Origin of the sequence: Kitasatospora sp. MAP5-34 (genome assembly GCF_029894335.1) — a bacterium.
Classification (GTDB): domain Bacteria; phylum Actinomycetota; class Actinomycetes; order Streptomycetales; family Streptomycetaceae; genus Kitasatospora.
Window position 1 is genome coordinate 115,344 of the sequence record NZ_JARXZC010000004.1, and the last position, 113,344, is coordinate 228,687.

A 113,344-nucleotide genomic window follows, 5' to 3' on the forward strand; every position below is an offset into this window, starting at 1 on the left:
ACTTCCCGCTGACCAGCGGTCCCGCCGACATCACCGACCTCAACCCCTCGGCAGCGGGGGCGGCCGGCGAGCTCATCTCCACCACCGACGACCTGACCCGATTCAACGCCGCGCTGATGGGCGGGCGCCTGCTCGCTCCGGCCCAGCTCGCCGAGATGACCAGCACCATCCCGGCCATCGCCGATCCGCCCTCCGCGTACGGTCTGGGCCTGATGGCCACCTCGCTGTCCTGCGGCGCCGTCTGGGGCCACCCGGGCGGGATCGCCGGCTACAGCACTTTCATGTTCAGCGATCGCGCCGGCACCCGCCAGATCGCGATCTCGCTCACCCAGTACGACCCGGTCAAGTCCGCTGCGCTCAACCAGACCGTCATCGGCTTGATGAACCAGACCTTCTGCGCCGGCACCCCCGGTGCGGCGGCGCCTTCTGGAGACCGACCTCTGGGGACCGACCTCTAGAGACCGACCTCGACGACCAGCGGGCGGTGGTCGGAGACGGCCGCGCGTGGGGCCTCGGCCGGGCCGACCGCCGTCCGGGGGACGCCCATGGCGAGCACGTGGTCGAACTGCACGGTGGGGCGGTGCGACGGGTAGGTCGGCGTCTTGGCCAGGTCGTACCAGCCGTGCAGGCGCGGGCGTGGCTCGCGGACCCGGCGTCGGCGCGGTCCCGGCAGGGCGGCCCGGGCGCGGCGGGCCGCCCGGGCGTCCCGGACCCGTTCGCGGGTGGATTCGCGGTCCAGCGCGGTCGCGCTGCCGAGCACCGTACGCGGCACCGCGCCGATCAGGTTGAAGTCGCCGAGCACCAGGTACGGCTTGGGCAGGTCGGCGATCCAACGGCGGACGGCCGCCAGCTGCGCCATGTTCCAACCGGGCACGAAGGACAGGTGGGTGGCGACCACGGTGAACTGTCCGAGCCGGCCCTCCAGGACGGCGGCCACCGCGACCCGGGGCTCGTCCGGTACGGGAGTCAGTCCGCGCCGCCCGGCCACCCGCAGCGGCAGCCCGAACGGTGCCGGGGCGAACCGGCGGGCCCGCCAGTGGTGCACCGGCAGCCTGGTCAGCAACGCGGTGCCGTACGAGGGCAGTTCGGTGCCGAGCCCGACCTCGCCGGGGCCGTACACCTGCAGGCCGGTGACGGACGGGTCGGGCACCCAGCCCGCCGAAGGGGCCGGCCGGCCGTGCAGTGCGGCGGCGAAGCGCCAGTCGGCGGCACCCATCGCCTTCGCGGCCACGGCGGTCTGGTCGACCAGACCGGAGCGCTCCTGGTAGCGGTCCACCTCCTGGAGCGCGAGCACGTCCGCGTCCAGCGCGGCGATCGCCTCGCCCAGCGGCTCGCCCGGTTCCGGTGGGTAGGGCAGTGGACCACCGTCCTGGGCCAGGGGTTGACCGTGCAGCAGATTGAAGGTGGCGATGCGCAGCTGGCTCACCGTACGACCGTACCGGTTCACCCGGCCGCTCGGTTCGGCCCGGTGCTGAGCCCACTGCCCTGAGCCCGCTGCCTGAGCCCGGTGTCGAGCCCGTTACCTGAGCCCGGTGCTTGAGCCTGGCGCCCATACCGGGTATACATACTCCGTATGTCCATCCGCCATGGCCTGCTCGCCCTGCTCGACCAGGGTCCGCGATACGGCTACCAGCTGCGTACCGAATTCGAGGCCCGTACGGGCGCCACCTGGCCGCTCAACGTCGGCCAGGTCTACACCACGTTGGGGCGACTGGAACGGGACGGCCTGGTCGCACCGCACGGCGAGGACGAGGACGGGCACCTGTTCTACGCCGTCACCGAGGCAGGACGCGCGGAACTGCGTAGTTGGTTCGAGACCCCGGTGCCCCGGACCAATCCGCCGCGCGACGAGCTGGCGATCAAGCTGGCGATGGCCGTGACCGTGCCAGGGGTGGATGTCGCCGCAGTCGTCCAGGGGCAGCGCAAGCACAGCATGAAGGCGCTGCAGGACTACACCCGGCTCAAGGGGCAGGCGCTGCTGGCCGACTCCGGGCAGCGCACGGACCTCGCCTGGCTCCTGGTGCTGGAGCAGCTGATCTTCCAGACCGAAGCCGAGATCCGCTGGCTGGACCACTGCGAGAGCCGTCTGACCCAGCGCGCCGCCGAGCCGCCCGTGCCGCAGGGCGCGACCGAGGCCCCGGCCAAGCCGAAGCGGCGCTCCCGCCTCTGAACGTCGAACATCACGTAATAACAGCAGGGGGAAAGTTGACCACCTCTCAAGCCGCCTTCAACGCATCGGCCGGCACCTCGCCGGTGCTGCACCTGGAGGGTGTGACCCGGGTGCACGGGCGGGGCGCCGCCGAGGTGCACGCGCTGCGCGACGTCGATCTCAAGGTGTACCCGGGCGAGTTCGTCGCGGTGATGGGACCTTCCGGCGCCGGCAAGTCCACCCTGCTCACGCTGGCCGGGGGCCTGGACAGCCCGACGGCCGGCCGGGTGCTGGTCGAGGGGACCGCGTTGGGCGGGCTCGGCAGGAAGAAGCTGGCCGAGGTCCGCCGTCGGTCGATCGGGTACGTGTTCCAGGACTACAACCTGATCCCCGCGCTGACCGCCGCCGAGAACATCACGCTGCCCCGCGAGCTGGACGGCGTGTCCACCCGCGCCGCGCGCCGCGAGGCCCTCGCGGCGCTGGAGGAGCTGGGTATCGCCCAGCTGGCAGACCGCTTCCCAGAGGAGATGTCCGGCGGTCAGCAGCAGCGGGTCGCCATCGCCCGGGCCCTGATCGGCGAGCGTCGGCTGGTGCTCGCCGACGAACCGACCGGCGCCCTCGACTCCGCCACCGGCGAGTCGGTGCTCGCCCTGCTGCGGGCCCGCTGCGACGCCGGGGCCGCCGCCATGATGGTCACCCATGAGGCCCGGCACGCCGCCTGGGCGGACCGGGTGGTCTTCCTCCGGGACGGCCGGCTGGTCGACGAGAGCGTCAGCCAGGACGCCGGCAGCCTGCTGGTCTAGCAGCACCACCGACAGCCCGGACCAGGACCTCGTGCCTCCCGAGGGTGTCCCGCAGTGCCCCGGAGGTGACAGAGCTAACCGATCACATCCCGGAGCGCGCGGGCACGCACCCGCATGGGCGAACTAAAGTCGTCCACATGACGAAAACCCCGGACAGCGCCGTCCGTTCCTTCATCGACCAGCACCAGCCAGGATTCCTCCAGGACCTCGCCGACTGGCTGCGGATCCCGTCCGTGTCGGCCGACCCGGCTCAGGCGGGCGAGGTGCGCCGCTCCGCCGAGTGGCTGGCCGCGAAGCTGACCGAGACCGGCTTCCCGGTGGCCGAGGTCTGGGAGACGGACGGCCTGCCGGCGGTCTTCGCGGAGTGGCCGTCCGGGGACTCGTCCGCGCCGACCGTGCTGGTGTACGGGCACCACGACGTGCAGCCGGCCGCCCGGGAGGACGGCTGGGCGACCGACCCGTTCGAGCCCACCGTGATCGGCAAGCAGCTGTTCGCCCGGGGCGCGGCCGACGACAAGGGCCAGGTCTTCTTCCACACCCTGGGCCTGCGGGCCCATCTGGCCGCCACCGGCCGTACCGCGCCGGCCGTCAACCTCAAGCTGCTGGTCGAGGGCGAGGAGGAGTCCGGCTCGCCGAACTTCGCCGCCCTGGTCCGCCGGGAGGCCGAGCGGCTGGCCGCCGATGTCGTGATCATCTCCGACACCGGCATGTGGTCCGAGACCACGCCGACCGTCTGCACCGGGATGCGCGGCCTGATGGACGCCCAGATCGACTTCACCGGCCCGGACACCGACATCCACTCGGGTTCCTTCGGCGGTGCCGTCCCCAACCCCGCCGCCGTCGCGGCCGAGCTGGTCGCGGCCCTGCACGACGAGGACCGCCGGGTCGCGATCCCGGGCTTCTACGACAACATCGTCGAGCTGACCGATCGTGAGCGCGAGCTCTTCGCCGAGCTGCCCTACGACGAGGCCCAGTGGCTGCGGGTCGCCAAGTCGTACGGCACCCAGGGCGAGGCCGGCTACAGCACCCTGGAGCGCGTCTGGGCCCGCCCGACCGCCGAGGTGAACGGCATCTGGGGCGGCTACACCGGCCCCGGCGGGAAGACCATCGTCCCGGCCGAGGCACACCTCAAGCTCTCCTTCCGGCTGGTCGCCGGGCAGGAGTTCGAGCAGGTCCGGACGGCCGTCCGGGACTGGGTCGCGGCCCGGGTGCCGGAGGGCATCCGGTACGAGCTGGTCTTCCCGGGCGTCACCCGGCCCTGCCTGACGCCGCTGGACCACCCGGCGCTGCAGTCCACCGTGCGCGCCATGGGACGGGCCTTCGAACAGAAGATCCTCTTCACCCGTGAGGGTGGTTCGGGGCCTGCCGCCGACCTCCAGGACGTGCTGGGCGCGCCGGTCCTCTTCCTGGGCATCTCGGTGCCCTCGGACGGCTGGCACTCCGTCAACGAGAAGGTCGAGCTCGACCTGCTCGCCAAGGGCGTCGAGGCCGCCGCCTATCTCTGGGGCGACCTTGCCGAGAACTGGCCGCAGGCATGAGTACCGCCCGCACCACTGCTTCGCCGACGACTACCGGAACGGGGAACCGAGTTGAGCACAGTGCCTGACGTAACAGTGCCTGGCGTTACAGAGGCCGAAGCTGAGGACAGCCTGGCGGGCAAGGGCGCGAGGCACCTCGCGCTGGCCCGGGCCGGGGTGGAGCGGGCCGCGCAGCACCGGTTCGACGAACCGTGGCTGGCCGCCGCCTGGAGCCACCCGAGCACCAAGGTGCTGCCGATCTCCGGCGGCGAGGCGTTCGTGGTCGACACCGAGCGGGGCACCGAGCTGGTGCTGCTGCCCTCCTTCGAGGCGCCGGAGACGGGGGACCGCTTCTTCCTCGGCACGGACGAGGACGGCACCTCCTACTTCGCGCTGGCCGGCGACAGCCTGCCGGGCCGGCTGGACGGCGACGCCCGTCCGGCCGGGCTGCGCGAGGTGGGCGCGATGCTCTCCGACCGCGACGCCGGGCTGCTGGTGCACGCCGTGGCGCTGGAGCACTGGCACCGGCTGCACAGCTTCTGCTCCCGCTGCGGGCACCCGACCGAGAAGGCCGGGGCCGGGCACGTCCGCCGCTGCACCTCCTGCGCGGCGGAGCACTACCCGAGGACCGACCCGGCGGTGATCATGCTGATCACCGACGACCGGGACCGCTGCCTGCTGGGCCGGCAGGCGATCTGGCCGGAGGGACGCTGGTCCACCCTGGCGGGCTTCGTCGAGCCGGGCGAGTCGCTCGAGCAGGCGGTGGCCCGCGAGGTCTTCGAGGAGGCCGGGGTCCGGGTCGCCGAAGTCGGCTATGTGGCCAGCCAGCCGTGGCCCTTCCCGTCCAGCCTGATGCTGGGCTTCATGGGGACGGCCGATCCGGCGGGCACCGCGATCACGGTGGACGGCGAGGAACTGGCCGAGGCGCGCTGGTTCTCCCGCGAGGAGTTGCGGGCCGGAATGGCGGCGGGGGAGATCCTGCCGCCGTCCGGAATTTCGATCGCCCGTCATCTGGTCGAACTCTGGTACGGCGAACCGCTTCCTCCGGCGGCCCGCTGGTAGGTGTGAAAAAGGGGCGCGCGGTTATGGCCGCGCGCCCCTTTTCTGCTCTCTTTTACTGTTTACCGCGACGGATCCTGCTACTGCGGAAGATCCTCTGCCGGAGCGTGCGCGGGAGCTTGCGCCGGAGCTTCTTCGGGGTACTGCGCCAGATCGAGCCAGCAGCTGACGGTCTTCCCGGTCAGCCGGGTGGTCACCGTCCACTGCTCGCAGATGGCCGTGACGATCGCCAGACCCCGCCCGTGCGAGTCCTCCTCGGCGGCGTCGCGGGCCTGCGGCAGGCCGCGCCCGAAGTCCGCCACGGAGATCTGCAGGGCACTGTCGGTGAGCGCCAGGGTGAGCGAGATCGCCCCGTGGCCGTACCGGAGGGAGTTGGTGACCAGCTCGGACACCAGGAGTTCGGCGCTGTCGGCCAACCGGGCGGCGCCCCAGGCGGCGAGTGCCGTCCGGGTCAACCGACGGGCCCGGCCGACGTTGCACGGTTGCGGTGGGAAGGTGGCGGTCGCCGACCACGCGCCGTGGTCGGCGGCTTCGAGAGTCCGGCCGGGTCGGCGCTCGGCCCCGGCGGGGGCGGTGCGCTGCTTCTCGGTCTGCCGCGCGTTGAACTGGCGCGCCGCTCTGGTTACGGGCATGGGTCCGCCCCCGGGGAGTGCTGGATGGAATGCGCCGCCCGATTCGGCGACGGTGTCGCCGAGCGGCCGCAATCGAGCTGGAGTGCAATCGGGCTGAAGTGCATCGCTGAAGTGCGTCGGACTGAAGTGCGTCGAGCTGAAGTGAGTCAGGCTGGAGTACGTCGAGCCGCAGTGCTTCGAACTACCGTGCTTCGGACTGAACTGCCTCGAGGTTGAAGTCCGGGCGAGGGTGATCGTAGCCAGTTCGACCGAGCTGGGTGGGATCAATCCCGGAATCCCCAATCCCGGCCAATATTGGCCGGTTTAGCTGAAATCACGCAAGCCCGATCGCTACATTCACTCGGGTGACAATCCCCCGGGGCAGTGCCCAATCCCCCAAGTACCAGCGGCTGGCCGCAGACCTGCGTCGCCGCATCGCGTCCGGCGAGTGGCGCAGTGACGCCGCGCTGCCGGTCGAGACCGAACTCGAGCAGCACTACGGCGTAGCCCGGAACACCGTCCGGCTGGCGGTGGACGTGCTGGTCAACGAGGGGCGGCTGATCCGGCTCCAGGGCAAGGGCACCTACCTCAAGGACCACCCTGTGCTCGATCACCGCGCCTACGGGCCCGCCTTCGTCCCCGGCCGACCGGACTGCCTGGCCGGGCCGACCGAGGTGTACACGAAAGAGGCACGCGCGGCGGGTCGGGAGTTGACGGTCGACTTCGAGATGCTCATCGTGCGGGCCCGGGTCGACATCGCCGAACGGCTCGGGCTGCGGCCGGGCGAGGCGGTGGTGGTCCGCCGTCAGCTGCGGCTGATCGACCGCGAGCCGTACTCGATCGAGGAGAGCCACTACCGGGCCGGCCTGGCGGCGGGTACGCCGCTGATGGAGCCCGACCCGGTGCCGGGCGGGGACGAGGCGGTGCTGTCGGCCCTCGGGCGGACGGAGATCGGCGGGGTCGACCACCTGGTCTCCCGGATGCCGGGGCCGGAGGAGTCGGCGTGGTTCCAGGGCGGCCCGGGCGTGCCGCTGCTGGTGCAGACCCGCGTCACGTACGACCTGCGCGGGCCGGTGCGGGTGATCGAGACGCGCTACTCGGCGGACCGCTGCCGGCTGGTGTACGGCTTGGGCGAGCTCGGGGCGCGAAACCTCGTGGGGCCGAGCGTCCCGGCCCAGGGCGCGGCCGCGCAGGGCGTGCCGGTGGCTCCGGACCGGTGAGGTCCGGAGCCACCGGGTACCGCGAAGGCGGCTTCGGGTCAGCTCGCCAGTGCGGCCTGGACCTGGCGCAGGCTCGGGTTGGTCATCACGACCCGCTCGCCGCCGCCCGTCGGCTCGACGATCACCGTCGGCACGACCTGGTTGCCGTTGTTGACGGACTCCACGTAGGAGGCCGACGCCGGGTCCTCCTCGATGTTGATCACCGTGTAGCCGATGTTCTCGCGGTCCATCTGGCTCTTGAGTCGGTTGCAGTACCCGCACCAGGTCGTGCTGTACATCGTCACACTGCCGGACATCGCGGTGGTCTCCTTCGGGAGGGGCGTACGGTCGGAGTCGAGAACGTCCCGCGTGCGTCGGACATTCCTCGTACGCCGGGCGTGCGGGGAGTGCCACGCGCCGGTCCGCGCGAAGATTATCCGCTGATCCCGCCGGGCCTGTGGACAACTCCCGGCAGAACCGCTGCCGACCCTGTCAGGATCCCGGTACCGGGTGACCCGACCCGGCGGACTGAGAGGATGGTCCGCATGCAGGAAGAGCTTCTGGCCGGTTTCGACCGTGGCCCGTACGACACCTCCGCCGGCGGCCCGCCGATCGGCGCCGACGCAGTGCTGGCCGGCCTGGACCCCGAGCAGCGGGCCGTCGCCACCGCCCTGCACGGGCCCGTGTGCGTCCTCGCGGGCGCCGGGACGGGCAAGACCCGCGCCATCACCCACCGGATCGCCTACGGCGTGCGCAGCGGCGTCTACCAGCCGCAGCAGGTGCTCGCCGTGACCTTCACGGCCCGCGCCGCCGGTGAGATGCGCGGACGGCTGCGCGAGCTCGGCGCCGAAGGCGTCCAGGCCCGTACCTTCCACGCGGCCGCGCTGCGCCAGCTCCAGTACTTCTGGCCGCGCGCCATCGGCGGCGAGGTGCCCCGGCTGCTGGAGCGCAAGGTGCAGCTGGTCGCCGAGGCGGCGGGCCGCAGCGGGCTGCGCGTCCAGCGCACCGAGCTGCGCGACCTCACGGCCGAGATCGAGTGGGCCAAGGTCACCCAGATCGTGCCGGACGACTACCCGGCCGCCGTGGTCAAGACCGGCCGCGACGCCCCACGTGACCCGTCCGAGATCGCCCGGGTCTACGCGACCTACGAACAGACCAAGCGCGACCGGGGCGTGATCGACTTCGAGGACGTGCTGCTGCTCACCGCCGCGATCCTGGAGGACCGCCCGGAGATCGCCGATCGGGTCCGCGCCCAGTACCGCCACTTCACGGTGGACGAGTACCAGGACGTCTCCCCGCTCCAGCAGCGCCTGCTGGACCAGTGGACGGGCGGCGGCGCCAGCCTCTGCGTGGTCGGCGACGCCAGCCAGACCATCTACTCCTTCACCGGCGCCACCCCCGACTACCTGCTGAACTTCCGTACCCGCCACCCCGAGGCCACCGTGGTGAAGCTGGTCCGCGACTACCGCTCCACCCCGCAGGTGGTGCACCTCGCGAACGGCCTGCTGGCCAAGGCGCACGGCCAGGCCGCGCAGCACCGGCTGGAGCTGATCTCGCAGCGCGAGGGCGGCCCCGAGCCGGTCTACACCGAGTACGCCGACGAGCCGACCGAGGCCGAGACCACCGCGTACCGGATCAAGGACCTGCTCGCCCAGGGCGTCCGGGCCAGCGAGATCGCGGTGCTGTTCCGTACCAACGGCCAGTCCGAGGTCTACGAGCAGGCACTCGCGGACCTCGGCATCTCGTACCAGCTCAAGGGCGCCGAGCGGTTCTTCGAACGTTCCGAGGTCCGGGACGCCGTGATGCTGCTCCGGGGCGCCGCCCGGGCCGGCTCCGACCCGCTCACCGCGGACGCGCCCGACCTGGCCGGCCAGGTCCGCGCGGTGCTGGCCAGCCGGGGCTTCACCCCGAACCCGCCGGCCGGCTCCGGCACCGTCCGCGAGCGGTGGGAGTCGCTGTCGGCGCTGGTCCGGCTCTCCGAGGAGTTCGAGGCCGCCCGCGTCCTGGCGGGGGCGCCGGCGGACCTCTCGGCGTACGTGGGCGAGCTCGACGCCCGCGCGGCCGCCCAGCACGCCCCCGCCGTCGAGGGCGTCACGCTGGCCTCGCTGCACGCCGCCAAGGGCCTGGAGTGGGACGCGGTGTTCCTGGTCGGGCTCACCGAGGGCACGCTGCCGATCATCTACGCCAAGACCGACGAGCAGGTCGAGGAGGAGCGCCGGCTGCTCTACGTCGGGGTGACCAGGGCCCGGGTGCACCTCTCGCTCTCCTGGGCGCTCTCGCGCTCCCCGGGCGGTCGGGCGAGCCGAAAGCCGACGCGCTTCCTGGACGGGCTGCGGCCCGGCTCCAGCGCCTCCGGCCCGCGCTCGCGGGGCGGTCGTGGGGGCGTCGAGTTCGGTGCGGAGCGCTCGGCGCCGCGCAAGGCGCGGGGGCCGGTCAAGTGCCGGGTCTGCGACAAGACCCTCACCGAGGCGGTGGAGCGCAAACTGCGCCGCTGCGAGAGCTGCCCGTCCTCGATGGACGAGGCGCTGTTCGAGCGGCTGCGCGAGTGGCGCGCCGGGCAGGCCAGGAAGCAGGGTGCCCCGGCCTACGTGGTCTTCACCGACGCGACCCTGATGGCGATCGCCGAGGACGTGCCCGCCAACGAGCGCGAACTCGCCGTCATCTCGGGCGTCGGCGCCATGAAGCTGGACAAGTACGGTGCCGCCGTGCTGTCGTTGTGTGCTGGGGAGGAACTGCCGGACGAGTCCGCCGAGGAGTCGGTGGCGGAGCCGGTGGAGGATGTCCCGGGGGAGGTGCAGGGGGAGTCCGTAGAGCCCGCCTGAACGGTTTCTGAGGTTCTCCTTGAAACTCGCCGGAAAAATAGTTTGCGCGCCGTGCATGGAGCGCAATAGCCTGCCGGAGCGGTCAAGGAGACGAGATCGCAAGCTGCACGGGGTCACTCCTGAAGCAGCTTCCCCATGCGCACCATCAGCACGACCTGCTCGAGTACCACCCGCTTGACGTACGACCTGCTTGACCATCCAAACATCCGAACACCGGAGCCCGGGCGACTGGGCGCCGCGAGACGCCGAGAGGAGGCGAAGACAGTGGAAACCATGACGATGATCACCAAAGTGACTGGCCAGACCGTTATCGCCCTGCCCTCGTGCGCCCCCGCGCTGTTCGGCAGCACCGGCATCTCGTCCGACACGTCTTCGCTCGGCGTCGCAGTTGACACTGCGCTCCTGCGTGGCGTGGTCGTCCTTGCCGGTAATGGTCTGGGTCTCGACGCCACCGGTGTCTCCGCTGTCACCACCGTTGCCGCTCTCACGAGTGTCAGTGGTCTTGGCAACACTGATGCCGGATCCGTCGAGGCAGGTCTGTCCAACGACTGGGCAACGTTCGACGGCGGGCGCGAGCTGCGCAGCGAGCGACCGATCCAGGCATCGAAGGCAGCAGTAGCGGCCGCCAAGCATGGCGACTATGCGCGGGTCATCGGTGCCGGAGAAGCCAAGAAGCAGGACGAGCAGCAGATCAACAAGGCCGAGGCCGCCTTTATGGGAGCCATGGCCGTCCGGATTCGGGCCTACCGCGGGCCTCAACCCTGGAGAGAACGGACCTGAGTAAGCCTCAGGTCGGAGCCTCCAGGGCCGCGGAACCCGTACACCGGGATCCGCGGCCCTTCTGTTTGTCCGGTACGTCAGACCACCCTGGCCCTTCGGGGCCTCCGGTCCAGCCCAACCAGCCGGCTGGACCGGAACCACAGAGAAGAAGACGAGGAACACCCACAGTGTCAACGGTCATCACGCCGCCACTCCCGTCCGTACCGACAGACAAGCTCACCCAGGCCGACCAGGCCGACCCTCCGGAGGTATCCCTTATGCAGCTCACCGTGAACGACGCCGAGGCCCTCGGTCTCACCATCCCGTGCCGCGCCTTCGACCCGGAGGTCTTCTTCGCGGAGACGCCGGCTGACGTCGAGTACGCGAAGTCGCTCTGCGGCACCTGCCCGGTCAAGGAGACCTGCCTGGCCGGCGCGCTGGAGCGGCGCGAGCCGTGGGGCGTCTGGGGTGGCGAGCTCTTCGTCCAGGGTGTCGTCGTTGCCCGCAAGCGGCCCCGGGGCCGTCCGCGCAAGACCGAGGTCATGGCGTGAACCCCGCGATCCACGCAGCGGCGGTCCGCAGGGGACACCACCCCTCGCTGGACAGCACACTGCGCCACTCAGTCCGTATCGCCGCCGCCAAGGCGGATGCAGCACTCTCCCGTCCGTTCCCGAGCACGCACCACGAGCAGGACCACCACATGAACCCCGCCGTCATCGATCCGACCGTCCGCGCCGAGCAGACCACCGAACTTCAGATCCAGAACAGGACCCGCGAGATGCATCTCCTGCAAGAAAACCTGGCCCGTGCCCATATGCAAGAACGCCTCCAGGAGGCCGAGCACGAACGAATGGCCGTCCGGGTCGCCCGGGCCGTCAGGCTGCGGCGGCGCGCCGAGCGCGCCTCGTTGCGGGCCCGCAAGGCGCTCGTCCTCGCCATGATGTAAGCCGGGCCCGCCCGGTCGAGCATCACCCTTGAACACTGATGGCCGTTCCCCTCTCGGAGGGGAACGGCCATCAGTGTTCAAGGGCCATCAGTGTTCAGGCGTGTGGCCGGTCGTCAGCTCTCGGCGGTCTCGGGCTGCTCCGCGAAGCCCGGCAGCCACTCCAGCATCTCGGCCCGGAAGGGGGCGTTCGCGCCCAGCTGGCAGAGCACGCCGATGGTGCTGAGGGTGACCCGGTGTATCAGCAGGTACGCGGGCGGCAGGTTCAGCTGCTTGCCGAGGTTGTAGGCGGGGGAGCGCGGGTCGGCGATCCGGGTGGCCTGGGAGCGCATCCAGGACCGGGTGAAGTGGAAGGTCTCCACGGTGGCCGGCTCGATGATCGGCAGCAGGTAGTCGAGCACGGCGGCCGGGTCCAGCGCGATCGAGGGCTTGACGAAGCCCTCCTCGCGCAGCATGTCCAGGACCCCGGCGGAGTCCCCGGCCAGGGCCATCCGCAGTGCGTTGCCGATCGGGGCGGGCAGGCCGTCCGGCAGCCGGTCGACGGTGCCGAAGTCGAGCACCCCGAGCCGCCAGCCAGACGCGGGACCGTCGTCCTTGATCAACCGGAAGTTCCCGGGGTGCGGGTCGGCGTGCAGCAGCCCCGTCCGGGACGGGCCGGCGAACAGGAAGCGGGCCAGCAGCTGCCCGGCCCGGTCGCGCTCCTCGGGCGTGCCGCCCGAGATCACCTCGGCGAGCGGGGTGCCGTCCAGCCACTCGGTGACCAGCACCTGGTCGGCCTGGGCGACCACGCCGGGCACCGTGATGTCCGGATCGTCGGCGAACACCTCGGCGTGGCGGCGCTGCGCCTCGGCCTCCAGCTCGTAGTCCAGCTCCTCGGCGACCCGGTCCCGCAGTTCGTTGATGAGCGGCTTGATGTCCAGGCCGGGAATGAGCGGGCCGAGCAGCCAGGCGACCCGGCTGAGCTGGTTGAGGTCGGAGAGCAGCGCCTCACCCGCGCCCGGGTACTGCACCTTGACGGCGACCACGCGCCCGTCACGCCAGACGGCCCGGTGCACCTGTCCGATCGAGGCGGCGGCGGCCGGGCGGTCGTCGAAGCTCCTGAACTTCTTGCGCCAGTCCTTGCCCAGCCGTTCGGCCAGCGCGGCGTGCACCTTGGTGGCGGGCATCGGGGGCGCGGCGTCCTGAAGCTTCGTCAGGGCGGCCCGGTAGGGCCCGGCGACCTCCTCGGGCAGGGCGGCCTCGAAGACGGACAGCACCTGCCCGAACTTCATCGCACCGCCCTTCAACTCGCCGAGGACCTTGAAGAGCTGATCGGCGGTGGCCTGCTGGAGTTCGGCGGTGACCACCTCCGCCGAACGTCCGCCGATCCGCCGGCCGAGCCCCAGCGTGGCGCGTCCGGCTATCCCGAGCGGCAGGGCGGCGAGCCGTGCGGTACGGGTCACTGCCTTGCGCGGAAGATCGCTCACCCGGGCCTCCAGTCAGATGTCCAGACGGCCGCGGAAGGCCGGAGGACGGTGGTCACTACGCCATTGTGCCCGCATCCGGGGCCGCTTCCGTCGAATACGTCGGGTAGCCCGTCGGCGGGCGGGCGTGGGGGCTTGCGGGAGAGGCCGGGGGCGCAGGTCAGCGTGGGTGCGCCTGCTCGGGACGAGCCGTGTTTCGAGCCGAATTTCGGGCCGTGGGTTGCGCCAGGGCCTGCGTCGTGACGTGCGCCGTGGGTTGCTGCGGCACCGACTGCCAGAGGCAGCCGCAGTCGGGATGGCTGCGCAGCCGGAGCCGCCGGGCCATGCCGTCGGCTGCGGACACCTCGCACCAGCCGTCCACGCTGGGCGGGCGCCCGCCGTCCAGGTAGAGCTGGACGTGCAACGCGGCCAGGCCCGCCACGGCGGTGGCCAACGCGCCGTCGCAGGCGGGGGAGCGGGGGCGGCCCGGGCCGTCGTCGGCGAGCTGGGCCAGCAGCCTCGGCCAGGCCTCGTCCTCGTCCCGCCGGGTCAGGGTGGCGCAGCTGCCGCAGGCCGAGGCACCGGGCAGGACCAGCGGTCCGACGATCCCGAGGTGCTCCAGCACGCCGACATACAGGTGCGGCACTCCGGCCCGCATCAGCTGCTGGGATTCGGTCGCCGTGCCGGTGAAGGCTCCGCTGCCGTCCCGTGGAGCCAGCACCACCAGCGCCGGTGGCGGTTCGCCGCCCGGGGTACGGCGCTGCCGTTCGCCCGCAGGCGCGCCGCCCGCCCGGTGCACCGCCTCGCGGGCGGCGGTGGTCCTCAGGCGGCCGATATCGGTCGGCGGGTAGCCCGCCGGTGAGCAGTCCCGGGCCGAGACCCGCCCCCGGTCGACCAGGCTGACCGAGCCGACTCCGCCGGCCGAGAGCACCGCGCCGATCGCGGTGCCCACCCGCCCCGCGCCCCGGATCTCCACCCGGGCCCGCGACCTGCCCCGGAGCACCGCCGGTGCCTCGCCCGGCGCCGGATGCACGAGGGAGAGCGAGGCCACGTCGGGGGCGAGCAGCCCCTGCTGCGGCCGGGGGTACTGCGCCAGCGCCTCGGCGGCGGCTTCGGCGTCGTCCAGCAGACCACCCTCCTCCAGTGAGGCGAGCAGCTGCTCGGCCAGGCCGCCGCCGAGGCCGAGGCGTTCGCCGGCCTCCAGCAGGGCCGTCCGATCCCGGGTGCCGTCCAGCAGCTCCAGGAAGGCGGCGACGGGCTGGCCGACGTCCTCGACCACTCGGGCGTGGTGGCGGACGGTGCCGAACTGCAGGGTGTCCCGGTCCCGCCAGAGGCGGGAGAGTGCGGGTTTGAGCATCGGGCGCATGGGCGGTCCTCCGTTCGCAATCGAGGTCGCAGTCGAGGTCGCAGTCGAGGTCGCAGTCGAGGTCGGAATCGAGGCTCGCGGTGCGAGGGTCGCGGTGCGATGTGAGGGAAGGATGCCCGATCCCCGAGGACCGGTGGGCGCGGTTGTCCACAGCCCCGGGAGCATGATCGGACGATCGTCCCGCGCGGCCTGTGGACAACCCGGTGGCGGAGCTTTCGTTCACGATCGCTCCGGGAAGAATTCGGCCATGGCAGCGGACATCTGTCAGAGGTACCGGGTAACGTCCTGTGACATGGCAGCCGAACGGGACTCCCATCCGTCGGTGTCGCGTCGGCGTGCCCGTGCAGCCGCTGGGCCAGGAGTCGCGACGCCGAGTTCTCGGGCGCGTCCCGCGACCCCCGAGCCCACTCCAGCGGCCGGTGGCCTGCCCGGTCCCGAGCCGGCCGTGGACAGCTCGACGGTCGAGGTCCGGCGCAGCGCGCGCCGCAGCCGTACGGTCTCCGCGTACCGCGAGGGCGACCGCACCATCGTGCTGATCCCGGCCCGGATGTCGCACGCCGAGGAGCAGCGCTGGGTGGCGCAGATGCTCGACCGGCTGGCCGCGCAGGAGAGCCGCCGGGTGCTGGGGGACGACGCCCTCGCCGCCAGGGCCCGCGAACTGTCCGACGCCCATCTGTCCGGCCGGGCGAAGGCCGACCAGGTCCGCTGGGTGACCAACCAGAACTCCCGCTGGGGCTCCTGCACCCCGAGCGAGCGCACCATCAGGCTCTCGCACCGCCTGCAGGGGATGCCCCAGTACGTGATCGACTACGTGCTGCTGCACGAGCTGGCGCACCTGCTCGTGCCGGACCACGGCCCGCGCTTCTGGGCCCTGCTGGAGGCGTACCCGCGCACCGAGCGGGCGCGGGGTTACCTGGAGGGCGTGGCCTCCGCCGCGCGCCTCCCGCACATCCCGGGGGCCCGGGGTGGCGAGGCAGAGCCTTGCGGCTGACAGATCAGGACAACCTGAACGGGGCGCGGGGAACCGTGGCCCAACCGTGCACGTGCGTCGTGCTTGGTCGCGCGCGCAGTTGAGCAAGCAGGGCCTCGCGCCCCTGGGGGTGCAACTGACCGGGGTGCCTACCGGGTGAGCTTTCGGGCCAGGGCGACCAGGTCGCGGACGGACGTGTCCGTCAGTTCGGGCAGGTGGTCGTAGTCGAACCAGCGGAGGTCCAGGGACTCCTCGCTGATCGTCGCCTGGGCTCCGGCGGGGGCCAGGGCGACGTACTGGACGTCCAGGTGGGTGTTCTCCGGGCGGTCCTTGCCGGTGCAGCGGACCTGGTGGCGGTCGAGTTTGACCGGGGTGGGCCGGCCGTCGGTGGTCAGCAGTTCGAGGCCCGTGATGCCGGACTCCTCGGTGGCCTCGCGGAGGGCGGCCGAGGCGAGCGTCTCGTCACCGGGTTCGCAGTGGCCGCCCATCTGCAGCCAGATCCCGACCTTGGGGTGCAGGGTCAGCAGCACCCGCCCGGCGGAGGGGTCGACCACGACCGCGCTGGCGGTGATGTGGGCGGGCAGGCAGGAGCGCCAGAGTCCGTCCGGCCGGCCGTCGAGGTGGGTCAGGTAGTCGAGCCTCAGCTGTTCCTGGTCGGTGTCGGCCACGGACCAGTCACGCAGGGCCCGGACGGCGTCGGTGTGCAGCGTCGTCATTACTTGGTGTCGCCCTCGCCCTTGCCGTCAGCCTTGTCACTGTCCTGACCGCCGCCCTCGCCGGCCGCCGCCTCGCCGAGCAGCTTGTTGAGGGCGTCGAAGTCGAAGCCGCCCTCCAGGCCCTCGCCGGAGCCGCGGTGCACGAAGCCGTCCGGGTCGTCCAGGTCGGCCGCCGTCGGCAGCATGTCGGGGTGCTCCCAGAGCGCGTCCCGGCCGTCGACGCCGCGCGCGTCGGCCAGCGAGGCCCACAGCCGCGAGGCGTCCCGCAGCCTGCGCGGGCGCAGCTCCAGGCCGACCAGGGTGGCGAAGGTCTGCTCGGCGGGGCCGCCGGCGGCCCGGCGGCGGCGGACCGTCTCGCGGAGCGCGTCGGCCTGCGGCAGGTGCGGCTCGGCGGCGGCGTGTACCACCGCGTCGACCCAGCCCTCGACCAGCGCGAGGGCGGTCTCCAGGCGAGCCAGCGCGGCCTTCTGCGCGGGGGTGTCCTCGGGCTGCAGCAGGCCGCCCGCGAGCGCCTCCTGGAGCGCCTCGGGGTTGCTCGGGTCGAGCTGGCCGACCAGCTCCTCCATCCGGGTGGTGTCCACCTGGATGCCGCGCGCGTACGCCTCGACCGCGCCGAACAGGTGGGCCCGCAACCACGGCACGTGGGCGAAGAGCCGCTGGTGGGCGGCCTCGCGCAGGGCCAGGTAGAGCCGGACCTCGTCGGCGGGCACGCTCAGGCCCTCGCCGAACTCGGCGACGTTCTGCGGCAGCAGCGCGGCCTTGCCGGCCGGAGCGAGCGGCAGGCCGACGTCGGTCGAGCCGACCACCTCGGCCGCGAGCGCGCCCAGTGCCTGGCCGATCTGGGTGCCGAACATCGCGCCGCCCATCGACCGCATGACGCCCATCAGCGGGCCCGCCATGGCCTGCATCTCCTCGGGCAGCACGCCGCCCATGGCGTTGCCGACCCGCTCGGCGACCGGGTCCACCAGGTCCTTCCAGACCGGCAGGGTGGCCTCGATCCACTCGGCCCGGCTCCACGCCACGGCGGTGCCGGCGCCGGAGGGGAACTCGGTGACGGAGTCGAGCCAGAGGTCGGCCAGCCGGACGGCCTCGGCGACGGCGGAGCGCTCGGTGGCGCTCACCGACCGGTCCTTGCTCTTGCCCTCGACCGGCTCGGCGACCACGGTCTGCCGGGCGATGTCCTTGGCGAGCTCCCAGTTCACCGGGCCGCCGTCGAACGAGAGCATCTGCCCGAGCTGCTGGAACGCCGCGCCCAGGTCGTTGGGGTTCAGCCCGCCCAGCATCGCGCCGAACGGGTTGTCCGCACCGGCCGGGCCGCCGGGCGCACCGGCGCCGCCCATGCCGAACAGCGCGCCGAACGGATTGCCGCCGCCGAAGCCGAACGGCTGCTGGGGAGCGGGGGACTCGGGCTCCTTGCCCTGGTCGCCGCCCTCCTTGTCGCGCTTGGCCTTGCTGTCCTCGGGCTCCTCTGGCGGAACGCCGAATCCGAAGGGGAGGTCGTCGCTCACGGGGTCCTCGATCTGGTCGGCCGTCACGCGGCTGGGGTGGCGGGAAGTGTGCGTGCTCGGGGCGGTGGGCGGACGTTGTCCGGTGACCCGACCCGCGCCGGGTGCACCGCGGGGCCCGCGCCTCGGGCAGGATGGTGCGTACGTGACACTCGTACGTACGCACTTAAGCTAACCGTGGAGGATGGCCGGTGAGTTCCCCGCCTTCGGACGTTCGCTCTGGGCAGACCGGAGAAGAGGACGTCCCTGCTACCGCGGGTTCGCCGTCTCCAGCCTACGGCGGCAAGCCGCTGACCGTGGCCGTGACCGGCGCCGCCGGGGTGCTCGGCGAGCGCGTCGCCGCGCGCCTGGTGGCCTCCCCGTCGGTACGGAAGGTGCTGGCGCTCGACGACCGGCGTGGTGATGTGCCCGGCGCGCAGTGGCGGGTCCTGGACGTGCGCGACCCGGCCGTGGCCGAGCGCCTGGCCGGGGTCGACGTCGTGGTCCACCTCGCGATGGATCTCGGCATGGAGACCGATCCGCGCGCCCGGAGCGCGTACAACGTCAGGGGCGCGCAGACCGTGCTGACCGCCGCTGCGGCGGCCGGTGTGAGCCGGGTGGTGCTCTGCACCTCCGCGATGGTCTACGGCGCGCTGCCCGACAACGAGGTGCCGCTCGCCGAGGACGCGGAGCTGCGCGCCACGGAGGAGGCGTCGCTGGTCGGCGACCTGCTGGAGATCGAGCGGCTCGCCCGTCGGGCCCCGCGTGCCCACCCGGGGCTGCAGGTCACCGTGCTGCGCCCGGCGGTGGTCGTCGGACCAGGTGTCGACACCGTGCTGACCAGGCATTTCGAGGCGCCTCGCCTGCTGGTGGTGGCCGGCTCCCGTCCGTGCTGGCAGTTCTGCCACGTCGACGACCTGGCCGCCGCGCTCGAGTACGCGGCGCTCGGCCTGGTCGAGGGCGAGGTCACGGTCGGCTGTGACGGCTGGCTGGAGCAGGAGGACGTCGAGGCGCTGTCCGGCATCCGCCGGATGGAGCTCCCGGCCGCGCTGGCGCTCGGAACGGCGGCCCGGCTGCACCGGCTCGGTCTCACCCCGGCTCCGGCGGGCGACCTCGCGTACACGATGTACCCGTGGGTGGTCTCCGGCAGTCGGCTGCACGAGGCCGGCTGGCGGCCGGTCTTCAGCAACGAGCAGGTGCTGGGCGAGCTGCTGGAGCAGGTCGCCGGCAAGCACGCGGTGGCCGGGCGCCGGCTCGGCGGCAAGGAGGCGGCGACCAGCCTCGGCGCCGCGGGAGCGACGGTCGCGCTGGTCGGTACGGCAGCCCTGGTCCGCCGGGCCCGCAAGCGGCGGCGGATCTAGCCCTGATCCAGCCCTGATCCAGTCCTGACCCGCCGCAAATCCCGCATCGTGAAATTTCGAAATCGTGATGCGGAACCTACTTGCTGCGAACCACCGGGGATGAGGAATCATGGGGAGCATGTCCGAGAATCACGACCCCATCCGTCTGCTCGCCGTGCGCGAGACCCCGCTGTCGCTGGACGAGGTGTACGAGGCGGTCGGTGACGACGCGGCCGGCGGCACCACCGTCTTCGTCGGGACGGTGCGTGACCACGACGGCGGCAAGACGGTCGCCGCGCTGGAGTACAGCGCCCACCCGACGGTCGAGCGGGAGATGCGCCGGGTCGCCGAGAAGGTCTGTGCCGACTTCCCGGTCCGCGCGCTCGCGGCCGTCCACCGGATCGGCCGGCTGGAGATCACCGACAAGGCCGTGATAGTCGCGGTCTCCTGTGCGCACCGGGGTGAGGCGTTCGCCGCCGCCCGGCGGCTGATCGACGACCTCAAGCACGAGGTGCCGATCTGGAAGCACCAGATCTTCACCGACGGCGAGGAGGAGTGGGTCGGCGCAGGCACCTGCTGAGGCCCGGCCCGCTCGGCCTGCTGAGGCGGTTGGCCACCCGGTCTGCCCGGCGTTTCACCCGTCCAGCTGGCGCTGATCCTACGAATACTCCTATGCGGTGAGTGGAAACCTCGTGCCGTAACCCGTATGGCGCTGCCGCCGTTGTCTGCCCGGGCGGTTAATCTGCTCATAGACACGACGAGCTGGGAGTACGGATATGGCTGCGCTCGCCTGGTTGATCATTCCTGTTGCCGCCGCGCTCGTGGCCATGCTCTGGGCGGGCTGGGCGGCTCGTACGCCACGGGCCACCGGGGACCCGGCCTCGCTGGCCGAGCACCAGCGCTTCCTGGCCGCGATGGAGCGGAGCACGGCGTCGGCCGCACCGTCCGGGGCGGCCGGCGAGCGGAGCGGGCAGTAGCCCGCGCGGCACGCTGACACCGTCGTCCCGTACTGTCGAGCCATGCCACGCCGCTCTGCGACGATGCTCGCCGCCACCCTGCTGCTGATAGCACTGCTCTGCGTATCGGTGCTGATGAAGGTGCCCTATGCCGAGATGAGCCCCGGCCCGACGTACAACACGCTCGGGGCGCAGGACAGCAGCGGAAAGCCGGTGATCAGCATCACCGGCCACCAGACGTACCCCACCACCGGACACCTGAACATGACCACCGTGCAGGTGACGGGCGCGAAGTACGAACCGAGCCTGGTCTCGGAGGTGGCCGGGTACCTGCGGGACGACGTGCTGGTGATCCCGCACGACAACCTGTACCCGCAGGGCCAGACCGACCAGCAGGCCCAGCAGCAGAACGCCGAGGAGTTCGCCTCCTCCGAGGACAGCGCCAAGACCGCCGCGCTGACCGAGCTGGGCATTCCGATCGGGACCGAGGTCATCGTCGACTCGGTGCTGGCGGGCGGGCCGTCGGAGGGCAAGCTGCACGCGGGCGACCAGATCGTCGCGGTGGACGGCATCCCGATCACCACCCAGACCCAGGTCGCCGAGCAGGTGACCAAGCACAAGCCCGGTGAGACCGTCGTCTTCACGGTGGTCCCGCACGGCAAGGACAGCCCGACCCCGGCGGCGGCCGACGAGGTCAAGGTGCCGATCGCCACCGCCAAGGCGGCGGACACCACGAACCGGGCGATCGTCGGGATCAGTCCCGGGGTGACGCACACCTACCCGTTCAAGATCGACATCGGGCTGCAGGACGTCGGTGGCCCGAGCGCGGGCCTGATGTTCTCGCTCGGCATCGTCGACAAGCTGACGCCCAACGACATCACCGGCGGAAAGTTCATCGCCGGTACCGGCACGATCGACGACGACGGCAAGGTCGGCCCGATCGGCGGAATCGCGATGAAGCTGATCGCCGCCCGCGACAAGGGCGCCGAGTACTTCTTCACCCCGTCCGACAACTGCGCCGAAGCCTCCAAGAACACCCCGGGCGGCCTCCGGCTGATCAAGGTCGACACCCTGGACGGCGCGTTGAAGGCGCTCGCCGAGGTCCGTGCGGGGCAGACGGCTTCGCTGCCCTCTTGCAGCAGCAAGTAACGGGATCGGCCAGCCACAGACAGGGGCGCGAGGAACTGCGCGATGCGGAAGGGTGCGGCGCCGTCACTTCCGATTTCGCGCAGTTCCCCGCGCCCCTGAAAAGCTGGCCCGCCCCGAAGAGGGCCCCGCAGGGGTGCCTCAGGCGAACGTCGCCAGCAGTGCTTCGGTGAGGCCCGGGACCAGGTCGGGGCCGGTCAGCACCTCACGGGCGATGTCCTTGGAGCGGAGCCGCAGGGCGGTCTCCTTCTTGCCGTCGCGCAGCACGGCGGCCGTGATCCGGACCTCCTCGCGGGCCGGGTGGTTGGCCACCCAGTCGGCGAGCTGGGCCTCGGTGGCGTTCTTCGGGCGGGTCTGCTCGGCGCCCGGCGGGAGCATCAGCCGTTCGACCACCAGCGCGCAGCCCGCCACCATGTCGGGCCAGGCGATGGTGCCGAGGAACTTGTCCAGCTCCATGCCGGCGGGCAGCTCGTCCTGCTCGACCGGGGTCAGACCGGCCTCCTCCTCGGAGAGGCCGAGCTGCTTGGCGAGCTTGGGGTCGCTCCGGCGCAGCTTGGCGCTGTCGACCAGGGCGAACAGGCGGGCCGGGAGGTCCCAGCCGAGGGTGGAGGCGTACTCGTCGATCTCCAGCGCGGCCCGGGTGAGCGGGGTCGCGGCCGGCGGGAGGCCGTCGGCGGTGGCGGCGGTGTTCGGTGCATCGGACATGCCCCAATCCTCACATGCTCCAATACCTGCCCGCACTGCCGTCGCCCGGTGACTCGGACCGACCGGGGCCGGTGCGGGACAGCGCGGATGTAGCCCCAAACCGTGGGAACTCAGGTAAACACCGATTAAGTTGCACTGAGGACCGTCCCCGACAACAACAACGACACAGCAGAGGTGCCACCTTGGTATTCCAGATGCCGGACCGACCAGGACCGGGGTTCCGGGCCAGAGTCGGCCCACCCTCGCGCCGCACGCGAGCGCTCCTGCTGACGGTGGGTGTGCTCGCCGTACTGTTCCTGCTGTTCGTCATGTTCGCCGGGCTCTGGACGGACTGGCTCTGGTTCAAGTCCGTCCACTACTCCTCTGTCTTCACCTCCCAGCTGTGGACGAAGGTCGGTCTGTTCGCCGTTTTCGGTCTCCTGATGGCGGTGATCGTCGGCTTCAACGTCTGGCTGGCGCACCGGCTCCGCCCACCGCTCTCCGCGATGTCGGTCGAGCAGCAGAGCCTGGACCGCTACCGGATGGGCATCGCGCCCTACAAGCGGTGGCTGCTGATCGGCGTCTCGCTGGTGGTCGGGCTGATCGCCGGTGCGGCGGCGACCGGCCAGTGGCGGACCTGGATGCTCTGGACCAACCAGACGCCGTTCGACGTGAAGGACAGTCAGTTCCATCTGGACGTCTCCTTCTACGCCTTCTCGCTGCCCTGGTACGAGTTCCTGCTCGGCTTCGCGTTCAGCGCGGTGATCGTCTCGGTGCTGGCCTCGGCGCTGGTGCACTACCTGTACGGCGGTCTGCGCCTGCAGGGTCCGGGCCGCCGGGCGAGTGCGGGGGCGCAGGGGCACCTGGCGGTGCTGCTCGGCATCTTCGTCCTGCTGAAGGCCGTGGCGTACTGGCTGGACCGGTACGGGCTGGCGGTGAAGTCCGGCTCCTACAAGGGGGTGGACGGTTGGACGGGCCTGCGTTACGTGGACGCGAACGCGTTCCTGCCGGCCAAGACGATCCTGTTCTTCGTCGCGGTCATCTGCGCGGTGATGTTCTTCCTGACCCCCGTCCGCCGCACCTGGGCCCCGGCGCTGATCGGATTCGGGCTGATGGCGCTGTCGGCGGTGCTGATCGGCGGGGTGTACCCGGCGATCGTGCAGCAGTTCCAGGTCAAGCCGAACGAGCAGGCCAAGGAGACGCCGTACATCCAGAAGAACATCGACGCGACCAGGCAGGCGTACGGCATCGCCGACAGCCAGAGCCAGGCGTACACGCCGAAGGACTCGACCACCCAGGCCGCGCTCGGCCCGGACGCCCAGACCATCGCGGACATCCGGTTGCTGGACCCGAACGTGGTCTCACCCGCCTTCCAGCAGATCGAGCAGCAGCGCTCGTACTACGCCTTCCCGAAGACGCTGAACGTCGACCGGTACGGCACCGGCACCACCGCGCAGGACACCGTGATCGGCGTCCGTGAGCTGGACCTGAACGGTGTCCAGCAGCGGAACTGGATCAACGACCACTTCAAGTACACCCACGGTTACGGCGTCGTCGCCGCAAAGGGCAACCAGGTCAACGGCCAGGGCCAGCCGGTCTTCACCGAGTCCGGGCTGCCGGCCTCCGGTGTGCTCGGGAACTACGAGCAGCGCGTCTACTACGGCGAGCAGAGCCCGAACTACTCGATCGTCGGCGGTACCAACCAGGAGATCGACTACACCACCGACACCGGTGGCGACCAGACGTACCAGTACACCGGTGGCAGCGGCGTCTCGCTCAGCAACCCGTTCACCCGGGCCGCCTTCGCGGTGAAGTTCGCCGAGCCGCAGTTCCTGTACGCGGGGGCGATCACCAACGGCGCCAAGGTCATCTTCGACCGGACGCCCAAGGAGCGGGTCGAGAAGGTCGCGCCCTGGCTCTCCATCGACGCCGACCCGTACCCGGTGGTGCAGGGCGGCCGACTGGTCTGGGTGCTGGACGGGTACACCACCTCGGACGGCTACCCCTTCTCGTCCAAGACCACCCTGGGGGACGCCACCAAGGACTCGCTGACCGGCCAGCGCGGCCAGACGCTCACCGCCGCCAACACGGTCAACTACATCCGGAACTCGGTGAAGGCGACCGTGGACGCGTACACCGGCGAGGTGACGCTCTACCAGTGGGACGACTCCGACCCGGTCCTGAAGACCTGGATGAAGGCCTTCCCCGGCACGGTCGAGCCGAAGAGCGCCATCCCGGCCACGCTGACGCCGCACCTGCGGTACCCGCAGGACCTGTTCAAGGTGCAGCGCGACCTGCTCGGCCAGTACCACATGACGGACGCCAACTCCTTTTTCAACGGCACCGACATCTGGCAGGTCCCGAACGACCCGACCACCAACAGCGGGGACGTCCAGCCGCCGTACTACCTGACGGTCCGGATGCCCGACGCGCCCGCCGCGAGCTTCTCGCTGACCACCTCGTTCGTGCCCAGCAAGCGGGACAACCTGGCCGCCTTCATGGCGGTCAGCGCCGACCCGGGGCCGGACTACGGCAAGATCCGGATTCTCAAGGTGCCGGGTGACACGGGCACGTTGGGACCGAACCTGGCCCAGGCCAAGTTCAACTCGGACCCGGACGTCGCCCGCCAGCTCAACATCCTGAAGAACGGCGGCGACTCCGACGTCGAGTACGGCAACCTGCTGACCCTCCCGGTCGGCGGCGGTCTGCTCAACGTCGAGCCGGTGTACGTGCGCGGGCGGACCGCCAAGTACCCGGTGCTGCAGAAGGTGTTGGCGGTGTACGGCAAGGACAACGTGGCCTTCGAGAACACCCTGCAGGACGCGCTGACGAAGGTGTTCGGCGCCGCCACCGGCACTGCGCCGGCCACCACACCGACCGCGCCCACCACACCGACCACACCCACCACACCGGCCACACCCGGGACGGGGGCGGCCAACCCCACGGTGCAGAAGGCGCTGCAGGACGCGCAGAAGGCGTTCACCGACGGTCAGACCGCTCTGAAGAACGGCGACTGGACGGCGTACGGCACCGCGCAGAAGGCACTGCAGGACGCGCTGAACGCGGCGGCCGCCGCCCAGCCGTCCAGCGGTGCGAGCACTGCCCCGGCGACTCCGTCGCCCTCCGCGAGTCCCTGAGCTCGCCCCGGGCTTGTCGCTGAGCTCGCCCCTGAGCTGCAGTAACGATTCCTGTTCCACCCCGTGACCGTGCTATGGTTTGGACACAACGACGCGGGGTGGAGCAGCTCGGTAGCTCGCTGGGCTCATAACCCAGAGGTCGCAGGTTCAAATCCTGTCCCCGCTACTCTGATACCGAAGGCCCGGAGATTAATCTCCGGGCCTTCGGTGTTTGTGTCGTACGGTGGTGGCCGGACCTACCCGGGCCGGCTCCGGTACTATCGACCGTCGCCAACGATGCCGACACCATCACTCTCACCTGTCCACCGTGGTTGGGTTTGTGAGGCCCAACTGTCGGGAAATCGACAAAGCGCTGAAGCAATCTCGCCGGGCTTCGGCCCGCCCCGCCAAAATCGGTCGGGCAGGTGTACGCGGGTTGCGGGTGATGCAACGATGGACCACATGGGGGACGACGTACGGCCGTTGACGGGCCGTCCACTCCGACACGCCCCCCGGAGGATGCCGCAGCACTCTGGGGGGAGCGGGAGTCGGCATGAAGCTGATCGGTAGGAACGAACCGGGAGTCAGGCCCACGCCGGCCGAGGACGGGTCCGCGCAGCCGCAGTCCCACTCGCAGCGCCGGCCGCTGACCGAGGCTGACACCGAGACCTGGGCGCAGAGCCCGGAGGACACCCAGCGAGCCCTGCCGGCCCAGCGCACCAGCGGGTTGACCGTCCCCCGGGCCACCGTCGGCACGCCCGGCTACGGGCCGGACAGCCTGGTCCGGGTCTCCGCGCAGCAGTTCGCCGCCGCCGTCGGCCCGTACAGCCCGGCCCGCCGGCCCGCCGCCGAGCCCGAACTCACCGACGACGACGGCCTCGACAGCTTCGAGACCGCGCTCGCCGCGCGGGAGCAGGCCGCCCTGGAGTCCCGCCACCGTGACGCCGCCGACGGCGGAGACCCGAGTGCGGCAAGCCAGTTGGGCGCGCTGCTGCTGCGCCGTGGGGACCTGGAGGATGCTGAACCGTATCTGCGCCTGGCTGCTGCCGCCGGACTGCGTGCCGCCGCCAACAACCTCGGCGTCCTGCTGCACCAGCGCGGGCACCGGGCCGAGGCCGCGCAGTGGTGGCGGCAGGCGGCCGTGGCCGGCAGCGCGCCCGCCGCGCACGCCCTCGGGCTGCAACTGCGCGACCAGGGTGAGGAGGAGGCCGCCGAGTACTGGCTGCACTTCGCCGCCGACCACGGGCACCCGCTGGGGGCGTACGCGCTGGGCGATCTGATGGAGCACCGGCGTGACGTCCGCGCCGAGCGCTGGTTCAAGGTCGCCGCCGACGCCGGCCACCGCGAGGCCGCGTACCGGCTGGCCCGGATGCGCGAGGCGGCGGGGGACAAGGACACCGCCGAGACCTGGTACCGCACCGCCGCCGCGCGCAGCCACGCCCGTGCCGGGCTGCGGCTGGGCGTGCTGCTGGAGGAGCGCGCCGGCGAGGATCCCGCCTGTCTGGACGAGGCGGCCCGCTGGTACCGCCAGTCCGCCCAGAACGGCGAGGCCCGGGCGGCCTGCGCGCTGGGCTTCCTGCTCCGGGACGCGGGCGATCCGGTCGCCGCCGCCGAGTGGTGGCAGGAGGCCGCCGAGGCGGGCGACGGCAACGCCGCCAACGCGCTCGGCGCGCTGCACGCGGGCCGGGGCGAGGCCGTCGAGGCCGAGCACTGGTACCGCGCGGCGCTGGACGCGGGTGACCACAACGGCGCCTTCAACCTCGGCCTGCTCTGTGCGGGCGCGGGCCGCGAGGCCCAGGCCGAGCAGTGGTACCGCCGCGCCGCGTACGCCGGGCACCGGGAGGCCTGCAACGCGCTGGCCGTCGTGCTGCTCCAGCGCGGTGACGAGTCCGGGGCCGAGCCCTGGTTCTCCAAGGCCGCCGAGGCGGGCAGCGTGGACGGCGCCTTCAACCTGGGCGTCCTGCACGCCGGGCGCGGGGAGCAGCAGCAGGCGCACGAGTGGTACGCGCGCGCCGCCGCCGAGGGCCATGGCGAGGCTGCGCTGCAGCTCGCCGTCGCGCAGGAGCAGCGCGGTCACCTGGGCGCCGCCCTGGACCGCTACCGGCAGGCGGCGGCGGGCGGTTCGGCCGAGGGCGCCTTCCGGCTGGCCTCGCTCCTGGACCGCCGGGGCGACGCCGACGCGGAGGCCGAGCACTGGTACGCGGTCGCCGCCGACGCGGGGCACCGCCGTGCGCAGGTGCGGATGGGGGTCCGGGCGGCCGAGCGCGGCGCGCTGGAGATCGCGGAGAGCTGGTACCGCCGGGCGGCGGAGGCCGGGAGCCGCAGCGCGGCGTTCAACCTGGGGCTGCTGCTGGCCCGTCAGGACAGCGAGGCCGAGGCGATGCTCTGGTACACCCGGGCCGCCGACGCCGGGCACGGGCGGGCGGCCCTGCGGCTCGCCCTGCTGGCGCTGCGGCGCGGCGAGCCCGTCCAGGCGGAGAACTGGTGCCGCCGCGCGGCCGACTACGGCCCGGCGGAGGTCGCGGAGCGGGCCTCGCGCCTGCTCGGCGCTTTGCACGCGGAGCTCAGCGCGTAGCGGCTCCGCCGGGCGGTAGGTGCGGCGCCGTACCTACCGATTTCGCGCAGTTCCTCGCGCCCCTTGAAAAACCCCGCAGGCCCTCAGCGGCAGTTCGGGCAGAGGCCTCGGTAGGTGACCTCGGCGCCCGAGATGACGAAGCCGAAGCGTTCGTTGGCGGGGAGGGCGGCGATCGGGTCACCCTGGGGGTGGACGTCGCGGATCGCGCCGCAGCCCGAGCAGATCAGGTGCTGGTGTGCGTGGTGGGCGTTGGGGTCGTACCGCTTGGCGCGGCCGTCGGTGCTGACTTCCAGCACCTCACCGAGCGTGACCATCTCGCCGAGGGTGTTGTAGACCGTGGCGCGGCTGATCTCGGGTAGGCGGTCCACCGCGCGGGCGTGCACCTCGTCGGCTGTGAGGTGGACGTGTTCGCCGTCGAGGACCTCGGCAACGACTCGTCGCTGAGAGGTCAGCCGCCAGCCGCGTCCGCGCAGTCGTTCCAGCAGGTCACTCATAGCAACAGAGTAGCAAGTTCTTAACTTTGCACCAGTATTGACTTAGACAAAGTCCAAGATAGGATCGGTTCATCACGATCGGATATCGCGGAAGGTGCTTCCCAGATGACTGCCCAGGACGAGCTGCGGCCCACGCTCACCACGGAGGCCGGCGCCCCCGTCGCCGACAACCAGAACACCGAGACCGCCGGCATCGGCGGTCCGGCGCTGATCCAGGACCAGCTGCTGTTCGAGAAGTTGGCGCACTTCAACCGTGAGCGCGTGCCGGAGCGCGTGGTGCACGCCCGTGGCGCCGGCGCGTACGGCACCTTCACGGTGACGGCCGACGTGACCCCGTACACCCGGGCCAAGTTCCTCGGTGAGGTCGGCAAGCAGACCGAGACCTTCCTCCGCTTCTCCACCGTGGCGGGCAACCTCGGCTCGGCCGACGCCGTCCGTGACCCGCGCGGTTTCGCGCTGAAGTTCTACACCGAGGACGGCAACTACGACCTCGTCGGGAACAACACCCCGGTGTTCTTCATCAAGGACGCCATCAAGTTCCCGGACTTCATCCACACCCAGAAGCGCGACCCGTACACCGGCTCGCAGGAGGCGGACAACGTCTGGGACTTCTGGGGCCTCTCGCCCGAGTCGACCCACCAGGTGACCTGGCTGTTCGGCGACCGTGGCATCCCGGCCACCCTCCGCCACACCAACGGCTACGGCTCGCACACGTACCAGTGGCAGAACGAGGCCGGCGATTACTTCTGGGTGAAGTACCACTTCAAGACCGACCAGGGCATCAAGAACCTGACCTCCGAAGAGGCGGCCGTGCTGGCCGGCACCGACCCCGACTCGCACCAGCGCGACCTGCGTGAGTCGATCGAGCGCGGCGACTTCCCGAGCTGGACGGTGCAGGTGCAGATCATGCCCGCCGCCGACGCCGCGAACTACCGCTTCAACCCGTTCGACCTGACCAAGGTCTGGCCGCACGCGGACTACCCGCCGATCGAGATCGGCAAGCTGGAGCTCAACCGCAACCCGGAGAACGTCTTCGCGGAGGTCGAGCAGTCGATCTTCTCGCCGTCGCACTTCGTGCCCGGCATCGGCCCGTCCCCCGACAAGATGCTGCAGGGCCGGCTGTTCGCGTACGCGGACGCCCACCGCTACCGCGTCGGCGTCAACGCCGACCACCTGCCGGTGAACCGCCCGCACGCCACCGAGGCGCGCACCAACAGCCGCGACGGCTACCTCTACGACGGCCGGCACGGCCGGGCGAAGAACTACGAGCCCAACAGCTTCGGCGGCCCGGTGCAGACCAGCCGTCCGCTCTGGTCCTCGACCGCCGTCACCGGCGCGACCGGCACCCACGCGGCGCCCTCGCACAGCGAGGACAGCGACTTCGTGCAGGCCGGTAACCTCTACCGCCTCTTCTCGGAGGACGAGAAGGCCCGCCTGATCGCCAACCTGGCCGGCTTCATCGCCAAGGTCTCCGCCGACCGCGACGACATCGTCGAGCGCGCGATCGACAACTTCCGCCAGGCCGACGCCGACTACGGCCAGCGCCTGGAGGCGGCCGTCCGCGAGCTGCGCAAGCAGAAGTAGCGGCACCTCCCACAAGCTGCGGGCCCCTGGACCAGATGACTGGTCCAGGGGCCCGCGCCCATGGTGTGGCTGGTCGTCAGACGCTCAGCAGCCGCAGCGCCTCGTCGTGCAGCAGGCCGTTGGAGGCCACCGCGTCGGCGCCGCCGGGGCCGGGGATGCCGTCCAGGCCGGTGAAGCGGCCACCCGCCTCCTGGACGATGACGCAGGGCGCCGCCATGTCCCAGAGGCTCAGCTCCGGCTCGGCGGCGATGTCCACCGCGCCCTCGGCGACCATCATGTACGACCAGAAGTCCCCGAAGGCGCGGGTGCGCCAGCAGGACCGGGTGAGGTCCAGGAAGCTGTCCAGCCGTCCGCGCTCCTCCCAGCCGGTGAGCGAGGAGTACGAGAACGAGGCGTCCTCCAGCCGGGAGACCTGGGAGACCGAGATCCGGCTCGCCTTGGCGAGGCTGCGGCCCGCGTACGCGCCCAGGTCCTTCGCGGCCCACCAGCGGCGCTGCAGCGCGGGGGCGGAGACGATGCCGACCACCGGTTCCTCGGTGCCGTCCGGGCGGACCTCCAGCAGGGCGATCAGGGTGGCCCAGACCGGGACGCCGCGCACGTAGTTCTTGGTGCCGTCGATCGGGTCGATGACCCAGCGGCGCGGGCCGGTGCCCTGCAGGCCGAACTCCTCGCCCATCACGGCGTCGCGCGGGCGGGCCCGCTGCAGCACGCTGCGGACCAGCTCCTCGGCGGCCTTGTCGGCGTCGCTCACCGGGGTCAGGTCGGGCTTGGTCTCGACCTTGAGGTCCAGCGCCTTGAAGCGCTCCATCGTGATCGAGTCGGCCGAGTCGGCGAGGACATGGGCGAGTCGGAGATCGTCGTGGTAATCGGCCATGTCCGAAACCCTAGCGAGCCGTCCGTGATCCCGACAGCGGGGCTCGCAGGGCGGACAGGGTCAGTGGCCGCCCGCTCAGTGTCCGGAGCCGCTGATCTGGAGGCCGACCACGCCCGCGATCACCAGGCTGATCGAGACCAGCTTGAGGACGGAGGTCGACTCGTTCATCCAGACCATCCCGTAGATCGCGGTACCGGCCGCGCCGATGCCGGTCCAGACCGCGTACGCGCTGCCGACCGGGAGGGTTCTCAGCGAGAGCGTGAGCAGGCCGAAGCTGCCCAGGGCGAAGCAGGCGAAGCCGACCGTCGGCCAGAGCTTGGTGAACCCGTGGCTCAGCTTGAGGTTGATCGCGAAGCCCGTCTCCAGCAGACCGGCGAGGATCACCATGGCCCATGCCATCGGCCTGACTCCCTGTCGCTCGGAGGGCCGGACCGGATGGTCCGACCTTCCTATGATCGCCAGGACGGGCCGATCCACACTTCTGACAGGCCGAAAGCCTGGCCGGAGATCGGTTCGGGAGGCCGCCCGGGGGACCGGTCAGTCCCCTTCGCGGGCTTCCTTCGAGGAGAGCAGCCGGCGCAGCGAGTACAGCCGGGCCTGTTCGGCGTGGCCGTCCGCGACCCAGGCGTCCAGCGCGCAGTCCTTCTCGTCGTGGCTGCAGGCGCGCGGGCAGTCGACCGTCCCCGCCTCCAGGTCGGGGAAGGCGAGGATGACCCGGGACGGGTCGATGTGCGAGAGGCCGAAGGAGCGGAAGCCGGGGGTGTCGATCACCCAGCCCGGGTCGAGCGCCTTCTTCGAGCCGGGCTTCATGCCCGGGGGCGGCGGCAGCCGCAGGGCGAGCGCCGAGACGGTGGTGTGCCGCCCGCGTCCGGTCACCGCGTTGACGATGCCGGTGCTCCGCTGGTGCATCGGCACCAGCGCGTTGACCAGGGTGGTCTTCCCGACGCCGGAGTGTCCGATGAAGACCGTCGCCTGCCCGCGCAGGTGCTCGCGGACGGCCTCCGCGCCCTCGGTCTCCAGGTCGTCCCGCCGGGTCACCACGTACTTGATGCCGAGCGGCGCGTACGCCTCCAGCAGCGGCTCCGCCGGGGCGAGGTCGGACTTGGTGAGCACCAGCAGCGGTTCCATGCCCGCGTCGTACGCGGCGACCAGGCAGCGGTCGATCAGCCGGGGCCGGGGCTCCGGGTCGGCGAGCGCCGTGACGATGGCCAGCTGCTGGGCGTTGGCGACGACGATCCGCTCGTACGGGTCGTCGTCGTCCGCCGTGCGGCGCAGGACGGAGGTGCGCTCCTCGACCCGGACGATCCGGGCCAGGGTGTCCGGCTCGCCCGAGAGGTCGCCGACCACGTTGACGATGTCGCCGACCACCACGCCCTTGCGGCCCAGTTCGCGGGACTTCATCGCCATGACTTCGCGTTCGTTCTTCGTCCCCGCGTCGACCAGGCAGGTCAGCCGGCCCCGGTCCACGGTGAGGATCATCGCGTCGGCGGCGTCCTCGTGCTTGGGCCGGATCCGCGTCCGGGGCCGGGAACCCTTGCGGCCCGGGCGGTTGCGGATGTCGTCCTCGTCGGCGTCCTTGCCGTAACGGCGCATGTGCTTCTAACTCCCCGTCAGCTACTGGCCGGGGACAGGAGATCGGCCCACATCTGCGGGAAGTCGGGCAGGGTCTTGGCGGTGGTGGCCACGTTCTCCACCTGGACGCCGTCGACCGCCAGGCCGATGACGGCGGCGGCGGTGGCGAGGCGGTGGTCCTCATAGGTGTGGAAGACGCCGCCGTGCAGCGGGCGGGGGCGGATCCGCAGGCCGTCCTCGGTCTCGGTGACGTCGCCGCCGAGGTCGTTGATCTCCTTGGCGAGCGCGGCGAGGCGGTCCGTCTCGTGCAGCCGCAGGTGGGAGATGCCGTACAGGTGGGACTCGGAATCGGCCAGCGCGGCGACGGCGGCGATCACCGGGGTCAGCTCGCCGACGTCGTGCAGGTCAGCCTCGATGCCCTTGATCCGTCCGGTGCCGGTGAACTCCAGGCCCTCGTCAGTGAAGCGGCACGTGCCGCCCATCGCGGTGTAGATCTCGCGCAGCTGGTCGCCCGGCTGGTACGTGTGCTTGGGCCAGTCGCGGACGGTGACCTTGCCGCCCGTCACCAGCGCGGCGGCGAAGAACGGCGCGGCGTTGGAGAGGTCCGGCTCGACCACCACGTCCCGGCCGATCAGCGCGCCCGGGGTGACCCGCCAGACGTCCTTCTCGCCGCCGTCCTCCGGCGCGTCGACCTGGGCGCCTGCCTTGCGGACCATGTCGACCGTCATCCGGATGTGCGGGAGGGAGGGCACGCTGCCGCCGATGTTCCGGATCTCGACGCCGTTGTTGTAGCGGGCGCCGGAGAGCAGCAGGGCGGAGATGAACTGGGAGGAGGACGAGGCGTCCAGCTCGACCGGGCCGCCGTCCAGCGCGCCGGAGCCGTGCACGGTGAGCGGGAAGCCGCCGCGCCCGCCGTCGTCGATCCGGGCACCGAGCGCGCGCAGCGCGTTGATCACACCGTGCTGCGGGCGCTCGTACGAACGCGGGTCGCCGTCGAAGTGCACCGGGCCGTCGGCCAGCACCGCGAGCGGGGGGAGGAAGCGCATGACCGTACCCGCGTTGCCCACGTCCACCTGGGCCGGGCCGCGCAGGCGGCCCGCCGGGATGATCCGCCAGGCCTCGCCGCCGCCGGTGCCGCCGGTCGCGGCGTTGACCGTCTCCTCGATGCCGATGCCGAGGGCCCGCAGGCCGTCCGCCATCAGCTGCGAGTCGCGGCTGCGCAGCGGGTGGCGCACCCAGCCCGGGCCGTCCGCGAGCGCCGCCAGCACCAGGGCGCGGTTGGTCGCCGACTTGGAGCCGGGGATGGTGACGGTCGCGTCGACGGCGGCGTTCGCGACGGGGGCGGGCCACAGAGCTTCGGTCATGGGGCCAGTCTAGGGGCCGGTCTGTCCGACCCCCGGTTCCTGCCCGGATGGCGGGAGCCAGGTGCCCTCCCCGGGTCAGCCGGTTGCGACCAGCCAGCTGCCGCCGGCCAACAGGCAGGCGAGGGCGATCACCAGGAAGAGGGTGACCCAGAGCACCGCGCTGACGCCGGTGAGGCGGGCCAGCTGGTCGGCGTCGGAGTCGCGGGCGCCGCCCTGGCGGCGCTTGCGCTGCAGTTCGATCACCGGTCGGACGCCGGCCAGCAGCAGGAACCAGCTGCCCAGGTAGGCGAAGGCGGCTTGCAGCTGGCTGCCGCCGTACCAGGAGATCAGGAAGAACGCGGCGCCCGTGAGCACCACCGAGAGCACCCCGAAGGCGTTCCGGATCATGATCAACAGGGCGGCCAGCAGCGCGATCGAGATCCAGAGCAGCGCGGTGATGCGGTGGGCGGAGAGCAGCGCGGCCCCGCCGAGGCCCAGCAGGGGCGGCGCGGTGTAGCCGGCGGCGGCGGTGAGGACCATGCCGAGGCCGTGCGGCTTCCCGGACGAGACCGTCAGCCCCGAGGTGTCCGAGTGCAGGCGGACGCCGGAGAGCCGGCGGCCGGTGACCAGTGCGACCAGGCCGTGTCCGCCCTCGTGGGCGATGGTCACCACGTTCCGGCTGAGCCGCCAGACCGGGTGCGGCAGTATCGCCAGCAGGGCGAGCCCCGCGCTGCCCAGCACGAGCCAGCGCGGCGGGTCCGGCTGGGAGCCGATCACCCGTTGCCAGACGTCCGCGATGTTCATGCCCTGTCTCCTGTGGTCGTGCCGAGTCGGCAGCCTCCCACGGAGAGACGACTCTGCGGTACTGCCCGGTTCTTGCGCGTTCTCTCTGTGGCGGTTTCTCTCTGTGAGATGGCCGACAACCGGGGCCGCGTGCGTGGCAAGCTGACCGCATGTGCGGTCGATTCGCCTCCACCACCAAGCCCGAGGACCTGGTCGAGCTCTTCGGCGTCGAGCAGTGGGATCCGACGGAGACCATCGCCCCGAGCTGGAACGTGGCTCCCACCGACTCCGCGTACGCCGTCCTGGAACGGACCCCGAAGGGGCTGCCGGACCCGGTCCGCCAGCTGCGGGTGCTGCGCTGGGGGCTCGTACCGGCCTGGTCGAAGTCGCCGGAGAGCGCGGTGAAGATGATCAACGCCCGGGCCGACACCGTGCACGAGAAGCCGTCCTACCGGCAGGCGTTCGCGTCCCGCCGCTGCCTGCTGCCGATCGACGGGTACTACGAGTGGGAGACCATACCCGTGCCCGGCCGGGCCAAGCCGCGCAAGCAGCCGTACTTCGTCAGCCGCACCGACGGCGGGGTGCTGGCCCTGGCCGGGCTGTACGAGTTCTGGCGCGACCGGACCCGCCCGGCCGACGACGCGCTCGGCTGGCTGGTCACCTGCACCATCGTGACGACCGAGGCCGAACCGCTGCTGGCGCCCATCCACGAGCGGATGCCGCTCTTCCTCGACCCCGGCGCGTACGACGCCTGGCTCGACCCGGGCCGCACCGACCCGGACGAGCTGCGCTCGCTGCTGGTCGCGCCCGCGCCCGGCGCGCTGCGGGCCGTCCCGGTGGGGGCGGCGGTCGGCAACATCCGTAACAACAGCCCCGACCTGCTCCGCCCGCTCACCGACGCGGAGCGGAACTTCGGCGGGGCCGGCGGGGGCACCACCCTCTTCTGACCCCTCTGGCCTCTGACCCCTCTGGAGCAGCTGTGCAGACCCTGGTAGCCACCCCCGTCGGCGAGGCCCGGATCACCCGCTTCCCGGCCGTCGGCACCGCGCGGGCGCTGCTCGCGCTCGGCCACGGTGCCGGCGGCGGCATCGAGGCGCGCGACCTGCGGGCGCTGGCCGCCGCGCTCCCCGCGCGCGGGATCAGCGTCGCGCTGGTCGAACAGCCCTGGCGGGTGGCGGGCAAGAAGCTGGGCCCGATGCCGAAGACGCTGGACCTGGCGTGGCTGCCGGTCCTCGCCGAGCTGGCCGGGGACGGGCCACCGCTGGTGGCCGGCGGTCGCAGCGCGGGCGCCCGGGTGGCCTGCCGGACGGCACAGGCGGTCGGCGCGGCCGGGGTGGTGGCGCTGGCCTTCCCGCTGCACCCGCCGGGCCGGCCGGAGCGCAGCCGGGCCGACGAGCTGACAGAGTCGGGACGACCCACCCTGGTGATCCAGGGCGCCCAGGACACCTTCGGCACGCCCGAGGAGTTCCCCGAACTCCCCACCGGGCACCGGCTGGTGGCCGTCCCGTACGCCGGTCACGGGTTCGCGGTGCCCAAGCGCGCGCCGTACCGCGAGGACGAGGCGATGGAGCTGATCACCGGCGCGGTGGGTGACTGGATCCTGGCGCTCTGCTGAGCTCCCCCTTGGCCTTCGCCGTGGAGGGGGGCCTGGTGCCGCACGGGAATGGATTCGTGGGGTGCCTGGGTTTACACCACCGTCAGCAGGTGTCCCGGTGGAAAGGCAGGGCCGATGGGTTCGATCGCGTGCCCCGAACGACCGGACGAGCGTTGCGCGGCGGCTGTATCCGCGCAGCCCGTGTGGTCGGACTGGATTGTCGCGGGCAATAAGCCCGTGGGCCCGATATCCTCGCTCTCGGGTGGGCCCGCTGTGGGCTTCAGCCGCAATGCCGAGGAGGTGGGTCCGGTCGTCGGGACCGAGGACGAGGCCGAGCCGGGCGAGGTTCAGCCGGTGAGTGAAGTGCTCACGGGCGAGGAGCTGGCCGAGGCGATCGGCGAGGACACCTTCCGCGTGTCGGCACAGGAGAGCGAGGAGGCCCGGCGGGAGCGCTTCGAGCGCGACGCACTGGGCTTCCTGGACCCGATGTACTCCGCCGCGTTGCGGATGACCCGTAACCCGGCCGATGCGGAGGATCTGCTCCAGGAGGCGTTCGCCAAGGCTTACGCGTCCTTCCACCAGTTCCGCGAGGGCACCAACCTCAAGGCGTGGCTGTACCGCATCCTCACCAACACCTTCATCAACTCGTACCGCAAGAAGCAGCGTGAGCCCCAGCGGACCGCTGCCGAGGAGATCGAGGACTGGCAGCTGGCCCGGGCCGAGTCGCACATGTCGACCGGTCTGCGTTCGGCCGAGACCCAGGCGCTCGACCACCTGCCGGACAGTGATGTGAAGGACGCCCTGCAGGCGATCCCCGAGGAGTTCCGGATCGCGGTCTACCTCGCGGACGTCGAGGGCTTTGCGTACAAGGAGATCGCGGACATCATGGGTACACCCATCGGTACGGTGATGTCCCGGCTGCACCGTGGCCGCCGCCAGCTGCGCGGCATGCTGGAGGACTACGCCCGTGAGCGCGGGCTCGTCCCGGCGGGTGGCGGGGCAGGGCAGGAATCGAAGGGCACGGGGTCATGAGCTGCGGCGATCCGCACGACACCGAGTGTGGCGAGGTTCTCGACCACCTCTACGAATTCCTCGACAACGAGATGAACGAGGGCGACTGCGCCAAGCTCCGGGTGCACTTCGAGGAGTGCTCGCCGTGCTTGGAGAAGTACGGTCTCGAACAGGCGATCAAGGCGCTGATCAAGCGCTCCTGCGGCTGCGACGACACGCCGTCCGATCTGCGCAGCAAGGTGCTCGCGCGGATCGACAGCATCCGTACGCGGCAGCGCGCGGGCGAGTCGCTGGTCGCCACCGAGGCCACGGCCGCCGAGTAGCCGTCGCGCCGTCCACGTCCCAATCTCACTCGTTCGGGTGAGGTGACGCGGAGTCGGCCGGGCCAATCCGCGATGAGGTGCCCAGCGCGCCGGGCGGAGCCCTATTCTCCTGACGGGCCCCCAAGCCGGGGCGCCCCCAGGGGTAGTGGGGTCGTGGCGGGGAGGCGGAGATCGCCGACGAGAGCGAGGGCGCGGCGCTGTCGGGCGCGGCGGTGCGGTATATCGCGGCGGTGCTGCTCGCCGCTGCGGCCTGTCTGCTGGCGTCGGTCCTACCGCTCTCCGGTCGGATCGGCCGAACGGGCCTGCTGGCCGGGTCGGTGGACTGGCCCAGGGTGGCCCTGCTCGCCTTCCTGCACTCCTGCTGGGACGCGCTCGCGCAGGGCTCGCCCGGCACGTGCTTCCGGGTCGTACGCCGGCTGCTTCGCCGTGAGGCCGGTGTGGGTGAGCCCACCCAGCCCACCGGCTCGGCCTTCTTCCCGGTGCTCTTCGCCGGGGTGCTGATGCTCCCGCCCGCCGCCGCAGCCCTGGTCGCGCTCCCTGCGGCGTTCTTCGGGTACTCGTCGCGGCACGGCCTGCTGCGGCGCTTCTGGAACGCCGCTCAGCTCGCCCTGGCCGCCTTCGGCGCGGGCGTCGCCTTCCGGCTGCTGAGCGGCCCTCAGCTGCTGCTCGGCTCACGCTTCCCCGGTGCGGTGCTGCCCGCGTCGGCGGCCGTCGCGGTCTTCTGCCTGGTCAACGGCCTGTTGGTGGCCGGGATGCGGCGTCTCGCCGAGCCCGGCAGCCGGTCCCGGGGCCGGGCCCGATCCCGGATCGGGTACGGCCTCCGGCTCGGCCGGGCGCTGCCCGTACTGGTGCACGGAGCCGGCGGGCTGATGCTGGCGGTGCTCTGGCAGGGCCCGTACGGCGCGTTCGCGGCGGTGCTGGCGCTGCTGCCGCTGTCGATCTCCGCATGGGTGTTCGCCGAGGGGCGCCGGGAGCGTACGGCCCATCAGGCCGCCGTCCAGGCGCTGGTCCAGGCGGTGGAGATCAAGGACGCCTACACCAGGGGCCACAGTGAGCGGGTCGGCCGGGCCGCCGTGCTGATCGCCCGCCAGCTCGGGATGGCGGAGGAACGGCTGCGCACCCTGCACTTCGCCGGCACCCTGCACGACGTGGGCAAACTCGGCGTCGCCACCGAACTGCTGCGCCGGAACGGCCCGCTGACCGAGGCCGAACGGCGGGCCGTCGAGGTGCACCCGGTCTTCGGGCACGAGCTGGTCCGCGACATCGCCTTCCTCGGAGAGGCACGGGCCGGGATCCTGCACCACCACGAACGGCTGGACGGTCGCGGCTACCCCAGCGGCCTCGCCGGGGACGGCATCCCGGAGTTCGCCCGGATCATCTCCGTCGCGGACGCCTTCGACTCGATGACCTCCACCCGCTCCTACCGGCGTGGCCGGCCCGTCCCCGAGGCCGTCGCCGAGCTGGAGCGCTGCGCGGGCAGCCAGTTCGACCCGGCGATGGTGTGCGCGCTGGTCGCCGCCGTCGCGGAGCACGGCTGGGAGCCCGCGCTGCCCCCGCCGGGTGACAGCGAGGTGCCGGACATCCCGCTCGGCGTCCCCGAGCCCGCCCGGCGGCTGCCCGCCCAGGGGCGTACCGCGCCCACGTCTCGTGGTGCTGCCGGCGGCGGTGCTTCCGGTGGCGGTGCTTCTGGCGGTACGCCGTGATCGCGGTCCGGGCGGTGCACCTGGCCGCCGCCGCGCTGCTGCTGGCGGCGGTCACCTGGTCGGCCCTGTCGGGCCTCTCCGACCCCGGCGTGGCGCTGGTGTTCATGGCCGTGATCGCGATCGGCGAGCGCGTCCGGGTGACGCTACCCGGCAACCGCGAGCAGGCCCCGATCGGCGCCGCCGTCGCACTGGCGTACGCGCTGCTCGGGCCGCTGCGCGGCCTGCCGACCTCGCACGGCGTCCTGCAGGCCGTCGCGGTCGCCGGGGCGGGGACGCTCGCCGGGATGATCCGGCTGCCACCCGGCCGGCCCGGGCCCGCGATCCTGGACGCCGCCGCCCGGCGGCTGCTCACCGTCGGCTTCGCCGCCACGCTCTTCCAGCCGCTCTACAACAGCGGAGCCCTGGACCGGGTGCCGCTCTCCGGCCCGGCGTACGGGGGCTTCCTGACCGGCGTGGCGGCGCTCACCGCGCTCTGCGACGCGACCCTGGCCGCCGTGCTGCACCGGGCCAGGACGAGGCAGCGCTTCACCACCGCGCTGGAGGACGAGCTGCACGCGCTGCTCGGCATCGGCTCGGCGATCGTCGCCACCGGCATGCTGATCAGCCTGCTGGCGGGGGAGGTGGGGCTCTGGGCGCTGCCGCTGTTCTGCACCCCGCTGCTGCTCGCGCAGGCGTCCTTCCGCCGGGCCGCCGCCGTCCGGGCCACCACCGGGCAGACCATCGAGACGCTGGCCAGGGCCACCGAGATCGCCGGTTACACCCCCGTGGGCCACGCGCGCAGGGTCGCCGACACCGCGTGCGCGCTCGGCCGCGAGCTGGGGCTGGGCACCCGCGAGCTCGCCCTGTTGGAGTACGCCGCGCTGATGCACGACATCGGCCAGCTCTCGCTGGTCGAGCCCGTCCCCGGTGGTGCCACGGCGCTGCTGCCGCAGCCCGAGCAGCAGCGGATCGCCCGGCTGGGCAGCGAGGTGATCCGCCGTACCGGAGTCCCGCGCCAGGTCTCCCAGCAGGTCGCCAGGCTGGCCGACCCCTGCTGCCGCCCGGACGGCTCGTACGACCGTTCGCTGCCGATCTCCGCCCGGATCATCCGGGTCGCCAACGCCCACGACGACCTGCTCACCGCCGCCCGCGACCGGGGCCTCTCCGGCCCCGAAGGGCGGCTGGATGCGCTCGAGCGGCTCCGGCTGGAACGGGGTCGGACGTACGACCCGAGGGTGGTCGAGGCGCTTGCCCGGGTGGGCCGCCGACCGCGCGGGACAGAGTGAGCTGACTTGTGGGGAGCGCGGCCCAGGGGCGTCGTGGTTGGATGCGGTCGTAGCGTGGAACACCGGAACCGGGGCCACTCCCGGCCACTGGGACAGGTACCGCAGGACGGGTACCGGCGGACGACAACGGCAGGGACGGAACGTGAGGATCTTCCACCGCACAAGGCACCGGCCGTCGGCCACCTGGCGGCAGACGACCGACCGCGCCTTCACCCTGATCGGTGACGGCCGGTACGAGGACGCGGGCGCACTGCTGGTGATGGCCGCCGACCTGGAGCCATGGCTCTCCGACTCCTGGTTCAACCTGGCTCTGCTGCACAAGTTCCGCCGCGACTGGGACCAGGCCCGCGCCGCCGGGCTGCGCGCCGTCGCGCTGCTCGACCGCGAGCACGGCGCGCCCGACTGGTGGAACCTCGGCATCACCGCCACCGCCCTGCAGGACTGGTCGCTGGCCCGGCGCGCCTGGCAGGCGTACGGCCTGCGGCTGCCCGCCGGCGGCGCGCCGGCCGGCCCGGTGGAGCTGGACCTCGGCACCACCCCCGTGCGGCTCTCCCCGGAGGGGGAGTCCGAGGTGGTCTGGGGCAGACGGCTGGACCCGGCCCGGATCGAGGTGCTCTCCATCCCGCTGCCGTCCTCCGGCCGTCGCTGGGGCGAGGTGGTGCTGCACGACGGTGCCCCGCACGGCGAGCGGGTCGCGGAGGGTGTGGCGTACCCCGTCTTCGACGAGATCGAACTCTGGGCGCCCTCACCGGTACCCACCTACGTCGTCCTGCTGCAGGCCGGCACGGCGGGCGACCGGGACGCCCTGGAGCGGCTGGTGGCCGACGCCGGGTACGCCGCCGAGGACTGGACCTCGTCCGTCCGGCTGCTCTGCCGAGCCTGCTCGGAGAGCCGGATGGCCACCGACGACGGCCACACCGCGCACCACGACCCGCACGACGACGGCGACGCCGCCCACCCCGGCCACCTGAGCCACCTCAGCCAGGGCAGCGGCGGGATGTCCTGGCTGGCCGAACGCGAGTGCGGGATCGCGGCCCCCGCCGGGCTGGTGCGGACGCTGCTCGACCGCTGGGTGATGGCCTCGCCCGCCACCCGGGCGTACCGGGACCTGGAAGAGGTCTGCTGAGCCCGGCAAAGTAAGGGCCGGTCGGCCAGGCGGGGCCGTACCCTTGAGCGGTACATCCCGGAGACCCACGAAAGCGGAACGCAACGATGTCGGATCAGCACGATCACGAGCACACGCACGACCACGACGAGGCCGCCCCGGTCCAGAAGGTCGTGGGTGAGGAGCACGACAGCTCCAAGGGCACCGCCCGCCCGATCACCGTGGTCGGCAACCCCGTCCTGCACCGTGAGTGCAAGGACGTCACGGTCTTCGACGCCGCGCTCGCCGAGCTGATCGACGACATGTTCGTCTCGATGTACGCGGCCGAGGGCGTCGGCCTGGCGGCCAACCAGATCGGCGTGGACGCCAAGGTCTTCGTCTACGACTGCCCGGACGACGACAACACCCGCCACATCGGCCACGTGATCAACCCGGTGCTGGAGGAACTCCCCGCCGCCCGCCGGGTGCTGGACGACAGCAACGAGGGCTGCCTCTCCGTCCCCACCGCGTACGCCGAGCTGCCGCGCCCGGACTACGCCGCCGTGACCGGCCAGGACAAGGACGGCAACCCGATCCGGGTCGAGGGCACCGGCTTCTTCGCCCGCTGCCTCCAGCACGAGACCGACCACCTGTACGGCTACCTGTACATCGACCGCCTCTCCAAGCGCGACCGCAAGGACGCCCTGAAGCAGATGGCCGAGGGCACCGCCAAGTACGCCACGGTGGCGAACGCCTGACGGTTCGTCAGTCTTGCGCGCGCGGCCGGGCCTTCGTCGGATTGCCCGGCCGCTGTCGTTCTCCCTCCCCCGGTCAGCCGGCCAGGTGGCGTTCGAGCGACTCCAGCTTGGTGGTCAGCCCGCCCGTGACACCCTCGCGATCGTCGATCTTGATGACGGTGCTCACCCGGCCGCTGTAGGCCTTCACGGCGTCGATCGCCCGCTTGATCACCGGCATCACCTCGTCCCAGTCGCCCTCGATGCTGGTGAACATCGCGTCCGTCCGGTTCGGCAGCCCACTCTCCCGGACCACCTTCACAGCGGCGGCGACCGCCTCCCCGACATCCTCACCGATCCCCAACGGGGTCACGGAAAACGCAGCGATCACGGCTCACTCCTGGCCTCCGGCCCCGGGGGTGTGGGCCCCGAGGCGGTTCTGACTACAGATCAGGTCGAGGCTATCCCGGCCCGCTGCACGTGAGAGTCGGTCGGGAACACGTCGCTCGCGCCTGTTCGGGCGAGGGGGACCCGGCACGGCTCCTCTGGGGGGCACGCGTCGGACGTCCCTGGGTACCGCATCGGTGATCAGAGCCAGGCCGACGCCTACATGGACCTCGGCTACGGGATCGCCAAGGAGATCGACAGCCCCGAACTAGCCTCGCTCATCCTCGGCGGCCGGGCCTTCAATGCCTCCTACGGTGGCGACCCGGAAGGCGGCCTGGACTACGCGCTCGCGGCCGTGGACCATGCTGAACGTGGGGCGCCAACTCGGATGGAGTGGACCCAGCAGCCCGGCGTCGGGCCCGGCGCCGAGATCCTGGGCGACGACCTGACAGGGCGTCGGATCGTCGAGCTGGGCTGCGGAGCCGGCCATAACACCGCCCACCTTGCTGCCGTCGGTGCTCGCGCCATCGGCGTCGACCGATCGGCGGGGCAGATCCGCCGCGCGATAGGCCACTACCGGCACACCGGCGCGCTGTTCGTTCACGGCAGCGCGCTCATCCACCTCACCCGCTCCGCCGTGCCGCTGCACGCGGTCGTGTCGGTCTTCGGCGCCGTAGGCCTCACCGAACCAACTCGGCTGCTGGCCTCCGCCTCCGCCCGGCTCACCCCGGGCGGCATCCTCGCCTTCGCGGTCCCACACCCCCAGCGCACCGGCACTCTGACCCGCAACCCGATCACCCGTGAGTCCGTCGACCTGCCGGGCGGCAGTCAGACCACAGTGGAGCGCTGGGAGCTCGACCCGGCCGGATGGTCGCGGGCGCTCAATCGCTCCGGACTGGCCGTCATCGCGGTCGAGCACTACTTCGCCCCGGTCGACGCCCGCTGGCCGACCACTCTCCTCATCACCGCACGGAAGCCCTGACCACCACGGGAGCCACCGATGCAAGCCCCGGTGGCCAGATCCACACCCAGTTCCTGTCCCAGGGGCTGGCCGACGAGGTGCACCTCGCGATGGCTCCGCTGTTGGTCGGGGAGGCCGGTGCTCCGCGCTTCGTACACCCGGCCGAGTACCCCGGTGGCAGCACCCGCCGCATGAAGCTGCTCGACGCCAGGACAGTTGGTGATGTGGTGCTGCTGCGCTACGCGCCGAAGGAGTACTCCGCCTGAGTCGTGAGCCGGCCGCCCGGACGGGGGTTCTGCCCCCGTCTTCGGCATGGCAACAGGTCAGCCGACGGCACCGAGGATCGGTGCCCAGGCGGCACCGGTGAGTGCGGCCGCCACCTGCTGCTCGGAGAGCGGGGGAGCGTCTCGGGTCGGCTTCGGTGTGTCGGCACCGCTGCCGCCGCCGGTGCTGTTCCACTCCACCAACTGAAGCTGCGCGCCGGTCGATTTCAGGGTGACCGTCACCGTCCAGCGGTGGGCGGTGTCGGCACGAACCGGGTGCTCGGCCGCGCTCTGCTCCGACATCACCAAAGCCCCGCCCGGAATCGCGGCGCTGCTCGGCAGCTCGCTCAGCGTGCAGGTGTCACCTGCGGCACGCGCGGGCGTACGGTCGCAGCTCAGCCCGTCGCCGTCCCTGAGCGGCAGCTTGAGCCGCAGGGCCGAGACACCGACGTAGGCGGCGCCGTGCCCGTCGTCGAGGACGAGTCCACTGTTGGCGACGTACCCGCCGGACGGATCCGAGGGATTGTTGCTCTGCCCGGTCACCTGGCTGAACCGGCCCCCGGGGAACGTCAGTTCCAGGGCCTGGATCATCTGGGTGTCGGTGATCGCGGAACGGGGCATCGCCAGCGCCACCGACTCCATGTCGGATCCTGCGGAGTGCGTCCCGGCGAGCGTGCCGGGGAGCACCAGGCCGGCCGCCGCGATCACGGCGCAGGCGCCGACCCCGGCGAGGATGCCTGCGCTGCGCCGACGCCGACGGCTCCGTCCGCGCTCGACGGCTCCGCTCAGGAGCGCGGTGAGATCGGGTTCGAGGGAGTCGGTCGTGCGGTCCAGGGCATGTGCGAGGTCTGCTTCGAAGGGCATGCTGACGTCACCTTTTCTGTCGCTTTTCTGTCGCTGATGGGGGCTTTACGGTGGTTTGACCTGCGGGCACGGTGTTCAGTGCGGAACCAGGTCGGACAGGCTGTCGCCGAGCAACGCACGCACCCTGCCGAGTGCTCGGGTGCCCTGGGAGCGGACCGCGCTGCTGCTCAGCCTGAGCATCCGGGCGGTCTCCTCGATGCTGCGGTCCTCCCAGTAGCGCAGCATCAGCACCGCCCGGTCGCGGGGCGGCAGTTGGCCGAGTGCATCCAGCAGGGTGAGCCGCAGTGCGGTGTCCGGGCCGGACGCCGCACTGTCGGGCATGTTCCCGACGGGCCGCTCGCCGGTGCTTCGCCGGCGCCGCAGGCTGAGGAAGGTACGGACCAGAACCGTCTGGGCGTAGGCCGCCGGGCTGTCCGCACCGGCCACCCGGTTCCAGTGCACGTACACCCGGCTGAGGGTTTCCTGGACCAGGTCCTCGGCAAGATGCGTGTCGCCGGCCGCGAGTACGTACGCCGAGCGGTACAGCGCCTTCGCTCTCGCGGCCACGAACTCCAGGTACTCATCCTCCTGTGCTGATTTCACTCGGTCCCCGCCTGTTCTTCTGTTCCGTGATCCCCGCGCATACCCCTCATGACTACGTGAGACGTCAGGATGTCGCGCGAGCGGGGCAGCTTTCCCTTCCACCGCCGGCCCGCCGGGCGACGGTGGATAAAACACAGCTGCCCCCGGCCGGTTGGGGAACCGGGCGGGGGCAGCAGTGGGGAGCGTGGGGCTTAGAAGTCGTCGTCGAAGGAGACCGAGCCCTCGACCGCGACCTGGTAGGCCGAGACGCGGCGCTCGAAGAAGTTGGTCAGCTCCTGGACGTTCTGCAGCTCCATGAACCCGAACGGGTTGGTGGAGCCGTAGCGGATCGGCATGCCGAGGCGGGCGAGCCGCTGGTCGGCGACGGCCTGGAGGTACTCGCGCATGGACGCGGTGTTCATGCCGGGGAGGCCCTCGCCGCACAGGTCCTGGGCGAACTGGAGCTCGGCCTCGACGGCCTCCTCCAGCATCTCGGTGACCTGCTTGGCCATCTGGTCGTCGAACAGCTCCGGCTCCTCCTGGCGGACGGTGTCCACCACGGAGAAGGCGAAGTCCATGTGCATGGACTCGTCGCGGAACACCCAGTTGGTGCCGGTCGCCAGGCCGTGCAGCAGGCCGCGCGAGCGGAACCAGTACACGTACGCGAACGCACCGTAGAAGAACAGGCCCTCGACGCAGGCCGCGAAGCAGATCAGGTTGAGCAGGAAGGCCCGCCGGTCGTCCTGGGTCTGCAGCGAGTCGATGTGGTCGACCGCGTTCATGTACTTGAAGCAGAACTGGGCCTTCTGGTGGATGGAGGGGATGCTCTCCACCGCGTCGAAGGCGGCCGCGCGGTCGTCCGGGTCGGGCAGGTAGGTGTCGAGCAGCGTCAGATAGAACTGGACGTGCACGGCCTCCTCGAACAGCTGCCGGGACAGGTAGAGCCGGGCCTCGGGGGAGTTGATGTGCTTGTAGAGGCTCAGCACCACGTTGTTCGAGACGATCGAGTCACCGGTCGCGAAGAAGGCGACCAGCCGGCCGATCATGTGCCGCTCGCCCTCGCTGAGCTTGGCGAGGTCGGCGACGTCGGAGTGCAGGTCCACCTCCTCGACGGTCCAGGTGTTCTTGATCGCGTCGCGGTAGCGGTCGTAGAAGGAGGGGTAGCGCATCGGACGGAGCGTCAGCTCGAAGCCCGGGTCGAGCAGCATCTTCTCGCGGCCGGGGGTCTCGGGGGTGGTGCTCACTGGCAGGCCTCGCAGGACTCGGGGTTCTCCAGGGAGCAGGCGAGCGCCGCCTCCTCCTCGGGGGAGAGGGTGGGGGACGGCACGGAGACGACCGGACGGGCGGCGCCGGAGGCGGCCTGGGCGATCCGGGTGGCCGGGCGCGAGCGCAGGTAGTAGGTGGTCTTCAGACCGACCTTCCAGGCGTACGCGTACATCGAGCTCAGCTTGCCGATGGTCGGCGCGGCCATGAAGAGGTTCAGCGACTGGCTCTGGTCGATGTACGGCTGCCGGGCGGCGGCCAGGTCGATCAGCGCGCGCTGCGGGAGCTCCCACGCCGTGCGGTAGAGCGAACGGACCTCGGCGGGCAGCCAGTTGAGGTCCTGGACCGAGCCGTTGGCCTCGCGCAGCGCGTCCCGGGTCTGCGCGTCCCAGACGCCCAGTTCCTTGAGCTCGCGGACCAGGTACGGGTTGACCTGGAGGAACTCGCCGGAGAGGGTCTCGCGCTTGAACAGGTTGGACACCTGCGGCTCGATGCACTCGTACACGCCGGCGATCGAGGCGATGGTCGCCGTCGGCGCGATGGCGAGCAGGAGGGAGTTGCGCAGGCCGGTCTCGGCGATGCGCGCCCGGAGGGCCTCCCAACGGCCCGTCCACTGCGGGGCGGTGTCGAAGTGGTCGATGTGCAGCTGGCCACGGGCGGCGCGGGTCTCGGCGTACGCCTCGTGGCGGCCCAGCTGCTCGGCCAGCTCGTTGGAGCGTTCGTAGGCGACCAGCATGATGCGCTCGGCGATCAGGGTGGAGAGCTGCTTGGCCTCGGCGGAGTCGAAGTCCAGCCGGAGCTGGAAGAAGACGTCCTGAAGGCCCATCACGCCGAGGCCGACCGGGCGCCAGCGCGAGTTGGAGGCGCCGGCCTCGGGGGTCGGGTAGAAGTTGATGTCCACCACGCGGTCGAGGAAGGTCACGGCGGTGCGGACGGTGGAGTCCAGCCGGTCCCAGTCCATCGCGTTCAGCAGGTCGTCGGCCGTGGCGTCCGAGGAGACGTGCGCGCCCAGGTTGACCGACCCGAGGTTGCAGACGGCGGTCTCGGAGTCGTCCGTGACCTCCAGGATCTCCGTGCAGAGGTTGGAGGAGTGAACAGTTCGTCCGGGCACGGCGGTCTGGTTGGCGGCGCGGTTGGAGGCGTCCTTGAAGGTCATCCAGCCGTTGCCGGTCTGCGCCAGGGTGCGCATCATCCGCGAGTACAGGGTCTGCGCCGGGATGGTGCGGACGGCCTTGCCCGCCGCCTCGGCGGCCAGGTAGGCGGCGTCGAAGTCGGCGCCCCACAGGTCGACCAGCTCGGGGGTGTCGGCGGGGGAGAACAGCGACCAGTCGGCGTTGGCGTTCACACGGCGCATGAACTCGTCCGGGATCCAGTGGGCGAGGTTCAGGTTGTGCGTACGCCGGGCCTCCTCACCGGTGTTGTCGCGGAGCTCCAGGAACTCCTCGATGTCGGCGTGCCAGGTCTCCAGGTACACGCAGGCCGCGCCCTTGCGCCGGCCGCCCTGGTTGACGGCGGCGACCGAGGAGTCCAGCGTGCGCAGGAACGGGACGATGCCGTTCGACTTGCCGTTGGTGCCCCGGATCAGCGAACCGCGCGAGCGGATCCGCGAGTACGAGAGGCCGATGCCGCCGGCGTGCTTGGAGAGCCGGGCGATCTGCGCGTAGCGCGAGTAGATCGAGTCCAGGTTGTCCAGCGGCGAGTCCAGCAGGTAGCAGCTGGACATCTGCGGGTGCTTGGTGCCGGAGTTGAAAAGCGTCGGCGAGGACGGCAGGTACGAGAGCGCGCTCATCAGCGCGTACAGCTCGGCCACCTCGCGGACGGACTCGGCGGTGTCGCCGACCGCCAGGCCGCAGGCGACGCGGAGCAGGAAGTGCTGCGGGGTCTCGATCACCTTGCGGGTGATCGGGTGGCGCAGCAGGTAGCGGGACTGGACGGTACGGAGGCCGAAGTACTCGAAGCGGTCGTCACCGCGCTGGTCGATCAGCTCGTCCAGGGTGTCGGCGTGCTTGGCGACGAAGGCGGCGGTGGTGGCGCCGATCAGGCCCTCGGTGTGGCCGACCACGATCGAGGCGGAGAAGTTGACCGCACCCTGGCCGATGGCCTCGTCCGAGATCTCCAGCGCGAGCAGCCGGGCGGCGAGCTTCGAGTACTGCGGGTCCTCGGCGATCATCGACGCGGCGGCCTCGACGGCCAGTCCACGCAGCTCCGCGAAGTCGGAGCCGGCGTTCCGGCCGCGCAGAGCGGCGGCGGCGACGTGGCCGGGGTCCACCTGGGGGAGGTCGGCGCTGCGGTCGGTGAGCAGCCGGAGCAGCGCAGCACCAGGGTCGGTCTGGGCGTGGTCGGCGGAACCCTGGGACGGCAGGGCAACTGAGGCAGCGGTGGTCAAGGCGCTCTCTCCTGGCGGCGGCGGAACGACGAGGGGCACCGGACCGGCTCGGGGCAGGGGAACGCGGCGCGGCGAACCCTCTGGGTGCGCGCGATCGACCCCCCGGCCCGCCCGCGAGGCCCGGACGTAAGGCTGTGCTGCATGGCGTCTGCGGGGAAGCCGTGTGGCACACCGTCGGCAGGTCATCGGACTCGCGGGACGTCATGGAACCGCCCGCTCACCGCTGCGGGGCAGTCCCGGGATTGCACCGGGTTCCCCTGCTTCGACAGCGAGAGCGAGCATACATGTTGTGGCGGACCCAAGATGCGACACCAGATGTAGTGCCGCGTGTCGTGCCCGGTCGATCGCGGCCTGCTATGGGGAGACAGGCTGGAGACGGCCCGGGGAGGGGCTCAGAACGTGATCGAGTACACCATCAGGTCGATTCCGGGCCGGACTTCCCAGTCCCGTTCCGGGGCGCGGCGGAAGCCGACGCGCTCGTAGATCCGGTGTGCGGCGGTCATCGCCGGGCGGGTCGAGAAGGCCATTCCGGCCAGTCCGAGCTCCTGGCAGCGGGCCACCGTCGCCCGCACCAGCGCCTCGCCGACACCCCGGCCGCGCGCTGCCGCGCCGGCCGCGAGCATCCGGATCTCGCCCTCGTCCGGGGTGGCGATGTCGGCCCATTCGGTGCCGCCGACGGCGAGGGTCACGCAGCCGAGGACACGTCCGTCCGAGGGGTCGACGGCGACGAGGAGTTCGGCCTCCTCGAATCGCCGGCGGGTGTCCCGGAGCAACGTGACGTAGTCGGCGCCGGGTGGGGTGTGCCCGTCTCCGACGAAGGCTTCGACGGTGACTTCACCTGCGGCTTCGAGGTCCTCTTCGCGGGCTCGGCGGATGACGATGTCCATCGGGACATTGTGCCCGAAGATGTGTTCGAGACAGCGGGTAGGGTGCCGTGCAGCCGGTCGGCGCGGGCGGGGTCGGCGGGGTAGCCGCCGGGGCGGTGCCAGTTGTCCCGGCCGCTGCGTCCGCTGCGGTCCAGATCGCGGCCGATCAGCAGCCCGAGCAGGCCGAACCCGCCGACGGCGCCCAGCAGGGCGAGTGCGCTCGTGAGCGTGGAGGAGGTCATGTGTCCACTCTCGCGAGGGGGTTGCCCGGCGACGAGTGGCAGCAATGCCCACTTGTGTCGAAATGCTGCCATCGGGCATTCTGGTCGGCATGCTGAGGAACGTCGTCGCCGTCGTCCTGGAAGAGGCCCACCCCTTCGAGCTGGGCGTCGCCTGCGAGGTCTTCGGCCTCGACCGCAGCGAGGAGGGCCTGCCGGTCTACGACTTCGCGCTCGCCACCGACCGTCCGGGAATGATCCGCACCCACGCGGGGTTCAGCATCGAGGTGCCGCACGGCGTGCAGCGTCTGGCCACGGCGGACCTGGTCATCGTGCTGGCCACCGACATCCGGGACGAGTACCCGGCGCCGCTGCTCGACGCCCTGCGGGCCGCCGTCGCGCGCGGCGCGTGGGTGCTCTCCATCTGCAGCGGGGCCTTCATCCTCGGCGCCGCCGGGCTGCTCGACGGCCGCCGCTGCACCACGCACTGGCGGCACGCCGCCCTGCTCGCCGAGCGCTTCCCGCTCTCCCGGGTCGAGCCGGACGTGCTCTACGTGGACGAGGACCAGGTCGTCTCCTCGGCCGGCACGGCAGCCGGAATCGACGCCTGCCTGCACCTGGTACGCAAGCTCCAGGGCGCCGAGGTCGCCCGGGGGATCGCCCGCCGGATGGTCGTCGCGCCGCACCGGGAGGGCGGCCAGGCACAGTTCGTCGCCCGGCCGCTCCCGGTGGACGAGGGCGAGTCGCTGGCCGGGCTGCTCGACTGGATGCGGCACCACCTCGACCAGGAGCTGACGGTCGAACAGCTCGCCGCCCGCGCCCACATGTCCCCCCGCACCTTCGCCCGCCGCTTCCAGCAGGAGACCGGCACCACCCCGCACCGCTGGCTCACCAACCAGCGCCTGCTGCTCGCCCAGCGGCTGCTGGAGGGCACCAGCGAGCCGGTGGACGCGGTGGCCGCGCGCTGCGGGTTCGGCAACGGTGCGACGCTGCGGCACCACTTCGGGCGGCGGCTGGGGACGACGCCGCAGGCGTACCGGCGGACGTTCGCCGGGGCGTGAACCTCGGGGGGAGCGGCGGGCTCAGGAGAGGTGGCCGGTGGCGTTCCAGAGGTCCGGGTGGAGCCGGCCGTCCCGGGAGCGCCACCGGGCGGCCGAGCAGTTGCGGACCGGGCCGAGTTCGAGCAGCTGGGGCTCGGTGAGCCGGTCCAGGACGTAGCGGATCATCAGCACGGTGCAGTCGTGGGCCACCAGGAGCACCGGCTGCCCGGTCTCCTCCTCGCCGAGGTCGCGCAGCAGGCTGCGCACCCGCAGTGCTACGTCCAGAAACGATTCTCCGCCCGGCGGCCGGTAGTACAGCTCGCCCATCTTGCGCCGCCGGGCGGCCTCCGCCGGGTACTCCTTCTCGATCGCGGGCGCGGTGAGCATCTCCAGGACGCCCAGCTCTCTGTCCCGCAGCCGTTCGTCGTACCGGACCGGGAGCCCGACCGGCACCGCGCCCAGCCCGGAGCTCTGCGCGAGCGCGATCCTGGCGGTCTCGGCGGCCCGGACGTACGGGGAGCACCAGACGGCCCGGGGGCGGTCGGCGGCGGGCAGCCCGGCCCACCAGCGGCCCAGGGCCTGGGCCTGCGCCTGGCCGTGCAGGGAGAGCGGTATGTCGGCGTCCCGGCTGGCGATCGGGACGGTCAGCGCGCCCGTCTCGGCCGCGAGCTGGAACTCGACGTTGGCGAGGCTCTCGCCGTGCCGGGTGGCGACCAGCACGGACGGCAGCCGGAGGCTCGTCCGGCCGGTGCGATGGCCGTTGAGGGTGGAGCTGAGTTCTGCCATGACCGATTCTCCCCGTGGTCGACCCTGTCACTGCGGGCGGCCCGGTCATGCGAGTGATCGCGCCGCCGCCTCCCATGGTGACGGAGGTGGCGGCGCGATCACAGGGCGCGTGGTCGGGCCGCGCCGTGCGCCTGGCTCCGCCGGTGCGCGCGGGGGCTGCGCGTGGCGGGAGGGTGCGGGTCGGTGCGGGGCGGTGCCTTCCGGTTTCGCGCAGTTCCCCGCGCCCCTGGTTGTGCTACGCGACGGCCGGCTCCGGGGTGGTGGTTGCGGCGGGTTCGGCGGCTTCGGCGGTGTAGTCCGCGCGGGTGGTCTCGTCGGGGCCCTCGGGGGCCTTGGCGGCCCGGAGGACCAGGGTCAGGACGACGGCCACCAGCAGGTTGAGGACGAAGGCGGTGAAGCCGATGAAGCCGATCTCGCCGATCCCGGGGATGGCCGCCGTGTTGCCGCCGAAGTGCTTGGTGGCGGGCGAGGCGATCCCGTACGTCTGCCAGGTGCCGTAGACCATGCCGACCGCCCAGCCGGCCAGCAGCGCCCAGCGGTGGAACCAGCGGGTGAAGAGCCCGCCGACGATCGACACGAAGGTCTGCAGGATCCAGAGCCCGCCGAGCAGCTGCAGGTTGATCGCGAACTGCTTGTCCATGCCGAGCACGAAGGCCAGCGCGCCGACCTTCACCAGCAGCGAGGCGAGCTTGGCGACCTTCGTCTCCTGGGCGGCGGTGGCGTCCGGCTTCAGGAACTCCTTGTAGATGTTGCGGGTGAACAGGTTCGCCGCCGCGATCGACATGATCGCGGCGGGCACCAGCGCGCCGATCCCGATCGCCGCGAAGGCCACCCCGGTGAACCAGTCGGGGAACAGGCCGGCGAACAGCTGCGGCACCGCGAGCTGCGCGTTGTAGCCCTTGACGCCCTTGCCCATGCCGGCCGCGATCGCCATGAAGCCGAGCAGCGCCAGCAGCCCGAGCATCAGCGAGTACGCGGGCAGGATGGCCATGTTCCGCCGCACGGTGTTGCGGGACTTGGCGGCCAGCACCCCGGTCACGGTGTGCGGGTACATGAACAGCGCCAGCGCCGAGCCGAGGCCGAGCGTCGCGTACGCCCACTGCGCGTTCGGCGGCGTCACCATCGCGCCGACCGGCTTGCCGGTCTTCGGGTTGACGGTGCTGAACTTCTGCGCGGCCGTGTCGAAGATGTGCCCGTAGCCGCCGAGCCGCATCGGGAGGTAGATCACCGCGACGATGATCACGATGTAGACCAGGGTGTCCTTGACGAACGCGATCAGCGCCGGCGCCCGCAGCCCCGAGGAGTAGGTGTACGCGGCCAGCACGGCGAACGCCAGGAAGAGCGGCAGGTCCTTGACGAACCAGTTGCTGTTCGCGCCGCCGCCGACCCCGAGGGTGTCCAGCACCGCCTGGATGCCGACCAGTTGGAGCGCGATGTACGGCATGGTGGCCAGGATGCCGGTCAGCGCCACGGCCAGCGACAGCCCCCTGGACCCGTACCGCCCGCGCACGAAGTCCGCCGGGGTGACGTACCCGTGCACCCGGGCCACCGACCAGAGCCGGGGCAGGAAGAGGAAGACCAGCGGGTACGCGATGATCGTGTACGGAACCGCGAAGAACCCTGCGGCACCCGCGCCGTAGACCGCCGCCGGGACGGCGATGAAGGTGTACGCGGTGTAGAGGTCGCCGCCGAGCAGGAACCAGGTGACCCAGGTGCCGAAGCTCCGGCCGCCGAGTCCCCACTCGTCCAGGTGCTGGGCGTTGTCGGACCTGCGCCAGCGCGAGGCCAGGAAGCCCATCACGGTGACCAGGACGAAGAACAGGACGAACACCACGAGGGCGGTGACGTTGACTCCGTGCTTCACAGCTGCTCACCCGCTTTCGCGTCGGCGTCGGCGTCGGCGTCGGCGTGGGCGTGGCCGAGGACGAGCGCGGCCTTGCGCTGCTTCGCGTCCCGGTTCAGCAGCAGGTACGCGGCGCCGGTGAACAGCGCCGAGGCCGGGATCCAGAGGATCTGGTACCAGTAGAAGAACGGCACGCCGCCCAGCTCCGGCTTCACCTTCGAGTACGAGGAGACCCAGAGCAGGGCGACGATCGGGACCAGCAGGCTCAGGCCGGCCAGTACCCGTTCGGCGGTGACCACCGGGGGTGTTCGGTCTTCGGACGGTTGGACTTCTGACGACATCTGCGGCTCCGGCTGATGAGGGCTCACCTCGTCGGCGCCGCAGCGCACAGCAGAGTGCGCTCGCCGAGCAGCACCTGCGGTGATCGGCAGTCAGTACGGCTGCGAAATGTAGGGCACCGGAGTGATGCGTGTCACTAGATCCGTCAGAAGTTCCCGGATACCGGACGGTAGTCCGTCAAGTAGGCAGGCGGGCCGGCCTCGTCAGGCCGGGCGCTGGAGCCGGGTGATGAACTTGTACCGGTCGCCTCGGTAGATCGAACGGACCCACTCGACCGGGGCGCCCTCGGCGTCGAAGGAGTGCCGGGAGAGCTGCAGCATCGGGAGCCCCAGATCGGAGCCGAGCAGACCGGCCTCGCGCGGGTTGGCGAGGGTGGTCTCGATGGTCTCCTCCGCCTCCGCGACGGTGACCCCGTACACCTCGCGCAGGGCGGTGTAGAGGGAGTTGTGCTTGACCAGGTTGCGGCGCAGGGCCGGGAAGCGCTTGGCGGAGAGATGGGCCACCTCGATCGCCATCGGGTCGCCGTTGGCCAGGCGCAGGCGCTCGATCCGCAGCACCCGGCTGCCGGGCTTGATGTCCAGCAGGGGGGCGAGCTGGTCGTCGGCGGTGATGTAGCCGACGTCGATCAGCTGGGAGGTCGGCTCCAGGCCCTGGGCCCGCATGTCCTCGGTGTAGGAGGTGAGCTGCAGCGCCTGGGCGACCTTGGGCTTGGCGACGAAGGTGCCCTTGCCCTGGATGCGCTCCAGACGGCCCTCGACCACCAGCTCCTGGAGGGCCTGCCGCACGGTGGTGCGCGAGGTGTCGAACTGGGCGGCCAGCGCGCGCTCCGGAGGCACCGGGGTACCGGCCGGCTGGGTCTCGGTGAGCGTCAGCAGGTGGCGCTTCAGGCCGTAGTACTTCGGGACGCGGGCGGCCGCGCCGATCGCCGCACCGGACTGCACCGGCACCGTGCTGTTCTCAGGGAGGGCCGCCGTGCCTCTGTCGCCGCTCATGGCCGCTCTAACTCCTCGCCGTGCAGCCGTCACCGGCTCCTCCGCTTTGTGTGTTCCACATGGTCGCATGGCAGAGCCCATGTACGTGAGCCCAGCCACAACAGGGGTGCGAGGCTCTGCTTGTTGACTGCGTGCGCGAAACCGGAAGGCAACGGTCCGCAGCCTCCCGCGTCGCGCAGTTCCCCGCGCCCCTACGGTTACCGGTGCACCAGGGACAGGCCCGCCAGGGCCTCCGCGGCAGCCGTGCCGCAGACCCGCGCGCCGCCGTGGGTCGCCAGGACGGCCACCCCGTGTGAGCGGAAGGTCTCGGCCAGGCCGTGGGCGGTGCCGATCTCGACCACCACGGCGTCCGGCCGGGCCTCGATCAGGGCCAGTGCGGCGCGCTTCATCCAGGCGTGCCGGTGTACGTCGCGCACCACGATCACCAGCGGGCGCCCCACGGCGGCGCCCAGTATCGGGCCGGTCTCGACCTCGCCCTCGTCGGTGGCGACCGCCACGTGCAGCAGGCCGGACCCCTCCAACCGGGTGGCGGGGGCGCCGATCCGCGAGCGGGTGGTGCCCGGGACGAGCTCGGCGAGCGGCTCGGCGACGCCCCACGGGGTCTCGTCGCCGACCGCGATGTTGGCGCCGGGGGAGAACTCGACCACGTGCGGCACGCCCTGGACCGGGCGCAGCTCGCCGTGGATCCGCAGCGCCCGCCGGGCCGCCGCGAGGCCGATCCCGGCCTCGCCGTGCGCGCCCGCCTCGGACTGCCGTACCGCCGCCGACCAGCGCGCCACCTCGCGGTTGCGCTCGGCGGCCTGGTGCAGCCGCTCGGCCGGGAGGCGTCCCTCGCGGACGGCCCAGATCAGCGCGTCCCGCAGGTAGAGGAAGGCGGCCTCGTCCTGCAGTCCGCCGCCCACGCAGATGGTGTCCGCGCCGGCCGCGACCGCCTTGACGGCTCCGGCCGCGACGCCGTGGGTGCCGGAGATCGCGCCCATCTCGATGCCGTCGGTGACTATCAGGCCCTGGAAGCCGAGTTCCTCGCGGAGCACACCGGTCAGGATGGCCGGCGACATGGTGGCGGGCAGCAGCTCGTCGTACGCGGGGAACAGGATGTGCGCCGTCATGATCGACTTCACCCCGGCCGCGATGGCGGCCCGGAACGGCTTCAGGTGTTCCTGGAACTGCTCGGTCGACAGGTCGATCCGGGGCAGCCCGAGGTGTGAGTCGCCCGCCGTGTCGCCGTGGCCGGGGAAGTGCTTGGCGCAGGCGGCGACGCCGGCCGACTGCAGGCCCCGGACGTACGCGGCGGTGTGCCGGGCGGCCAGCTCGCCGTCGCCGCCGAACGAGCGGACCCCGATCACGGGGTTGTCCGGGTTGGAGTTGACGTCCGCGTCGGGCGCGTAGTCCAGGTTGATGCCGACGCTCGACAGGTCGAAGCCGATCGACCGGGCGACCCGCTCGGTCAGTTCGGTGTCGTCGACCTCGCCGAGCGCGAAGTTGCCCGGGTAGGAGGAGCCGCAGCCGGCCTCCAGCCGGGTGACGTCGCCGCCCTCCTCGTCGGTGGCGATCAGCAGGCCCGGGTTGAGCGCGTACATCTCGGCGGTCAGCGCCGCGACCTGCTGCGGGGTACGGATGTTGCGGCCGAACAGGGCGACGCCGCCGAGCTCACCGGAGCCGAGTCTGCGGCGCAGCCAGTCCGGCGCGGTCAGGCCGGCGAAGCCCGGCTGCAGGACCGCTCCGGCATCCGACAGGAGTTCGACGCTTTCCGTACCGGGGATCGCCATGATTCCTTCCCAGGGGGGATTGTGCTGGAGCTGCGGTGGGGGACTGCCGGACAGGGACTAGCCCTTGACCGCACCGGCGGTGAGACCCGCCGACAGCTTCTTCTGGAAGAGCACGAACAGGATGATCACGGGGAGCGAGACCATCAGCGCGCCCGCCATCTGGGCGCCGTAGTCGGCACCTCGGGTCGGGGTGGTGGAGTAGAACGTCAGCCAGATCATCGAGGTCTGCTTGCCGCCGCCGCTGAGCAGCGTGTTGGCGACGATGAACTCGTTCCAGGCCTGGATCCAGGAGTACACGCCGGTGGTGATCAGTCCGGGCAGGGTGAGCGGCAGGATGATCCGGAAGAACGCGCCCCACTTGGTACAGCCGTCCACCATCGCGGCCTCGTCCAGCTCCGCCGGGATGTTGACGATGAACGAGCGCAGCGTCCAGATCACGTACGGGATGGTGAAGACCAGGTACGCCAGCACCACGCCGAGGATCGTGCCGGTCAGGTTCGCGGACTTCATCACCAGGAAGAGCGGGATGATGATCGCCAGCAGCGGCACCATCTGGATCACCAGCATGGTGACGATGAAGAAGTTCCGGCCCCGGAAGTTGAACCGGGCGACGGCTACGGCGGCCAGGAAGCCGACCGCCACGCCGAGCAGGACCGAGCCGAGGGTGATCAGCACGGTGGTCTGCAGGCCCGACAGGAATCCGGGGTCGTCGAAGATGGTCGTGTAGCTGTCGAACGAGAACGAACTCGGCCAGAACGTCGGGTCCTTGGCGATCAGGTCCTTGTTCGTCTTGAAGGTGGTGATGATCATCCAGTAGATCGGGAAGCCCATCACGGCCGCGAACGCCAGCGCGACGGAGTTCCAGATCCAGGTCATCACCCGGCTCTCGCCGGTGACCCGGGCCTTGAGCCTGACCTTCGGGGCCGGCCCGGCCGGGGCGGTGGCCGGCTCTGCGTGCACGTCGGTGGCAGCCATCAGTCCTGGGCTCCGATCTTGACCATCTGGCGGATGTAGAAGACGAGCACCGCCAGCATGAGCAGGATCATCGCGACCGAGATCACCGAGCTGGAGCTGTAGTGCGAGGAGACGATGCCCTTCTCGTACAGGTAGATCCCGATGTTCCAGTAGCCCGGTTCGGGAGCGCTGTTGCGGAGGGCGAAGATCTGCGCGAACACCTGGAAGTCCCAGATGAAGCTCAGTGCGGCGGTGATCACCAGGAAGGGCTTGATGACCGGGATGACCACGTGCCGGAAGGTCTGCAGGGTGGACGCGCCGTCGAGCCTGGCCGCCTCCATCAGCTCCGGCGGCACCTGGGTGAGCGCCGCGTTCAGGCCGATCACCAGGAAGGGCAGCGCGCCCCAGATGATGACGACGGCGGAGACCACGTACAGGCCGATCACCGGGTCCTGGAACCAGTCGTAGCTCTTGACCGACTCGGAGCCGCCGAACAGGTAGGCGACGTAGTCGACGATGCCGCCCTTGCTGGCGAAGATCCAGCGGAAGACCGTGCCGGTGACGATCGCGGGGATGGCCCAGACGAACATCAGGACCGTGATGACGGTGACCTTGGCCCACTTGGAGACGCGGTTCAGCAACAGGGCGAACAGCATGCCCAGCACCATCGAGAGCACCACGAGCTCGGCCGTGAAGTAGACGCTCCGCAGCACCACGTTCCAGAACTGGCCGTCGCCGAGCACCTTGGTGTAGCCGTCGAGGCCGATGTACTGCGCCAGGCCCGGGTTGACCAGCTGCGCGTACCTGTTGACGTTCTGGAACGACAGGTCGAACAGGCTGTAGAGCGGGTACGCCATGACCCCGATCAGCACGACCACGGCCGGGAGGATCATGACGTACGGGATGTACCGGCCGCCGGCGAAGAAGCCACGGCGCCGGCCCGGCCGAGCGACGGCGACGGCGGTCGTGGCGGGTGCGTCGACCGGTGCGTCGGCCGGTGCGTCGGCTGCTGTCCCGGTCGGGGTTCCGGTAGGTGTTTCGGCCGCCACCGGTGTGTCGTTGCTGGTCACACTCATCAGGGTCCTTCCCGGGCCTGCGGAACTGATCGGTACCTGGCGCACGGGTGGGCAGTCCGCGAGACGACGCGAACTGCCCACCCCCTTGCGCTCAGTGTTGGCAGGCCCTCCGGAGGGGGAGGGGACCTGCGTCAGCCGGTTCAGCCGTTCAGGTCGCCGATGACGGTGTCCTGGACCTTCTTGAGCTCGGTGGCGGGGTCGCCACCGGCCGCGATGGCACCGAAGGCGGTCTTCAGCGCGGTCTCGTCGGCACCGGACCACATCGGCGAGTTCGGGATGAACCAGGTCGAACCCTCGGCCGCGTCACCGGCGGCCTTGTTCTCCGGCTTGGCGGCCTTGTACGCGGCGGTCAGCGTCTTGTTGTTCGGGATCGCGAACTTCGCGAGCTCGGTCTGCTGCTGGGTGTTGGTGTAGATCTGCAGGAAGGTCGCGCCCAGGCCCGGGTTGGCGGCCTTGGACGGGACGGCCAGGTCCGAGCCGCCGAGGAAGGCGGGGGTCGGCGAGCCGGCGGCGGTGCCGGGCAGCGCGATGCTGGCCAGCTTGTCGGCGAGCTTCGGGTCACCGGTCTTCGGGTCGATGACGGAGCCGAGCTCCCAGCCCGCACCGACGATGGCGCCGATGTTGCCCTTGGCCATCAGGGCGTCCTGGGTGGCCTCGTCGGTGGTGGTGCCGCCGACCGAGAAGTTCTTCTGCAGGTCGTCCCAGGTCTTGATGCCGTCGATGAACTTCGGGTCCGTCAGCGTGCCGGACCACTTCGCGCCGTCCTTCTTGGCGACGACGTTCTTCACCCCGTAGGTGCCGGCGCCGAAGGAGGCGGCGGTGTACCAGTTCTGGCCCGGGAGGTAGAGGGCGGAGAAGCCGGGGGTCGAGGCGTTGGCGGCCTTGACCTTCGTCAGGTCGGCCGTCAGCTCGGCCAGGGTGGTCGGCGGGGTGGTCACGCCGGCCGCCGCGAACAGGTCCTTGCGGTAGATGAGGACGCGGGCGCCGGCGTAGTACGGGACGGCGTAGGTCTTGGAGCCGTCACCGTTCTGGCCGGAGGCGGCCAGCGAGTCCAGCCACTTGTCCGAGTTGTCGAACTGGCCCTTCACACCGGTCAGGTCGACGAACGAGCCGGCGTCGATGTACTTCGCGGTCTGGGTGTTACCGACCTCGACGGCGTCGGGGGCGTTGCCGGAGAGCAGCGCGGTGTCGAGCTTGGTGGTGTAGTTGGTCCAGGTCTGCCACTGGATGTTGAGCGTGGCGCCGGTCTCGCTCTCGAACTGCTTCTTGGCGGCGTCGACAACCGTCGGCCAGCCCTTCTGAGCGTCGTCCATCAGCCACACCGTGACGGTCTTGCCCTTGCCGTCCTGGCTGAGGGTGGCCTGCTTGGTGTCGCCGCTCGAAGAGCTGGACGACGAGCAAGCCGAGGCAACGAGCACGGTCGCAATGGCGGCCACGGCTGCGATCTTGCGGTTCAAACCATCCTCCAGAGGGATGAGCAAGGGATGGCACCGGGCTGCTGGGCCAGAGCCCTGAGCGTCGTTGTGCCTGTGGGGGTGAAGTCACCGGGAAAACACGAATGCGAACTGTGGGTTCAGAGAACTGTGGGTTCAGCGTTGCAACCGGCTTGGCGGCTTAGACCATTGGTTTAGACCAACGGGTGGAGATTGGCATGGACCAATGAAGGGCGTCAAGAGTTCATCAGCCGTCTGTACAACCCGTTATCAACGCTTGACACGCTCGTGGTTGGACTGGACCAAGTGGGGTTGCCAAACGCGGCATATCGGATCAGAAGACCGCAAATCTCCAGCCCTCGGCCCAAGGCCTAACGGACCCTCAAGCTCGCCTGAAGGGACTCTTAAGGCACGGCTCGCGCCAGTTCGCGGCAGGGCCGCGCGCAGCTGCCGGGGACGCCGGCGCTCGGCTGGACCAGCTGATCAACAACCTGTCCCGAGCCTGCCGGGCCGCTCGGCGGATGTGCTCCGGTGGTGGCGTCCCCGTAGGATCGTCGGAGAAACACCGGAGCGAGTGTGCGGACTCGCCGCCGTAGAGGTCCCCCGACCGGGCAACCGCCTGGAGGGGGTGTAGAACCATCTCATCGGAGGCACATCAGATGTCCGACCCGCAGACCACTTCCTCCGTTCCCGGACGGATCATGGCGGCGGAGATGGCCGAGCAGCCGGCCGTCCTGCAGCGCATCCTCGACGAGGGCGCCCCGAAGATCCGCGAGATCGCCGCCGAGATCGCCGCCCGCAACCCGCGCTTCGTACTGCTCACCGCGCGCGGCACCTCCGACAACGCGGCGCTGTACGCGAAGTACCTGATCGAGGTGCTGCTCGGCAAGCCCGCCGGCCTCACCTCGATGTCCACCACCACGGCGTACGGCGCGAAGCCGGACCTCACCGACGTGCTGGTCATCACCGTCAGCCAGTCGGGCGGCTCGCCCGACCTGGTGGCCTCCACCAAGGCCGCCCGTGAGGCCGGCGCCATCACGCTCGCGGTGACCAACAACCCCGGCTCGCCGCTCGCCGAGGTCTCCGAGTTCCACATCGACGTGCTGGCGGGCCCGGAGAAGGCGCTGCCGGCCACCAAGACCTACACGGCCGAGCTGCTCGCGCTCTACCTGCTGGTCGAGGGCCTGCGCGGCGGTGACGGCGCGGCCGCCAAGGTGCTGCCCGAGCTGGCCGCCGGCGTGTTGGCCCGCCAGGCCGAGGTGAAGGCGCTGGCCGAGCGCTACCGCTTCGCCCAGCGCCTGGTGCTCACCTCACGCGGCTACGGCTACCCGACGGCCCGCGAGGCCGCGCTGAAGCTGATGGAGACCACCTACATCCCGGCCTCCCCGTTCTCCGGCGCCGACCTGCTGCACGGCCCGCTGGCGATGGTGGACAACGTCTCCCCGGTCATCGCCATCGTCCCGGACGGCAAGGGTGGCGAGGCCCTGCAGCCCGTACTGGACCGCCTGCGCGGCCGTGGTGCGGACCTGGTGGTCATCGGCCAGCAGGACCAGGTGGACGCCGCCTCGGCGGGCTTCGCACTGCCGGCCGGGGTCCCCGAGGAGGTCCAGCCGATCCTGGAGATCCTCCCGCTGCAGCAGCTCGCGTACGAGGTCACCATCGCCCGCGGCCAGGACCCGGACGCCCCGCGCGCCCTCGCCAAGGTCACCGAGACCCACTAGGCACACGTTCAGCCACAGCCAGGGGCGCGAGGAACTGCGCGCTGCGGGAAGGCACAGGCCCGTCGCCTTCCGGTTTCGCGCGGTTCCCCGAGCCCCTGCTGGTTACCTGTCAACGAGAAAGGTCCCCTCGTCCGTGTGGACAGGGGGACCTTCTCGTTGAGCGGCCAGGATGGGCCGGAGGGGCACCGGAAACGCACTACGGGCCACGGCGCCGACACGGGACCCTCAGCCCATGCGGCACCGCAGCCCGGAGTTGTCGTCGGGTGCCGGGTCTGCCGGGGGCTGTGCGGGGCTCCCGGTGTTCGGCGACCGACCGAGGAGCTGCCGCGCGCGGTCAGGGCAGATAGCGCGGGCCGGGCTCCTTGGTGCTCAATCATTGTGGACTAGACCAATCTGGGTTGTCCAGGGCTCGTCCAAAATTGGTCTGGACAACATGAGGGAAACCCTTGGCGGCGGCCGGGTGGCCGGCGGGCGGCCGGCGGCCGGGAGGTCCGGTGGGCGCGGCTCCGGTTACGCTCGCCCTGTGCCCTCGCTGAACGAACTCGTCCGCCGCCACACCACCCTCACCGGTGCCGATGTGGAGTGGCTCCACAATCTGGTCTCCGAGTGGCAGCTGCTCTCCGACCTCTCCTTCGCCGACCTGGTGCTCTGGATCCCCACCTGGGACGGCATCCGGTACGTCTCGGTCGCCCAGATGCGCCCGAACACCGGCCCGACCTCGTACCAGGACGACATGGTCGGCCACCTCGTCCCGCGCGGTCGCCGCCCGCTGCTGGACGCCGCCTTCGACGAGGGCCGGATCGTCCGCGAGGGTGACCCGGAGTGGCGCGAGGAGGTGCCGGTACGGGTCGAGTCGATCCCCGTCCGGCGGGAGGGGAAGGTGCTGGGCGTGATCGCCCGCAACACCAACCTGCTCACCGTGCGGACCCCGAGCCGGCTGGAGCTCACCTACCTGCAGAGCGCCTCCGACCTGGCGCAGATGATCGCCGCAGGATCGTTTCCCTACCCCGGCGTCGAGCAGACCGACATGGACGCCGCCCCCCGGGTCGGCGACGGTCTGATCCGCCTCGACGCGGAGGGCATCGTCACCTACGCCAGCCCCAACGCGCTCTCCGCCTACCACCGGCTCGGCCTCACCACGGATCTGGTGGGCAGTCACCTCGGCCGCGCCACCGCCGAGTTGGCACCGCCCTCGCGTGGCGCGGTGCACGAGGCGCTGGTGAAGCTGGCCAGCGGTTGGGCGCCCCGGCAGACCGAGGTGGAGGCCCAGGGGGGAGTGGTGACGCTGCGCGCGATCCCGCTCAAGCCGAAGGGCGTCCTCACCGGCTCGCTGGTACTGGCCCGGGACGTCACGGAGCTGCGCCGCCGCGACCGGGAGTTGATGACCAAGGACGCGACCATCCGGGAGATCCACCACCGGGTGAAGAACAACCTGCAGACCGTCGCGGCGCTGCTGCGGCTGCAGGCCCGCCGGATGGACTCGGCCACCGGGCGAGCCGCGCTGGACGAGGCCGTCCGCCGGGTCGGCTCGATCGCGATCGTGCACGAGACGCTCTCGCAGACCCTGGACGAGCGGGTCGCGTTCGACGAGATCGCCGACCGGGTGCTCGCGATGGTCATGGAGCTGTCCCAGGACGGCAAGGTCGCCACCCGCCGCACCGGCAGCTTCGGCATTCTCGCGGCCGAGGTGGCCACCCCGCTGGCGATGGTGCTGACCGAGCTGCTGCAGAACGCGCTGGAGCACGCCTTCGGTCCGAAGGCGTCGGGCAGCCTGGAGGTCAGTGCGCTGCGCGGCCGGGCGCCGGCCACCGGCATGGGCTGGTCGGACAGTTGGAACGGCGGCGCCAAGCCGGACGAGTACCTGTTGATCACCGTGCAGGACGACGGTCAGGGGATGCCGGAGGGCTTCGACCCGCAGCAGGCCGGCAATCTCGGCCTGCAGATCGTCCGGACCCTCGCCACCAACGAGCTGGGCGGCACCTTCGACATGGTCGCGGCACCGGGCGGTGGCACGAAGGTCGTGCTGGAGATCCCGGTCAGGTAGGTCCGGAGCGGTCCGGTCGAGTCCGGCGGTCGAGTCCGGAAAGAGAAACGAGGCCCTGTCGACCGGGGGGGGTGGGTCGACAGGGCCTCTCAACCCGTTCCGGCCGTCGGGGGGAGTCGGCCGGAACGGGGGCTCATAGGTGGTGCTGTGACGCCCGGTGCGTTGCACACGGTGAGCGCCCTAGGTCCACGATATTGCTCTGTGTGAACAGTATCAAGTGCCAGGGCCGCTCGGCGTCGTCCGAATCTCGCCGAAGCGCGACCCGCTCTGCGGAAGGCTTCGCCTGACTGGCGGCAAAGCCCTTGATCATGGGTTGATCGGGTTGAGCGATTTTATTGTTGATCAGGTGAATCAGGTGGTGAATCAGGCAGTGCGGGCGCGGTTGCGGGCGGCGCGGCGCTTCATCGCACGACGCTCATCCTCGCTCATACCGCCCCAGACGCCGGCGTCCTGACCGGTCTCGAGCGCCCACTGCAGGCACTGCTCCATGACGGGACAGCGGCGGCACACGGCCTTGGCTTCCTCGATCTGCAGCAGAGCAGGGCCGGTGTTCCCGATCGGGAAGAACAGCTCCGGGTCCTCTTCGCGGCAGACAGCGCGGTGGCGCCAGTCCATGTTCCAACTCCTCCGGTCGGCGGGGTGTGGTCCCGGCCGACTCAAATCGATGGTGGGCTTGTGAATGTGAACGCTTTCACGAATCCCCCAACAGCAAAAGGGACCAAAGGCCCATCGGGCCTGGGTGGTCTGTGCTGGAGTGGGGTTCGGGCAGATCAAGGGATGTGCCGCGCCGCATCCATGAGGTTTGAGCCTGCACCGACGCTGCGACGTGTCCCGATCGCCATGTAGAGGTTCGCAAACCTCGGGCTCGGATACAACCCCCTTCGGTGAGGAATTTTTGATTCTTCGGTGTCGCCTAGCTCACAGCCCGTACTTCTATGGGGTGAAGGGGGCTTGTGCGTTCGAGAAGAAGGGGAAGGCCCCCTTCTGGTCACACAATCACACGCAGTGCCCGCCGAACGCCTGTGAAACTGACGCGACTCCTGTCTCCAAGGTGGTCCCCATCGACCTGAAACGGGGCCGGTTCCTGTGAAACCAAGGTGAAGTGCCGGACGTCGTGATAGGAGACAACGTGTTTGCCACGCGGGCCGGGTGTCTCCGCAGGGCCATTAGCAGGAGTGTGCGAGCGCAGAATCTGACGCACCGTTCGAGCCGTCCCGAACGCGGTCATTCGAGTGATGCCGAAGACGTCGAGGTCCGCGTCGAAGGAGGCCGAGGGCGAAGGGACGACCGGGCGGTTGCCCAGGAAGGTCCACGGAGAAGTGTTGGAGACTATGGTCATCACCAGCCCCGGCAGGGGCTCGTGGCCGTTCATTTCAAGGGAGATCGGCCCGAACTTTCGGTGTTCACGCTCAGTGATGTAGTGCCGGAGTGCCTGATTGATGTAGAGCGCGTGAGTTGACTTCCGCCCGGCTTTCCGCTGCTCCTCCACCCGTCCCACCACGCCCGCGTCGAAACCGAGCCCGGCGGTGAAGGTGAACCAGCGGTCCGGCATCCCCTCGCTCATCGCCTTGCCCAGGCTGATGGCCCGCTCCCGGCCGTGCTCCAGCGCGTCCAGCAGCGCGCCGGTCGCCTCCACCGGGTCGTTCGGGAGGCCGAGCGCGCGGGCGAAGACATTGGTGCTGCCACCCGGGACGACCGCCAGCCTGGGCACCCGTTCGGAGGGTCCGTGCGCGAGCAGCCCGTTGACCACCTCGTTGACGGTGCCGTCGCCCCCGAGGGCCACCACCAGGTCCACCGTGCCGTCCGTGGCCGCCCGGCGGGCCAGATCACCCGCATGGCCGCGGTACTCGGTGTGGGCGACCTCCAACTTGAGATCGCTGCGCAGGGCGTGGGTGAGTACGTCGCGGGTGCGGCCACTGGTGGTGGTCGCTTTCGGGTTCACGACCAGGAGAGCGCGCATGGCGATCAGCCTACGGGGCCCTGCCCTGCGTCACCGCGCCGAAGGCGCCGGTTACCCTGCTGGAGTGACCGCAGAGACCAGCTCCCCCGCCCCCGCCAAGCCCGTCCCGCTGCTCGTCGGTGTGACGATCACCGCCCTCGCGGGTGCCGCGCTGACCGGCTGGGGGATCTACGACATGATCACCGGCCCGTTCGGGGACTCGGCGGCGCTCGGCCGCAGCGAGTTCGGCGGGGTGATCCTGCTGCTGATGGGCCTGCTGCCGCTGCTGGCCGGTCGCGCCCTGCTGCGGCTCCGCCGCTGGGGCCGCACCCCGGCGGTGCTGACCAACTCGCTCTTCCTGGCGGTCGCGTATTTCATGTGGACGGGCAGCGGCCTGCTGCCGGCCCTGGCGGTGCCGGTCGCCATGCTCGGCCTCACCGGCGTGGTCAGCCTGCTCAACCCCAGGGTGACCGAAGCGCTGTACAGCTGACAGCAGCCAAAGGCAGGGGCGCGGGGAGCTGCTCGATCGAGCAGCTCCCCGCGCCCCTTGCTGTCCGGCTACTCCTCGACGAGGAGCTTCTCGCGGAGTTGGGCGAGGGTGCGGGCGAGGAGGCGGGACACGTGCATCTGCGAAATACCCACCTCGGTGGCGATCTGAGACTGCGTCATGTTCCGGAAGAACCGCAGCACGAGGATCTTCTGCTCGCGCGGCGGCAGCTGGGCGAGCAGCGGCTTGAGCGACTCGCGGTACTCGACGCCCTCCAGGGCCTCGTCCGTCGTCCCCAGGGTGTCCGCCACGGCCGGCGACTCGTCGTCGCTGTCCGGTACGTCCAGCGAGAGCGTGCTGTACGCGTTGGCGGACTCCAGGCCCTCCAGCACGTCCTCCTCGGAGATCCCGAGGTGCTCGGCCAGCTCGTGCACGGTGGGGGAGCGGCCGTGCCGTTGGGAGAGCTCGCTGGTCGCCGTGGTGAGCGAGAGCCGCAGCTCCTGGAGCCGGCGCGGGACGCGGACGGCCCAGCCCTTGTCCCGGAAGTGCCGCTTGATCTCGCCCACGATGGTCGGCGTGGCGTACGTGGAGAACTCCACCCCGCGCTCGTGGTCGAAGCGGTCCACCGACTTGATCAGACCGATGGTGGCGACCTGGGTCAGGTCGTCCAGCGGCTCGCCCCGGTTGCGGAACCGCCGGGCCAGGTGTTCGACCAGTGGGATGTGCATCCGGACCAGCTGGTTGCGCAGTTCCACCCGTTCGGGTGATCCGTCGGGCAGCCCCGCGAGCCGTACGAACAGCGCCCGCGCCGCCTCGCGGTCCGGTGCGCCGGACCGGTGGGCCTGCGCGGGCACCGCGCCGCGTACCGCCGTGGCGGCGGCCTGCAACTCCTCGGACTCGGCGTCCGAGACCACGGTGCCCGAGGCTACGGTGTCCGGGACAGCCGCGTCCGGGGCGACCGCCTCGGCGGGCGGGACGTCGGAGGGCTGCTGCTCCGGCGTCGGATCGGTCGGCTGGCTCATCCGATGGGCGTCCTTCGGGTGCACGTCGTCTGCGGCGGTTCGGGCGTCCTGCGGTGCGGCGGCGCGCGCCTGGGGAGGTACGGCCAGGTCGGCGGTGGCGGCCGGGCTCCCGGCGACACCTGTGCGGTCCAGATCACTCACGGCGATCACCCGTTCCGTTCCGGGAGCACTTCACATGGGTTGTACCGCGAGGCGGTACGGGGGAGCCGTACGCGCGGCGCACTCTGCGCCGGGCGTACGGCTTCGCGGGTCGGTCCTCAGAACTGGGCGGGTGCTCCGCCGCGCTTCTTGTGCAGACTGATGCTGACCGTTCTGTCCGCGCCGACCGAGGACTCCACCTCGCCGGCCAGTGCCGAGAGCACCGTCCAGGCGAAGGTGTCCCGTTCCGGGGCCCGGCCGTCGGTGGTCGGTGCGGAGACCGTCACCCTGAGCGAGTCCCCGACCAGCCGGAACACGCAGGTCAGGACGGAACCCGGCACAGCCTGCTGAAGCAGGATGGCGCAGGCTTCGTCGACCGCGATCCGGAGATCCTCGATCTCGTCCAGGGTGAAGTCCAACCGGGCCGCGAGACCGGCAGTCGCCGTTCGCAGCACCGAGAGGTAGGCCCCTGCCGCAGGCAGTCGGACCTCCACGAAGTCCTTCACTCCGGGCTCGCCGTCGATCTGGGACACCCTCACCTCCTGGGTGACGCGCGGTGCTTGCGGCGGCTGCGCTTGCTGTGGTGCTGCCGCGGCACTTCCTGTTGCTTGGCTCAACTGCTTCGCCCCAACTGTCCAGAGGGGTGGTGCGGTACGTACCGGTCATACCCACCCGGGAGGGCCGGAACGCCGCGCATCCGCCCGTGACGTTACCGCGATACCCGGTCCGATGTCGCGATCTCCGACCGTCATCACATGAACGGGCGAAACCTGCCCACTCGCCGACCCCGTTCACACACTGCCGTCAGCCGCCCAACGAGGTCAGCGCGTCGTCGGTCAGCCGGAAGACCGTCCACCCGTCCATGGGCGTGGCGCCGAGGGACTTGTAGAACCCGATCGACGGCGTGTTCCAGTCCAGCACGGACCATTCGAGGCGCGAGTACCCGCGTTCCACGCAGATCCGGGCCAGCTCCGTCAGCAGCGCCTTGCCGTGGCCGCCGCCGCGCTCGGACGGGCGGACGTACAGGTCCTCCAGGTAGATCCCGTGGGTGCCGCGCCAGGTCGAGAAGTTCCGGAACCACAGCGCGAAGCCCACCGCCTCGCCGGTGGTGTCGTCCTCGGCGATCAGACCGAAGACGGCGGGGTTCTCTCCGAACAGAACGTCTCGGAGCTGCTCCTCGGTGGCCACTGCCTCGTGCAGGGCCTTCTCGTAGTCCGCGAGTTCGCGGATCATCGAGTGGATGTCGGGGATGTCGGAGATTTCGGCTGTGCGGATCATATGGCGAGCGTACTCGGCGACACCGGGCAGGCGGAAAGGCCGATCGGTCGTGGAGTATTCGTCCCGGGCCGGGTATCCGTCCCGGGCCCGGTGTTAGCCCGGGCTGCTGTTCGCCCCGCGTTGCTATTCGTCCCAGGCCTGGACGGCGGTCTGCTCGATGATCTTCCCGTCCCGCAGGTCCGCCATCGCGCTGCAGAGGACTTTCGTCCCGTCCGGGTATTCGCAGGACTCCATCCACGCCACGTGGTTGCCGTCCACCACGACCTGCTCGAGCTTGTGGGTCATGTCCCGGCTGTAGACGTCCGAGAGGATCGCCGTGATCTCGGTACGGCCGTGCGCCACCATCGGGTGGCTCGGCTGGCTCCGGTGGTCGATCATCCGCATCTCGGCGTCGTCCGCGTAGAGGGCCAGCAGCGTGCTCGCCTTGCTTGCCTCGATGCCCTCGCGCAGGGCCTCGGTGTCGAAGGCGGTCGGTGCCGCCATGGTGCTCATGATGGTCTCCTTCGCTCGCGCCGACGAGCCGGACCGGAGCGGTTCGACCCGCAAGTCGAGCGTACGCCGCATGGCACGGGAAATATATCCGGGAATTCCTCCCCGGAGGCCCTTCCGCAGTTGTCCGTGTACGTCCGTACCCGAGGGCGGTATCGGGAAACACGACCGCCCCCGGACCCTTGCGGGCCCGGGGGCGGTCGGTGCAGGTCTGAGACGGACTCAGGCCTTCTTGGTCTCCCAGAAGATCGAGTCGATCTCGGCGATCAGGTCGAGCAGCGCCTGGCCGGTGGCCGGGTCGTTCGACGCCTTGGCGGCCGAGGCGGCCTTGCCGGCGTTGTTGAACAGGCCGTGCAGCTGCGGGTACTTCTCGAAGTGCGGGGCCTTGAAGTAGTCCGTGTGCAGCACGGAGAGGTGGTGCTTGACCAGCTCGGCGCGCTCCTCCTTGATGACGATGGCGCGGGTACGGAACGCCGCGTCCTCGTTGGCCTGGTACTTCTCCTGAGTGGCCTTCACCGACTCGGCCTCGATGCGAGCCTGAGCGGGGTCGTAGACGCCGCAGGGCAGGTCACAGTGGGCGTGCGCGGTGGCTCGCGGTGCAAACAGACGAGAGAACATTGGGAGTCCTTCCTTAGATCGTCTTCCCGGGCCTGAGATTACCCGTACGACCGCCGCGTTTCGCTGCGGGGCGGGGGGACTAGGGCAAAAGACGGACCCCGAACCGGCGCATAACGGACGGGGGTGCCCGTCCGGGCCACACTGGGTCCGGTCATGCTGGGGACCGGACTTGAGAGAAGGGCCGCAGGGATGAGCGCGGAGCGCGAGGGTGGCGGTGGGCACGGCGGGGCGCTGCCGTTCGGGGTGGTCGACGTGGCGGGGCCGTCGATGGTTCCGACCCTGTACGAGGGGGATCTGGTGCTGGTGCGGTACGGCTGCCGGATCAGGCCCGGGGCTGTGGTGCTGTTCCGGCATCCGCTGCGGCAGGACCTGCTGGTGGTCAAGCGGGCCGAGGGGCGGCGGGGACGGGGGTGGTGGTTGCTGTCGGACAATCACTTTGTCGACAGTGACAGTCGGGAGTACGGCGCGGTGCCCGACGACCTCGTGCTCGGCCGGGTGCTGCTGCGGCTGCGCCCCCGACCGGTCTGGCTGGCCCCGGCGCCCTGGCTGGAGCGCGCGCTGACGACCGGCCCGCTCTCCCGGCTGCCCCGGCTCGCAGCCCGGCTCGGGGTGCGGCGGCGGCTCAGCCCCGAGCTGTGAGGGCGACGGCGGCCGTGCCGGCCTGCTGCGCGCGCTCGGTCGCCTCCAGCCGTTTGCGGGCCCGGTACGCGGCGACGTTCGCCCGGGTCGCGCAGCGGTCGGAGCAGTAGCGCCGGGAGCGGTTGGTGGAGGTGTCCAGGTAGGCGTTCCGGCACGGCGTGGCCTGGCAGATGCCGAGCCGGTCGGCCCCCAGCTCGGTGAGGTGTATGGCCAGGCCCATACAGGCGACGGCGGCGAAGTTGGCGGCCGCCGTGGGCGCGTTGTCGGCCAGGTGCAGGTGCCAGCGCGGGCGCCCCGCCTCGTCCAGGTAGTCGTGCCCGGACACCAGCGGGCTGACGGGGTACTCCACCATCAGGCTGTTGAGCAGATCCACCCCGCGCACCTCGTCCCCCTCGGCGGCGGCCTCGAAAACCCCGCGCAGCCGCACCCGCACCGCCCGCAGCCGGGGCAGGTCGGACTCGTCGGCCAGCGCGGCGGCCCGCGAGGGCGCACCGAACAGGGCGCGTACGGCGTCCACCGAGACCAGCGCGTCGGTGCCACGCTCGGGCTCCTCGCTGTTCACCAGCCGGACGGCGAAGTCGGCGTACGAAGCGAGCTCCACGGGTGGTCCTTCCAAGAGCTGTAACGGGTGAGCTGCTCCTAGGGTATTACACGGGTGGCATGGACGGCGCTGGGTTGCTTACGGCTTCTTCTGCCGCACGGCGTCGACGTTTTCAGCCGCGTTCACGGCAGTGATTTGAACTACTCCTTCACCGATTATTCCATTTTGGGCTAATTCTAAAAGTCCACCCTTGCCCGGATCGCCCCGATTCTGGATTGGCTTGATATTCCATCGCCAAGGAGTTGACCGCTGTTGTCGGCCTATAGATAATTAGTATGCAGAAGCTCGCATTTCTGAAATTTGTCGCTGGCGTCATCGCTGCACAATTTCAGTGCATTGCTCTCTATTTGGAGGATGGCTCGTGAAGCTCAGGTCAGCTGTAACCGCCGGGTTGGTGGCCGTTGGTGCGGCCGTTACTATTCCAGTGTCGGCAGGAGTTGCTTCGGCGGATCCGTCATGCATCATTCAGCATTCGGAGTCGATGAGCAGTGGATACTTTTTCATCACTGTCACCAGCAATCCCTGCAGTCAGCCCATCAGGGCAATTGTGCAGTGTCATGACTGGTGGGGCGGGTGGATCAACCGGGGGGAGAACGTCATCGTGGGTACGTCTCAGTCCGATGGTTGCGGCAGCTCCGTCATGACGGATCAAGGCTACGACAGGTTTGTAAACGGCTCCTGGTTGGCATACTGGGATTGATGTCGGACCTCCTGGAGCATCCTCCGGATGATTGCGGAGTTCGAGGTGAAGCCCGGAGTTCCGGCGATGCAACTGCCAGCTGATATATAGATGCCGCTGACCCCGATTCGGCGGGGTCAGCGGCATCTATTCTCTGTGGTCATTTCAGAAAGCGCGTGCTGCTCGCTGTCATTTCGACAGCGGATTGACCATCGGATTCGACTTACAACACCTTGGAGAGGAAGGCCCTGGTCCGCTCGTGCTGTGGGTTGCCGAGTACCTCGCGCGGGCTGCCGGATTCGACCACGACGCCGCCGTCCATGAAGACCAGGGCGTCGCCGACCTCGCGGGCGAAGCCCATCTCGTGGGTGACGACGATCATGGTCATGCCCTCGTGGGCCAGGCCGCGCATGACGTCCAGTACCTCGCCGACCAGCTCGGGGTCGAGCGCCGAGGTGGGCTCGTCGAAGAGCATCAGCTTCGGCTGCATGGCCAGGGCGCGGGCGATCGCCACGCGCTGCTGCTGGCCGCCGGAGAGCTGTGAGGGGTAGCTGCCGGCCTTCTCGGCCAGCCCGACCCGCTCCAGCAGGGCCATGCCCCGCTCCCTGGCGGCGGACTTGCTCTCGCCCTTCACCTGCACCGGCGCCTCGATGATGTTCTCAAGGGCGGTCATGTGCGGGAACAGGTTGAAGTGCTGGAAGACCATGCCGATGTCGCGCCGCTTGAGCGCCACCTCGCGGTCCTTCAGCTCGTAGAGCCGGTCGCCCTTCTGCCGGTAGCCGACCAGGTCGCCGTCGACCGACAGCCGGCCGGCGTTGATCTTCTCCAGGTGGTTGATGCACCGGAGGAAGGTGGACTTGCCGGAGCCGGACGGGCCGACCAGGACGAACACCTCGCCCTGATTGACCTCCAGGGTGATGCCCTTGAGCACCTCGACCGCGCCGAACGACTTGTGCACGGCCTCGGCCTTGACCATCGGAGTGGTCCGGTCGGTCGGCGTCTTCGTCAGATCACTCACTGGTGTCCGCCTCCCTCAAGGCCGGGGACGACGTCGGGCCCGGCAGCGGGCTTGGGGCGCCCGCGGAAGAGGCCGGCCAGCCGCTGCAACGGGGTCGGGGGCAGGATCCGGTTGGCCCCGCGCGCGTAGTGCCGCTCGATGTAGTACTGGACGACCGTCAGGATCGAGGTCAGCAGCAGATACCAGATGCTCACGGTGACGAGCAGCGGGATGGTTTCGAACGTGCGGGAGTAGATGTTCTGCCCGGCCCGGAGCAGTTCCTCAAGCGAGATCGCCGAGACCAGCGAGGTGGTCTTCAGCATTGAGATGGTCTCGTTGCCGGTCGGCGGGATGATCACTCGCATCGCCTGCGGCAGGACGATCCGCCGCATGGTGCTGGACTGGCTCATCCCCAACGCGTGGGCGGCCTCGGTCTGCCCCGGCGAGACGGACTGGATGCCGCCTCGGACGATCTCGGCCATGTAGGCGGCCTCGTTGAGACCGAGGCCGAGCAGGGCTGCCATGAAGAGCGGGATTACCTGGTTGGTCGGCTCGGACCAGAAGGACGGGCCGAACGGGATGCCGATCGAGAGCTTCGTCCAGAGGGCGCCCAGGAAGTTCCAGAAGAGCAGCTGGACCAGGATCGGGGTGCCGCGGAACACCCAGATGTAGAACCAGGCGGTGCTGGACAGCACCGGATTCGAGGAGAGCCGCATGATCGCCAGCAGGGTGCCGCCCGCCACGCCGATCAGCATGGAGAGCGCGGTCAGCTCAAGGGTGACGCCGAGGCCGTGCAGGATCGAGGAGTCGAAGAGGTACTTGCCGACGACGTCCCAGTGGAATTGCGCGTTGGTGATGAGAGCGTGGAGCAGCATCGCCGCGAGGACGGCGACGACGACGGCTCCGGCCCAGCGTCCGGGGTGGCGGACCGGGACGGCCTTGATGGCCTCAGGCCGTCCCGGGTTCACCGCGCCCTGATCGAGAGAGTTCACTGTGTGGCCTCAGGGGTCGGTTAGGAAAGAAACAGGTCAGCTGGTGGCGCCGTCGACAACGGACTTGTCGACCGCTCCGGCCTGCACGCCCCACTGCTCCAGGATGGCCTTGTACGTACCGTCGGCCATCAGCGCCGTGATGGCGCCCTGGACGGCCTTGGTGAGGTCCGTGCCCTTGGGGAGGACCACGCCGTAGGGGGCGGTGTCCGTGACCGAACCGATCTTCTGCAGCTGGCCGTTGGTCTGCTTGACCGCGTAGTCGATGACCGGCGAGTCGGCCAGCATCACCTGGTCGCGGCCGGAGATCAGTGCGGTGGTGACGTCCGTCTGCAGATCGAACTTGTCGCCGTCGTTCGGGACGGTCGGCTTGCCGGCCTTGGTGCACGCCGGGTTGATGGTGCTCTTGATCGTGTCGGCCTGGGTGGTGCCGGTCTGGACCGCGACCTTCTTGCCGCAAAGGTCGGTGGCGTCGATCTTGTCGGGGTTGCCCGCCTTGACCGCCGTGCTGGTGCCCGCCGAGAAGTAGGTCACCATGTCGACGGTGGCCTCACGGTCCTTCGTGTCCGTGAAGGAACTCATGCTCATGTTGTACTTCTTCGCCGTGATGCCCGGGATGATCGAGTCGAACTTGGCATCCTGCACCTCGGCGGTCAGGCCGAGCTTCTGCGCGATCGCCTTCGCCAGGTCCACGTCCATGCCGACGATGTTGCCGCTGGCGTCCTTGAACTCGTTCGGGGCGTACGAGGCGTCGGTCGCGACGATCAGCTTGCCGCCCGACTTCACGTCAGCCGGGACCAGCGAGGCCAGCGACGGGTCGGCCGTGACGGTTTTGACCGAGGCGCTGGCACTCGGCGAGCTCGAGCTGGAGGAACTGCTGCAGGCGGTGAGGGCCAGCGAGGTGGTCGCGAGCACGACGGCGGCGGCGGTGAGGCGGGAGCGCGAGGTACGGGCGGTCATTGGGGGGATCTCCTCCTGGGAGAGGTCGGGCGGAGTGCGCTGCGGGTGAGCAGCGCACCGGGTCCAAGGGGCCCGCACTACGTCGTACGGAGCCGAGCCGGTCGTCGGGTGGTGCAGGTCGTGCAGGGTGGTGCCGTCGCCACCCTCCGCCGAGGTGGACGAGCGATCGAACTGCCTCGACCGGTGGGCTGTCGCGATCCGAGATGGGGGGAATCCTGCCATCCGGTGCCGGTGGACGGACCCATATTCAGATCAAAATCGGATAACGGGGGCTCGGGGTATCCGCTATCCGGACGAATCCCGAGCCTCTGTCATCCTACGTATAAGTATGCAGATCACTGGCCGTCCGTTCGGGAGGCCCGCCCGTCGGGAACGGCGGAGTGCGACAGGCGGGTGAAGGGGCGCGGCGGGTGAAGCGGCGCTGGGGCCGGGCGGCGGGTGTGTCAGAATCTGGTATCGGGTGACCCCCGACCAGAGCCCAGACCGCCGAGTTCCGACAGGGCTCGGGGCGCGCAGGACCGGAAGCCGGACACGCCGGCTCTGGATCCGGGCCGCGCCGACTCCCCTTCGCGTCTGTGCTCACTCCTGCGAGCGCGTGTGCCCGCTTCTCGTTGTCACCGAGGTCCGCCCGGTACTCCGGTATCAGCGGCAGTCAAGCGGTGTTCGAGGGGTGAAGTGCACGTTAAGAGGACAAAAAGGCATAGGTGCGATGCCTTCGTCCGATCTAGGCTCACTCATCCCGATACCGACCGATCCAGGCACCGATCGGATGGGACCAGGAAGACCGGAAGCACAGCGCAGAACACCTAAACCCTCACTCGAGGGCGCCGCCCGACGGCAGTGCCCCGACCCGGCTCCGGGTGCGCCTCGGCGTACCCGGCCTCCCGCATCGGCGGGCCTGGTCGGACCGCCGTCGGTACGTGCGCTCTCGCTGATCAATGACGAAGAGGTCATCGTGGCAGCGGAGATCATCCACCCGAACACCCAGGACACCGTCGACCCGGTCGACGCCGTCTTCGCGCTCCACCGCGGCGGCAAGATGGAGATCCGCGCGACGGTGCCGGTGCGCGACGCGGACGACCTGTCCCTCGCGTACACACCCGGTGTCGCGCGGGTCTGCACCGCGATCGCCGAGCAGCCGGAGCTGGTCAACGACTACACCTGGAAGTCCAACGTGGTCGCGGTCGTCACCGACGGCACCGCCGTCCTCGGCCTCGGCGACATCGGCCCGGAGGCGTCGCTGCCCGTCATGGAGGGCAAGGCGATCCTGTTCAAGCAGTTCGGCGGCGTGGACGCGGTGCCGATCGCGCTGGCCTGTACCGACGTCGACGAGATCATCGAGACGGTCGTCCGGATCGCCCCGTCCTTCGGTGGAGTGAACCTGGAGGACATCTCGGCGCCGCGCTGCTTCGAGATCGAGCGCCGGCTCCAGGAGGCGCTGGACATCCCGATCTTCCACGACGACCAGCACGGTACCGCCATCGTCTCCACCGCCGCACTGTGGAACGCCGCGAAGGTGACCGGCCGTGAGATCGGCGACCTGCGCGCCGTCATCTCTGGCGCGGGCGCGGCCGGCATCGCGATCGCCAAGATGCTGGTCGCCGCCGGCATCGGCGACGTCTCGGTCTGTGACCGCAAGGGCGTCGTGTACGAGGGCCGGGGCGACCTCACGGACGTCAAGGCCGAGATCGCCGCGATCACCAACCGGACCGGGCTGAAGGGCTCGCTGGCCGACGCGCTGGCCGGCGCGGACGTCTTCATCGGCGTCTCCGGCGGCACCGTGCCGGAGGAGGCGGTGGCCACCATGGCGAAGGACTGCTTCATCTTCGCGATGGCCAACCCCAACCCGGAGATCCACCCCGAGATCGCGCACAAGTACGCCGCCGTGGTGGCCACCGGCCGGTCGGACTTCCCGAACCAGATCAACAACGTGCTGGCCTTCCCCGGCATCTTCGCCGGTGCGCTCCAGGTCCGCGCCACCCGGATCACCGAGGGCATGAAGCTGGCCGCCGCCCAGGCACTGGCCGCAGTGGTCGCCGACGAGCTGACGCCGCAGAAGGTCATCCCCTCCCCCTTCGACGAGCGGGTCGCCCCGGCCGTCACCAAGGCCGTCGCCGAAGCGGCGCGAGCCGAAGGCGTCGCCCAGCGGTAGAGCCTGACCGCTTACGGCAACCACAGCAGGGGCGCGGGGCTCTGTCAGATCAACTGACAGAGCCCCGCGCCCCTGTCTGTCAGGCCCGACGCGTTTCAGGTCACACCGTGGCGTGGTTCCCGGACGGGCCGTCCCGCCGCTAGGGTCCGAGCATGTTCGCCGCCTACGCCGCACGCATCGATGCCGACGACCCGCTGAGTGCCCTGGAGTTGGGGGAGCTCCCCGAGCCGGAGGCCCGTCCGGGCTGGAGTGTGGTGACGGTCCGGGCCGCCACGCTCAACCATCACGACCTCTGGTCGCTGCGCGGGGTGGGCCTGCCCGCTGAGCGGCTGCCGATGATCCTCGGCTGCGACGCCGCCGGTGTCGACGAGCACGGCAACGAGGTGGTCATCCACTCCGTGATCGGGCAGAGCGGCCACGGCGTCGGGCCGGACGAGCCGCGTTCGATCCTGACCGAGCGTTACCAGGGCACCTTCGCGGAGCGGGTCGCGGTGCCGACCTGGAACCTGCTGCCCAAGCCCGCCGAGCTCTCCTTCGCCGAGGCCGCCTGCCTGCCCACCGCGTGGCTGACGGCCTATCGGATGCTCTTCACCAAGGCGGGTGTGAAGCCCGGCGACACCGTCCTGGTCCAGGGTGCCGGGGGTGGCGTCGCGACCGCCCTGGTGGTGCTCGGGAAGGCGGCCGGCCTGCGGGTCTGGGTCACCGGCCGGGACGAGCTGAAGCGGGCCCGGGCCGTCGACCTCGGCGCCGACGCGGCCTTCGAGAGCGGCGCCCGGTTGCCCGAACGGGTCGACGCGGTGCTGGAGACCGTCGGCGCGGCGACCTGGTCGCACTCCGTCAAGTCGCTCAAGCCTGGGGGCACCATCGTGATCTCCGGTGCCACCTCCGGGGCCAACCCGAAGGCCACCGAGCTCAACCGGATCTTCTTCCTGGAGCTGAAGGTGGTCGGCTCGACGATGGGCACCAAGGAGGAGCTGGCGGGCCTGCTCGCCCTCTGCGCCAACTCCGGCGTGCGCCCGGTGATCGACTCCGTCCTCCCGCTCACCGAGGCCCGGGACGGCTTCGCCCGGCTGGCCAAGGGCGAGGTCTTCGGCAAGATCGTCCTGACGCCCTGACCGTTCTGCTGCCTGGCTCGCCCTGACGCCCTGGCACCCTGACCGTCCCGTGCGTCGGGGGCGGACAGGGCGTCAGGGGCGGACAGGGCGTCAGGGCGCGGCTTCCCACGCCCCTGACGACTGTCCGGCCGATCAGCCCAGGATCCCGCGCAGGCGCTCCGCCACGGCGGCGAGCGCGGACCGGGACTGCGTCAGCTGGTCGGCCGTCACGCCGCCGCTGTCGCGGGCGGCGTCCCGGACCTGGTCGCGGAAGCGGTCGAGCAGGCGCTCCAGTTCGCGGGCCGGGTCGGCGGCGGGGTCGGTCACCGTCCAGGCGGGGAGGTCGACGGGGGGCGCGTCCTGCGGGGCTCCGTCCTCCTTGTCGAGGTTGATCCGGTCGGTCCGGTCGGTCCGGTCCGCCGGAGCGGTCGAGGCGGTCGGCTGGCCCCACTTCGCGGCGTCCGCCAGACCGGCCAGGCCCTTCGTCAGTTCGGAGAGGCCCTCGGCCAGTCCGGTGGACCAGTCGCCGCGTGCCGCGTGCTCACGGACCTGCTGCTCCACCCGGCGCTTGATCCGCAGTGCCTCCTGCTGGGCGGCGCCCCGGGAGGCCCGGGCCTGCTCGCGGAGCCGGCGGGCCTCCTCCTCGGCGGCCTTCGCCTGGGCCTTGGCGGCCCGCTCCTGCTCCTTCGCCCGCCTGGCCTGCTCCTTGGCATGCACCTTGAACTGGGTGAACTCCTCCTTGGCGCGCTGCCAGGCCTCCTTGTCCCCCCAGGGCCCGGCCCACGGGTCGCCGTGGCCCTCGGAGTGCGGCTTGGGCGCTGCCGCTCCCCAGAGTTCGTCGCGGAGGTCCTGCGCGCTGTCCCGGACGTCCTCGCGGATCGCCCCGGCCAGCTGCGCCACCGAGTCCCGGATCTCGATCTCCAGTTCGGCCAGCTCGCCCTGGCGGTCCGCCAGCTCGGTGCGGCCCGCGTCGGTGAGCCGGTAGACCTTGCGGCCGCCCTCGCTGCTGTGGGCGACCAGGCCCTCCTTCTCCAGCTTCGCCAACCGGGGGTAGACGGTGCCCGCCGAGGGCGCGTACAGCCCCTCGAAGCGCTCCTCCAGTAGACGGATCACCTCGTAGCCGTGGCGTGGGGCCTCGTCGAGCAGCTTCAGCAGGTACAGGCGCAGGCGCCCGTGGCCGAAGACCGGAGTCATGTCAGGCCTCCTTGATCTCGTCGGAAGGGGCCTCCGGGGCGGCCGGGAGTTCCTTGACGAAGCTGGGCTTGTCGTCCTCGGGCTCCGGGCGGCGCTGCACCGTCACCGCGCCGGAGACGGTGGTGACCTGGAGCTTGCCGGTACCCGAGCCGAGCTCGCCGGAGAGCCGCTTGGCGCCCCAGCTGCCGCCGACCGTCAGCTCCTCGAAGGCGCTGGAGATGTCGCCGCTGGTGGTGCCCGCCTCGACCTTGGTGTCGGCGAAGGAGGGCAGCCGGACGCCGACCGAGCCGCTCACCGTGGTGACGTTGATGTCGGCGGCGGTCTCGACGTCGAGGTCGAGGGTGACGGCGCCGCTGACGGACTTGGCGAGTACCTTGTCGGCGGTGCCCGCGACCACCGTCAGGTGGCCCGAGACGCTGTTGACGCGCAGCTCGCCGGAGACCGACTGGACGTCCACGTTGCCCGACACGGAGTTGGCGTCGGTACGGCCGGAGAGTCCGACCAGGGTGATCCCGCCGCTTGCGCCGTGCACGCCGACCCGCCCCGAGATGCCGGAGACGGTGACGTCGGCGGAGATCGTGCCGACCTTGACCTCCGAGCCGGCCGGGACGGCCAGCGAGACCGTGGCCGTGCGCTTGCGGCGCAGCGAGGCGAAGAAGTACTTGACCGACTGCACGGACTTGACCGACTCGCTGAACTCGCCCCAGCTGAGGTCCCGGTAGGCGACCGTCAGCACGCCGTCCTCCAGGGTGACGAGCAGTGGCTCGCCGTCCAGCTCCGTCACCTCCAGCCGGGCCGGGCCGTCGGTGGCGACGACGTTGACCTCGCCGCCGATGATCCGCACGTGAAGCGTGCCGACCGGCTCGTCGATGTTGATCTTCTCTGGTCCGCTGACCGTCCACTGGGTCATGACTGTTCCCGCCTCCCGTTGCGATTCGCGATGTATCGCGTCTCCCTGAACAACACGATATATCGCGTGCTGTGGAAGTCAAGCGCCCATTCGGGAGGAGACGCGTGACACGCAGGAAGGGCCCGGGAGGCAACTGCCTCCCGGGCCCTTCACGTCGTACGGCGTACCTCGGACTCTCAGTCCTCGTCGTCCTCGTCGTCGAGCCGGGCCAGCCAGGTGGCCAGCCGCTCGACCGGGATCTCGAAGTCCGGGTTGAGGTCGACGAACTCGCGCAGGCGCTCGGCCAGCCACTCGAAGGTGACCTCCTCGTCGCCGCGCCGGCTCTCCAGCTCCTCGATGCCGCGGTCGGTGAAGTACACGGTGAGTTCTCCGAAGTCAGACGATGTTTCGACCCGATCAGAATAGTGCGCCGGAGGCCCGGCCCCCGCGTGAGCGGGAACCGGGCCTCCGGGGTGAGCACACTGCATCAGCAGAGAGCGTCAGAGGGAGAAGATCTCCTCCAGCAACGCCTGCTGCTCGGCGGCGTGCCGCTTGGCCGAGCCGACCGCCGGGGCCGACGAGGCCGGGCGGGCGACGCGCCGCAGGCGGGAGTCGCCGGCGCTGCGGCCGATGACGACCTGCAGGTGGTCGACCAGGTTCATCGCGATGAACGGCCAGGAACCCTGGTTGGCCGGCTCCTCCTGCGCCCAGATGAACTGGACGTCGTTGCCGTACTTGGCCAGCTCCTCCTGGAGCTCGGCCACCGGCAGCGGGTAGAGCCGCTCGACCCGGACGATCGCCGTGTCGGTGACACCGCGCTCGGCGCGGGCCGCCGCCACGTCGTAGTAGAACTTGCCGGCCGTGATGACCACCTTGCGCACGTTCGCCGGGTCGACGGTGGTGTCACCGATGACCGGACGGAACGAGCCCGAGGTGAACTCCGACGCCGCCGACGCCGCAGCCTTCAGACGCAGCATCGACTTCGGGGTGAAGACGACCAGCGGCTTGTGGTGCGGGTTGTGCGCCTGCCAGCGCAGCAGGTGGAAGTAGTTCGACGGCAGCGTCGGCATGGCGACCGTCATGTTGTTCTGCGCGCACAGCTGCAGGAAGCGCTCCGGGCGGGCGGACGAGTGGTCCGGTCCCTGGCCCTCGTAGCCGTGCGGCAGCAGCAGGGTGACGCCGGAGTGCTGGCCCCACTTCTGCTCGGCGGACGCGATGTACTCGTCCACGATGGTCTGCGCGCCGTTGACGAAGTCACCGAACTGCGCCTCCCACATGACCAGCGCGTTCGGGCGGGTCAGCGAGTAGCCGTACTCGAAGCCCATCGCCGCGTACTCCGACAGCAGGCTGTCGTAGACGGTGTAGCGGGCCTGGTCCTCGGTCAGGTACAGCAGCGGGGTGTAGTCCTCGCCGGTGACCCGGTCGATCAGCACCGCGTGGCGCTGGCCGAAGGTGCCACGACGGCTGTCCTGGCCGGCCAGGCGGACGGGGTGCCCCTCCATCAGCAGCGAGCCGATGGCGAGGGTCTCGCCCATGGCCCAGTCGATGGTGTTGTCCTCGACCGAGGCCGCGCGGCGCTGCATCTGCGGCAGCAGACGCGGGTGGACGGTCAGCCACTCCGGCAGGTTGACCTGCGAGGCGGCGATCCGCTTGACCATCTCCTCGGAGATGCCGGTCTGGATGTTGACCGGGAAGTCCGCCTGCGGCTTGCCGTTGGCGGCCGGGACGGGCGTCTGGGCGGCGTCGCGAACCTCGGCGAAGACCTTCTCCAGCTGGCCCTGGAAGTCCTGGAGCGCCTGCTCCGCCTCTTCCATGGTGATGTCGCCGCGACCGATCAGACCCTCGGTGTAGAGCTTGCGCACCGAGCGCTTCTTGTCGATCAGGTCGTACATCAGCGGCTGGGTGAACGAGGGGTTGTCGGCCTCGTTGTGACCGCGACGGCGGTAGCAGATGAGGTCGATCACGACGTCCTTGCGGAACGCCTGGCGGAACTCGAAGGCGAGGCGCGCGACGCGGACCACGGCCTCCGGGTCGTCGCCGTTCACGTGGAAGATCGGGGCCTCGATCATCCGGGCCACGTCGGTGCAGTACATCGAGGAGCGCGAGGATGCCGGGGCAGCGGTGAAGCCGACCTGGTTGTTGACCACCAGGTGGATGGTGCCACCCGTGCGGTAGCCGCGCAGCTGCGACATGTTGAGCGTCTCCGCGACCACGCCCTGGCCCGCGAAGGCCGCGTCGCCGTGGATCTGGATCGGCAGCACCGGGAAGGTGGTACCGCCCTGGTCCAGCACGTCCTGCTTGGCGCGGACGATGCCCTCGACGACCGGGTCGACCGTCTCCAGGTGGGACGGGTTGGCGGCCAGCGACACCTTGATGGTCTCGCCGTCCAGACCGGTGAAGGTGCCCTCGGCGCCCAGGTGGTACTTGACGTCGCCGGAGCCGTGCATCGACTTCGGGTCGAGGTTGCCCTCGAACTCGCCGAAGATCCGGGCGTACGGCTTGCCGACGATGTTCGCCAGCACGTTCAGACGGCCCCGGTGGGCCATGCCGATGACGGCCTCGTCGAGGCGGTGCTCGGCGGCGGAGTCGATGGTCGCGTCCAGCAGGGCGATCAGCGACTCACCACCCTCCAGCGAGAAACGCTTCTGCCCGACGTACTTGGTCTGCAGGAAGGTCTCGAACGCCTCGGCGGAGTTCAGGCGGCGCAGGATGCGCAGCTGCTCCTCGCGCTCGGGCTTCGCGTACGGCTTCTCCAGGCGCTCCTGCAGCCACTTGCGCTGCTTCGGGTCCTGGATGTGCATGTACTCGATGCCGACGGTCCGGCAGTACGTGTTGCGCAGCAGGCCGAGGATGTCGCGCAGCTTCATCATCTTCTGGCCGCCGAAGCCGCCGACGGCGAACTCGCGCTCCAGGTCCCACAGGGTCAGCCCGTGCTCCACGACGTCGAGGTCGGGGTGCCGGCGCTGCTTGTACTCCAGCGGGTCGGTGTCGGCCATCAGGTGGCCGCGCACGCGGTACGAGTGGATCAGCTCCATCACGCGGGCGGTCTTGTTGACCTCGTCCTCGTGCGTGGTGGCGACGTCCGTGGCCCAGCGGACCGGCTCGTACGGGATCCGCAGCGAGGCGAAGACCTCGTCGTAGAACTTGTGGTCGCCGAGCAGCAGCTGGTGGATCGTGCGCAGGAACTCGCCCGACGCCGCACCCTGGATGACCCGGTGGTCGTAGGTCGAGGTGAGCGTCATGATCTTGGAGATGCCCAGCTTGGCCAGGGTGTCCGGGGACGAGCCCTGGAACTCGGCCGGGTACTCCATCGCGCCGACGCCGACGATGGTGCCCTGGTTCTGCATCAGACGCGGCACGGAGTGCACGGTGCCGATGCCGCCGGGGTTGGTCAGCGAGACCGTGACGCCGGTGAAGTCGTCCATGGTCAGCTTGTTGGCGCGGGCCCGGCGGACGATGTCCTCGTAGGCCTGCCAGAAGCCGTAGAAGTCGAGCGTCTCGGCCTTCTTGATGGCCGCGACGACCAGCTGGCGGTCACCGTTCGGCTTCACCAGGTCGATCGCGAGGCCCAGGTTGACGTGCTCGGGCTTCACCAGGAACGGCTTGCCGTCCTTGACCTGGTAGCTGTAGTTCATGCCCGGGCTGGCCTTGATGGCCTGGACCAGGGCGTAGCCGATCAGGTGGGTGAAGGAGACCTTGCCACCACGGGCGCGCTGCAGGTGGTTGTTGATGACAATCCGGTTGTCGATCAGCAACTTGGCCGGGACGGCGCGCACCGACGTTGCGGTGGGCACCTCCAGCGAGGCGTCCATGTTGGTGGCGACGGCCTTGGCCGGGCCACGCAACGGGATCAGCTCGGGGCCCGTCGCAGCCTCCGGGGCAGCGGGGGCCGCCGCCTTCGGGGCAGGAGGTGCGGCCGGGGCTGCGGCGAGTGGCGCGGGCGCCGGCTGGACCGGCGCGGCAGCCACAGGGGCAGCGGCCGGTGCAGCGGGGGCGGGCGCCACCGGAGCAGCCTGAACGGCAGCAGTCGGGGCAGGGGCGGCAACGGCGGTCGGCGTGGGGCCGACCTGGGTCGCGGCCTGGGTCACTGGAGTCACCTCGGTACCGGGCTTGTAGTCGGCGAAAAAGTCCCACCAGGCTCGGTCGACCGAGTTGGGATCCTGGAGGTACTGCTGGTAGATCTCGTCGACGAGCCACTCGTTGGGGCCGAAGCCAGTGGAGCTTGCCGAGCTGACGGGGGTTTCAGGGTGTGGCGACACGGCGGCAACCGCCCTCTTCCGCTTCCTTTTGGGATGGTTGGACAGCGGGGATTAAGGCTACGCCTCCCGCGAGTGATCGCGCAGTCCCCAACGGTCAGGCGTCGCCCAGATCACAGTGTTGAGCTGCAATTTGGCCGAAAACGCGCGTTAGAAAGTTCTACGGGCGGGGAAACAGGCGCTTCCCCAACCGTCACGAACCTACCGAAAATCGGACAAAAATGCAGGTCCGACCCATTGATGATCTTCTGACAGAGTAATCCGACGGTCTTCTGTCCCAGTTCGGTGACAACTGTGACGATCGTGAGCGAACCGGCCGCTCGGGCCGCCCGAGCGACCGGCAGCCGACCGGCTCGGTCAGCCGGGCTGCGCGCCCGTCGGCCCACCCGGCAGGGTGACCTGGATGCGGCAGCCGAGCGCGGCCTCGGCCACCCGGATCTCACCGCCGTGCAGGTCGACGGCCCAGCGTGCGATGGCCAGCCCGAGCCCGGTGCCGCCGTCACTGCCGGGCCCCTGCGCGGTCGCCGTGCCGCTGCGCCCGAAGCGCTCGAAGACCTGGCTGCGGTCCTGCACCGGGATGCCGGGGCCCTGGTCGCTGACCTCCAGCAGCAGCCCGCCCGGCTCCTCGCCCGGGCAGGCCCGGACCGTCACCGTGCCCCCGGCGGGGGAGTGCTTGCAGGCGTTGTCGACCAGATTGGCGACCACCTGGTGCAGCCGCTCCGGGTCCGCCACGCCCATCAGATCCGGCGGCTCGATCTCCAGCAGCAGCCGGACGTCGCCGCGCCGCCCGTACGCGCCGCTCGCCGTCGCGCCGTCCACGGTGACCCCGCGCAGCACCCCGTCCAGGAACGGGCCGACCTCGAAGGGGCGGGCGTCCAGCGGGACGACCCCGCCGTCCAGCTTGGAGAGGTCGAGCAGGTGGGCGACCAGGCGGCCGAGGCGTTCGGTCTGCTCCAGCGCGGCACCGAGGGTCCGCGGATTCGGTTGGACGACACCGTCCACCACGTTCTCCAGCACGGCCCGCAGCGCGGCGATCGGCGTGCGCAGCTCGTGCGAGACGTTGGCGACCAGTTCGCGGCGGTGCCGGTCGGAGGCCTCCAGGTCGGCGGCCATCCGGTTGAAGGTGGCCGCCAGCTCGCCGATCTCGTCCCGGGAGGAGACCTCCACCCGGCGGCTGTAGTCGCCGCTCGCCATCGCTCTGGCGGCGGCCGTCATGTCGCGCAGCGGCGCGGTCAGCCCGTGCGCGAGGAACTGCATCACGAGCAGTGAGGCGATCATCGAGAAGACCATGACGATCTGGAACTGGGTCTCCGACCGGATCGCGATCACGGCCATGCCGGTCGCCAGCGTGACCGAGACGCTGACCAGCAGGGCGAGTTTGCCCTTGATCGAGCGGAGCGGGTCGAGCGGCCTGATGTCGGCCCAGACCCGGCTGGCGGCGCGTGCGGCCAGTCCCCGGCGCGGGCGGTCGCCCGCGCTCTCCCCGCCGTCGTGCGGCGAACCGTTGTGCCGTGAGCCGTCCCGTCGTGAGCCGTGTTGCTGTGAGGCGCGTTGCTGTGAGCTGCGCTGCTGTGGGCTGCGTTGCTGTGGAAAGGTCATGTCGCCTCTGAGTCATCCCCCGCGAATGCTCTGAAGTGCAGGTCAACGGTTTGGGCCCCCCGGAGGCCCTTGCCGTGCGTCACTGCGAGAGCGGTGCCTCCAGGGCATACCCGACGCCGTGCACCGTACGGATCCAGCTCGCGCCGATCTTGCGACGCAGCGCCTTGACGTGGCTGTCGACCGTGCGGGTGCCGGAGGCGTCCGTCCAGTCCCAGACCTCGGCGAGCAGCTGCTCGCGGGTGAGCACCGCGCGCGGCTGCGCCGCCAGGCAGGCGAGCAGGTCGAACTCGGTCGGCGTCAGGTGGACGTCGGCCGAGCCGAGCCGGACCCGGCGCTGCACGTGGTCGATCTCCAGGTCGCCGAAGCGCAGGCTGCCGAGAGCGGGCGTCCTGGCCGCCTGCTGGGCCCGCTCGACCCGGCGCAGCAGCACGTTCACCCGCGCCGCCAGCTCGCGCATCGAGAACGGCTTGGTCATGTAGTCGTCCGCGCCGACCCCGAGACCGACCAGCAGGTCCGTCTCGTCGTCGCGCGCGGTCAGCATCAGGACGGGCACCGGGCGCTGTGCCTGGATACGCCGGCACACCTCCAGGCCGTCGAAGCCGGGCAGCATCACGTCGAGCACGACGAGGTCCGGCTGCCAGGTGTGGAAGCCGTCCACCGCGCCCGGACCGTCGTGAGCCACGGCGACCTTGAAGCCCTCCGCGCCCAGCCGGGCCGCGATCGACTCGGCGATCGTCGGCTCGTCCTCGACGACGAGCACACGTCGTTGCGTGCTCACGCTGTTGCTGCCGATGGTGTCTTGCTGAATGTCTGTCACGGTCACGCCACCGCCCCCAGGGCTACGGGCCGGCTGCCTGTGGGACAGCGGGCTCCGCTCGTAGTCGTCTTGTTCCGTCATGGGCTTGTGCCCGGCCCGAGGTCTCCGCCTGTGCCGTCCGCCGTCGGCACTGGAGAGGAGGGTGCGCAGGTGTGGGTCTGCGTACCGGATCCGCACTCTTCGCAGCGTACGGACACTGCGAGCATCCCGGCAGGTGAACCGGACATATCCGGCCCGTGGGCCGGTGCCGAACCTGGTCGGGACGGGGCACGGGGCGATACCTTACCCGGCAAAAATATCGCCGGTAACGGTACGTATGCACCCGAGAGGATGGCAGACTCCGGGGCGGGGACGCTACTTGTCCGTAAACAAAGGGCTGGTCCGGACCAAGGGGTGAGAGCATGGGGCCGATCTTCACAGCTCGTCCTCAGGTTGCTCTCAGGACTGCTTAGTACCGTGGTCACGACAACTTTGCTGGTGGCAGTAGTGCTGGGAGTGGAGGCGACATGTCGGACATCCGCAGCGGTGGTGCCCTGCCTCGCGAGGCCGAGTCGTTCCCGGTCCCGACACTCCCCTTCGGCAGCCTGCGGTACGGGCTCCGCGCGGGGGTGCTCGACCGGGCCCTGAGCCTGGTGCCGACTCCGCGCCGTAACCGCTTCGCGCTCGGCTATCTCGCGGTGCTGCTCGCCACCTCCCTGTTCTCACACCTCGCCTCCCCCGATCTGGTGCACCGGCTCCAGGCGCTGTCCAGTACGGACGGCCACAACCTGATGCACCGTCCGCTGCTGGTCCTGCTGCTCAGCGGCCTCTGGGTGGCCGGCCCGGTGTGGATGCCGTACCTGTGGGCCTTCGCGCTCACGGTGGCTCCGCTGGAGCGGCGGGTCGGGGCCTGGCGGGCGCTGGCGGTGTTCGCCATCGGGCACGTGGTGGCCACCCTGCTCTCGCAGGGCGTGGTCGCCGTCTCGGTGGCGGCCGGGTGGCTCGGGCCCAGCGCCCTGGACGACCTGGACATCGGCGTCAGCTACGGCGTGCTGACCAGCCTCGGCGCGCTCGCCGGGCTGCTGTCGCCGCGCGGGCGGGTGCTGGCACTGGCGGCGGCCGTCGGGCTGATCGCCCACCAGCTCGTGAGCGACCAGGACCTGGTCACCGGAATCGGTCACCCGACGGCCCTGCTGGTGGGCATCGCCCTCTGGCGCTGGCTGCGGCGCGGCCCCGGCGGGCCCCTGCGGATCCGGCTCCGCCGGCTGGTGCCGGGCCGGATGAGCCCGTCCGAAGCCTGAGTGTTTCGTTAAGAGATTCCGCGAGTGCCCCAGGGGTGCGAGGTGCAGTTCCTCGCACCCCTGTCCGTCGTTGCCCGTACCTCTGAGTTCCCTGTGAGCTGCGGAGTTCTGCCGATCGCTCAGAGCGAACGCGCCGCCGGGAACAATGCGCGCCCGCCAATCCTTAGTCAGGTCAACTCAACTTCGCTGACTGGGGAGAGATCATGGCATCGACGTCCACACCGCTCACTCTGCCCGTGCTGCCACTCGATGACGAGGTAGTACTGCCGGGCATGGTGGTCCCGCTGGACCTGTCCGACACCGAGGTGCGCGCCGCGGTCGAGGCCGCCAGGTCCGCCGTCTCGGGTACGGCCAAGCCCCAGGTCCTGCTGGTGCCGCGGCTGGACGGCTCGTACGCCGCCGTCGGCACGCTGGCCACCGTCGAGCAGGTCGGCCGGCTCGCCGACGGGGACCCCGCCGCGCTGGTCCGGGCCGTCCGCCGGGTCCGGATCGGCACCGGCACCACCGGCCCGGGCGCCGCGCTCTGGGTCGAGACCAGCACCTTCCGCGAGTCCGACGCCGGTCTGCCGGTGGCCGGGCGGGCCGCCGAGCTGGTCAAGGAGTACAAGGCGCTCTCCACCCAGTGGCTGCGCAAGCGCGGCGCCTGGCAGATCGTCGACCGGGTCGCGCAGATCGAGGACGTCGGCGATCTCGCCGACAACATCGGGTACGCACCCTTCGCCACCGCCGAGCAGAAGCTCAAGGTGCTGCTGGAGGCCGACCAGGTGGCCCGGCTGGAGTACGCGCTCGGGCTGCTCCGCGACCACCTCGCGGAGGAGGAGGTCAACGACACCATCCGCAAGGACGTCGAGGAGGGCGTCGCCAAGCAGCAGAAGGAGTTCCTGCTGCGCCGGCAGCTGGAGGCCGTCCGCAAGGAGCTGGCCGAGCTGAACGGTGACCCGGCCGACGAGGAGGGCGACTACCGCGCCCGGGTCGAGGCCGCCGACCTGCCGGACAAGGTTCGCGAGGCGGCCCTCAAGGAGGTCGACAAGCTGGAGCGCTCCTCCGACCAGTCGCCCGAGGGCTCCTGGATCCGCACCTGGCTGGACACCGTCCTGGAGCTGCCGTGGAACGAGCGCACCGAGGACGCGTACGACATCGCGGGCGCGCGGGCGGTGCTGGACGCCGACCACGCGGGGCTGTCGGACGTGAAGGACCGGATCGTCGAGTACCTGGCCGTCCGCAAGCGGCGCGAGGACCAGGGGCTCGGGCTGGTCGGCGGCCGTCGGGGCGGCGCCGTGCTGGCGCTGGTCGGGCCGCCCGGGGTCGGCAAGACCTCGCTCGGTGAGAGCGTGGCCCGGGCGATGGGGCGCAAGTTCGTCCGGGTCGCGCTCGGCGGCGTCCGCGACGAGGCGGAGATCCGTGGCCACCGGCGCACGTACGTCGGCGCACTCCCCGGGCGGATCGTGCGCGCCGTCAAGGAGGCCGGGTCGATGAACCCGGTGGTGCTGCTCGACGAGATCGACAAGGTCGGCTCCGACTACCGGGGCGACCCGGCGGCGGCACTCCTCGAGGTGCTGGACCCGGCGCAGAACCACACCTTCCGGGACCACTACCTGGAGGTCGAGCTCGACCTCTCCGACGTGGTCTTCCTGGCGACGGCCAACGTGCTCGAAGCCATCCCCGAGGCGCTGCTCGACCGGATGGAGCTGGTCCGGCTCGACGGTTACACCGAGGACGAGAAGGTCGTCATCGCCCGTGACCACCTGCTGCCCCGGCAGCTGGAGCGCGCGGGCCTGAAGACCGACGAGGTCGCGGTGGACGAGGGCGCGCTGCGCAGGCTCGCGGGCGAGTACACCCGCGAGGCGGGCGTCCGGAACCTGGAGCGCTCGATCGCCCGCATCCTGCGGAAGGTCGCCGCGCAGAGCGAGCTGGGCGAGCGCGAGCTGCCCGTCGCGATCGGCGCGGACGACCTGAGGGCGCTGATCGGCCGGCCGCACCACACCCCCGAGGCGGCCCAGGAGCCCGAGGAGCGCCGGACGGCCGTCCCGGGCGTGGCCACCGGGCTGGCCGTGACGGGCGCGGGCGGCGACGTCCTCTACATCGAGGCCTCGCTCGCCGACGCCGAGACCGGCTCGACCGGGCTGACCCTGACCGGGCAGCTGGGCGACGTGATGAAGGAGTCCGCGCACATCGCGCTCTCCTACCTCCGCTCGCGCGGCGCCGAGTTGGAACTGCCGGTCACCGGCCTGCGGGAGCGCGGCATCCACCTGCACGTCCCCGCCGGGGCCGTCCCCAAGGACGGGCCGAGCGCCGGTATCACCATGACGACCGCACTGGCCTCGCTGCTCTCCGGGCGGAAGGTGCGCACGGACGTGGCGATGACGGGCGAGGTGTCGCTGACCGGGCGGGTACTGCCGATCGGCGGGGTGAAGCAGAAGCTGCTCGCCGCCGACCGCGCGGGTGTCACCACCGTGATCATCCCCAAGCGCAACGAGCCGGACCTCGACGACGTCCCGGCCGAGGTGCTCGAACGGCTCACCGTGCATCCGGTGGCGGACGTCCGGGAGGTGCTGAGGCTGGCGCTGGAGCCGGCGGAGGTGCTGGTCGCCGCGTAGTCCCGCGAGGGCGCGGGGAACGGGCGATGTCGAAGGGTGCGGCGACGTACCTTCCGGTTTCGCGCAGTTCCCCGCGCCCCTTCGGGTTGGCCGCTCCTTATTACTGCCGCAGGCGTGCGAGACTGCCGAAATGCCGTCACCTACTCAGCGGGTCCTGGCCCGGGTCCCCGACCGGTTGCGTCCGTTCCTGGTGCAGCACCGCAAACTGGTGAAGTTCCTGCTGGTGGGCGGCACGTGCTTCCTGCTGACCATGGTCATCAACTTCGGGCTCAAGCTCACCGTGCTGCAGAACAAGCCGATCGTCGCGCTGACCATCGCGACCGTGATCGCGACCGTGGTCTCGTACGTGCTGAACCGGCAGTGGTCGTTCCGGGCCAACGGCCGGCAGCGCGAGGCCGTGCTGTTCTTCGTGGTCAGCGGGCTGGCCGTACTGGTGAACGACGCGCCGCTGGGGGTCTCGCGCTACCTGCTGCACCTCCAGGTGCCGGATGTCAGCCCGTTCACCCAGGAAGTCGCCGACTTCGTCAGCGGCATGATCATCGGGACGCTGTTCGCGATGGTCTTCCGCTACTGGGCCATGAAGCGCTGGGTCTTCGTCCACCAGGAGCCGGCCGAGTCCGCCGGGGAGCCCGAGCACCAGCCGGTCTGACCGGCGGGCTCCACCCAGGAGTGGGGCTCAGGCCTTGATCGACTCGCGGCCGACGCCCGGCCGGCGGATCACTGGGTCGTCTCCAGCCCGGTGACGATCGTCTCGGCGGCGGTCGCCGCAGCCGCCCCGCGCGCCTCGGCGACCAGCAGGGTGTCCTCGGTGCCGGCCGGGTCGAAGAGCAGCGCGGCGTAGATCTTCTGGTCCTTGAGCTGCGCGGTCGCGGCGGCCCGGTCGGTGGCGGTGGTGGCCTTGACGGCGTTGCCGGGTACGGACTCCAGCCCCGCCACCAGCTTCGGGCCGACCTGCGGCGGGGCGACCACCGCGATCGACAGCTCGTGCGGGGCGGGGTGGTGCAGCGCGCCCACGTACGAGGTGATGAAGCCGAGCTGCAGCAGCAGTACGGCGATCACCAGGAGGGCCGCGCGCGGGGTGACCGCGTCCTTCAGTTCCGCGAGGAAGCCCGGTGCCGGCTCGGCCATCGACATTCTCCTCAGATCCGTGAACTCGACTCCGCGAACGCGGTTCAGATCACCAAAAAGGTCAAGTCGAATACTTCATATCATGAAATAGTTGCTGTCAGAGGGAGGCGTGGCCTGCGGGATACTGGCGCCATGAGTGACGAGGCGGCAGCCGAGGAGGCCTTCCTGGCGGTGGAGCGCGAGGTCGCGCTGCTGTTCAGGCGGGGGCGGGCGCGGGCCGGTGACATGTCCCGGCGGGTCCATCCGCAACTGGAGGGGGTCGCGTACAGCCTGCTCGGGTTCGTCGAGGAGTCGGCTCCGGTGCGGCTGACGGACATCGGTCTGCACTTCGGGGTCGGCAAGGCGACGATCAGCCGGCAGATCAAGGTGCTGGAGGGGCTGGGCCTGGTGACCCGTGAGGTTGATCCGCTGGACCGCCGCTCCTCGTTGGTCTCGCTCACCGCCGACGGCGCGGCCCGCTACCTGCGGGCGCGGGACGGCCGGATGGCCCGGTTCCGTGGGCTGATGGCGACCTGGGAGACGGCGGACGTGTCCCAGTTCGCCGACCTGCTGCAGCGCTTCAACGAGCTGACCGGGGATGTCGACGCGGACTGAGTTCCGCCGTTGCTGCGGCCCGCCTTGCTTTGGCCTGCCTTCCTTTGGCCTGCTTTGCTTTGGCCTGAAGAATGTTGACCATGTCAACCATCGCTGTTTATAGTTGCCCTAGGCAACGAAATCCAGCCCGAAGGACCGAGATGACCGACACGCCGACCACTCCCATGAGCCATCGCCAAGTACTCGAAGCAATGTCCGGTCTGCTCCTCGGCCTCTTCGTGGCCGTGCTCTCCTCGACCGTCGTCTCCAACGCCCTGCCGCGGATCCTCACCGACCTGCACGGCGGCGAGTCGGCCTACACCTGGGTGATCACCGCCGCACTGCTCTCGCTCACCGCGTCCACCCCGATCTGGGGCAAGCTCTCCGACCTGGTCAGCAAGAAGCTGCTGGTCCAGATCGCGCTGGTGATCTACATCTTCTCGTCCGCGCTGGCCGGCCTCTCACAGAACACCGGCGAGCTGATCGCCTGCCGGATCCTGCAGGGCATCGGCGCCGGTGGTGTGACGGCACTGGCCCAGATCTGCCTGGCGTCGATGGTCTCGCCGCGTGAGCGCGGCCGGTACAGCGGCTACTTCGGCGCGGTCTTCGCGCTCGCCACCATCGGCGGCCCGCTGATCGGCGGCGTCATCGTGGACACCAGCTGGCTCGGCTGGCGCTGGTGCTTCTACGTCGGCATCCCGTTCTCGCTGATCGCCATCCTGGTGCTGCAGCGCACCCTCCACCTGCCCGTCGTCAAGCGCAAGGCGAAGATCGACTACCTCGGCGCGCTGCTGGTCACCGCCGCCGTCAGCCTGCTGATGATCTGGATCAGCCTGGCCGGCAAGAACTACGCCTGGGTCTCCTGGCAGACCGCCGCGATGGTCGGCGGCGGGCTCGTACTGGCGGTGCTCTTCGTTCTCAACGAGAGCCGGGCCGCCGAGCCGATCATCCCGCTGCACCTCTTCCGCCACCGCACCGTGACGCTCGCTTCGATCGCCAGCATCCTGGTCGGCGTCGGGATGTACGGCGCGACGACCTTCCTGAGCCAGTACTTCCAGCTCGCCAAGGAGAAGTCGCCGACCATGGCGGGCATCCTCACCCTGCCGATGATCCTCGGTCTGGCGGTCTCCTCGATGGTCGCGGGCCGACTGATCACCAAGTACGGCAAGTGGAAGGCCTTCCTGGTCGCCGGGACCTTCCTGCTCGCGGTCGGCTTCGGCCTGCTGGGCACCGTACGGTCCGACACCTCGTACGGGCTGCTCTCGCTCTACATGGCGGCGGCCGGGATCGGCCTCGGCCTCACCATGCAGAACCTCGTCCTCGCCGTACAGAACACCGTCCCGCGGGGCGAACTCGGCGCGGCCAGCTCGGTGGTGACGTTCTTCCGCACCACGGGCGGCGCGATGGGCGTCTCGGCGCTGGGCGCCCTGCTGGCCAACCGGGTCACCCACTTCCTGACCCAGAACCTGACGGCCGCCCACATCCACCCCGGCGCCGGAGCGGCGGCGCTCGGCGGCGGCGAGATCCCGGACCTGCACAAGCTGCCCGCGCCGCTCGTCCCGCTGGTCACCGACGCGTTCGGGCACGGGGTGGGGATGGTGTTCCTGGTGGCCGCGCCGTTCGCGCTGCTGTCGTTCCTGGTGGTGCTGATGATCCGCGAGGTGCCCTTGCGGACGGCACATCAGGAGGCGGCCGTTGCACCCACCCTGGAGCTCGCCAAGGAGGGGTAGCTCCCCAGAGAGCAAGTGGCACCCCGCTGCGTATCAGATTGCGGGGTGCCACTTGTTCTTGGTGCGTTCGGTTCAGGTGTGGGGGCTTCCGGTTTCGCGCAGTTCCCCGCGCCCCTGAAAAGCCGGCCCGGAAGGCCAGCTAGGCCGCGATGAGGGAGAGGCCGTAGAGGACTGCTGCCGCGCAGGCGGCGAAGCAGAGCGAGGCGCCCGCGAGGGCGACCGTGCCCTTGCCCGAGGAGCCGGCCGCCACGGCCGTCTCGCGGCGGGAGAGGGCCATGATGCCGAGGGCGAAGACGGTGACGATCGCGACGGTGACGACGAAGCTGATCCCGGCGGTCTGGGCCAGGGCGTTCCACTTGATGCTCATGTTCATGATCTGAACCCTCCGGGGTCAGGCCGCGACGGTGGTCGAGGCGGGGGTCGGGGTGACCGGGGCGGCGACGTCGACCGGGGTGACCTCGTTGACGTTGCCTGCCGTCACCGGCTGGCGGCGGGAGAGGACCCACATGCCGGCCGAACCGGCGACCAGGACCGCGCCGACCACCAGGACGCCCCAGGTGCCCTTGTCCGCGACGAAGGCGGCCGCGCCGGCCACCAGGGCGGCGGCGGGCAGCGTCAGGCCCCAGGTGTAGACCATGCGGCGGGCCATGCTCCAGTGCACCTCGGCCTTGGGGCCGCCGAGACCGGCGCCCATGATGCCGCCCGAGACGACCTGGGTGGTCGAGAGGCCGTAGCCCATGTGCGAGGAGGTCAGGATGACGGTGGCGGCCGCCGACTCCGAGGCGAAGCCCTGCGGGGCCTGGATGTCGGTGAGGCCCTTGCCCATCGAGCGGATGATCCGCCAGCCACCCATGTAGGTGCCGGCCGCGATCGCGCCACCGGCGGCGACGATGACCCAGGTGGGGGGCAGCGCGTGCTTGGGCAGTGCGCCGACCGAGACCAGGGCGAGGGTGATGATGCCCATCGTCTTCTGGGCGTCGTTGGTGCCGTGGGCGAGCGAGATCAGCGAGGCGGAGAAGATCTGGCCCTTGCGGAAGCCCTTGTTGGTGGCCTCCGTGCTGTTCTTGCGGGTGATCCGGTACGCCAGCTTGGTGGCGCCCCAGGCGGCCAGACCGGCGACGATCGGCGAGGCGACGGCGGGGATCAGGATCTTGGAGACCACGACGCCGAAGTTCACGCCGTGCAGTCCGACGCCGACGACGGTCGCGCCGATCAGCCCGCCGTACAGGGCGTGCGAGGAGCTGGAGGGCAGTCCCCGGAGCCAGGTGACCAGGTTCCAGAGGATGGCCCCGGCCAGTGCCGCGAAGATGATCGAGGGCTGGAGGCCGGTCTTCTCGTTGACGATGCCGCCCGAGATGGTCGTGGCGACCTTCACCGAGAGGAAGGCGCCCGCGAAGTTCAGGACTGCCGAGATGGCGACTGCGACCTTGGGCTTGAGGGCGCCGGTGGCGATGGAGGTGGCCATCGCGTTGGCGGTGTCGTGGAAGCCGTTCGTGAAGTCGAAGGCGAGGGCCGTGATGATCACAACGGCCACCAGGAACGAGATGTGTTCCATACCCAAACAATCGTCGTAGTTGTCGGACTGACGCTGGTGTCACGGGCGACGGTAGGGACGGTTGGTGAACGGAAGGTGAACTGGACCGGGAATCGTGGTTCCGACAGTGTCGTACGGATGGCTCGGAGGCTGCCGGGAGGTGGCGGGCTGGCACAAAGTACGGGTGTTTATGGCTGATAGTCAGCTTTGATGTCGATATGTTGAGATCTCTCTCACAGTCGCCCTGGCGGCCTCTCTCAGAAGCGCGTGAGAATCGTCCTGCGGGAGGCACGCCCCCTGTCTCGACGACAGCGGGCCGTGACAGGATCGTGTCCGTGACGCCAGGCAGGGCACGGCGTCCGGTTGTGCCGGAGCAGGGGGAGGACGGGTCAATGGGGGCTGGACAGCGCGTTGAGGCGACTGGCGTGCGGCCGTGGGTGCGGGCCGCGCTGCGCTGCGGAGCGGTGCTGGCGGTGGCCGCGCTCTCGTTCCCGCTGGCCGGCGCCGCGTACGCCGCCACCACCGCGCCCCCGCAGCCCGGGTTCACCGTCGCCCCCGGCACCGACCCGCTGGCCAGTGCCAAGGCGACGCTCGCGCCGATGCTGGACCGCCTGCACCAGCTCTACCAGGACGCCGAGGCCGCCACCGAGCAGTACGACTCGGCGGTCACCAAGCTCGCCCAGGCGAAGGCACTGGTCGCCGACCTGCACGACCGGGTGGCCCGCCAGGAGGTCGCCGTCGGTGATGGCACCGACCTCGCCTCCCAGCTGGCCGGCGCGCAGTACCGCAACGGCAACGCCTCCGAGTACGCCGACCTGCTGCTGGCCAAGGACCCGTACGAGGCCGTCAGCATCGCCGAGTTGCTGGCCGCCGCCGGCCGCTCGCAGTCGGCCTTCCTGGACCGGCTGAAGACCGACCGCGACGCGCTGACGGCACTCCAGGCCCAGGCCGAGACCGCCCTCGCCCAGGCCCAGACGCTGGCCACCCAGCAGGCGCAGGTCAAGGGGGACGTCGCGAACAAGCTGGCTGCCGTCGAGCAGATGGTCGGCTCGCTCACCGGCGCCCAGCGCAGCGAACTGGAGCAGCTGGAGAAGCAGCAGGCCGACCAGGCCCAGCTGGCCTTCCTCGCCTCGGGCGCGCTCGGCAAGGGCGAGCGCACGCCCTCCCAGGCCGGGCGCAAGGCGGTCGCGTACGCGATGTCCAAGCTCGGCAACGACTACCTCTGGGGCGGTACCGGGCCGGTCAACTTCGACTGCTCCGGCCTGACCTCGCAGGCGTGGCTGGCCGCCGGGCACCCGATCCCACGGGTCAGCCAGGACCAGTGGTCGGAGCTCACGCACATCCCGCTGAACCAGCTGCGCCCCGGTGACCTGGTGATCTACCACGAGGACGCCTCGCACGTCGCGATGTACATCGGCGGTGGCCTGGTCGTCCAGGCACCGCACACCGGCGCGCAGATCAAGGTCTCGCCGATCGGCATGAGCGTGATCCTGGGTGCCGTCCGCCCCGACCCCGACTCCCCGTCGGACGACCAGGGCGGCCAGTGGACGGTGCCCGCGATCCCGAAGGGCGCGGACGGCGTGACGCCGATCCAGCCCACCAACCCGACCACCCTGCCGCAGCCCCCGGCGCCCGCCACCCCGCCGGTCACGGGCCCGCCGACGAGCAACCCGCCGACCGGCACCCCGACCAGTGGCAAGCCCACCACGCCCACCCCGACGAGTGGCAAGCCCACCCCGCCCACGCCGACCGGCAGCCCGGGCACGGCCGTCCCCGGCCCCGGCATGCCGAGCTCGGCGAGCCCGTCCGCCTCGGCCTCGGCCTCCACGTCGGCTTCGGCCTCCACGTCGGCGTCCGCACCCGTGTCGCCCACGGCTCCGCTGCCGAGCGCCGACCGCCTCGGCCGGGGCTGACCCGGGCCGGGTGTCCCAGGGGGCAGCCCCCGGGACACCCGATCCCGCCTCAGCCGGTGGACGCCTCGAAGCGGACCACGACGGCCTTGGAGGTCGGGGTGTTGCTGATGTCGGCGGTGGAGTCCAGCGGCACCAGCACGTTGGTCTCCGGGTAGTACGCGGCCGCCCCGCCGCGCGCGACGGGGTAGTGCACCACCTTGAAGTGCGGTGCCCGGCGCTCCACGCCGTCCTTCCACTCGCTCACCAGGTCGACGTACCCGCCCTCGGCGAGCCCGAGTTCGGCGGCGTCGGCCGGGTTCACCAGGACCACCCGGCGGCCGCCGGTGATGCCCCGGTAGCGGTCGTCCAGGCCGTAGATGGTGGTGTTGTACTGGTCGTGCGAGCGCAGGGTCTGCAGCAGCAGGCGCCCTTCGGGGACCTCGGGGGCGGTCAGCGGGTTGACGGTGAAGTTGGCCTTCCCGGTGTGGGTCGGGAAGGTCCGGCTGTCGCGCGGGCCGTGCGGGAGGGTGAAGCCGCCGGGGGCGCGCACCTTGGTGTTGAAGTCCTCGAAGCCGGGCACCACGCGGGCGATCCGGTCGCGGACGGTGTCGTAGGACTCGGCGAAGTCCTCCCAGGGCACGCTGTTGCCGGGGCCGAGCGCCGCGCGGGCCAGACGGCAGACGATCGCCACCTCGGAGAGCAGCTCAGGGCTCGGCGGGCGCAGGCCGCCGCGTGAGGAGTGGACCTTGCCCATCGAGTCCTCGACGGTGACGAACTGGTCGCCCGTGGAGGTGCGGTCCTTGTCGGTGCGGCCGAGCGTCGGCAGGATCAGCGCGCGGGAGCCGGTGATCACGTGCGAGCGGTTCAGCTTGGTGGAGACGTGCACGGTCAGGCGGCAGCGGCGCATCGCCGCCTCGGTGACCTCGGTGTCGGGCGAGGCGGCGACGAAGTTGCCGCCCATCGCGAAGAAGACCTTGACCTTGCCGTCGCGCATCGCCCGGATGGTGTCCACCGCGTCGTGGCCGTGCTCGCGCGGCGGCTCGAAGGCGAACTCCTTGCCCAGCGCGTCCAGGAACGCCTTGCTCGGGCGCTCGAAGATGCCCATCGTCCTGTCTCCCTGCACGTTGCTGTGCCCGCGTACCGGGCAGACCCCGGCGCCCGGGCGGCCCACGTTGCCGCGCAGCAGCAGGAAGTTGACCACCTCGCGGATGGTCGGCACGGCGTGCTTGTGCTGGGTCAGGCCCATCGCCCAGCAGACGATGATCTTCTCGGAGGTCAGCACCAGCCGGGCCAGCTCCTCGATCTGCTCGTACGGCAGACCGGTGGCCGCCAGCACCTCGGCGGTGTCGGTGGAGGCCGCCTCGGCGGCGAACTCCTCGAAGCCCAGGCAGTGTTCGGCGATGAACCCGCGGTCGATCGCGCCGTCGGCCTTCAGCAGGATCTGGTTCAGCGCCCGGAACAGCGCCAGGTCGCCGCCGAGCCGGATCTGCAGGAAGAGGTCGGTCAGCTTGGTGCCGTGGCCGACCAGCCCGCGCGCGTTCTGCGGGTTCTTGAAGCGCTCGAGACCGGCCTCCGGCAGCGGGTTGACGCTGACGATCTTCGCGCCGGCCCGCTTGGCGCGCTCCAGGGCCGAGAGCATCCGGGGGTGGTTGGTGCCCGGGTTCTGCCCGGCCACGATGATCAGGTCGGCCTGGTAGAGGTCCTGGAGGCTGACGCTGCCCTTGCCGACGCCCAGCGTCTCGGTGAGCGCCGAGCCGGAGGACTCGTGGCACATGTTCGAGCAGTCGGGGAGGTTGTTGGTGCCGAGCTGCCGCGCGAACAGCTGGTACGCGAAGGCGGCCTCGTTGCTGGTCCGGCCGGAGGTGTAGAAGGCCGCGCCGTCCGGGGTGTCCAGCGCCTTGAGCTCCTCGGCGACGATCGCGAAGGCGCGGTCCCAGGACACCGGCACGTAGTGCGTCGCGCCCTCGTCCAGCAGCATCGGTTCGGTCAGCCGGCCCTGCTGGCCCAGCCAGTAGCCGGAGCGCTCGGCCAGCTCGGCGACCGGGTGCGCCGCGAAGAACTCCCGGTTGATCCGGCGCTCGGTGGCCTCCTCGGCGACGGCCTTGGCGCCGTTCTCGCAGAACTCGGCCAGGTGCGGCTTGTCCGGCTCGGGCCAGGCGCAGCCGGGGCAGTCGAAGCCGTCCTGCTGGTTGACCTTGAGCAGGGTGGACAGCGCCCGGCGGGCCCCCATCTGCTCCCCGGCCATCCGCAGGCTGTGCCCGACGGCGGGCAGCCCGGCCGCCGCATGGTGGGGCGCCCCCACCTGGGGCGCGTCCTGCGCCGGGTCACTCTGCGGGGCCTGCTTGGCCATGACCGCCCACCTCCTGCTTCGGGGGCCGTGCGCCGTTGCCGACCCACCACCAATCCTGTCACCTCCGTTCACCCCGGCCGGGTGCGCCCGCTCGCCCGCACGGCACAATGCAGCGGACCGGACAGCGGGAGAGGGGACCCAGATCATGTCGTCGTCCAGTGAAAGTGAAGGCGTCGCGGAGCCGAAGGGTGAGTTCGGGCCGCCCGAACCCGTGGGGGAGCCGGCCGAGCTGCGGGCGGCGTTGAACCGGCTGCGCCGGGCCGGGGCGGCGGCGCCGACGCCCGAGGCGGCGATCTGCCTGCTCGAAGCGGTGGCCCGGGAGCTGGTGGCTGCCTTCGGGCGGTTCGACCGGGACGCCCTCGGTGCCTGGCGCGAGCTGGCCCACTTCCGGGACGCGGCGGGGGACGCCGCCGGGTCCGTCCACCTGCTCGAGCAACTCGTCGTCGACATGGCCCAGAGCTTCGGCGCCAACGACCCGGACACCCTGCGCGCCCGGCTCGACCTCGCCACCGGCACCGCCAACGCCGGCCGGCCGGCGGTGGCGCTGCGCCAGTTCCACGAGATCCTGCCCGCGCTGACCGCCGCCGCCGGACCGGGCGACCCCCGGGTGCTCAGCGCCCGGTACGACCTGGCGCTGCACACCGCGAACGGCGGGGACCTCGCGGGCTGCGTGTACCAGCTGCAGCAGCTCGTCCCGCAGGTCCAGCAGGCGCTCGGCGAGCAGCACCCGCTGCTCGCCGAGGCCCGGCTGGACCTCGCCCGCTACTCGCAGCGCTGGGCGAAGGACGCCGACGTCCAGATCAGCTGGGTCGAGATCGTGGCCATCGTGTACCGGCTGATGGTCTGGGGCTTCGACTCCGACAAGGAGGCCGTGGCCTGCCTGGCCGAGCTGGAGCGCCGGACGGGCCGGCGGGACCTGGCGGACCGGGTCCTCTCCGCACCTGATCATCTGACGGTAGATCAGGTGGCGGCGACTGCTTTCGGGTAGGTGCTCGAGCGCCGCTGTTCGTGGCCGATCGCCCACCCGAGCCACCGCTTCGGGCCGGGCACTTGGTGCCCTGGTCGGCACCCAGTGCCCAGCTACCGTTCGGTAGTGCGTCCGGTGGGTGGTGATGGTCAGCCGGGCGGCTCTGTCAAGAGTGTGGGCAGCTGATTCGGCACCCCGGTGGCCTGGATGAATTGATAGGAACTGGCCGACCGGGAACCCCTGGTTCGAAGGTTGCCAGGGTTGATATACCTCGGATGCATAAGGCGGGACGGGTGTGCGACCGCCCCGCTGACTTGCGACGAACCAGGTGGTGATGGGCAGTGAAGCTCCTCCGTGTAGGCCCTCAGGGCGCCGAGCGCCCGGTGGTACTGGGCCAGGACGGTGCCGCGTACGACCTCTCGGGCCGGACCTCCGACATCGACGGGGCCTTTCTCGCCTCCCTCGACCCGGCCGAGCTGACCCGGGCGGTGGTCGACGGTGAACTGCCGGCCACCGACATCGAAGGGCTGCGGGTCGGTGCCCCGGTGGTCCGGCCGGGGAAGGTGGTCGGGATCGGCCTGAACTACCGGGACCACGCCGCCGAGGCCGGTGCCCAGATCCCCGACGAGCCGGTGATCTTCATCAAGCCGAGCTGCACCGTGGTCGGCGCGTACGACGAGGTGCTGGTACCGCGCGGGTCCGAGAAGACCGACTACGAGATCGAGCTCGCCATCGTGATCGGGCGCACCGCCCGCTACCTGGAGAACGAGCAGCAGGCGGCAGCGGTCATCGCGGGTTACGCGACGGTCAACGACGTCACCGAGCGCGCCTTCCAGTGGGACCGTGGCGGCCAGTGGGACAAGGGCAAGTCGGCGGAGACCTTCACCCCGCTCGGCCCCTGGCTGGTCACGGCGGACGAGGTCGCCGACCCGCAGCGGCTCGCTCTGACACTCCGGGTCAACGGTGAGCTGCGGCAGCACGGCAACACCTCGGAGATGATCTTCCCGGTGCTGGAACTGGTCCGCTACGTCAGCCAGTTCATGGTGCTGGAGCCGGGTGACGTGATCATCACCGGGACGCCCGCCGGAGTCACCCTCGGGCACCCCGGCGCGGCCTTCCTGCGCCCGGCCGACGTGGTCGAGGCAGAGGTCGAGGGCCTCGGCCGGCAGCGGGTGGTACTCGGCAAGGCGTAACCCTCCGGGGGTAGCCGAGGCAGCTGGTCAGCCACACCAGGGGCGCCCCGCGCCCCTGGTAGTGCATTGGCTAACTGCGGAGCAGCCGCCGCAGCCGCTCGACCAGCGCCGCAGCAGGTCCGTCCGGCGTCTCCAGCGTGAGCAGGCCGGCCAGCATCGCGGCGGTCTGCGGGTCATGACCGGCGGTCGCCGCCGTCATCGCCACGAACTCGTCCACCAGCCAGTCCCGGAGTTCCGAGGGCGGGATCTGGCGGCCCTCGTCCAGCCAGGTCAGCGCGGACGCCTCGACCACCGAGATCCACGAGCGCACCAACAGCGTCAGCCGGGGCCCGGCCTCCCGCACCCCCAGGTGCCGCAGGGTGCGGCGCAGCGCGGCCCGCCGTACCTCGTCCACGATCGCCGAGGTCCGCGCGGTCTCCACCACCGAGCCCCCGCGCAGCAGCGCGCCGTACCCCGTCCCGTGCTCGGCGACGAACGCGAAGTACCGGTCCAGCACGGCGGCCAGCTGCGCCGTCGGCGTGCCCTCGGCGGGGACCGAGAACCGGCTCGCCAGCTCCTCCGCCGCGCTGCGCAGCGCGGCCTCGTACAACTGCTGCTTCCCGCCGGCGAAGTACCGGTAGACCAGCGGTCGGGAGGCACCGGCCGCCTCGGCGACATCGTCCAGGGTGACCTCCTCCGGCGGACGGGAGCTGAACAGCTCCAGCGCGACGGCGATCAGCTGGTCGCGCCGCTGCTGCACCGGCAGCCGCCGGTAGCCGGACCTGCGGGCACGCGGCCCGGCCGGGACCGCAGGCGGGGTCGAGCCGGGGGCCGCCGGAGTCGGGGGGACCGACGTGACCGGCGTGACCGGTGGGGCCGAGGGGTCGGGGGATAGCGCTGAGCTGGCTGCCATGGCCGCCAGCGTAATGGCCGTAGCGGCGTACGACCCCTGTCGTGGAGACGTTCTTGACGGCTGAAGGCCCGGTGGGTCCTCCCGGCGGAACGTCAGGTACCGCTCCATCATTGGCTCAGCGGCAGCAGCCCCGAGGCCCGGAACCTGACGTTGCCTCAGTCGTGCCACGCGTCACCGCCCGACCGCTGTGGAGAGGATCGAGGATGCACCAGCCGGCCGAGGACGGGCTGCGTCAGCCGGGCGAGGACGGGCGCTCGGGTGGGCGTGGCGACGGGCATGGCGACGGGCATGGCGGGCGCGGGCGCGCAGGCCGGCTCGCGAGCTGGGGTGCGCGCGGTATGCGCGGCGCGTGGAGCTGGATTCGCTCCGCCCCCGGCACCTACGTCTGGCTGCTGATCCTCGCCGCCACCAGCTTCGTGGTGGCCCAGATCGACCCGGCCAACCTGCACTGGTTCCTGGCCAAGCGCAGTACCAACATCGACCAGCTGCGCTCCCGTCCGGTGCACGTGCTCCTCGCCAGTGCGATCTGGACCGAGCAGGCGGACTTCCTGTTCTACTTCGTGATCTTCAACATCTTCCACGCGCCCGCCGAACGCTGGCTCGGCACCCGCCGCTGGCTCACCGTCGCCGTCACCGCCCACGTGCTGGCCACCCTCGTCAGCCAGGGCATCGTCGCCTGGGACGTGGACGCCGGACGCCTGCCCACCAGCCTGACCGGCACGGTGGACGTCGGCGTCTCCTACGCGCTGGCGGGAGTCGAGGGCGTGCTCACCTACCGCTTCGCGGGCCGCTGGCGGTGGCTGTACGGGGGCGGGCTGCTCCTCTTCTACCTGTACCCGCTGCTCACCTCACGCACCTTCGCCGACCTCGGCCACTTCTGCGCGGTGCTGATCGGTCTCGGCTGCTACCCCGTCACCCGGGGCCGGCCGACCTGGGACCCCGTCACGGCCTGGCGTTCCCGGCGCCGTTGAACTGCGGCCTTGAACTGCTGCCTTGAAGTGCGGCCTTGAACAGTGCGACCGGCTCACGTGCGAAAGGGAATGGGAGGGGTTGGCGGGGCGAAACTGTTCCAAGGGGCTTGCAAACCGGCTCGGCTGCGAAAAGATGGCCGGATGGTTGAAGAACTGATCAACTCACCCGCTGACGGCACCACCCCTCGCCGTATCGCCGACGCCTACGTCCACGCCCTTGCCGACCTCGACCCGCTGACTGCGGTCTACCTCGGGTTCAACCCGGAGGACGACCGTCTCCCGGATCTCTCACCGGCCGGTCAGGAGGCCCTGGCCGAGCTCTCCCGCGCCACCCTCGCCCAGCTCGACGCCGCAGAGGCCGCCAGTGCCGCGAGTGACGAGGCCGAACGCCGTTGCGCCCGCCTGCTGCGCGAGCGGCTCACCGCCGAACTCGCCGTCCACGACGCGGGTGAGAACTTCCGCGCCGTCCGTAACCTCGGCTCGCCGGTGCACGGTGTCCGCGAGGTGTTCAACCTGATGAGCACCGAGACGGACGCGGAGTGGGGGGTCGTCGGCCGCCGGCTGGCCCGCGTGCCGTTCGCGATGGAGCAGTACCGCGAGCTGCTCACCGAGGGCATCGAGCGAGGGCTGCTGTCCGGCCCCCGGCAGGTCACCACCGTGATCGGGCAGATCGCCGAGTGGCTGGCGGGCGACACCCCCGGCGGGTGGTTCGGCTCCTTCGTGCAGGCCGCGCCCGAGGCGCTGCGGGACGGCCTGACCGACACCGCCGTGGCGGCCTCCGCCGCGCTGGCCCAGCTGCGCGACTGGCTGCGCGACGTGTACGGCCCCGCCGCGTCGGACGCGTCGGACACCACCGGCCGGGAGCGCTACGCCCGTTGGGTCCGCTACTGGACCGGCGCCGACCTCGACCTCGACGAGGCGTACAGCTGGGCCTGGGAGCAGTTCTACGACCTGGACGCGCAGATGCGCGCCGAGGCCGAGAAGGTGCTGCCGGGCAGCACGCCGATGCAGGCCATGAAGTGGCTGGAGACGGACGGCCCGGTGATCAAGGGCGAGGAGAACGCCCGCGAGTACCTGCAGGGCCTGATGAGCCAGGCCATCGACGACCTCCAGGGCGTCCACTTCGACCTCGCCGACCCGCTGCTCAAGGTCGAGTCGCGGCTCGCCCCGGCGGGCAGCGCCGCCGCGCCGTACTACACCGCTCCGTCGCTCGACTTCTCCCGCCCCGGCCGCACCTGGCTGCCGACACTGGGCCGGGAGAGCTTCCCGGTCTGGGACCTGGTCTCCACCTGGTACCACGAGGGCGTTCCCGGCCACCACCTCCAGCTGGCCCAGTGGACGTACGTCGCCGACCAGCTCTCCACCTACCAGGTCACCCTGGGCGGCGTCAGCGCCAACCTGGAGGGCTGGGCGCTGTACGCCGAGCGCCTGATGGACGAGCTCGGCTACCTCACCGACCCCGGCCACCGCCTCGGCTACCTGAACGCCCAGATGATGCGGGCGCTGCGGGTGATCGTCGACATCGGCATGCACGTCGGCCTGCGGTTCCCGGCCGACTCGCCGTACCTGCCCGGCGAGCTGATGCTCCCGGACGACGCCCGCGCGTTCTTCGGCCGGTACTGCGGGCTCTCCACCGACTTCCTGGACAGCGAGCTGATCCGCTACCTCGGCATGCCCGGGCAGGCGATCGGCTACAAGCTCGGCGAGCGTGCCTGGCTGCAGGGCCGCGAGGGGGCCAAGGCCGCTGCCGAGGCGCGTGGTGAGACCTTCGACCTGAAGGCCTGGCACATGGCGGCGCTCTCGCAGGGGTCGCTCGGCCTGGACGACCTGGTCGCGGAGCTCAGCGCGCTCTGAGCGCGCTGACCCGCCCGTCCCTCCGGCCGGCCCGGCGCGCCCCCAGCGCTACCGGGCCGGCTGGGTCCGTCCGGTGCCCTTCCCGTTCTGTTTCCCATCGGTTCCTGCCGTTTCCTCCCGGTTCCGGCTCGGTCCGGGGCAGTAGGACAGGGTCGGACTTTTGTCCCAAGTCATGACATTTTCCAGCAAATTGCCTTGCCCATCGCCGCCCCGCGAGCTTCCCTTGAGAGAGCGCTGCGTACGCCAAGCCCAGCTCCCTCCGGAAGGCGGCCCACGGTGTCTCCCCAGCACGCTCCCGACGACCAGACGGCTGATCCGCGCCGCTGGTGGGCCCTGGCGGTCATCGCCATCGCTCAGCTGATGATCGTCCTCGACGCGACCATCGTGAACATCGCACTACCCTCCGCCCAGCACGCGCTGGGCATCTCCGACGGAAACCGCCAGTGGGTGGTCACGGCCTACACGCTCGCCTTCGGCGGCCTGCTGCTGCTCGGCGGCCGGATCGGCGACCTCTTCGGCCGTAAGCGGACCTTCATCACCGGACTGATCGGCTTCGCGCTGGCCTCCGCCATCGGCGGGTTCGCCGTCGATCCGGCGATGCTCTTCGGCGCCCGCGCCCTCCAGGGCGCCTTCGGCGCGGTCCTCGCCCCCTCGGCGCTCTCGCTGCTCTCGAACACCTTCACCGTCCCGAAGGAACGCGCCACCGCGTTCGGCATCTTCGGTGCCATCGCGGGTGGTGGCGCGGGTATCGGCTTCATCGCCGGCGGCCTGCTGACGGAGTACCTCAGCTGGCGTTGGTGCCTGTTCGTCAACGTCCCGATCGCGATCGGCGCGGCCCTCGGCGCGTACTACCTGCTCAAGCGGGACCACATCGACAAGGACCACCGGGTCAGACTCGACCTGCCCGGAGCGTTCCTCGGCTGCGGCGGCCTGCTCGCCATCGTGTACGGCACCTCGGAGGCCTCGTCGCGAGGGTGGAGTGACCCGCTGGTGCTCAGCTTCCTGGGCCTGGGCGCGCTGCTGCTCGCGGTCTTCGCCCTGGTCGAGCGCCGGACGCCGCACGCGCTGCTGCCCACCCACATCGTCGGCGACCGCAACCGTGGTGGAGCCGCTCTGGCGGTGGGCCTGGCCGTGATCGGCATGTTCGGCCTCTTCCTGTTCCTCACCTACTACCTGCAGGTCGTGAAGCACTTCTCGCCGGTGATGGCGGGTGTCGCCTACCTCCCGATGGTCGCCGCGATCATCTTCAGCTCGACGGGCATCGCGGCCCGGCTGATGACCCGGGTGCCGTCCCGGAACCTGATCGTCCCCGGGCTGCTGCTGGCCGCCTCGGGCATGGCCTGGCTGACCCAGATGAAGGTCGACAGCCCGTACGCGGCCATGGTGCTGCCGGCCGAACTCCTGCTCGGCTTCGGCATGGGCCTGGTCTTCATGCCGTCGATGAGCCTGGCGACCCTCGGTGTCGCACCCGACGAGGCCGGTGCGGCGGCCGCGACCATCAACAGTGCCCAGCAGGTCGGCGGCTCGATCGGCACCGCGCTGCTCAACACCATCGCGGCCAGCGTCACCGCCACCTACCTGGTGGGCCGGAACACCGCCGACCAGCTCGTCCGGGCCACCGGTGCGGTGCACGGCTACGCGGTGGCGACCGGCGTCGCGATGGGCATCCTGTTGTGTGCCGCAGTGATCGCCTTCCTGCTGATCAACCACAGACCCGCGCCGGGCGAAGCCACCGGCGGTGCGGCCGACACCGACGAGTCCGCCGCCCAGGTCCTGGCCTGACCTGGGGACTCTGTCTTCGGCAGCCCCCTGTGGGGCGTCCCGTAGGGGGCTTTCCGCCGCCCGGCAGTTCAACCGCCTTCTGACGAAGTTCGTAGCGATTCGTAGTGAGAGGAAATGCACAACGCCGAGCAGGCGATTCTCATCCCACTCCCAGCATAGGATCACGGGATTTCCAGTTGATCAGCTCATAGTCTTCACGCACACGTAGCAAGCATGTGCGTACGGGGACCAGCAGCTGGGCAGGAGTGACGTACCTGATGACCCGTCATCGAAAGGCGCGCCCGGAGATGCATCGACGACCTGTGGTGTTGACCTCGGTCCTCGCGCTCGCCGTCGTCGGCGGCGTGATCGGCATAGGCACGCTGGCCGGCGAAGCCACCGCCTTCACGGCCCACGCCCCAGCCGCCAAGACCGTTGCTCCCGCCCCCCGGACCGCCGCGCCTTCGACCTCGCCGTCTGCTGCCATCCCTTCCGCCGCGTCCGCTGCGCCCGCGCCCTCGGCCGCCGCCTCCGCAGCCCCCACCGACTCCTCCGGAAGCGGGTCCGACGTGGCTCGGCCGGGTGGCAACTCCGTGGGCAGCACCGCCTCCGACAGTGCTCAGGCCGTCGCGCCGACCGCGCTCGGCAGCACCGCCACCGCTGCGGTCACCGCCGAGTCGTCCCGGGTCGGCGCGCTCTTCGCCGGTGCCGTCGCCGCCGGCAACCACTCCTGCACGGCCAGCGTGCTGCACAGCAGCACCAAGAACCTCATCCTGACCGCCGCGCACTGCATCGTCACCCCGGACGGCCTCTCGTTCGCCCCGGCCTACCACGACGGTCAGACGCCGTACGGCAGTTGGCCGGTCACCAAGGTGTACACCACCACCGGCTGGAGCCAGGGCGGCGACCCGGACGAGGACTTCGCGATCCTCCAGGTCGGCCAGAACGGCGGGCGCGACATAGAGGACGTGGTCGGCGGCAACGTACTGGGCCTCCAGGCGGGTTTCTCCACCGTGGTCCGCCTCTACGGCTACCCGGACACCAGCGAGGTGCCGCTCCTGTGCACCAACTCCACCAGCCGCCAGGACACCTACCAGCGCCGCATCGACTGCCCCTCCTACGCGAGCGGCACCAGCGGCGGCCCGTGGATCGACACCGACACCAACCAGGTCGTCGGTGTCATCGGTGGCTACCAGCAGGGCGGCGACACCGACGACACCTCGTACAGCGCGTACTTCGACCACACCATCGACGACCTCTACCAGCAGGCCGTGACCGGCTCGGGCTGAGCGGCTGCCACCCGCCTGCTGCCCGCCTGCGCCCGGCCGCTGCCCGCCTGCCGCGCGCCTCAGGCGTGCGGGCCCGTCCCGGTGCCGGTGCCAGTACTCGTGCCGGTGCTCGCGTCGGTGGTCTCCAGCTCGGCGAAGAACCGGTCCACGATGTCCTGGTGTCCCGGCAGCCCGCCCAGCGGCTCACCGACCACCCGGCTCGCCAACTCGGTTGCCAGCGTCACGACATCCTCCCGCAGCGAAGCCTCCGCGATCACGAGGTCCGCCGCCAACTGCACCTGCGCGGCGGCCACCAGCGAGTCCCGCTGCCGCTGCCCCTCGGCCCGCACCTCCGCCAGCAGCTCGGCCCCCTGCTCCGCAGCCTGCTGCCGTATCGCCGCAGCATCGTGCCGCGCCGTACTGAGCTCGGCCTGGTACTCGGCGTAGACCCGCTCGGCCTCCGCCCCGACCGTCTCGGCCCGCTCGAGGCCGCCCTCGATCACGTCCGCGCGCGCCGCGAAGTTCCGCTCGATCCGGGGGAGCAGGACCTTCCCCAGAATGCCGAAGATCAGGAAGAAACAGACCAGCCCGAGGATGAGTTCGCCGATGTCCGGCTTCAAAGGTCCCATGCGTCGATGCTACCGACGTCCCTCGAACGCCAGTCTCATGGGGTGCGACAGAACCGCTGGAGCGCACCACAGTTGACTCTCCGGCAGCTTTCGTCGGCCTGTGCCCCGACGGGCGGGCCGCCTCGCCGCGGACCTCGGGCGGCTGGCCGCGTCCACGGCGGGACTGCCCTGCTCGGCAGGTCGTCATGGGAGTCGCGCCCTCGTGGCACGGCCAGGATCAGCATCAGCCTCGACCAGGACCATGCCGAGCGCATCCGGGATCATGCCGAGCGTGCGGGTATGGACGTGTCGGCCTGTCTTGTCAACGCCGCAAAGCCGCCGGCTGGCCGAAGTGGGAGCAGTCGAAGCCCAGTTCGCCCGGATCGATCACGTCGGCCAGGCGGTTCCGGACATGAATCCGGATATGAAGAAGGCCCAGCTTCGCGGTAACTACCCGCTTGGCTGGGCCTTTTCGGCACTTCTTGCGAAGTGCCCCCGGCAGGATTCGAACCTGCGCACCCGCCTCCGGAGGGCGGTGCTCTATCCCCTGAGCTACGGGGGCCTACTTGGTGTCGCCTCGTGTTGCTGGCGACGTGGAGAACATTACCAGGCTGTGGCTGCTGTCCAAGCACGGTTTCGGTGAGGCTGCTCCTCGGCGGGGTCGGCGGGGGCGGGGGGAAGTGTGGAAAGGCCGGACGGGTGGGTCGGTGCGCGGCTACCCTCGGTGATGTGTCAGGTGTGTCCGGGCGGGTCCTCGTGGTGGACGACAGCGAGGTGATCCGTCAACTGATCAGGGTCAACCTGGAGCTGGAGGGCTTCCAGGTGGTGACGGCTGCCGACGGGGCGGAGTGCCTCGAGGTGGTCCGCCGGGTGAACCCGGACGTGGTGACGCTCGATGTGTTGATGCCCCGGCTGGACGGGCTCCGGACGGCGGCCCGGCTGCGGGCCGCGCCGGCCACGAGCAGGCTGCCGATCGCGATAGTCAGCGCGTGCACCCCCGCCGATCTGGATCGTGGGGAGTCGGTCGGGGTGGACGGTTATCTCGGCAAGCCGTTCGATCCGGCGGATCTGGTGGCGCTGGTGTGGCGGCTGATGGCGCTGCGTGAGGCGGGCGGATCAGGTGGGGCCGGGGGTTTCGCGTACGGATTCGGGGACGGTTCCGGCGGGCTCCGGCAGAATTCAGCCCTGAGCGAACGAATCGGACCCAATGCGGGTTCAACCCCCCCAGCCGGACCAGTACGGGCGTCTCAACGGGTAAACCGGGTGGCGGGCCCGTCCCCCCTCTCGCCTAGGCTTGGCGTCGTGACACCCGCAGAGCTTTCCCAGGCAGTCCAGGCCGCAGTCCGCACCGCCGTCGAGGCGGGCGAGCTGACCGTCGCCGTGCCCGAGCACGTGACGGTAGAGCGGCCCAAGAACAGGGACCACGGCGACTACGCCACCAATGTGGCCCTCCAGCTCGCGAAGGCGGCAGGTAAGCCGCCGCGAGCCGTGGCCGAACTGGTCGCCGCACGTCTGCGAGAACTGCCCGGCGTCGCGAAGGTCGACATCGCCGGACCGGGCTTCCTGAACGTCACCTTCGACGCCGCGACCCAGGGCGAGCTGGCCCGGACCATCGTCGAGGCCGGCGCCGGGTACGGCCGGAACGAGGCGCTCAAGGGCCTGAAGATCAACCTGGAGTTCGTGTCGGCCAACCCGACCGGCCCGATCCACATCGGCGGCGTCCGCTGGGCAGCCGTCGGCGACTCGCTGGCCCGGGTCCTCAAGGCCACCGGCGCCGACGTCTCCACCGAGTACTACCTGAACGACGCCGGTGTGCAGATCGGCAAGTTCGCCGCCTCGCTCCAGGCCGTCGCCAACGGCCGGCCCGCCCCCGAGGGCGGCTACGTCGGCGAGTACATCGTCGACATCGCCAAGGCGCTGACCGACGGCGTCCCCGGTGTGCTCGACCTGCCCGAGGCCGAGCAGCTGGAGGTCTTCCGCACCGAGGGCCTGAAGCTCATGGTGTCCGAGATCCAGCGCTCGATGGAGGAGTTCGGGGTCCACTTCGACACCTGGTTCTCCGAGAAGACGCTGCACGAGTCCGGCGCCGTGGAGAAGGCGATGGAGCGGCTGCGCGAGCAGGGTCACGTCTTCGACCAGGACGGCGCGATCTGGCTGCGCACCACCGACTTCGGCGACGACAAGGACCGCGTCCTGATCAAGGCCGACGGTGAGACGACGTACTTCGCCGCCGACGCCGCGTACTACCTGAGCAAGCGGGACCGGGGCAGCGAGGTCTCGGTCTACATGCTCGGTGCCGACCACCACGGGTACGTGAACCGCCTCAAGGCCATCGCCGCCTGCGCGGGCGACGACATGGACCGCAACATCGAGGTGAAGATCGGCCAGTTCGTGAAGATGGTCCGCGACGGCGAAGAGGTCCGGCTGTCCAAGCGGGCCGGCAACATCATCACGATCGACGACGTCGTCGAGTGGATCGGCGTGGACGCGGCCCGGTACATGCTGGTGCGCTCGCCCACCGACTCGACCATCACGCTCGACATCAACGTGCTGACCAGCAACAGCAACGAGAACCCGGTCTACTACGTCCAGTACGCGCACACCCGGATGTGCGGCGTCCAGCGCAAGGCGAACGACCTGGGCATCACGAAGTCCGAGGACTTCAAACCGGAGCTGCTCGCCACCGAGTGGGAGTCCGACCTGCTCGGCCAGCTCGGCGAGTTCCCCCGGGTGATCGCGGCGGCCGGCGAGCTGCGCGAGCCGCACCGGGTCGCGCGGTACCTGGAGGAGGTCGCCCGGGACTACCACCGGTTCTACGACCACTGCCAGATCCTGCCGAAGGGCGACGAGGAGGTCACCGACCTCACGCACGCCCGTCTCTGGCTCGCCGACGCGACGCGCACGGTGATCGCCAACGGCCTCGCCCTGCTCGGCGTATCCGCGCCCGAGCGGATGTAGCCGCACCCCCTGCGCACACAGGGGCGGTGACGGTCCATCGGGAACCGTCACCGCCCCTTGCCATAGGCCCCGCCGGTCTCAGCCCTTGAACCCCGCCCGTCCCAGCCCTTGAACCCCGCCCGTCCAGTCAGGAAGAGACCAGCAGATGAGCCGCTCCGCACACCCCGCCGGCCCCCGCCACGGAGACGTGCTGCCGGAGGGGCACTACCTGGCCCCGCCGAGCGACCTCAACGCGCTCGACCCCAAGGTCTGGGCCCGGACGGTGACCCGCGACGCCGAGGGCGTGGCCACGGTCGGCGGGCGGGACGGTGTCGGCGGGCTGGACGTGAAGGCGCTGGCGGCGGAGTTCGGCACCCCGGCGTACATCCTCGACGAGCAGGACTTCCGGACCCGGGCCCGCGCCTGGCGCGATGCGTTCGGCGACGGCGCGGACGTGTACTACGCGGGCAAGGCGTTCCTCTCCAAGGCGATCGTCCGCTGGCTGCGCGAGGAGGGTCTCAACCTGGATGTGTGCAGCGCGGGCGAGTTGGCGGTGGCGCTGGCCGCCGGGATGCCGGGGGAGCGGATCGCGCTGCACGGCAACAACAAGACGGCCCAGGAGCTGGAGCACGCCGTCAAGGCCGGGGTCGGGCACATCGTGGTCGACTCGTACCAGGAGATCGAGCTGCTCGCCGCGATCGCCGAGAGCCAGGGCGTGCGTCAGCCGATCCTGATCCGGGTGACGGTCGGCGTCGAGGCGCACACCCACGAGTTCATCGCGACGGCGCACGAGGACCAGAAGTTCGGCCTGTCGCTCAGCGGCGGCGCGGCGGCCGAGGCCGTACGCAGGGTGCTCGCGAAGGACAGCCTGGAGCTGCGCGGCATCCACTCGCACATCGGTTCGCAGATCTTCGACACCGCCGGTTTCGAGGTCTCGGCCCGCCGCCTGGTCGGTCTGCTGGCCGAGGTGCGGGACGAGCACGGCGTCGAGCTGCCCGAGATCGACCTCGGCGGCGGCCTCGGCATCGCGTACACCAGCGAGGACGACCCCAAGCAGCCCGCCGAGATCGCCGCCTCGCTGGCCGAGATCGTCCGCCGCGAGTGCGCCTCGGCCCAGCTCAAGGCCCCCCGGATCTCGGTCGAGCCGGGCCGGGCGATCGTCGGCCCGACGGCCTTCACGCTGTA

General features: G+C 70.8%; 100 protein-coding genes, 2 tRNA genes, 1 pseudogene and 1 riboswitch (2 of these 104 only partly in view). Of the genes and pseudogenes, 51 read left to right on the top strand and 52 right to left on the bottom strand.

The features are described from left to right. A protein-coding gene (locus P3T29_RS05765; RefSeq protein WP_280715184.1) for a serine hydrolase domain-containing protein crosses the window boundary here: on the top strand, window positions 1–458 show its final stretch. Its footprint begins 808 nt before the window's first position; 458 of the gene's 1,266 nt are visible here — the last part of the coding sequence; its start codon lies off the left edge, out of view; it ends in the stop codon at window positions 456–458. Here P3T29_RS05765 and P3T29_RS05770 read toward each other — a convergent pair. Next, window positions 455–1,426 carry an endonuclease/exonuclease/phosphatase family protein gene (locus P3T29_RS05770; protein ID WP_280715185.1) on the bottom strand — a complete coding sequence of 324 codons (972 nt, stop codon included), beginning with the start codon at window positions 1,424–1,426 and terminating at the stop codon, window positions 455–457. The two genes, P3T29_RS05765 and P3T29_RS05770, sit on opposite strands and share 4 nt — an antisense overlap. A 147-nt stretch (window positions 1,427–1,573) precedes the next feature. Here P3T29_RS05770 and P3T29_RS05775 point away from each other — a divergent pair, with 147 nt between their 5' ends. The 4 genes from P3T29_RS05775 (at window position 1,574) to nudC (ending at window position 5,531) form a co-directional block, all read left to right on the top strand. Continuing rightward, the gene (locus P3T29_RS05775; protein ID WP_280715186.1) at window positions 1,574–2,170 is read left to right on the top strand and encodes a PadR family transcriptional regulator; all 597 of its coding nucleotides are present in this window, start codon (window positions 1,574–1,576) and stop codon (window positions 2,168–2,170) included. Between the two features lie 35 nt (window positions 2,171–2,205). After that, entirely contained in the window at window positions 2,206–2,952 is a 747-nt protein-coding gene (locus P3T29_RS05780) for an ABC transporter ATP-binding protein (RefSeq protein WP_280715187.1), read from the top strand. Between the two features lie 137 nt (window positions 2,953–3,089). Then, window positions 3,090–4,490 (top strand): dipeptidase, encoded by a 1,401-nt coding sequence (locus P3T29_RS05785; protein ID WP_280715188.1) that lies wholly within the window; start codon window positions 3,090–3,092, stop codon window positions 4,488–4,490. Between the two features lie 75 nt (window positions 4,491–4,565). Then, a complete protein-coding gene (nudC, locus tag P3T29_RS05790) occupies window positions 4,566–5,531 on the top strand; it encodes an NAD(+) diphosphatase (protein WP_280715189.1) in 966 nt (321 codons plus the stop codon). Window positions 5,532–5,608: 77 nt separating this feature from the next. Here the strand turns inward: nudC and P3T29_RS05795 are convergent, their stop codons facing one another. Next, window positions 5,609–6,160, bottom strand: a complete 552-nt coding sequence (locus tag P3T29_RS05795) for an ATP-binding protein (RefSeq protein ID WP_280715190.1) — start codon at window positions 6,158–6,160, stop codon at window positions 5,609–5,611. A gap of 344 nt (window positions 6,161–6,504) precedes the next feature. Here P3T29_RS05795 and P3T29_RS05800 point away from each other — a divergent pair, with 344 nt between their 5' ends. Next, window positions 6,505–7,359, top strand: a complete 855-nt coding sequence (locus P3T29_RS05800; RefSeq protein ID WP_280715191.1) for a GntR family transcriptional regulator — start codon at window positions 6,505–6,507, stop codon at window positions 7,357–7,359. A 38-nt stretch (window positions 7,360–7,397) separates the two neighbouring features. Here the strand turns inward: P3T29_RS05800 and P3T29_RS05805 are convergent, their stop codons facing one another. Next, window positions 7,398–7,655: a mycoredoxin gene (locus tag P3T29_RS05805; protein ID WP_280715192.1), complete on the bottom strand. Its 258-nt coding sequence runs from the start codon at window positions 7,653–7,655 to the stop codon at window positions 7,398–7,400. A gap of 309 nt (window positions 7,656–7,964) precedes the next feature. Here P3T29_RS05805 and P3T29_RS05810 point away from each other — a divergent pair, with 309 nt between their 5' ends. The 4 genes from P3T29_RS05810 (at window position 7,965) to P3T29_RS05825 (ending at window position 11,865) form a co-directional block, all read left to right on the top strand. Beyond that, window positions 7,965–10,160 carry an ATP-dependent DNA helicase UvrD2 gene (locus P3T29_RS05810; RefSeq protein WP_280715363.1) on the top strand — a complete coding sequence of 732 codons (2,196 nt, stop codon included), beginning with the start codon at window positions 7,965–7,967 and terminating at the stop codon, window positions 10,158–10,160. 273 nt (window positions 10,161–10,433) lie between these two features. Beyond that, window positions 10,434–10,940, top strand: coding sequence for a hypothetical protein (locus tag P3T29_RS05815; RefSeq protein WP_280715193.1), 507 nt, complete (start codon window positions 10,434–10,436; stop codon window positions 10,938–10,940). Between the two features lie 167 nt (window positions 10,941–11,107). Continuing rightward, window positions 11,108–11,470: a WhiB family transcriptional regulator gene (locus tag P3T29_RS05820; protein ID WP_280715194.1), complete on the top strand. Its 363-nt coding sequence runs from the start codon at window positions 11,108–11,110 to the stop codon at window positions 11,468–11,470. Beyond that, complete coding sequence (locus tag P3T29_RS05825; RefSeq protein WP_280715195.1) at window positions 11,467–11,865, top strand: hypothetical protein; 399 nt, start codon at window positions 11,467–11,469, stop codon at window positions 11,863–11,865. The genes P3T29_RS05820 and P3T29_RS05825 overlap by 4 nt, the downstream gene beginning before the upstream one ends. A gap of 113 nt (window positions 11,866–11,978) precedes the next feature. Here the strand turns inward: P3T29_RS05825 and P3T29_RS05830 are convergent, their stop codons facing one another. Both P3T29_RS05830 and P3T29_RS05835 read right to left on the bottom strand, forming a co-directional pair. Continuing rightward, window positions 11,979–13,328: an AarF/ABC1/UbiB kinase family protein gene (locus tag P3T29_RS05830; protein WP_280715196.1), complete on the bottom strand. Its 1,350-nt coding sequence runs from the start codon at window positions 13,326–13,328 to the stop codon at window positions 11,979–11,981. Between the two features lie 157 nt (window positions 13,329–13,485). Next, window positions 13,486–14,670, bottom strand: coding sequence for a ThiF family adenylyltransferase (locus tag P3T29_RS05835; protein ID WP_280715197.1), 1,185 nt, complete (start codon window positions 14,668–14,670; stop codon window positions 13,486–13,488). 445 nt (window positions 14,671–15,115) lie between these two features. Between P3T29_RS05835 and P3T29_RS05840 the strand changes: the two genes are divergently transcribed. Next, a complete protein-coding gene (locus tag P3T29_RS05840) occupies window positions 15,116–15,661 on the top strand; it encodes a SprT-like domain-containing protein (RefSeq protein WP_348532796.1) in 546 nt (181 codons plus the stop codon). Between the two features lie 128 nt (window positions 15,662–15,789). On the opposite strand, the gene P3T29_RS05845 is transcribed toward P3T29_RS05840, so the two are convergent. Next, window positions 15,790–16,356 carry an NUDIX hydrolase gene (locus P3T29_RS05845; RefSeq protein ID WP_280715198.1) on the bottom strand — a complete coding sequence of 189 codons (567 nt, stop codon included), beginning with the start codon at window positions 16,354–16,356 and terminating at the stop codon, window positions 15,790–15,792. Next, window positions 16,356–17,891 (bottom strand): zinc-dependent metalloprotease, encoded by a 1,536-nt coding sequence (locus P3T29_RS05850; protein ID WP_280715199.1) that lies wholly within the window; start codon window positions 17,889–17,891, stop codon window positions 16,356–16,358. The genes P3T29_RS05845 and P3T29_RS05850 overlap by 1 nt, the downstream gene beginning before the upstream one ends. Window positions 17,892–18,151: 260 nt before the next feature. Between P3T29_RS05850 and P3T29_RS05855 the strand changes: the two genes are divergently transcribed. The 4 genes from P3T29_RS05855 to P3T29_RS05870 all read left to right on the top strand — a co-directional run bounded on the left by P3T29_RS05855 (window position 18,152) and on the right by P3T29_RS05870 (window position 21,285). Then, window positions 18,152–19,201: an NAD-dependent epimerase/dehydratase family protein gene (locus P3T29_RS05855; protein ID WP_280715365.1), complete on the top strand. Its 1,050-nt coding sequence runs from the start codon at window positions 18,152–18,154 to the stop codon at window positions 19,199–19,201. 109 nt (window positions 19,202–19,310) lie between these two features. Further along, window positions 19,311–19,760: a molybdenum cofactor biosynthesis protein MoaE gene (locus tag P3T29_RS05860; RefSeq protein WP_280715200.1), complete on the top strand. Its 450-nt coding sequence runs from the start codon at window positions 19,311–19,313 to the stop codon at window positions 19,758–19,760. A 196-nt stretch (window positions 19,761–19,956) separates the two neighbouring features. Then, window positions 19,957–20,157, top strand: a complete 201-nt coding sequence (locus P3T29_RS05865) for a hypothetical protein (RefSeq protein ID WP_280715201.1) — start codon at window positions 19,957–19,959, stop codon at window positions 20,155–20,157. A gap of 42 nt (window positions 20,158–20,199) precedes the next feature. Next, window positions 20,200–21,285, top strand: a complete 1,086-nt coding sequence (locus P3T29_RS05870; RefSeq protein WP_280715202.1) for a PDZ domain-containing protein — start codon at window positions 20,200–20,202, stop codon at window positions 21,283–21,285. Between the two features lie 138 nt (window positions 21,286–21,423). Here the strand turns inward: P3T29_RS05870 and P3T29_RS05875 are convergent, their stop codons facing one another. After that, entirely contained in the window at window positions 21,424–21,987 is a 564-nt protein-coding gene (locus P3T29_RS05875) for a PPA1309 family protein (RefSeq protein ID WP_280715203.1), read from the bottom strand. Window positions 21,988–22,181: 194 nt separating this feature from the next. Between P3T29_RS05875 and P3T29_RS05880 the strand changes: the two genes are divergently transcribed. The 3 genes from P3T29_RS05880 to P3T29_RS05890 all read left to right on the top strand — a co-directional run bounded on the left by P3T29_RS05880 (window position 22,182) and on the right by P3T29_RS05890 (window position 27,657). After that, window positions 22,182–25,103 carry a UPF0182 family protein gene (locus tag P3T29_RS05880; RefSeq protein ID WP_280715204.1) on the top strand — a complete coding sequence of 974 codons (2,922 nt, stop codon included), beginning with the start codon at window positions 22,182–22,184 and terminating at the stop codon, window positions 25,101–25,103. A gap of 92 nt (window positions 25,104–25,195) precedes the next feature. Further along, a tRNA-Met gene (locus P3T29_RS05885) sits at window positions 25,196–25,269 on the top strand. Between the two features lie 366 nt (window positions 25,270–25,635). After that, complete coding sequence (locus P3T29_RS05890; protein WP_280715205.1) at window positions 25,636–27,657, top strand: sel1 repeat family protein; 2,022 nt, start codon at window positions 25,636–25,638, stop codon at window positions 27,655–27,657. A gap of 83 nt (window positions 27,658–27,740) precedes the next feature. Here the strand turns inward: P3T29_RS05890 and P3T29_RS05895 are convergent, their stop codons facing one another. Next, window positions 27,741–28,151, bottom strand: coding sequence for a Fur family transcriptional regulator (locus P3T29_RS05895; protein WP_280715206.1), 411 nt, complete (start codon window positions 28,149–28,151; stop codon window positions 27,741–27,743). A 105-nt stretch (window positions 28,152–28,256) separates the two neighbouring features. Between P3T29_RS05895 and P3T29_RS05900 the strand changes: the two genes are divergently transcribed. Further along, complete coding sequence (locus P3T29_RS05900) at window positions 28,257–29,735, top strand: catalase (protein ID WP_280715207.1); 1,479 nt, start codon at window positions 28,257–28,259, stop codon at window positions 29,733–29,735. 76 nt (window positions 29,736–29,811) lie between these two features. Here the strand turns inward: P3T29_RS05900 and hisN are convergent, their stop codons facing one another. The 5 genes from hisN to P3T29_RS05925 form a co-directional block, all read right to left on the bottom strand. Next, entirely contained in the window at window positions 29,812–30,609 is a 798-nt protein-coding gene (hisN, locus tag P3T29_RS05905) for a histidinol-phosphatase (protein ID WP_280715208.1), read from the bottom strand. 75 nt (window positions 30,610–30,684) lie between these two features. After that, the gene (locus P3T29_RS05910; protein ID WP_280715209.1) at window positions 30,685–31,008 is read right to left on the bottom strand and encodes a multidrug efflux SMR transporter; all 324 of its coding nucleotides are present in this window, start codon (window positions 31,006–31,008) and stop codon (window positions 30,685–30,687) included. A gap of 138 nt (window positions 31,009–31,146) precedes the next feature. Continuing rightward, the gene (gene rsgA, locus P3T29_RS05915) at window positions 31,147–32,202 is read right to left on the bottom strand and encodes a ribosome small subunit-dependent GTPase A (protein WP_280715210.1); all 1,056 of its coding nucleotides are present in this window, start codon (window positions 32,200–32,202) and stop codon (window positions 31,147–31,149) included. Window positions 32,203–32,219: 17 nt separating this feature from the next. Further along, a complete protein-coding gene (gene aroA / locus P3T29_RS05920; protein ID WP_280715211.1) occupies window positions 32,220–33,545 on the bottom strand; it encodes a 3-phosphoshikimate 1-carboxyvinyltransferase in 1,326 nt (441 codons plus the stop codon). 75 nt (window positions 33,546–33,620) lie between these two features. Beyond that, window positions 33,621–34,328: a M50 family metallopeptidase gene (locus P3T29_RS05925; protein WP_280715212.1), complete on the bottom strand. Its 708-nt coding sequence runs from the start codon at window positions 34,326–34,328 to the stop codon at window positions 33,621–33,623. 149 nt (window positions 34,329–34,477) lie between these two features. On the opposite strand from P3T29_RS05925, the gene P3T29_RS05930 reads away from it, so the two are divergent. The 8 genes from P3T29_RS05930 to def all read left to right on the top strand — a co-directional run bounded on the left by P3T29_RS05930 (window position 34,478) and on the right by def (window position 42,045). Then, window positions 34,478–35,254 (top strand): SOS response-associated peptidase, encoded by a 777-nt coding sequence (locus P3T29_RS05930; RefSeq protein WP_280715213.1) that lies wholly within the window; start codon window positions 34,478–34,480, stop codon window positions 35,252–35,254. Between the two features lie 32 nt (window positions 35,255–35,286). Continuing rightward, window positions 35,287–35,922 (top strand): alpha/beta family hydrolase, encoded by a 636-nt coding sequence (locus P3T29_RS05935; protein WP_280715214.1) that lies wholly within the window; start codon window positions 35,287–35,289, stop codon window positions 35,920–35,922. A 372-nt stretch (window positions 35,923–36,294) separates the two neighbouring features. After that, window positions 36,295–36,933 carry a sigma-70 family RNA polymerase sigma factor gene (locus P3T29_RS05940; RefSeq protein WP_280715366.1) on the top strand — a complete coding sequence of 213 codons (639 nt, stop codon included), beginning with the start codon at window positions 36,295–36,297 and terminating at the stop codon, window positions 36,931–36,933. After that, window positions 36,930–37,235, top strand: a complete 306-nt coding sequence (gene rsrA / locus P3T29_RS05945; protein WP_280715215.1) for a mycothiol system anti-sigma-R factor — start codon at window positions 36,930–36,932, stop codon at window positions 37,233–37,235. Before P3T29_RS05940 ends, rsrA begins: the two co-directional genes overlap by 4 nt. A 212-nt stretch (window positions 37,236–37,447) precedes the next feature. Further along, window positions 37,448–38,938, top strand: coding sequence for an HD-GYP domain-containing protein (locus P3T29_RS05950; RefSeq protein WP_280715216.1), 1,491 nt, complete (start codon window positions 37,448–37,450; stop codon window positions 38,936–38,938). Further along, window positions 38,935–40,203: an HD domain-containing phosphohydrolase gene (locus tag P3T29_RS05955; protein WP_280715217.1), complete on the top strand. Its 1,269-nt coding sequence runs from the start codon at window positions 38,935–38,937 to the stop codon at window positions 40,201–40,203. The genes P3T29_RS05950 and P3T29_RS05955 overlap by 4 nt, the downstream gene beginning before the upstream one ends. Before the next feature lie 142 nt (window positions 40,204–40,345). Beyond that, entirely contained in the window at window positions 40,346–41,329 is a 984-nt protein-coding gene (locus P3T29_RS05960) for a hypothetical protein (protein ID WP_280715218.1), read from the top strand. 86 nt (window positions 41,330–41,415) lie between these two features. Then, a complete protein-coding gene (gene def, locus P3T29_RS05965) occupies window positions 41,416–42,045 on the top strand; it encodes a peptide deformylase (protein WP_280715219.1) in 630 nt (209 codons plus the stop codon). 73 nt (window positions 42,046–42,118) lie between these two features. Here the strand turns inward: def and P3T29_RS05970 are convergent, their stop codons facing one another. Next, window positions 42,119–42,412, bottom strand: a complete 294-nt coding sequence (locus tag P3T29_RS05970; protein ID WP_280715220.1) for an MTH1187 family thiamine-binding protein — start codon at window positions 42,410–42,412, stop codon at window positions 42,119–42,121. Between the two features lie 219 nt (window positions 42,413–42,631). Between P3T29_RS05970 and P3T29_RS05975 the strand changes: the two genes are divergently transcribed. After that, the gene (locus P3T29_RS05975) at window positions 42,632–43,390 is read left to right on the top strand and encodes a class I SAM-dependent methyltransferase (RefSeq protein WP_280715221.1); all 759 of its coding nucleotides are present in this window, start codon (window positions 42,632–42,634) and stop codon (window positions 43,388–43,390) included. Further along, on the top strand, window positions 43,276–43,635 hold the full coding sequence (locus tag P3T29_RS05980) for a dihydrofolate reductase family protein (protein ID WP_280715222.1): 360 nt from the start codon (window positions 43,276–43,278) through the stop codon (window positions 43,633–43,635). The genes P3T29_RS05975 and P3T29_RS05980 overlap by 115 nt, the downstream gene beginning before the upstream one ends. Window positions 43,636–43,692: 57 nt before the next feature. Here P3T29_RS05980 and P3T29_RS05985 read toward each other — a convergent pair whose 3' ends face one another. From P3T29_RS05985 to P3T29_RS06005, 5 genes are all read right to left on the bottom strand, one after another. Beyond that, entirely contained in the window at window positions 43,693–44,496 is an 804-nt protein-coding gene (locus tag P3T29_RS05985) for a hypothetical protein (RefSeq protein ID WP_280715223.1), read from the bottom strand. A 75-nt stretch (window positions 44,497–44,571) separates the two neighbouring features. Further along, the gene (locus P3T29_RS05990; RefSeq protein WP_280715224.1) at window positions 44,572–45,078 is read right to left on the bottom strand and encodes a SigE family RNA polymerase sigma factor; all 507 of its coding nucleotides are present in this window, start codon (window positions 45,076–45,078) and stop codon (window positions 44,572–44,574) included. 191 nt (window positions 45,079–45,269) lie between these two features. After that, window positions 45,270–46,265 (bottom strand): ribonucleotide-diphosphate reductase subunit beta, encoded by a 996-nt coding sequence (locus P3T29_RS05995; protein ID WP_280715367.1) that lies wholly within the window; start codon window positions 46,263–46,265, stop codon window positions 45,270–45,272. Between the two features lie 32 nt (window positions 46,266–46,297). Next, on the bottom strand, window positions 46,298–48,682 hold the full coding sequence (locus P3T29_RS06000) for a ribonucleoside-diphosphate reductase subunit alpha (RefSeq protein ID WP_280715368.1): 2,385 nt from the start codon (window positions 48,680–48,682) through the stop codon (window positions 46,298–46,300). Between the two features lie 182 nt (window positions 48,683–48,864). Beyond that, window positions 48,865–49,005: riboswitch (cobalamin riboswitch) on the bottom strand. Between the two features lie 93 nt (window positions 49,006–49,098). After that, window positions 49,099–49,593 (bottom strand): GNAT family N-acetyltransferase, encoded by a 495-nt coding sequence (locus P3T29_RS06005; RefSeq protein WP_280715225.1) that lies wholly within the window; start codon window positions 49,591–49,593, stop codon window positions 49,099–49,101. Between the two features lie 310 nt (window positions 49,594–49,903). On the opposite strand from P3T29_RS06005, the gene P3T29_RS06010 reads away from it, so the two are divergent. After that, window positions 49,904–50,851 (top strand): helix-turn-helix domain-containing protein, encoded by a 948-nt coding sequence (locus P3T29_RS06010; protein WP_280715226.1) that lies wholly within the window; start codon window positions 49,904–49,906, stop codon window positions 50,849–50,851. A gap of 21 nt (window positions 50,852–50,872) precedes the next feature. Here the strand turns inward: P3T29_RS06010 and P3T29_RS06015 are convergent, their stop codons facing one another. From P3T29_RS06015 to P3T29_RS06050, 8 genes are all read right to left on the bottom strand, one after another. Further along, window positions 50,873–51,616 (bottom strand): histidine phosphatase family protein, encoded by a 744-nt coding sequence (locus P3T29_RS06015; protein ID WP_280715227.1) that lies wholly within the window; start codon window positions 51,614–51,616, stop codon window positions 50,873–50,875. A gap of 235 nt (window positions 51,617–51,851) precedes the next feature. Next, entirely contained in the window at window positions 51,852–53,480 is a 1,629-nt protein-coding gene (locus tag P3T29_RS06020) for a sodium:solute symporter (RefSeq protein WP_280715228.1), read from the bottom strand. Beyond that, a complete protein-coding gene (locus P3T29_RS06025; RefSeq protein WP_280715229.1) occupies window positions 53,477–53,800 on the bottom strand; it encodes a DUF3311 domain-containing protein in 324 nt (107 codons plus the stop codon). The genes P3T29_RS06020 and P3T29_RS06025 overlap by 4 nt, the downstream gene beginning before the upstream one ends. 201 nt (window positions 53,801–54,001) lie before the next feature. Continuing rightward, window positions 54,002–54,790 carry a GntR family transcriptional regulator gene (locus P3T29_RS06030; protein WP_280715230.1) on the bottom strand — a complete coding sequence of 263 codons (789 nt, stop codon included), beginning with the start codon at window positions 54,788–54,790 and terminating at the stop codon, window positions 54,002–54,004. Between the two features lie 197 nt (window positions 54,791–54,987). Continuing rightward, window positions 54,988–56,559, bottom strand: coding sequence for a glycoside hydrolase family 3 protein (locus tag P3T29_RS06035; RefSeq protein WP_280715231.1), 1,572 nt, complete (start codon window positions 56,557–56,559; stop codon window positions 54,988–54,990). 57 nt (window positions 56,560–56,616) lie between these two features. Further along, entirely contained in the window at window positions 56,617–57,534 is a 918-nt protein-coding gene (locus P3T29_RS06040) for a carbohydrate ABC transporter permease (RefSeq protein ID WP_280715232.1), read from the bottom strand. Next, on the bottom strand, window positions 57,534–58,583 hold the full coding sequence (locus tag P3T29_RS06045; RefSeq protein WP_280715233.1) for a sugar ABC transporter permease: 1,050 nt from the start codon (window positions 58,581–58,583) through the stop codon (window positions 57,534–57,536). Before P3T29_RS06045 ends, P3T29_RS06040 begins: the two co-directional genes overlap by 1 nt. A gap of 146 nt (window positions 58,584–58,729) precedes the next feature. Next, window positions 58,730–60,046: an extracellular solute-binding protein gene (locus P3T29_RS06050; protein ID WP_280715234.1), complete on the bottom strand. Its 1,317-nt coding sequence runs from the start codon at window positions 60,044–60,046 to the stop codon at window positions 58,730–58,732. A gap of 635 nt (window positions 60,047–60,681) precedes the next feature. Between P3T29_RS06050 and P3T29_RS06055 the strand changes: the two genes are divergently transcribed. Both P3T29_RS06055 and P3T29_RS06060 read left to right on the top strand, forming a co-directional pair. Beyond that, on the top strand, window positions 60,682–61,743 hold the full coding sequence (locus tag P3T29_RS06055; protein WP_280715235.1) for an SIS domain-containing protein: 1,062 nt from the start codon (window positions 60,682–60,684) through the stop codon (window positions 61,741–61,743). 532 nt (window positions 61,744–62,275) lie between these two features. Beyond that, window positions 62,276–63,787 carry a PAS domain-containing sensor histidine kinase gene (locus P3T29_RS06060; RefSeq protein ID WP_280715369.1) on the top strand — a complete coding sequence of 504 codons (1,512 nt, stop codon included), beginning with the start codon at window positions 62,276–62,278 and terminating at the stop codon, window positions 63,785–63,787. A gap of 363 nt (window positions 63,788–64,150) precedes the next feature. Here P3T29_RS06060 and P3T29_RS06065 read toward each other — a convergent pair whose 3' ends face one another. After that, window positions 64,151–64,402, bottom strand: coding sequence for a WhiB family transcriptional regulator (locus P3T29_RS06065; protein ID WP_014138019.1), 252 nt, complete (start codon window positions 64,400–64,402; stop codon window positions 64,151–64,153). A gap of 373 nt (window positions 64,403–64,775) precedes the next feature. Next, the gene (locus P3T29_RS06070) at window positions 64,776–65,747 is read right to left on the bottom strand and encodes a diacylglycerol kinase family protein (protein ID WP_280715236.1); all 972 of its coding nucleotides are present in this window, start codon (window positions 65,745–65,747) and stop codon (window positions 64,776–64,778) included. Window positions 65,748–65,811: 64 nt separating this feature from the next. On the opposite strand from P3T29_RS06070, the gene P3T29_RS06075 reads away from it, so the two are divergent. After that, window positions 65,812–66,216 carry a hypothetical protein gene (locus P3T29_RS06075; RefSeq protein ID WP_280715237.1) on the top strand — a complete coding sequence of 135 codons (405 nt, stop codon included), beginning with the start codon at window positions 65,812–65,814 and terminating at the stop codon, window positions 66,214–66,216. A gap of 68 nt (window positions 66,217–66,284) precedes the next feature. Here P3T29_RS06075 and P3T29_RS06080 read toward each other — a convergent pair whose 3' ends face one another. From P3T29_RS06080 to sodN, 5 genes are all read right to left on the bottom strand, one after another. Continuing rightward, window positions 66,285–67,376 (bottom strand): SigB/SigF/SigG family RNA polymerase sigma factor, encoded by a 1,092-nt coding sequence (locus P3T29_RS06080; protein ID WP_280715238.1) that lies wholly within the window; start codon window positions 67,374–67,376, stop codon window positions 66,285–66,287. 116 nt (window positions 67,377–67,492) lie between these two features. Then, a complete protein-coding gene (locus P3T29_RS06085; protein ID WP_280715239.1) occupies window positions 67,493–67,906 on the bottom strand; it encodes an anti-sigma regulatory factor in 414 nt (137 codons plus the stop codon). A 271-nt stretch (window positions 67,907–68,177) separates the two neighbouring features. Continuing rightward, window positions 68,178–68,651 (bottom strand): GNAT family N-acetyltransferase, encoded by a 474-nt coding sequence (locus P3T29_RS06090; protein ID WP_280715240.1) that lies wholly within the window; start codon window positions 68,649–68,651, stop codon window positions 68,178–68,180. A gap of 123 nt (window positions 68,652–68,774) precedes the next feature. Then, window positions 68,775–69,143 carry a nuclear transport factor 2 family protein gene (locus P3T29_RS06095; protein ID WP_280715241.1) on the bottom strand — a complete coding sequence of 123 codons (369 nt, stop codon included), beginning with the start codon at window positions 69,141–69,143 and terminating at the stop codon, window positions 68,775–68,777. Window positions 69,144–69,362: 219 nt separating this feature from the next. Further along, window positions 69,363–69,758 carry a superoxide dismutase, Ni gene (sodN, locus tag P3T29_RS06100; RefSeq protein WP_280715242.1) on the bottom strand — a complete coding sequence of 132 codons (396 nt, stop codon included), beginning with the start codon at window positions 69,756–69,758 and terminating at the stop codon, window positions 69,363–69,365. Window positions 69,759–69,947: 189 nt separating this feature from the next. Between sodN and sodX the strand changes: the two genes are divergently transcribed. Continuing rightward, the gene (gene sodX / locus P3T29_RS06105; RefSeq protein WP_280715243.1) at window positions 69,948–70,397 is read left to right on the top strand and encodes a nickel-type superoxide dismutase maturation protease; all 450 of its coding nucleotides are present in this window, start codon (window positions 69,948–69,950) and stop codon (window positions 70,395–70,397) included. On the opposite strand, the gene P3T29_RS06110 is transcribed toward sodX, so the two are convergent. The 4 genes from P3T29_RS06110 to P3T29_RS06125 form a co-directional block, all read right to left on the bottom strand. Continuing rightward, the gene (locus P3T29_RS06110) at window positions 70,381–70,998 is read right to left on the bottom strand and encodes a CGNR zinc finger domain-containing protein (RefSeq protein WP_280715244.1); all 618 of its coding nucleotides are present in this window, start codon (window positions 70,996–70,998) and stop codon (window positions 70,381–70,383) included. The genes sodX and P3T29_RS06110 overlap by 17 nt on opposite strands. Before the next feature lie 902 nt (window positions 70,999–71,900). Then, complete coding sequence (locus P3T29_RS06115; protein ID WP_280715370.1) at window positions 71,901–72,653, bottom strand: amino acid ABC transporter ATP-binding protein; 753 nt, start codon at window positions 72,651–72,653, stop codon at window positions 71,901–71,903. Window positions 72,654–72,691: 38 nt separating this feature from the next. Beyond that, window positions 72,692–73,666, bottom strand: coding sequence for an amino acid ABC transporter permease (locus P3T29_RS06120; protein WP_280715245.1), 975 nt, complete (start codon window positions 73,664–73,666; stop codon window positions 72,692–72,694). 36 nt (window positions 73,667–73,702) lie between these two features. Continuing rightward, entirely contained in the window at window positions 73,703–74,623 is a 921-nt protein-coding gene (locus tag P3T29_RS06125; protein WP_280715246.1) for an ABC transporter substrate-binding protein, read from the bottom strand. 955 nt (window positions 74,624–75,578) lie between these two features. Here P3T29_RS06125 and P3T29_RS06130 point away from each other — a divergent pair. Together P3T29_RS06130 and P3T29_RS06135 are read left to right on the top strand one after the other, a co-directional pair. Next, window positions 75,579–76,775 (top strand): NADP-dependent malic enzyme, encoded by a 1,197-nt coding sequence (locus P3T29_RS06130; protein ID WP_280715247.1) that lies wholly within the window; start codon window positions 75,579–75,581, stop codon window positions 76,773–76,775. A 152-nt stretch (window positions 76,776–76,927) separates the two neighbouring features. Further along, window positions 76,928–77,890 carry a zinc-binding dehydrogenase gene (locus P3T29_RS06135; protein ID WP_280715248.1) on the top strand — a complete coding sequence of 321 codons (963 nt, stop codon included), beginning with the start codon at window positions 76,928–76,930 and terminating at the stop codon, window positions 77,888–77,890. 132 nt (window positions 77,891–78,022) lie between these two features. Here P3T29_RS06135 and P3T29_RS06140 read toward each other — a convergent pair whose 3' ends face one another. From P3T29_RS06140 to P3T29_RS06165, 6 genes are all read right to left on the bottom strand, one after another. Then, window positions 78,023–79,063 (bottom strand): PadR family transcriptional regulator, encoded by a 1,041-nt coding sequence (locus P3T29_RS06140; RefSeq protein ID WP_280715249.1) that lies wholly within the window; start codon window positions 79,061–79,063, stop codon window positions 78,023–78,025. Window position 79,064: 1 nt separating this feature from the next. Continuing rightward, window positions 79,065–79,973 carry a DUF4097 family beta strand repeat-containing protein gene (locus tag P3T29_RS06145; RefSeq protein WP_280715250.1) on the bottom strand — a complete coding sequence of 303 codons (909 nt, stop codon included), beginning with the start codon at window positions 79,971–79,973 and terminating at the stop codon, window positions 79,065–79,067. A 176-nt stretch (window positions 79,974–80,149) separates the two neighbouring features. Further along, window positions 80,150–80,332, bottom strand: coding sequence for a DUF6104 family protein (locus P3T29_RS06150; protein ID WP_280715251.1), 183 nt, complete (start codon window positions 80,330–80,332; stop codon window positions 80,150–80,152). 120 nt (window positions 80,333–80,452) lie between these two features. After that, window positions 80,453–84,211, bottom strand: coding sequence for a multifunctional oxoglutarate decarboxylase/oxoglutarate dehydrogenase thiamine pyrophosphate-binding subunit/dihydrolipoyllysine-residue succinyltransferase subunit (locus tag P3T29_RS06155; protein WP_280715252.1), 3,759 nt, complete (start codon window positions 84,209–84,211; stop codon window positions 80,453–80,455). Window positions 84,212–84,565: 354 nt separating this feature from the next. Next, on the bottom strand, window positions 84,566–85,807 hold the full coding sequence (locus P3T29_RS06160) for an ATP-binding protein (RefSeq protein ID WP_280715253.1): 1,242 nt from the start codon (window positions 85,805–85,807) through the stop codon (window positions 84,566–84,568). A gap of 79 nt (window positions 85,808–85,886) precedes the next feature. Further along, window positions 85,887–86,624: a response regulator transcription factor gene (locus P3T29_RS06165; RefSeq protein WP_280715254.1), complete on the bottom strand. Its 738-nt coding sequence runs from the start codon at window positions 86,622–86,624 to the stop codon at window positions 85,887–85,889. A 506-nt stretch (window positions 86,625–87,130) separates the two neighbouring features. On the opposite strand from P3T29_RS06165, the gene P3T29_RS06170 reads away from it, so the two are divergent. The 3 genes from P3T29_RS06170 (at window position 87,131) to P3T29_RS06180 (ending at window position 91,150) form a co-directional block, all read left to right on the top strand. Continuing rightward, window positions 87,131–87,904, top strand: coding sequence for a rhomboid-like protein (locus P3T29_RS06170; RefSeq protein ID WP_280715255.1), 774 nt, complete (start codon window positions 87,131–87,133; stop codon window positions 87,902–87,904). A 203-nt stretch (window positions 87,905–88,107) separates the two neighbouring features. Beyond that, window positions 88,108–90,501: an endopeptidase La gene (lon, locus tag P3T29_RS06175; protein WP_280715256.1), complete on the top strand. Its 2,394-nt coding sequence runs from the start codon at window positions 88,108–88,110 to the stop codon at window positions 90,499–90,501. A 130-nt stretch (window positions 90,502–90,631) separates the two neighbouring features. After that, window positions 90,632–91,150: a GtrA family protein gene (locus P3T29_RS06180; protein WP_280715257.1), complete on the top strand. Its 519-nt coding sequence runs from the start codon at window positions 90,632–90,634 to the stop codon at window positions 91,148–91,150. A gap of 68 nt (window positions 91,151–91,218) precedes the next feature. On the opposite strand, the gene P3T29_RS06185 is transcribed toward P3T29_RS06180, so the two are convergent. Next, window positions 91,219–91,629, bottom strand: coding sequence for a hypothetical protein (locus tag P3T29_RS06185; RefSeq protein ID WP_280715258.1), 411 nt, complete (start codon window positions 91,627–91,629; stop codon window positions 91,219–91,221). A 132-nt stretch (window positions 91,630–91,761) separates the two neighbouring features. Between P3T29_RS06185 and P3T29_RS06190 the strand changes: the two genes are divergently transcribed. Then, a complete protein-coding gene (locus P3T29_RS06190) occupies window positions 91,762–92,223 on the top strand; it encodes a MarR family transcriptional regulator (RefSeq protein WP_280715259.1) in 462 nt (153 codons plus the stop codon). An 80-nt stretch (window positions 92,224–92,303) separates the two neighbouring features. Next, window positions 92,304–93,932, top strand: a complete 1,629-nt coding sequence (locus tag P3T29_RS06195) for an MDR family MFS transporter (RefSeq protein ID WP_280715260.1) — start codon at window positions 92,304–92,306, stop codon at window positions 93,930–93,932. A 139-nt stretch (window positions 93,933–94,071) separates the two neighbouring features. Here the strand turns inward: P3T29_RS06195 and P3T29_RS06200 are convergent, their stop codons facing one another. Beyond that, complete coding sequence (locus P3T29_RS06200; RefSeq protein ID WP_280715371.1) at window positions 94,072–94,299, bottom strand: hypothetical protein; 228 nt, start codon at window positions 94,297–94,299, stop codon at window positions 94,072–94,074. A 24-nt stretch (window positions 94,300–94,323) separates the two neighbouring features. Beyond that, window positions 94,324–95,487: an inorganic phosphate transporter gene (locus tag P3T29_RS06205; protein ID WP_280715261.1), complete on the bottom strand. Its 1,164-nt coding sequence runs from the start codon at window positions 95,485–95,487 to the stop codon at window positions 94,324–94,326. A gap of 404 nt (window positions 95,488–95,891) precedes the next feature. Here P3T29_RS06205 and P3T29_RS06210 point away from each other — a divergent pair, with 404 nt between their 5' ends. Next, window positions 95,892–97,379 (top strand): NlpC/P60 family protein, encoded by a 1,488-nt coding sequence (locus tag P3T29_RS06210; RefSeq protein WP_280715262.1) that lies wholly within the window; start codon window positions 95,892–95,894, stop codon window positions 97,377–97,379. Window positions 97,380–97,428: 49 nt separating this feature from the next. Here the strand turns inward: P3T29_RS06210 and P3T29_RS06215 are convergent, their stop codons facing one another. Next, window positions 97,429–99,708, bottom strand: coding sequence for an FdhF/YdeP family oxidoreductase (locus tag P3T29_RS06215; RefSeq protein WP_280715263.1), 2,280 nt, complete (start codon window positions 99,706–99,708; stop codon window positions 97,429–97,431). A gap of 145 nt (window positions 99,709–99,853) precedes the next feature. Between P3T29_RS06215 and P3T29_RS06220 the strand changes: the two genes are divergently transcribed. Next, window positions 99,854–100,696, top strand: coding sequence for a hypothetical protein (locus tag P3T29_RS06220; RefSeq protein WP_280715264.1), 843 nt, complete (start codon window positions 99,854–99,856; stop codon window positions 100,694–100,696). A gap of 320 nt (window positions 100,697–101,016) precedes the next feature. Next, window positions 101,017–101,868 carry a fumarylacetoacetate hydrolase family protein gene (locus P3T29_RS06225; protein WP_280715265.1) on the top strand — a complete coding sequence of 284 codons (852 nt, stop codon included), beginning with the start codon at window positions 101,017–101,019 and terminating at the stop codon, window positions 101,866–101,868. Between the two features lie 70 nt (window positions 101,869–101,938). Here the strand turns inward: P3T29_RS06225 and P3T29_RS06230 are convergent, their stop codons facing one another. Then, a complete protein-coding gene (locus P3T29_RS06230; RefSeq protein WP_280715266.1) occupies window positions 101,939–102,760 on the bottom strand; it encodes a TetR/AcrR family transcriptional regulator in 822 nt (273 codons plus the stop codon). A gap of 203 nt (window positions 102,761–102,963) precedes the next feature. Between P3T29_RS06230 and P3T29_RS06235 the strand changes: the two genes are divergently transcribed. The 4 genes from P3T29_RS06235 (at window position 102,964) to P3T29_RS06250 (ending at window position 108,635) form a co-directional block, all read left to right on the top strand. Continuing rightward, a complete protein-coding gene (locus P3T29_RS06235; RefSeq protein ID WP_280715267.1) occupies window positions 102,964–103,731 on the top strand; it encodes a rhomboid-like protein in 768 nt (255 codons plus the stop codon). 141 nt (window positions 103,732–103,872) lie between these two features. Further along, entirely contained in the window at window positions 103,873–105,585 is a 1,713-nt protein-coding gene (locus P3T29_RS06240) for a DUF885 domain-containing protein (protein WP_280715268.1), read from the top strand. A 276-nt stretch (window positions 105,586–105,861) separates the two neighbouring features. After that, a complete protein-coding gene (locus tag P3T29_RS06245; protein WP_280715269.1) occupies window positions 105,862–107,367 on the top strand; it encodes an MFS transporter in 1,506 nt (501 codons plus the stop codon). A gap of 287 nt (window positions 107,368–107,654) precedes the next feature. Next, window positions 107,655–108,635 (top strand): serine protease, encoded by a 981-nt coding sequence (locus tag P3T29_RS06250; RefSeq protein ID WP_280715270.1) that lies wholly within the window; start codon window positions 107,655–107,657, stop codon window positions 108,633–108,635. A 59-nt stretch (window positions 108,636–108,694) separates the two neighbouring features. Here the strand turns inward: P3T29_RS06250 and atpF are convergent, their stop codons facing one another. Both atpF and P3T29_RS06260 read right to left on the bottom strand, forming a co-directional pair. Continuing rightward, window positions 108,695–109,243, bottom strand: coding sequence for a F0F1 ATP synthase subunit B (gene atpF / locus P3T29_RS06255; protein ID WP_280715271.1), 549 nt, complete (start codon window positions 109,241–109,243; stop codon window positions 108,695–108,697). Window positions 109,244–109,712: 469 nt separating this feature from the next. Next, a tRNA-Arg gene (locus tag P3T29_RS06260) sits at window positions 109,713–109,784 on the bottom strand. A 167-nt stretch (window positions 109,785–109,951) separates the two neighbouring features. Between P3T29_RS06260 and P3T29_RS06265 the strand changes: the two are divergent. The 3 genes and pseudogenes from P3T29_RS06265 to lysA form a co-directional block, all read left to right on the top strand. After that, window positions 109,952–110,317: pseudogene (locus P3T29_RS06265) on the top strand (response regulator); the annotation flags it as partial. After that, on the top strand, window positions 110,315–112,180 hold the full coding sequence (gene argS / locus P3T29_RS06270) for an arginine--tRNA ligase (protein ID WP_280715372.1): 1,866 nt from the start codon (window positions 110,315–110,317) through the stop codon (window positions 112,178–112,180). The pseudogene P3T29_RS06265 and the gene argS, both read left to right, overlap by 3 nt. Before the next feature lie 145 nt (window positions 112,181–112,325). Next, window positions 112,326–113,344, top strand: the 5' portion of a protein-coding gene (gene lysA, locus P3T29_RS06275) for a diaminopimelate decarboxylase (RefSeq protein WP_280715272.1). Its footprint extends 391 nt past the window's final position; 1,019 of the gene's 1,410 nt are visible here — the first part of the coding sequence; its start codon is at window positions 112,326–112,328; the stop codon falls past the right edge of the window.

What these genes read in the sequence shown, in the direction of transcription:
- P3T29_RS05775 (WP_280715186.1), top strand. Translation starts at nt 1,574, where the DNA reads ATGTCCATCCGCCATGGCCTGCTCGCCCTGCTCGACCAGGGTCCGCGA.
- P3T29_RS05785 (WP_280715188.1), top strand. Translation starts at nt 3,090, where the DNA reads ATGACGAAAACCCCGGACAGCGCCGTCCGTTCCTTCATCGACCAGCAC.
- P3T29_RS05795 (WP_280715190.1), bottom strand. Translation starts at nt 6,160, where the DNA reads ATGCCCGTAACCAGAGCGGCGCGCCAGTTCAACGCGCGGCAGACCGAG.
- P3T29_RS05805 (WP_280715192.1), bottom strand. Translation starts at nt 7,655, where the DNA reads ATGTCCGGCAGTGTGACGATGTACAGCACGACCTGGTGCGGGTACTGC.
- P3T29_RS05815 (WP_280715193.1), top strand. Translation starts at nt 10,434, where the DNA reads ATGACGATGATCACCAAAGTGACTGGCCAGACCGTTATCGCCCTGCCC.
- P3T29_RS05835 (WP_280715197.1), bottom strand. Translation starts at nt 14,670, where the DNA reads ATGCGCCCGATGCTCAAACCCGCACTCTCCCGCCTCTGGCGGGACCGG.
- P3T29_RS05845 (WP_280715198.1), bottom strand. Translation starts at nt 16,356, where the DNA reads ATGACGACGCTGCACACCGACGCCGTCCGGGCCCTGCGTGACTGGTCC.
- P3T29_RS05860 (WP_280715200.1), top strand. Translation starts at nt 19,311, where the DNA reads ATGGGGAGCATGTCCGAGAATCACGACCCCATCCGTCTGCTCGCCGTG.
- P3T29_RS05865 (WP_280715201.1), top strand. Translation starts at nt 19,957, where the DNA reads ATGGCTGCGCTCGCCTGGTTGATCATTCCTGTTGCCGCCGCGCTCGTG.
- P3T29_RS05870 (WP_280715202.1), top strand. Translation starts at nt 20,200, where the DNA reads ATGCCACGCCGCTCTGCGACGATGCTCGCCGCCACCCTGCTGCTGATA.
- P3T29_RS05875 (WP_280715203.1), bottom strand. Translation starts at nt 21,987, where the DNA reads ATGTCCGATGCACCGAACACCGCCGCCACCGCCGACGGCCTCCCGCCG.
- P3T29_RS05880 (WP_280715204.1), top strand. Translation starts at nt 22,182, where the DNA reads ATGCCGGACCGACCAGGACCGGGGTTCCGGGCCAGAGTCGGCCCACCC.
- P3T29_RS05890 (WP_280715205.1), top strand. Translation starts at nt 25,636, where the DNA reads ATGAAGCTGATCGGTAGGAACGAACCGGGAGTCAGGCCCACGCCGGCC.
- P3T29_RS05895 (WP_280715206.1), bottom strand. Translation starts at nt 28,151, where the DNA reads ATGAGTGACCTGCTGGAACGACTGCGCGGACGCGGCTGGCGGCTGACC.
- P3T29_RS05900 (WP_280715207.1), top strand. Translation starts at nt 28,257, where the DNA reads ATGACTGCCCAGGACGAGCTGCGGCCCACGCTCACCACGGAGGCCGGC.
- hisN (WP_280715208.1), bottom strand. Translation starts at nt 30,609, where the DNA reads ATGGCCGATTACCACGACGATCTCCGACTCGCCCATGTCCTCGCCGAC.
- P3T29_RS05910 (WP_280715209.1), bottom strand. Translation starts at nt 31,008, where the DNA reads ATGGCATGGGCCATGGTGATCCTCGCCGGTCTGCTGGAGACGGGCTTC.
- rsgA (WP_280715210.1), bottom strand. Translation starts at nt 32,202, where the DNA reads ATGCGCCGTTACGGCAAGGACGCCGACGAGGACGACATCCGCAACCGC.
- aroA (WP_280715211.1), bottom strand. Translation starts at nt 33,545, where the DNA reads ATGACCGAAGCTCTGTGGCCCGCCCCCGTCGCGAACGCCGCCGTCGAC.
- P3T29_RS05925 (WP_280715212.1), bottom strand. Translation starts at nt 34,328, where the DNA reads ATGAACATCGCGGACGTCTGGCAACGGGTGATCGGCTCCCAGCCGGAC.
- P3T29_RS05930 (WP_280715213.1), top strand. Translation starts at nt 34,478, where the DNA reads ATGTGCGGTCGATTCGCCTCCACCACCAAGCCCGAGGACCTGGTCGAG.
- rsrA (WP_280715215.1), top strand. Translation starts at nt 36,930, where the DNA reads ATGAGCTGCGGCGATCCGCACGACACCGAGTGTGGCGAGGTTCTCGAC.
- def (WP_280715219.1), top strand. Translation starts at nt 41,416, where the DNA reads ATGTCGGATCAGCACGATCACGAGCACACGCACGACCACGACGAGGCC.
- P3T29_RS05975 (WP_280715221.1), top strand. Translation starts at nt 42,632, where the DNA reads ATGGACCTCGGCTACGGGATCGCCAAGGAGATCGACAGCCCCGAACTA.
- P3T29_RS05980 (WP_280715222.1), top strand. Translation starts at nt 43,276, where the DNA reads ATGGTCGCGGGCGCTCAATCGCTCCGGACTGGCCGTCATCGCGGTCGA.
- P3T29_RS05985 (WP_280715223.1), bottom strand. Translation starts at nt 44,496, where the DNA reads ATGCCCTTCGAAGCAGACCTCGCACATGCCCTGGACCGCACGACCGAC.
- P3T29_RS05995 (WP_280715367.1), bottom strand. Translation starts at nt 46,265, where the DNA reads ATGCTGCTCGACCCGGGCTTCGAGCTGACGCTCCGTCCGATGCGCTAC.
- P3T29_RS06005 (WP_280715225.1), bottom strand. Translation starts at nt 49,593, where the DNA reads ATGGACATCGTCATCCGCCGAGCCCGCGAAGAGGACCTCGAAGCCGCA.
- P3T29_RS06010 (WP_280715226.1), top strand. Translation starts at nt 49,904, where the DNA reads ATGCTGAGGAACGTCGTCGCCGTCGTCCTGGAAGAGGCCCACCCCTTC.
- P3T29_RS06015 (WP_280715227.1), bottom strand. Translation starts at nt 51,616, where the DNA reads ATGGCAGAACTCAGCTCCACCCTCAACGGCCATCGCACCGGCCGGACG.
- P3T29_RS06025 (WP_280715229.1), bottom strand. Translation starts at nt 53,800, where the DNA reads ATGTCGTCAGAAGTCCAACCGTCCGAAGACCGAACACCCCCGGTGGTC.
- P3T29_RS06030 (WP_280715230.1), bottom strand. Translation starts at nt 54,790, where the DNA reads ATGAGCGGCGACAGAGGCACGGCGGCCCTCCCTGAGAACAGCACGGTG.
- P3T29_RS06035 (WP_280715231.1), bottom strand. Translation starts at nt 56,559, where the DNA reads ATGGCGATCCCCGGTACGGAAAGCGTCGAACTCCTGTCGGATGCCGGA.
- P3T29_RS06040 (WP_280715232.1), bottom strand. Translation starts at nt 57,534, where the DNA reads ATGGCTGCCACCGACGTGCACGCAGAGCCGGCCACCGCCCCGGCCGGG.
- P3T29_RS06055 (WP_280715235.1), top strand. Translation starts at nt 60,682, where the DNA reads ATGTCCGACCCGCAGACCACTTCCTCCGTTCCCGGACGGATCATGGCG.
- P3T29_RS06065 (WP_014138019.1), bottom strand. Translation starts at nt 64,402, where the DNA reads ATGGACTGGCGCCACCGCGCTGTCTGCCGCGAAGAGGACCCGGAGCTG.
- P3T29_RS06070 (WP_280715236.1), bottom strand. Translation starts at nt 65,747, where the DNA reads ATGCGCGCTCTCCTGGTCGTGAACCCGAAAGCGACCACCACCAGTGGC.
- P3T29_RS06090 (WP_280715240.1), bottom strand. Translation starts at nt 68,651, where the DNA reads ATGATCCGCACAGCCGAAATCTCCGACATCCCCGACATCCACTCGATG.
- P3T29_RS06095 (WP_280715241.1), bottom strand. Translation starts at nt 69,143, where the DNA reads ATGAGCACCATGGCGGCACCGACCGCCTTCGACACCGAGGCCCTGCGC.
- sodN (WP_280715242.1), bottom strand. Translation starts at nt 69,758, where the DNA reads ATGTTCTCTCGTCTGTTTGCACCGCGAGCCACCGCGCACGCCCACTGT.
- sodX (WP_280715243.1), top strand. Translation starts at nt 69,948, where the DNA reads ATGAGCGCGGAGCGCGAGGGTGGCGGTGGGCACGGCGGGGCGCTGCCG.
- P3T29_RS06115 (WP_280715370.1), bottom strand. Translation starts at nt 72,653, where the DNA reads ATGGTCAAGGCCGAGGCCGTGCACAAGTCGTTCGGCGCGGTCGAGGTG.
- P3T29_RS06125 (WP_280715246.1), bottom strand. Translation starts at nt 74,623, where the DNA reads ATGACCGCCCGTACCTCGCGCTCCCGCCTCACCGCCGCCGCCGTCGTG.
- P3T29_RS06135 (WP_280715248.1), top strand. Translation starts at nt 76,928, where the DNA reads ATGTTCGCCGCCTACGCCGCACGCATCGATGCCGACGACCCGCTGAGT.
- P3T29_RS06140 (WP_280715249.1), bottom strand. Translation starts at nt 79,063, where the DNA reads ATGACTCCGGTCTTCGGCCACGGGCGCCTGCGCCTGTACCTGCTGAAG.
- P3T29_RS06145 (WP_280715250.1), bottom strand. Translation starts at nt 79,973, where the DNA reads ATGACCCAGTGGACGGTCAGCGGACCAGAGAAGATCAACATCGACGAG.
- P3T29_RS06160 (WP_280715253.1), bottom strand. Translation starts at nt 85,807, where the DNA reads ATGACCTTTCCACAGCAACGCAGCCCACAGCAGCGCAGCTCACAGCAA.
- P3T29_RS06170 (WP_280715255.1), top strand. Translation starts at nt 87,131, where the DNA reads ATGTCGGACATCCGCAGCGGTGGTGCCCTGCCTCGCGAGGCCGAGTCG.
- lon (WP_280715256.1), top strand. Translation starts at nt 88,108, where the DNA reads ATGGCATCGACGTCCACACCGCTCACTCTGCCCGTGCTGCCACTCGAT.
- P3T29_RS06180 (WP_280715257.1), top strand. Translation starts at nt 90,632, where the DNA reads ATGCCGTCACCTACTCAGCGGGTCCTGGCCCGGGTCCCCGACCGGTTG.
- P3T29_RS06185 (WP_280715258.1), bottom strand. Translation starts at nt 91,629, where the DNA reads ATGGCCGAGCCGGCACCGGGCTTCCTCGCGGAACTGAAGGACGCGGTC.
- P3T29_RS06190 (WP_280715259.1), top strand. Translation starts at nt 91,762, where the DNA reads ATGAGTGACGAGGCGGCAGCCGAGGAGGCCTTCCTGGCGGTGGAGCGC.
- P3T29_RS06195 (WP_280715260.1), top strand. Translation starts at nt 92,304, where the DNA reads ATGTCAACCATCGCTGTTTATAGTTGCCCTAGGCAACGAAATCCAGCC.
- P3T29_RS06200 (WP_280715371.1), bottom strand. Translation starts at nt 94,299, where the DNA reads ATGAGCATCAAGTGGAACGCCCTGGCCCAGACCGCCGGGATCAGCTTC.
- P3T29_RS06205 (WP_280715261.1), bottom strand. Translation starts at nt 95,487, where the DNA reads ATGGAACACATCTCGTTCCTGGTGGCCGTTGTGATCATCACGGCCCTC.
- P3T29_RS06215 (WP_280715263.1), bottom strand. Translation starts at nt 99,708, where the DNA reads ATGGCCAAGCAGGCCCCGCAGAGTGACCCGGCGCAGGACGCGCCCCAG.
- P3T29_RS06220 (WP_280715264.1), top strand. Translation starts at nt 99,854, where the DNA reads ATGTCGTCGTCCAGTGAAAGTGAAGGCGTCGCGGAGCCGAAGGGTGAG.
- P3T29_RS06230 (WP_280715266.1), bottom strand. Translation starts at nt 102,760, where the DNA reads ATGGCAGCCAGCTCAGCGCTATCCCCCGACCCCTCGGCCCCACCGGTC.
- P3T29_RS06235 (WP_280715267.1), top strand. Translation starts at nt 102,964, where the DNA reads ATGCACCAGCCGGCCGAGGACGGGCTGCGTCAGCCGGGCGAGGACGGG.
- P3T29_RS06240 (WP_280715268.1), top strand. Translation starts at nt 103,873, where the DNA reads ATGGTTGAAGAACTGATCAACTCACCCGCTGACGGCACCACCCCTCGC.
- P3T29_RS06250 (WP_280715270.1), top strand. Translation starts at nt 107,655, where the DNA reads ATGCATCGACGACCTGTGGTGTTGACCTCGGTCCTCGCGCTCGCCGTC.
- atpF (WP_280715271.1), bottom strand. Translation starts at nt 109,243, where the DNA reads ATGGGACCTTTGAAGCCGGACATCGGCGAACTCATCCTCGGGCTGGTC.
- argS (WP_280715372.1), top strand. Translation starts at nt 110,315, where the DNA reads ATGGCGCTGCGTGAGGCGGGCGGATCAGGTGGGGCCGGGGGTTTCGCG.